At 68.1% G+C, this 114,850-nt stretch carries 107 protein-coding genes, 1 tRNA gene and 3 pseudogenes (2 of these 111 cut by a window edge); 55 read left to right on the top strand and 56 right to left on the bottom strand.

The genetic code is table 11. The features are described 5' to 3' along the window. Both OG555_RS03245 and OG555_RS03240 read left to right on the top strand, forming a co-directional pair. Positions 1-816 carry the 3' end of an ATP-dependent helicase gene (locus tag OG555_RS03245; RefSeq protein ID WP_329481014.1) on the top strand. The gene continues 2,403 nt to the left of window position 1, outside the view, so only the last 816 of its 3,219 coding nucleotides appear in the window; its start codon lies beyond the left edge, outside the window; the stop codon is at positions 814-816. A gap of 406 nt (positions 817-1,222) precedes the next feature. After that, a complete protein-coding gene (locus tag OG555_RS03240; protein ID WP_329481012.1) occupies positions 1,223-4,453 on the top strand; it encodes an ATP-dependent DNA helicase in 3,231 nt (1,076 codons plus the stop codon). Here OG555_RS03240 and OG555_RS03235 read toward each other — a convergent pair. The 3 genes from OG555_RS03235 to OG555_RS03225 form a co-directional block, all read right to left on the bottom strand. Then, the gene (locus OG555_RS03235; protein ID WP_329481010.1) at positions 4,450-4,695 is read right to left on the bottom strand and encodes a Uma2 family endonuclease; all 246 of its coding nucleotides are present in this window, start codon (positions 4,693-4,695) and stop codon (positions 4,450-4,452) included. The two genes, OG555_RS03240 and OG555_RS03235, sit on opposite strands and share 4 nt — an antisense overlap. A 35-nt stretch (positions 4,696-4,730) precedes the next feature. After that, positions 4,731-5,273, bottom strand: a complete 543-nt coding sequence (locus tag OG555_RS03230; RefSeq protein WP_329481008.1) for a Uma2 family endonuclease — start codon at positions 5,271-5,273, stop codon at positions 4,731-4,733. Between the two features lie 125 nt (positions 5,274-5,398). Continuing rightward, positions 5,399-5,947 (bottom strand): Uma2 family endonuclease, encoded by a 549-nt coding sequence (locus OG555_RS03225; RefSeq protein ID WP_329481006.1) that lies wholly within the window; start codon positions 5,945-5,947, stop codon positions 5,399-5,401. Between the two features lie 161 nt (positions 5,948-6,108). On the opposite strand from OG555_RS03225, the gene OG555_RS03220 reads away from it, so the two are divergent. Together OG555_RS03220 and OG555_RS03215 are read left to right on the top strand one after the other, a co-directional pair. After that, on the top strand, positions 6,109-7,038 hold the full coding sequence (locus OG555_RS03220; protein WP_329481004.1) for a sigma-70 family RNA polymerase sigma factor: 930 nt from the start codon (positions 6,109-6,111) through the stop codon (positions 7,036-7,038). A gap of 67 nt (positions 7,039-7,105) precedes the next feature. Then, positions 7,106-7,789: a GOLPH3/VPS74 family protein gene (locus OG555_RS03215; RefSeq protein ID WP_329481003.1), complete on the top strand. Its 684-nt coding sequence runs from the start codon at positions 7,106-7,108 to the stop codon at positions 7,787-7,789. Here OG555_RS03215 and OG555_RS03210 read toward each other — a convergent pair. The 3 genes from OG555_RS03210 to OG555_RS03200 are packed head-to-tail and all read right to left on the bottom strand — an operon-like array spanning position 7,775 to position 11,290. Beyond that, entirely contained in the window at positions 7,775-9,343 is a 1,569-nt protein-coding gene (locus tag OG555_RS03210) for an acyl-CoA synthetase (protein ID WP_329481001.1), read from the bottom strand. The two genes, OG555_RS03215 and OG555_RS03210, sit on opposite strands and share 15 nt — an antisense overlap. Positions 9,344-9,354: 11 nt before the next feature. After that, positions 9,355-10,479 carry a DUF5938 domain-containing protein gene (locus tag OG555_RS03205; RefSeq protein ID WP_329480999.1) on the bottom strand — a complete coding sequence of 375 codons (1,125 nt, stop codon included), beginning with the start codon at positions 10,477-10,479 and terminating at the stop codon, positions 9,355-9,357. A gap of 4 nt (positions 10,480-10,483) precedes the next feature. Beyond that, on the bottom strand, positions 10,484-11,290 hold the full coding sequence (locus OG555_RS03200; RefSeq protein ID WP_329480997.1) for an SDR family NAD(P)-dependent oxidoreductase: 807 nt from the start codon (positions 11,288-11,290) through the stop codon (positions 10,484-10,486). Positions 11,291-11,482: 192 nt separating this feature from the next. Here OG555_RS03200 and OG555_RS03195 point away from each other — a divergent pair, with 192 nt between their 5' ends. Then, positions 11,483-12,124 (top strand): TetR/AcrR family transcriptional regulator, encoded by a 642-nt coding sequence (locus tag OG555_RS03195; RefSeq protein WP_329480995.1) that lies wholly within the window; start codon positions 11,483-11,485, stop codon positions 12,122-12,124. Here OG555_RS03195 and OG555_RS03190 read toward each other — a convergent pair whose 3' ends face one another. Both OG555_RS03190 and deoD read right to left on the bottom strand, forming a co-directional pair. Beyond that, positions 12,125-12,505 (bottom strand): hypothetical protein, encoded by a 381-nt coding sequence (locus OG555_RS03190; protein ID WP_329480993.1) that lies wholly within the window; start codon positions 12,503-12,505, stop codon positions 12,125-12,127. It lies immediately after the preceding gene. Between the two features lie 203 nt (positions 12,506-12,708). Further along, on the bottom strand, positions 12,709-13,422 hold the full coding sequence (gene deoD, locus OG555_RS03185; protein WP_328518646.1) for a purine-nucleoside phosphorylase: 714 nt from the start codon (positions 13,420-13,422) through the stop codon (positions 12,709-12,711). Positions 13,423-13,461: 39 nt separating this feature from the next. Between deoD and nudC the strand changes: the two genes are divergently transcribed. Beyond that, on the top strand, positions 13,462-14,385 hold the full coding sequence (nudC, locus tag OG555_RS03180) for an NAD(+) diphosphatase (RefSeq protein ID WP_329480991.1): 924 nt from the start codon (positions 13,462-13,464) through the stop codon (positions 14,383-14,385). On the opposite strand, the gene OG555_RS03175 is transcribed toward nudC, so the two are convergent. Both OG555_RS03175 and OG555_RS03170 read right to left on the bottom strand, forming a co-directional pair. Further along, positions 14,386-16,767 carry a hypothetical protein gene (locus tag OG555_RS03175; RefSeq protein ID WP_329480989.1) on the bottom strand — a complete coding sequence of 794 codons (2,382 nt, stop codon included), beginning with the start codon at positions 16,765-16,767 and terminating at the stop codon, positions 14,386-14,388. Positions 16,768-16,865: 98 nt separating this feature from the next. Then, on the bottom strand, positions 16,866-17,105 hold the full coding sequence (locus OG555_RS03170; RefSeq protein WP_329484761.1) for a mycoredoxin: 240 nt from the start codon (positions 17,103-17,105) through the stop codon (positions 16,866-16,868). A 114-nt stretch (positions 17,106-17,219) separates the two neighbouring features. On the opposite strand from OG555_RS03170, the gene OG555_RS03165 reads away from it, so the two are divergent. The 4 genes from OG555_RS03165 to OG555_RS03150 all read left to right on the top strand — a co-directional run bounded on the left by OG555_RS03165 (position 17,220) and on the right by OG555_RS03150 (position 20,608). Next, positions 17,220-19,343: an ATP-dependent DNA helicase UvrD2 gene (locus tag OG555_RS03165; protein ID WP_329480987.1), complete on the top strand. Its 2,124-nt coding sequence runs from the start codon at positions 17,220-17,222 to the stop codon at positions 19,341-19,343. Between the two features lie 381 nt (positions 19,344-19,724). Further along, positions 19,725-19,922 carry a hypothetical protein gene (locus OG555_RS03160; RefSeq protein WP_328518651.1) on the top strand — a complete coding sequence of 66 codons (198 nt, stop codon included), beginning with the start codon at positions 19,725-19,727 and terminating at the stop codon, positions 19,920-19,922. Positions 19,923-20,070: 148 nt separating this feature from the next. Next, a complete protein-coding gene (locus OG555_RS03155) occupies positions 20,071-20,358 on the top strand; it encodes a WhiB family transcriptional regulator (protein ID WP_131285495.1) in 288 nt (95 codons plus the stop codon). 31 nt (positions 20,359-20,389) lie between these two features. Continuing rightward, positions 20,390-20,608 (top strand): hypothetical protein, encoded by a 219-nt coding sequence (locus tag OG555_RS03150; RefSeq protein ID WP_329480986.1) that lies wholly within the window; start codon positions 20,390-20,392, stop codon positions 20,606-20,608. A 764-nt stretch (positions 20,609-21,372) separates the two neighbouring features. Here the strand turns inward: OG555_RS03150 and OG555_RS03145 are convergent. Further along, a complete protein-coding gene (locus OG555_RS03145) occupies positions 21,373-21,918 on the bottom strand; it encodes an NUDIX domain-containing protein (protein WP_329480985.1) in 546 nt (181 codons plus the stop codon). Between the two features lie 19 nt (positions 21,919-21,937). Here OG555_RS03145 and OG555_RS03140 point away from each other — a divergent pair, with 19 nt between their 5' ends. Both OG555_RS03140 and OG555_RS03135 read left to right on the top strand, forming a co-directional pair. Further along, entirely contained in the window at positions 21,938-22,105 is a 168-nt protein-coding gene (locus tag OG555_RS03140) for a hypothetical protein (protein WP_329480984.1), read from the top strand. A 96-nt stretch (positions 22,106-22,201) separates the two neighbouring features. Continuing rightward, positions 22,202-23,671, top strand: coding sequence for an MFS transporter (locus OG555_RS03135; RefSeq protein ID WP_329480982.1), 1,470 nt, complete (start codon positions 22,202-22,204; stop codon positions 23,669-23,671). Here the strand turns inward: OG555_RS03135 and OG555_RS03130 are convergent. Both OG555_RS03130 and OG555_RS03125 read right to left on the bottom strand, forming a co-directional pair. Continuing rightward, positions 23,661-24,971: an ABC1 kinase family protein gene (locus OG555_RS03130; RefSeq protein ID WP_329480980.1), complete on the bottom strand. Its 1,311-nt coding sequence runs from the start codon at positions 24,969-24,971 to the stop codon at positions 23,661-23,663. The genes OG555_RS03135 and OG555_RS03130 overlap by 11 nt on opposite strands. Positions 24,972-25,064: 93 nt before the next feature. Continuing rightward, positions 25,065-25,223 carry a DUF5679 domain-containing protein gene (locus tag OG555_RS03125; protein WP_012922897.1) on the bottom strand — a complete coding sequence of 53 codons (159 nt, stop codon included), beginning with the start codon at positions 25,221-25,223 and terminating at the stop codon, positions 25,065-25,067. Between the two features lie 521 nt (positions 25,224-25,744). Between OG555_RS03125 and OG555_RS03120 the strand changes: the two genes are divergently transcribed. Both OG555_RS03120 and OG555_RS03115 read left to right on the top strand, forming a co-directional pair. Next, entirely contained in the window at positions 25,745-26,281 is a 537-nt protein-coding gene (locus OG555_RS03120; RefSeq protein WP_329480978.1) for a M48 family metallopeptidase, read from the top strand. Between the two features lie 284 nt (positions 26,282-26,565). Then, positions 26,566-28,755 carry an MMPL family transporter gene (locus OG555_RS03115; protein ID WP_329480976.1) on the top strand — a complete coding sequence of 730 codons (2,190 nt, stop codon included), beginning with the start codon at positions 26,566-26,568 and terminating at the stop codon, positions 28,753-28,755. Between the two features lie 174 nt (positions 28,756-28,929). Here the strand turns inward: OG555_RS03115 and OG555_RS03110 are convergent, their stop codons facing one another. Next, a complete protein-coding gene (locus tag OG555_RS03110) occupies positions 28,930-29,505 on the bottom strand; it encodes a CGNR zinc finger domain-containing protein (RefSeq protein ID WP_329480974.1) in 576 nt (191 codons plus the stop codon). Between the two features lie 64 nt (positions 29,506-29,569). Here OG555_RS03110 and OG555_RS03105 point away from each other — a divergent pair, with 64 nt between their 5' ends. After that, positions 29,570-30,751, top strand: coding sequence for an MFS transporter (locus tag OG555_RS03105; protein WP_329480972.1), 1,182 nt, complete (start codon positions 29,570-29,572; stop codon positions 30,749-30,751). Here OG555_RS03105 and OG555_RS03100 read toward each other — a convergent pair. Then, on the bottom strand, positions 30,726-32,987 hold the full coding sequence (locus tag OG555_RS03100; protein ID WP_329480970.1) for an FdhF/YdeP family oxidoreductase: 2,262 nt from the start codon (positions 32,985-32,987) through the stop codon (positions 30,726-30,728). The two genes, OG555_RS03105 and OG555_RS03100, sit on opposite strands and share 26 nt — an antisense overlap. Before the next feature lie 146 nt (positions 32,988-33,133). Between OG555_RS03100 and OG555_RS03095 the strand changes: the two genes are divergently transcribed. The 3 genes from OG555_RS03095 to OG555_RS03085 all read left to right on the top strand — a co-directional run bounded on the left by OG555_RS03095 (position 33,134) and on the right by OG555_RS03085 (position 37,019). Next, on the top strand, positions 33,134-33,862 hold the full coding sequence (locus tag OG555_RS03095; protein ID WP_329480968.1) for a 3-hydroxybutyrate dehydrogenase: 729 nt from the start codon (positions 33,134-33,136) through the stop codon (positions 33,860-33,862). Positions 33,863-33,881: 19 nt separating this feature from the next. After that, a complete protein-coding gene (locus tag OG555_RS03090; protein ID WP_329480966.1) occupies positions 33,882-35,183 on the top strand; it encodes an MFS transporter in 1,302 nt (433 codons plus the stop codon). A gap of 69 nt (positions 35,184-35,252) precedes the next feature. Beyond that, positions 35,253-37,019 (top strand): helix-turn-helix domain-containing protein, encoded by a 1,767-nt coding sequence (locus OG555_RS03085; protein ID WP_329480964.1) that lies wholly within the window; start codon positions 35,253-35,255, stop codon positions 37,017-37,019. On the opposite strand, the gene OG555_RS03080 is transcribed toward OG555_RS03085, so the two are convergent. Continuing rightward, positions 37,009-37,926 (bottom strand): NADP-dependent oxidoreductase, encoded by a 918-nt coding sequence (locus tag OG555_RS03080; protein WP_329480962.1) that lies wholly within the window; start codon positions 37,924-37,926, stop codon positions 37,009-37,011. The genes OG555_RS03085 and OG555_RS03080 overlap by 11 nt on opposite strands. A 109-nt stretch (positions 37,927-38,035) precedes the next feature. Here OG555_RS03080 and OG555_RS03075 point away from each other — a divergent pair, with 109 nt between their 5' ends. Then, entirely contained in the window at positions 38,036-38,443 is a 408-nt protein-coding gene (locus OG555_RS03075; RefSeq protein WP_329480960.1) for a winged helix-turn-helix transcriptional regulator, read from the top strand. A gap of 140 nt (positions 38,444-38,583) precedes the next feature. Then, entirely contained in the window at positions 38,584-39,261 is a 678-nt protein-coding gene (locus OG555_RS03070; RefSeq protein WP_329480958.1) for a hypothetical protein, read from the top strand. A gap of 1,007 nt (positions 39,262-40,268) precedes the next feature. Here OG555_RS03070 and OG555_RS03065 read toward each other — a convergent pair. From OG555_RS03065 to OG555_RS03055, 3 genes are all read right to left on the bottom strand, one after another. Then, positions 40,269-41,066 carry a ferritin-like domain-containing protein gene (locus OG555_RS03065; RefSeq protein WP_329480957.1) on the bottom strand — a complete coding sequence of 266 codons (798 nt, stop codon included), beginning with the start codon at positions 41,064-41,066 and terminating at the stop codon, positions 40,269-40,271. Positions 41,067-41,312: 246 nt separating this feature from the next. After that, the gene (locus tag OG555_RS03060) at positions 41,313-41,870 is read right to left on the bottom strand and encodes an NUDIX hydrolase (protein WP_329480955.1); all 558 of its coding nucleotides are present in this window, start codon (positions 41,868-41,870) and stop codon (positions 41,313-41,315) included. A 45-nt stretch (positions 41,871-41,915) separates the two neighbouring features. Next, complete coding sequence (locus tag OG555_RS03055; RefSeq protein ID WP_329480953.1) at positions 41,916-43,214, bottom strand: zinc-dependent metalloprotease; 1,299 nt, start codon at positions 43,212-43,214, stop codon at positions 41,916-41,918. A 366-nt stretch (positions 43,215-43,580) separates the two neighbouring features. On the opposite strand from OG555_RS03055, the gene OG555_RS03050 reads away from it, so the two are divergent. The 5 genes from OG555_RS03050 (at position 43,581) to OG555_RS03030 (ending at position 48,949) form a co-directional block, all read left to right on the top strand. Beyond that, entirely contained in the window at positions 43,581-44,006 is a 426-nt protein-coding gene (locus OG555_RS03050) for a molybdenum cofactor biosynthesis protein MoaE (RefSeq protein WP_329480951.1), read from the top strand. Positions 44,007-44,036: 30 nt separating this feature from the next. Beyond that, positions 44,037-44,282 carry a hypothetical protein gene (locus OG555_RS03045; RefSeq protein ID WP_328518674.1) on the top strand — a complete coding sequence of 82 codons (246 nt, stop codon included), beginning with the start codon at positions 44,037-44,039 and terminating at the stop codon, positions 44,280-44,282. Beyond that, positions 44,279-45,316, top strand: coding sequence for a YlbL family protein (locus OG555_RS03040; protein WP_329480949.1), 1,038 nt, complete (start codon positions 44,279-44,281; stop codon positions 45,314-45,316). Before OG555_RS03045 ends, OG555_RS03040 begins: the two co-directional genes overlap by 4 nt. An 88-nt stretch (positions 45,317-45,404) precedes the next feature. Next, the gene (locus OG555_RS03035; protein ID WP_329480947.1) at positions 45,405-45,977 is read left to right on the top strand and encodes a PPA1309 family protein; all 573 of its coding nucleotides are present in this window, start codon (positions 45,405-45,407) and stop codon (positions 45,975-45,977) included. Further along, positions 45,974-48,949 (top strand): UPF0182 family membrane protein, encoded by a 2,976-nt coding sequence (locus OG555_RS03030; RefSeq protein ID WP_329480945.1) that lies wholly within the window; start codon positions 45,974-45,976, stop codon positions 48,947-48,949. Before OG555_RS03035 ends, OG555_RS03030 begins: the two co-directional genes overlap by 4 nt. A gap of 99 nt (positions 48,950-49,048) precedes the next feature. Here OG555_RS03030 and OG555_RS03025 read toward each other — a convergent pair whose 3' ends face one another. Together OG555_RS03025 and OG555_RS03020 are read right to left on the bottom strand one after the other, a co-directional pair. Then, positions 49,049-49,621, bottom strand: coding sequence for a hypothetical protein (locus OG555_RS03025; RefSeq protein WP_329480943.1), 573 nt, complete (start codon positions 49,619-49,621; stop codon positions 49,049-49,051). 120 nt (positions 49,622-49,741) lie between these two features. Next, the gene (locus OG555_RS03020) at positions 49,742-50,704 is read right to left on the bottom strand and encodes a GNAT family N-acetyltransferase (protein WP_329480941.1); all 963 of its coding nucleotides are present in this window, start codon (positions 50,702-50,704) and stop codon (positions 49,742-49,744) included. Between the two features lie 115 nt (positions 50,705-50,819). Between OG555_RS03020 and OG555_RS03015 the strand changes: the two genes are divergently transcribed. After that, positions 50,820-50,893 (top strand) — tRNA-Met (locus tag OG555_RS03015). A gap of 698 nt (positions 50,894-51,591) precedes the next feature. Here OG555_RS03015 and OG555_RS03010 read toward each other — a convergent pair. Beyond that, positions 51,592-51,991 (bottom strand): annotated as a pseudogene (locus OG555_RS03010) (transposase); the annotation flags it as partial. 361 nt (positions 51,992-52,352) lie between these two features. Between OG555_RS03010 and OG555_RS03005 the strand changes: the two are divergent. Further along, a complete protein-coding gene (locus OG555_RS03005) occupies positions 52,353-53,057 on the top strand; it encodes a class I SAM-dependent methyltransferase (RefSeq protein WP_329480939.1) in 705 nt (234 codons plus the stop codon). Between the two features lie 426 nt (positions 53,058-53,483). Beyond that, positions 53,484-53,759, top strand: a complete 276-nt coding sequence (locus OG555_RS03000; protein WP_329480937.1) for a hypothetical protein — start codon at positions 53,484-53,486, stop codon at positions 53,757-53,759. Positions 53,760-53,949: 190 nt separating this feature from the next. On the opposite strand, the gene OG555_RS02995 is transcribed toward OG555_RS03000, so the two are convergent. Beyond that, on the bottom strand, positions 53,950-54,720 hold the full coding sequence (locus OG555_RS02995; protein WP_329480935.1) for a tyrosine-type recombinase/integrase: 771 nt from the start codon (positions 54,718-54,720) through the stop codon (positions 53,950-53,952). Positions 54,721-54,860: 140 nt separating this feature from the next. Between OG555_RS02995 and OG555_RS02990 the strand changes: the two are divergent. Next, a pseudogene (locus OG555_RS02990) lies at positions 54,861-56,100 on the top strand (IS3 family transposase). Between the two features lie 166 nt (positions 56,101-56,266). Here OG555_RS02990 and OG555_RS02985 read toward each other — a convergent pair. The 5 genes from OG555_RS02985 to OG555_RS02965 all read right to left on the bottom strand — a co-directional run bounded on the left by OG555_RS02985 (position 56,267) and on the right by OG555_RS02965 (position 59,898). Continuing rightward, positions 56,267-56,950, bottom strand: a complete 684-nt coding sequence (locus OG555_RS02985) for a DUF6338 family protein (RefSeq protein WP_329480933.1) — start codon at positions 56,948-56,950, stop codon at positions 56,267-56,269. 25 nt (positions 56,951-56,975) lie between these two features. Continuing rightward, entirely contained in the window at positions 56,976-57,173 is a 198-nt protein-coding gene (locus tag OG555_RS02980; RefSeq protein WP_329480931.1) for a hypothetical protein, read from the bottom strand. A 135-nt stretch (positions 57,174-57,308) separates the two neighbouring features. Next, a complete protein-coding gene (locus tag OG555_RS02975) occupies positions 57,309-58,397 on the bottom strand; it encodes an IS630 family transposase (protein WP_329474876.1) in 1,089 nt (362 codons plus the stop codon). Positions 58,398-58,454: 57 nt separating this feature from the next. Then, positions 58,455-58,931, bottom strand: a complete 477-nt coding sequence (locus OG555_RS02970; RefSeq protein ID WP_329480929.1) for a class I SAM-dependent methyltransferase — start codon at positions 58,929-58,931, stop codon at positions 58,455-58,457. Between the two features lie 40 nt (positions 58,932-58,971). After that, positions 58,972-59,898 carry a helix-turn-helix domain-containing protein gene (locus tag OG555_RS02965; protein ID WP_329480927.1) on the bottom strand — a complete coding sequence of 309 codons (927 nt, stop codon included), beginning with the start codon at positions 59,896-59,898 and terminating at the stop codon, positions 58,972-58,974. A gap of 370 nt (positions 59,899-60,268) precedes the next feature. On the opposite strand from OG555_RS02965, the gene OG555_RS02960 reads away from it, so the two are divergent. The 3 genes from OG555_RS02960 (at position 60,269) to OG555_RS02950 (ending at position 63,921) form a co-directional block, all read left to right on the top strand. Next, on the top strand, positions 60,269-63,097 hold the full coding sequence (locus OG555_RS02960) for a helix-turn-helix transcriptional regulator (RefSeq protein ID WP_329480925.1): 2,829 nt from the start codon (positions 60,269-60,271) through the stop codon (positions 63,095-63,097). A gap of 94 nt (positions 63,098-63,191) precedes the next feature. Further along, a complete protein-coding gene (locus tag OG555_RS02955) occupies positions 63,192-63,593 on the top strand; it encodes an ester cyclase (RefSeq protein ID WP_329480923.1) in 402 nt (133 codons plus the stop codon). Positions 63,594-63,657: 64 nt separating this feature from the next. Further along, positions 63,658-63,921 carry a hypothetical protein gene (locus OG555_RS02950; protein ID WP_329480921.1) on the top strand — a complete coding sequence of 88 codons (264 nt, stop codon included), beginning with the start codon at positions 63,658-63,660 and terminating at the stop codon, positions 63,919-63,921. 228 nt (positions 63,922-64,149) lie between these two features. Here the strand turns inward: OG555_RS02950 and OG555_RS02945 are convergent, their stop codons facing one another. Continuing rightward, positions 64,150-64,545 carry an SHOCT domain-containing protein gene (locus OG555_RS02945; RefSeq protein ID WP_329480919.1) on the bottom strand — a complete coding sequence of 132 codons (396 nt, stop codon included), beginning with the start codon at positions 64,543-64,545 and terminating at the stop codon, positions 64,150-64,152. A gap of 546 nt (positions 64,546-65,091) precedes the next feature. Here OG555_RS02945 and OG555_RS02940 point away from each other — a divergent pair. After that, positions 65,092-65,562 (top strand): potassium channel family protein, encoded by a 471-nt coding sequence (locus tag OG555_RS02940; protein ID WP_329480917.1) that lies wholly within the window; start codon positions 65,092-65,094, stop codon positions 65,560-65,562. Between the two features lie 201 nt (positions 65,563-65,763). Here the strand turns inward: OG555_RS02940 and OG555_RS02935 are convergent, their stop codons facing one another. After that, positions 65,764-66,342 carry a TIGR03086 family metal-binding protein gene (locus OG555_RS02935; protein WP_329480915.1) on the bottom strand — a complete coding sequence of 193 codons (579 nt, stop codon included), beginning with the start codon at positions 66,340-66,342 and terminating at the stop codon, positions 65,764-65,766. Positions 66,343-66,462: 120 nt separating this feature from the next. Here OG555_RS02935 and OG555_RS02930 point away from each other — a divergent pair, with 120 nt between their 5' ends. From OG555_RS02930 to OG555_RS02920, 3 genes are all read left to right on the top strand, one after another. Further along, on the top strand, positions 66,463-68,853 hold the full coding sequence (locus OG555_RS02930) for a helix-turn-helix transcriptional regulator (RefSeq protein WP_329480913.1): 2,391 nt from the start codon (positions 66,463-66,465) through the stop codon (positions 68,851-68,853). A gap of 166 nt (positions 68,854-69,019) precedes the next feature. Beyond that, complete coding sequence (locus OG555_RS02925; RefSeq protein WP_329480911.1) at positions 69,020-69,292, top strand: hypothetical protein; 273 nt, start codon at positions 69,020-69,022, stop codon at positions 69,290-69,292. A gap of 232 nt (positions 69,293-69,524) precedes the next feature. Further along, positions 69,525-69,698, top strand: coding sequence for a hypothetical protein (locus OG555_RS02920; protein WP_328518681.1), 174 nt, complete (start codon positions 69,525-69,527; stop codon positions 69,696-69,698). 205 nt (positions 69,699-69,903) lie between these two features. On the opposite strand, the gene OG555_RS02915 is transcribed toward OG555_RS02920, so the two are convergent. The 4 genes from OG555_RS02915 to OG555_RS02900 form a co-directional block, all read right to left on the bottom strand. Then, positions 69,904-70,227 (bottom strand): putative quinol monooxygenase, encoded by a 324-nt coding sequence (locus tag OG555_RS02915; protein WP_329480909.1) that lies wholly within the window; start codon positions 70,225-70,227, stop codon positions 69,904-69,906. A gap of 10 nt (positions 70,228-70,237) precedes the next feature. Then, on the bottom strand, positions 70,238-71,218 hold the full coding sequence (locus OG555_RS02910) for a proline racemase family protein (RefSeq protein ID WP_329480907.1): 981 nt from the start codon (positions 71,216-71,218) through the stop codon (positions 70,238-70,240). Then, a complete protein-coding gene (gene proC / locus OG555_RS02905) occupies positions 71,215-72,036 on the bottom strand; it encodes a pyrroline-5-carboxylate reductase (protein ID WP_329480905.1) in 822 nt (273 codons plus the stop codon). Before proC ends, OG555_RS02910 begins: the two co-directional genes overlap by 4 nt. Before the next feature lie 80 nt (positions 72,037-72,116). Then, on the bottom strand, positions 72,117-73,004 hold the full coding sequence (locus tag OG555_RS02900) for a MurR/RpiR family transcriptional regulator (RefSeq protein WP_329480903.1): 888 nt from the start codon (positions 73,002-73,004) through the stop codon (positions 72,117-72,119). 85 nt (positions 73,005-73,089) lie between these two features. On the opposite strand from OG555_RS02900, the gene OG555_RS02895 reads away from it, so the two are divergent. Further along, a complete protein-coding gene (locus OG555_RS02895) occupies positions 73,090-73,902 on the top strand; it encodes a PHB depolymerase family esterase (RefSeq protein ID WP_329480901.1) in 813 nt (270 codons plus the stop codon). Positions 73,903-73,923: 21 nt separating this feature from the next. Here the strand turns inward: OG555_RS02895 and OG555_RS02890 are convergent, their stop codons facing one another. The 3 genes from OG555_RS02890 to OG555_RS02880 form a co-directional block, all read right to left on the bottom strand. Beyond that, entirely contained in the window at positions 73,924-74,577 is a 654-nt protein-coding gene (locus OG555_RS02890) for a response regulator transcription factor (RefSeq protein ID WP_329480899.1), read from the bottom strand. Continuing rightward, a complete protein-coding gene (locus OG555_RS02885; RefSeq protein ID WP_329480897.1) occupies positions 74,562-75,794 on the bottom strand; it encodes a sensor histidine kinase in 1,233 nt (410 codons plus the stop codon). Before OG555_RS02885 ends, OG555_RS02890 begins: the two co-directional genes overlap by 16 nt. 261 nt (positions 75,795-76,055) lie before the next feature. Then, a complete protein-coding gene (locus OG555_RS02880; protein WP_329480895.1) occupies positions 76,056-76,265 on the bottom strand; it encodes a hypothetical protein in 210 nt (69 codons plus the stop codon). A gap of 117 nt (positions 76,266-76,382) precedes the next feature. Here OG555_RS02880 and OG555_RS02875 point away from each other — a divergent pair, with 117 nt between their 5' ends. Continuing rightward, on the top strand, positions 76,383-77,573 hold the full coding sequence (locus tag OG555_RS02875) for a cytochrome P450 family protein (protein WP_329480893.1): 1,191 nt from the start codon (positions 76,383-76,385) through the stop codon (positions 77,571-77,573). Between the two features lie 128 nt (positions 77,574-77,701). Here OG555_RS02875 and OG555_RS02870 read toward each other — a convergent pair whose 3' ends face one another. Next, positions 77,702-78,475, bottom strand: coding sequence for an ABC transporter permease (locus OG555_RS02870; protein WP_329480892.1), 774 nt, complete (start codon positions 78,473-78,475; stop codon positions 77,702-77,704). Positions 78,476-78,485: 10 nt separating this feature from the next. After that, entirely contained in the window at positions 78,486-79,385 is a 900-nt protein-coding gene (locus tag OG555_RS02865; protein ID WP_329480890.1) for an ATP-binding cassette domain-containing protein, read from the bottom strand. Positions 79,386-79,467: 82 nt separating this feature from the next. On the opposite strand from OG555_RS02865, the gene OG555_RS02860 reads away from it, so the two are divergent. Further along, positions 79,468-80,214: a TetR/AcrR family transcriptional regulator gene (locus tag OG555_RS02860; protein WP_329480888.1), complete on the top strand. Its 747-nt coding sequence runs from the start codon at positions 79,468-79,470 to the stop codon at positions 80,212-80,214. On the opposite strand, the gene OG555_RS02855 is transcribed toward OG555_RS02860, so the two are convergent. The 5 genes from OG555_RS02855 to OG555_RS02835 form a co-directional block, all read right to left on the bottom strand. Continuing rightward, positions 80,202-80,834 carry a nucleoside/nucleotide kinase family protein gene (locus OG555_RS02855; protein ID WP_329480886.1) on the bottom strand — a complete coding sequence of 211 codons (633 nt, stop codon included), beginning with the start codon at positions 80,832-80,834 and terminating at the stop codon, positions 80,202-80,204. The genes OG555_RS02860 and OG555_RS02855 overlap by 13 nt on opposite strands. Before the next feature lie 13 nt (positions 80,835-80,847). Further along, positions 80,848-81,117 carry a hypothetical protein gene (locus OG555_RS02850; protein WP_329480884.1) on the bottom strand — a complete coding sequence of 90 codons (270 nt, stop codon included), beginning with the start codon at positions 81,115-81,117 and terminating at the stop codon, positions 80,848-80,850. Positions 81,118-81,323: 206 nt separating this feature from the next. Continuing rightward, positions 81,324-82,298, bottom strand: coding sequence for a non-homologous end-joining DNA ligase (gene ligD, locus OG555_RS02845; protein WP_329480882.1), 975 nt, complete (start codon positions 82,296-82,298; stop codon positions 81,324-81,326). A gap of 36 nt (positions 82,299-82,334) precedes the next feature. After that, positions 82,335-83,471 (bottom strand): branched-chain amino acid aminotransferase, encoded by a 1,137-nt coding sequence (locus OG555_RS02840; protein ID WP_442914479.1) that lies wholly within the window; start codon positions 83,469-83,471, stop codon positions 82,335-82,337. A 1-nt stretch (position 83,472) separates the two neighbouring features. Then, the gene (locus OG555_RS02835) at positions 83,473-84,738 is read right to left on the bottom strand and encodes a helix-turn-helix domain-containing protein (protein WP_329480878.1); all 1,266 of its coding nucleotides are present in this window, start codon (positions 84,736-84,738) and stop codon (positions 83,473-83,475) included. Positions 84,739-84,924: 186 nt separating this feature from the next. Here OG555_RS02835 and OG555_RS02830 point away from each other — a divergent pair, with 186 nt between their 5' ends. From OG555_RS02830 to OG555_RS02815, 4 genes are all read left to right on the top strand, one after another. After that, positions 84,925-85,293, top strand: coding sequence for a hypothetical protein (locus OG555_RS02830; protein WP_329480876.1), 369 nt, complete (start codon positions 84,925-84,927; stop codon positions 85,291-85,293). Between the two features lie 91 nt (positions 85,294-85,384). Then, complete coding sequence (locus OG555_RS02825; RefSeq protein ID WP_329480874.1) at positions 85,385-86,140, top strand: helix-turn-helix transcriptional regulator; 756 nt, start codon at positions 85,385-85,387, stop codon at positions 86,138-86,140. 101 nt (positions 86,141-86,241) lie between these two features. Beyond that, entirely contained in the window at positions 86,242-87,489 is a 1,248-nt protein-coding gene (locus tag OG555_RS02820; protein WP_329480872.1) for an MFS transporter, read from the top strand. Further along, positions 87,486-87,962, top strand: a complete 477-nt coding sequence (locus OG555_RS02815) for a winged helix-turn-helix transcriptional regulator (RefSeq protein ID WP_329480870.1) — start codon at positions 87,486-87,488, stop codon at positions 87,960-87,962. The genes OG555_RS02820 and OG555_RS02815 overlap by 4 nt, the downstream gene beginning before the upstream one ends. Positions 87,963-88,012: 50 nt before the next feature. Here OG555_RS02815 and OG555_RS42700 read toward each other — a convergent pair whose 3' ends face one another. Both OG555_RS42700 and OG555_RS02800 read right to left on the bottom strand, forming a co-directional pair. After that, a complete protein-coding gene (locus OG555_RS42700; protein ID WP_442914513.1) occupies positions 88,013-90,052 on the bottom strand; it encodes a S8 family serine peptidase in 2,040 nt (679 codons plus the stop codon). A 113-nt stretch (positions 90,053-90,165) separates the two neighbouring features. After that, positions 90,166-91,125 (bottom strand): annotated as a pseudogene (locus OG555_RS02800) (S8 family serine peptidase); the annotation flags it as partial. Positions 91,126-91,477: 352 nt separating this feature from the next. On the opposite strand from OG555_RS02800, the gene OG555_RS02795 reads away from it, so the two are divergent. The 3 genes from OG555_RS02795 (at position 91,478) to OG555_RS02785 (ending at position 94,900) form a co-directional block, all read left to right on the top strand. Next, positions 91,478-91,648, top strand: a complete 171-nt coding sequence (locus OG555_RS02795) for a hypothetical protein (protein WP_329480866.1) — start codon at positions 91,478-91,480, stop codon at positions 91,646-91,648. A gap of 127 nt (positions 91,649-91,775) precedes the next feature. After that, the gene (locus tag OG555_RS02790) at positions 91,776-93,437 is read left to right on the top strand and encodes an FAD-dependent oxidoreductase (protein WP_329480864.1); all 1,662 of its coding nucleotides are present in this window, start codon (positions 91,776-91,778) and stop codon (positions 93,435-93,437) included. Further along, a complete protein-coding gene (locus OG555_RS02785) occupies positions 93,437-94,900 on the top strand; it encodes an ATP-binding protein (RefSeq protein WP_329480862.1) in 1,464 nt (487 codons plus the stop codon). The genes OG555_RS02790 and OG555_RS02785 overlap by 1 nt, the downstream gene beginning before the upstream one ends. Before the next feature lie 122 nt (positions 94,901-95,022). Here the strand turns inward: OG555_RS02785 and OG555_RS02780 are convergent, their stop codons facing one another. Then, on the bottom strand, positions 95,023-95,361 hold the full coding sequence (locus OG555_RS02780; RefSeq protein WP_329480861.1) for a hypothetical protein: 339 nt from the start codon (positions 95,359-95,361) through the stop codon (positions 95,023-95,025). A 123-nt stretch (positions 95,362-95,484) separates the two neighbouring features. After that, complete coding sequence (locus OG555_RS02775) at positions 95,485-96,411, bottom strand: alpha/beta hydrolase family protein (RefSeq protein ID WP_329480859.1); 927 nt, start codon at positions 96,409-96,411, stop codon at positions 95,485-95,487. Between the two features lie 55 nt (positions 96,412-96,466). On the opposite strand from OG555_RS02775, the gene OG555_RS02770 reads away from it, so the two are divergent. Beyond that, a complete protein-coding gene (locus OG555_RS02770) occupies positions 96,467-97,006 on the top strand; it encodes a helix-turn-helix domain-containing protein (RefSeq protein ID WP_329480857.1) in 540 nt (179 codons plus the stop codon). Positions 97,007-97,070: 64 nt separating this feature from the next. Next, a complete protein-coding gene (locus OG555_RS02765) occupies positions 97,071-97,370 on the top strand; it encodes a hypothetical protein (RefSeq protein WP_329480855.1) in 300 nt (99 codons plus the stop codon). Positions 97,371-97,634: 264 nt separating this feature from the next. Here the strand turns inward: OG555_RS02765 and OG555_RS02760 are convergent, their stop codons facing one another. From OG555_RS02760 to OG555_RS02730, 7 genes are all read right to left on the bottom strand, one after another. Further along, a complete protein-coding gene (locus OG555_RS02760; RefSeq protein ID WP_329480853.1) occupies positions 97,635-98,366 on the bottom strand; it encodes a poly-gamma-glutamate hydrolase family protein in 732 nt (243 codons plus the stop codon). A gap of 200 nt (positions 98,367-98,566) precedes the next feature. Next, entirely contained in the window at positions 98,567-99,505 is a 939-nt protein-coding gene (locus OG555_RS02755; protein WP_329480851.1) for a sugar kinase, read from the bottom strand. Between the two features lie 139 nt (positions 99,506-99,644). After that, positions 99,645-100,265 (bottom strand): bifunctional 4-hydroxy-2-oxoglutarate aldolase/2-dehydro-3-deoxy-phosphogluconate aldolase, encoded by a 621-nt coding sequence (locus tag OG555_RS02750; protein ID WP_329480849.1) that lies wholly within the window; start codon positions 100,263-100,265, stop codon positions 99,645-99,647. A 9-nt stretch (positions 100,266-100,274) separates the two neighbouring features. Continuing rightward, positions 100,275-101,090 (bottom strand): hypothetical protein, encoded by an 816-nt coding sequence (locus OG555_RS02745; protein WP_329480847.1) that lies wholly within the window; start codon positions 101,088-101,090, stop codon positions 100,275-100,277. Further along, complete coding sequence (gene dgoD / locus OG555_RS02740; RefSeq protein WP_329480846.1) at positions 101,084-102,229, bottom strand: galactonate dehydratase; 1,146 nt, start codon at positions 102,227-102,229, stop codon at positions 101,084-101,086. The genes OG555_RS02745 and dgoD overlap by 7 nt, the downstream gene beginning before the upstream one ends. After that, a complete protein-coding gene (locus OG555_RS02735) occupies positions 102,226-102,963 on the bottom strand; it encodes a FadR/GntR family transcriptional regulator (RefSeq protein ID WP_328518725.1) in 738 nt (245 codons plus the stop codon). The genes dgoD and OG555_RS02735 overlap by 4 nt, the downstream gene beginning before the upstream one ends. Beyond that, a complete protein-coding gene (locus tag OG555_RS02730; RefSeq protein WP_329480845.1) occupies positions 102,960-103,682 on the bottom strand; it encodes an SDR family NAD(P)-dependent oxidoreductase in 723 nt (240 codons plus the stop codon). The genes OG555_RS02735 and OG555_RS02730 overlap by 4 nt, the downstream gene beginning before the upstream one ends. A 213-nt stretch (positions 103,683-103,895) precedes the next feature. On the opposite strand from OG555_RS02730, the gene OG555_RS02725 reads away from it, so the two are divergent. From OG555_RS02725 to OG555_RS02705, 5 genes are read left to right on the top strand one after another with little or no spacing between them, the layout of a single operon-like run. Next, complete coding sequence (locus OG555_RS02725) at positions 103,896-105,179, top strand: ABC transporter substrate-binding protein (protein ID WP_329480844.1); 1,284 nt, start codon at positions 103,896-103,898, stop codon at positions 105,177-105,179. Then, positions 105,176-106,123: a carbohydrate ABC transporter permease gene (locus tag OG555_RS02720; RefSeq protein WP_329480843.1), complete on the top strand. Its 948-nt coding sequence runs from the start codon at positions 105,176-105,178 to the stop codon at positions 106,121-106,123. Before OG555_RS02725 ends, OG555_RS02720 begins: the two co-directional genes overlap by 4 nt. Further along, positions 106,120-106,941 (top strand): carbohydrate ABC transporter permease, encoded by an 822-nt coding sequence (locus tag OG555_RS02715; RefSeq protein WP_329480842.1) that lies wholly within the window; start codon positions 106,120-106,122, stop codon positions 106,939-106,941. The genes OG555_RS02720 and OG555_RS02715 overlap by 4 nt, the downstream gene beginning before the upstream one ends. Further along, positions 106,938-109,067 carry an alpha-galactosidase gene (locus OG555_RS02710; RefSeq protein WP_329480841.1) on the top strand — a complete coding sequence of 710 codons (2,130 nt, stop codon included), beginning with the start codon at positions 106,938-106,940 and terminating at the stop codon, positions 109,065-109,067. Before OG555_RS02715 ends, OG555_RS02710 begins: the two co-directional genes overlap by 4 nt. A 32-nt stretch (positions 109,068-109,099) precedes the next feature. Further along, positions 109,100-111,160, top strand: a complete 2,061-nt coding sequence (locus OG555_RS02705) for an NPCBM/NEW2 domain-containing protein (RefSeq protein ID WP_329480840.1) — start codon at positions 109,100-109,102, stop codon at positions 111,158-111,160. Between the two features lie 47 nt (positions 111,161-111,207). Here the strand turns inward: OG555_RS02705 and OG555_RS02700 are convergent, their stop codons facing one another. Further along, entirely contained in the window at positions 111,208-112,803 is a 1,596-nt protein-coding gene (locus OG555_RS02700) for a beta-N-acetylhexosaminidase (RefSeq protein WP_329480839.1), read from the bottom strand. A 153-nt stretch (positions 112,804-112,956) separates the two neighbouring features. Between OG555_RS02700 and OG555_RS02695 the strand changes: the two genes are divergently transcribed. Next, complete coding sequence (locus OG555_RS02695) at positions 112,957-114,771, top strand: bifunctional metallophosphatase/5'-nucleotidase (RefSeq protein WP_329480838.1); 1,815 nt, start codon at positions 112,957-112,959, stop codon at positions 114,769-114,771. A 17-nt stretch (positions 114,772-114,788) separates the two neighbouring features. After that, a protein-coding gene (locus OG555_RS02690; RefSeq protein ID WP_329480837.1) for an alpha/beta fold hydrolase crosses the window boundary here: on the top strand, positions 114,789-114,850 show its start. 1,495 nt of this gene lie beyond the right edge of the window; only the first 62 of its 1,557 coding nucleotides appear in the window; the start codon lies at positions 114,789-114,791; its stop codon lies off the right edge, out of view.

The raw sequence follows: 114,850 nt of genomic DNA, 5'->3' as shown, positions 1-114,850 counted from the left end.
CGGCCGATCGCGGATCCCGATCTGCCGGTGCCGTTGTCGGGGAGCGCGCTGACGACGATCGTGGACTGTCCACTGCGGTGGTTCCTGACCCGGCGGGCCGGCGGGGAAACGCCCAGTACGTCGGCGATCGGGTTCGGCATGGTGTTGCACACGCTGGCCGACGCGGTCGCGACCGGGACGTTGCCGCCGTCCGTGGACGAGCTGAACGGCTGGCTCGACAAGGTGTGGACGCAGTTGGAGTTCGAGTCCGCGTGGATCTCGGACCGGGAGCGCGTCGAGGCAGAGGCCGCGTTGCGACGGTTCGTCGCGTGGCACCAGGGCCGGCCGGATCGGACGCTGGTCGGGACGGAGGTCGAGTTCGACGTACTGCTCCCGGACACCGAGAAGCCGGCGGTTCGGGTCAAGGGCCGGATGGACCGCGTCGAGCAGGACCCCGAGGGGACGATCCGGGTGGTCGACCTGAAGACGGGCCGGTCGCTGCCGACCAAGCCGGCGGTGGCGCGGCACGTTCAGCTCGCGATCTATCAGCGCGCGATCGCGTCCCGCCAGCTGAAGGTCCTCGGCGACGAGCCGGTCGCCGGCGGCGCCGAGCTCGTCCAGCTCCGCCACGACGACAACGGCGGCTTCCCCAAGGTCCAGCACCAGGGCCCACTCGAGACCGACGAGGACGGCAAGACCTGGCTGGACGAAGCGGTCGACAACGCCGAGTCCATGGTCCGCACCGAAGAATTCACCGCCCAACGCAACGACGGCTGCACCCGCTGCGAAGCCCGCGCCCTCTGCCCCATCCAACCCGAAGGCCGAGAAATCGTCTGATGCGCGCACCCACCGCCGCCTGCCGCCCACCCCTCGGGACCTTGCCTCACCACCTCGTTTCGCCCACCACCTACCTCCACCCAGCACGCAGTGAGGCCATCGACGCCTCGTCAACCACGGGCCTCCGCCCGGGACGCAGTGGAGCCACCTGCTCGTCGTCCACCACCGACGCCCACCCCGCCGCCTGTCCCACCAGGCCCGAGCAAACACCGGCGACCCGGTGGACACCCGCGGCCCGGTGGGCACCGGCGACCCGGTGGGCACCCGCGGCCCGGTGGGCACCGGCGGGACGGCTGTGGGGGCCGGAGACACCATCTGGGGGTTGGGGACCTGAAATAACCTGTCTCAGCTCCCCAGTTCTTGGTTCAGGTCCCCACAGTTTGCCTGCCGGAGAGGAGTCCTGCTGATGCGTGCGCAGCTCAGCACCACGGCCGAACTGTGTGATCTGCTGGGGATTCCGTTCAGTGATCAGCAATTGGCGGCCATTACGGCCCCGTTGGCGCCTGGGGTGATTGTGGCGGGCGCCGGGTCCGGGAAGACGACGGCGATGGCGGCTCGGGTGGTGTGGTTGATCTGCACCGGGCAGGTGAAGCCGGAGGAAGTGCTCGGGCTGACGTTCACGAAGAAGGCGGCCAACGAGCTGGACGTGCGGATCCGCGAGGACCTGACGAGGGCCGGCGTACTCGGCTCGACCCTGCCGAAGGACCAGCACCCGATCCTCGCCGCCCACCTCCGCAGCAACATCCCGAACTGGGAACCGGAGGAGCCCGGCGAGCCCGTCGTCTCGACGTACCACGCGTTCGCGGGGACGCTGATCGTCGAGCACGGCCTCCGCCTCGGTCTCGAGCCCGACGCCCGCGTCCTCGCCGACGCGACCCGGTTCCAGCTCGCGGGTCGCGTCGTACGGCGATCCGCCGGGCCGATCCGGTTCGCGTCGCACCACGTGCCGACGCTGGTCAACAGCCTGCTCGCGCTCGACGGTGAGCTCGCGGACCACCTGCTCCGGGCGGACGACGTACGCGACCACGACGAGGCGGTGCGACGAGAGGTCGCCGCGGCACGCAAGCAGACGGTCGAGGTGCGCAAGCTCGCCGAGACCGCGTTGAAGCGTGGCGAGATCCTGCAACTCGTCGAGGAATACCAGGCGTACAAGGGAGAGCGCGGGGTCGTCGACTTCGCCGACCAGATGGCGCTCGGTGCGCGACTGGCCGAGGAGTGCCCGGAGGTCGCGGCGGTCGAGCGGTCGCGGTACAAGGTCGTGCTGCTCGACGAATACCAGGACACTTCGGTGTCGCAGCGCCGCATGCTGACCGCCCTGTTCGCCGGGGGCGACGGCCGCGGGCATCCCGTGACCGCGGTCGGCGACCCGTGCCAGGCGATCTACGGCTGGCGCGGCGCGTCCGTCGCGAACCTGGACGAGTTCCCGTCACATTTCCCCAACGCGGACGGTTCGCCGGCCCGCCGCTATGTACTGAGCGTCAACCGCCGCTGCGGCAGCCGGATCCTCGCCGCTGCGAACCAGCACGCGGCCGAGCTGTACGAACAGCACCCCGGCGTGATCCCGCTCGAAGCCCCCGACAACGCACCCGAGGGCGCCATCACCGTCGGCCTGTTCGAGACACGCTCGCAGGAGATCGAGTGGGTCGCCGACGCGATCGTGGCCGCGCACCGCACCCCGAACCGCCGGTGGAAGGACATCGGCATCCTGATGCGGACGAACGTCGACCTCAGCGCGGTCCACGAAGCCCTGATTGCGCGCAAGGTCCCGGTCGAGGTGGTCGGCCTCGGCGGACTGCTTGCGCTCCCCGAGGTCGTCGACGTCGTCGCGACACTGCAAGCGGTCAACGACCTCACCGCCAACGCGGCCATGCTGCGGATCCTGACCGGTCCGCGCTTCCGGATCGGCCATCGCGACCTCGCCCTGCTGGCCAACCGGGCGCGCACCCTCGCCGATGCCGGCGAACGCCCCGCCGCCGACGACCTGGTCGCCGCACTCGACGCCGCCGTCGCCGGGATGGACTCCACCGAGGTCATCTCTCTGGCCGAGGCGGTCGACGACCCGGGGCCGAACGCGTGGGGTTACGCACCGGAGGCCCTGGTCCGCTTCAAGGAACTCTCGACCGAGTTGCGCGAGCTGCGTGCGCACGCGGGGGAGCCACTGCTCGACCTGGTCCGGCGCGTGATCAGTACGATCGGCTTGGACGTCGAGCTCACCGCCACGCCCGGCCACGTCGACGCCGGCCGCCGTGACCACCTCGCCGCCTTCTTGGATGCCGTCGGCAACTTCGTGTCCACCGAGTCGGACGGTTCGCTCGACGGTCTGCTGGCGTATCTGGCCGCCGAGGAGGAATACGCCGCCGGGCTCGATCTCGCCGTACCGAGTGAAGCCGACTCGGTGAAGCTGCTCACCACGCACCGGTCGAAGGGTCTGGAGTGGCCGATCGTCTTCGTGCCGACGCTGGTCCAGAAGGTGTTTCCGTCGGATCGCGGCCGGGACAAATGGACCACGAACGCGAAGGTGCTGCCGTGGCCGCTGCGCGGTGACGCCGACACGCTGCCCGACATCCACGACCTGTCCAACGCCGGGCTGAAGTCGTTCGCGGACGAGTGCAAGGACGTGAACGCGCTGGAGGAGCGGCGGCTCGGGTACGTCGCTTTCACCCGGGCGAAGGAGATCCTCGTCGCCACCGGGCACTGGTGGGGTCCGACGCAGAAGCGCCCGCGCGGACCGTCGTCGTACCTTTCGATGCTGAAGAAGCACGCCGGCGAGCGGGTCGTCGAGTGGGCCGAGCAGCCCGAGTTGACCGCGGAGAATCCGGAGCTCGCCGAGCAGACGCAGGCTCCGTGGCCGACGCCGTACGACGTGGAGTCGTACCAGCGGCGGTTGGATTCGGCGGCGCTGGTGCAGCAGGCGCGGGTCGAAGGGCCGTCGATGGAGGCCGAGGAGTCGCTGCTGCTGGACGAGCAGGCGACGGTCGCGCGGTGGGACTCCGAGATCGAGCGATTGTTGTCCGAGGCAAGGGAAAGCCGGAGTCGGAAGGCGTACGACGTGACGCTGCCGGCGGCCCTGTCCGCGACCCAGGTGATGCGCCTGGCCAAGGACCCGGACGGCTTGGCGTCCGAGCTGGCACGACCGATGCCCCGCAAACCCAATCGCGCGGCCCGCTTCGGCACCCGCTTCCACGCCTGGGTCGAGAGCTACTTCGGTCAGCAACTCCTGCTCGACCCCGACGACCTGCCTGGCGCCGCGGACGAGGACATCGTCGACGACACCGACCTGACCGAACTCATGGACGCCTTCCGCATCGGCCCGTACGGCGAAACCACGCCGTACGAGATCGAGGCCCCGTTCGCCCTCGCCCTCGGCGGCCGAGTCATCCGCGGCCGCATCGACGCCGTCTACCAGGTCGTCCGCCCGGACGGCTCCCGCGGCTACGACGTCATCGACTGGAAGACCACCCGCACCGAATCCGCCGACCCCCTCCAACTAGCCATCTACCGAGTCGCCTGGTCCGAACTCATGAACATCCCCCTCCACCAGATAACCGCCGCCTTCTACTACGTCCGCACCGCCGACATAGTCCGCCCCGAGAACCTCCCGGAGAAGGCGGAACTGGTCCAACTCCTGAACGGCTAGCAGACGAGGTCCGCCGGCACGACCCGCACCGGGAACGGGAGCTCCGCCTCGAACACATCCTTGCCGACGACAACCGCTCGCTCGACGTACACCCCGCTGACAAGCTCAAGCACAGTCAACTGCTCCTTGGTGGGGTCGAGCATCCAGTAGGACGTGACACCGGCCCGCTCGTACAGGTGGCGCTTGAGTACTCGGTCGACTGTGTGGGTCGCTGACGCCAGGATCTCAACGGCGAGCAGCAACTGCTTCTCGATCCGTTGCCCAACAGCGCGATCGGTTAGGGCGCGCGGAGCAGCTCAGCCGGGATGACCTGCACAGGGAACGGAAGCGTCGCCTCGAAGACTTTCTCACCGGCGACTACGTCTCGCTCGAGGTAGGCGCCATCCACGAGCTCGAGCACGGTCAGAGTTTCCTTGTCCGGATCCAGAATCCAGTAGGAGCGTACGCCGGCCTGCTCGTACACCCCGCGCTTCAGAAGGAGGTCGAGCATCTTGGTGCTCGGCGACAGGATTTCGACCGCAAGGGCCAGCGGCTTCTTTGCGTGCTTCGCACCATGCTCGTCGGGGTTGCACACCAGCACGTCGGGCTGGAGCGAGCGCTTGGACGTCGGCCGGTAGTCGAATGGTGCGACGAGGACCTCGAACCCGGCTGGGCGCGCGACATTGAGCGTGGAGCTGAGCTGGACCACAGCTCTCTGATGGATCCTCGAAGGTGACGGCGTCACGTACAGGCCACCGTCGATGATTTCGCGCCGTCTCCCGTCGTCGGGTGCGATGTCGAGGTAGGCCAACGTGTAGGGCCCTGACTCAAGGGTTTCCACGGACACAATGGTGCCTCCTTCTCGGTCACTGGACCAGCATGGCGGGGTCGGAGAGGTGGTCGGTGCCGTTTCGGTGATCTGCCCCGGGTTGCCCCGGTATCTGCCCCTGGTGCCCCGCACGGCGGTCATCTCGTCAGGTCCGCGGGGGTGAGGGCAATGGGGAACGGCTGGGTGGCGTGGAAGGTTTGTTCGGCTTGGACCACGGCTTGGCAGATGTAGCCCGTGTCGGTCAGTTGCAGGACTGTTAGTTCGTGGTGGGTGGGGTCCAGCAGCCAGTACGACGGGACTTCGTGGCGTTCGTAAAGGGTGCGTTTGAGGACTATGTCGGTGGTGCGGGTGGAGGGGGAGAGGACCTCGACGGTCAGGAGGGGTGGGGCTTGTAGGAGGTTGCGGCCGGCGTCTGGGCGGTGGCAGACGAGGAGGTCGGGGCGGAGGGAGATGCTGCGGGTGGGACGGAAGTCGAGGGAGCCTACGGAGACGAGGAGGTTCGGTGGGCAGGCGTGTTTCAGCTGGATCATGAGCGCTACGACCGCTGCGTGGTGGACCGGTGGTTGGGCGCCCGTGACGAGCAGGCTTCCATCCACGACCTCGTACCGTCTGCCGTCTCGGGGCACGGGTGGCTGGTCAGGCTCCGCGATGCCTGGCCGCCTCTGGACGGTCTGTTCGCTGATCACCCGAACAGCTTGACCGATTCCGGTGACACGCCGCGGAAGTTATCCACAGTGAAGGCGCCAGCAGACCCTCCCGGTCCAGTAACGGCGACAGGAAGCGGAAGATGCAGTCGAAACCGGCCCGTATCCTGACGGCCCCCGCAGCCGTCCAGACTGGTATGACCATGACCGACGCACTCGACCTGCCGGAGCTCCGAGCCGCCTGGGACGCGCGCAAGCAGTTCCTCGACCGACTGGAGCCGCTGCGCTCCGACTTGTACGCGTACTGCCGCCGCCTGACCGGTAATGCCTTCGACGCCGAGGACCTGGTCCAGGAGTCGCTTGCCCGCGCGTTCACCCAGGCCGCGCAGGCGCACAGCCCCATCGCGAACCCGCGTGCCTGGCTCTTTCGGGTGGCGACCAACGCGTACGTCGACAGCTACCGCAAGCAGATGCCCGTCCTCGTGGAGTCACTGGAACAGGCCGCACCTGCCGGTACGGATCCAGCGGAGGTTCGGGACGCCTGGGCTGAGCTCGTGACGCTGTTGCCGCCGCAGGAGCGGGCAGCGCTCGCCCTGAAGGACCTGTTCGGTTTCACGCTCGCCGAGGTCGCCGACGTACTGCGGACCTCCTTGGGTGCTGTCAAAGCCGCACTGCACCGTGGACGCGGCCGGCTGGACTCGCCCGGACGCGAGCGGTCCCTGAAGACCCGCGAGGCCCCGGACCGCCGCTTGCTCGATGCGGTCGCCGAGGCGTTCACGGCGTACGACGTGCCGCGGCTGACCGCACTCCTCCTCGCTGACGCGGACAGCGAGATCCTGGGTGTCTTGACCGAGTACGGCGCCGACCAGATCCGGCGGGGCTCGATCGAGCACACCCTGGACCCGGCGAAGCCGTACCGCTACACAGCCCAGGTTGTGGACCTGTGGGACGAGCCAGTGCTGGTCATCCGCATCGTCAAGGACGGCAAGGCCGCCGTGAACGACCTGATGCGCCTCACCACCGAGGATGGCAGGGTCCGCTCGATCCGCTGGTACTACTTCTCGCCCGACTTCCTCACCGAGGTCGCCGCCGAGCTCGGCGAGCCCGTGGAGCTCAACGGTCACCACTACTGAAGGCGGATGTTCGACGTAGGCCGCGTGGTGGATGCGTGGCGGCACCCGGGCTGCCTACGGTGGAGGCATGTTGATTGCCGAGGATCTCTTGTTGCTGTTGTACGACGACGAGAGTGGGAAGCCGATCGCCGGGTCGCCAGGCCTGGACTACGCGCTGGCGGGTGCGGTGCTGATCGAGCTGACGCTGCTCGGGAAGACCGACATCACCGCTGCCGGGGACGGGGTCAAGCCCGGTCGGCTGAAGGTGCTGGATGCCGCGCCGACCGGTGATCCGATCCTGGACGAGCGGCTGGCGTTCGTGGTGGGCAAGCCTGGCAAGCGGCCGAAGGATCAGATCGGCCGGCTCTCGAAGAAGTTGCGCGACCAACTGCTCACCCGGCTCGCCGACCGCGGGGTGCTGGAGGCGGACGAGGACAAGGTGCTCGGGCTGTTCCCGGTGACCCGCTGGCCGGCCAAGGATGCTCGGCACGAAGCTGAGGTGCGTTCCAAGCTCGAGGCCGTGCTGAAGGTGGGCACCACGCCGGACGAGCGCACCGGTGCGCTGATCGCGTTGCTGAGCGCGCTGAACGTCGTAGCGAAGGTTGTCACCGATGCGGTGGACAAGAAGGCGCTCAAGCAGCGGGCGAAGCAGATCGCCGAGTCGGACTGGGCCGCGGACGCGGTGCGGAAGGCCGTCACCGAGATGCAGGCCGCAGTCACCGCGGCGATCGTCGTCGCCAGCTCTACGGCTGCCGCGTCAGGGAGTAGTTGAGGCCGCCAGCCGGGCCTTGATGTCCGGCTTCAGAACCTTGCCGACCTTGGAGCGCGGTAGGTCGGGCCAGACCAGGACGTCCTTCGGTGCCTTGACGCTGCCGATGCGTTCCTTGGCGAAGGCGATCAGCTCTGCGGCCTCGACCGACGCGCCGGGCTGGAGTTGGACGACGGCCACCACCCGCTCGCCCCACTTGTCGTCCGGCAGACCGATCACCGCACAGTCCTGGACCGCGGTGTGCGCCATCAGCGCCTGCTCGACCTCGGTGGAGTACACGTTGAAGCCGCCGGTGATGATCATGTCCTTGGCCCGGTCGACGATGTACAGGTAGTTCTCGTCGTCCAGGTAGCCGATGTCACCCGTGTGGTGCCATCCGTACGCCGAGGCTTCCGCGGTGGCTTCGGGATTGCGGTAGTACCCCTTCATCACCAGCGAACCGCGGACCACGATCTCGCCCCGCTCCCCCCGTGGGAGCAGGGACCCGTCCGCGGCCATGATCGCGGTCGTGACCAGCGGAGCCGGCCGTCCGGCCGATGCCAGGCGTCCTCGTGCAATGTTGCCGGAGGCATCGAAATGCTCGGCCGGCGGCAGGATCGAGATCATCATCGGCGCCTCGGTCTGCCCGAAGAACTGAGCCATCACCGGGCCGATCCGCAGCAGCGCCTCCTCGAGTCGCGACACCGACATCGGCGCGGCGCCGTACCAGAAGCAGCGCAGCGACGAGAGGTCCGTGCTGTCGAGCTCCGGCGCCGCGAGCACCATGTAGATCACCGTCGGCGGCAGGAACGTGTGCGTCACGCGATGCCGCGGGATCAGCTCCAGGAACCCGTGGACGTCGGGCGTCCGCATGATGACGATCTCGCCACCGGACGCGAGCACGGGGAAGCACAGCACGCCGGCCGCGTGGGTCAGCGGAGCGAGCGCGAGGTAGACCGGCCGATCGCCGAACGGATATCCCATCAGGGTCAGCGCCGTCATCGTCTCCAGGTTGCCGTTGCTCAGCATCACGCCCTTCGGCCGCCCCGTGGTCCCACCGGTCCCGACGATCAACGCCAACTCGTCGGGACCGGTGAGATCGGGTGCCGGCTGGGACACGCCCCCGAAGAACGCGTCCCAACCGACGGTCCGGCCCTGGAGGTGGGGGGTTGGGCCGGAGCCGGGATCCCGGTCCAGGCAGACGAAGGTGTGAACCTTCGGCAGCTCGTCCCGGATCCTGTTCACCAGGGGCTCGAAGGCCGCCTGGTAGATCAGTACTTCACAGTCGAACTGGTCGAGTACCTCGCGGTTCTCGGCCGCCTCGTTGCGCGGGTTGATCGGGCACCAGACCGCCCCGGCGCGGCTGATCCCGAACACGCAGCTGAACGCGATCGGATCGTTCGCCGCCAGGATCGCGACCTTGCCACCCGGTCGTACGCCGGTCGCCGCGAGGCCGGCCGCGATCCGGAACGACAGCTGCTGCACCTCGGCGTACGAGAGTGTCTCGCCGTCGGTGGTCAGGCAGGCTGCGTCCGGACCGAGCGAGGCGCCCTTGTCGAGGTAGTCGACCAGTCGCACTGTGACTCCCCTCAGTGGAGCCTGGTCAGCTGTGGCTCGGACACCAGTCCGAAGCTGCGCAGTACGCCGAGCAGCTCATGGTGACCGAACGCCTGGCAACCACTCGCGAAGCCCACACGCTTCGGCGGTGTCTGCAGCAGTGAGTACGCCGCATACGCCTGGAGCAGACCGGTCTGCTGGTAGTTGCTGTTGCCGTGGATGACACAGTGCGCCCGGCCGAGTGGACCGGAGGCGTGGACGGAGTCCAGTGTCTTGTTCACCCGCCGGTTCTCCCGGGGCGGCATCTGGTTCATCACCTGCCGGGCCGTCGCGGTCAGAGCTGCGTCGCGCTCGTCGGGAGCCATGTCCTTGGTGGCTTCCAGTGCTGCGGCGACGATCTGCGGTACGCCGTTCATCAGTGCGGCGTTGAAGACACCGCCCTGCGCCTTGCAGTTGGCCACGCGCGGATCGCGCTTGAACCAGACCGGGTGCGACATGCCGCCCCAGGGCAGGGACAGGGCGAGTTCGTGCTGCCCTGGCACCACCAGAGGCACGAGGCCCTGCTCGGGAAACTCGACGAACTCGTTGTGCTCCAGGAAGTGCGCCTTGGACGTCGCCGCGTTGACCAGGATGGTCCGGGTCGACGCGATGGTCGGACTGCCGCCCCAGAACACCGCGATGTCCAGGGTGTCCAGGCCGGGCTCGTCCAGGCACAGTTGGGCCGCGATCTCGCTGGTGGTGTACATCTGTGCGATTCCCGGAGCCAGCAACAGTCCTGCCTCGGCGAACTGCGGACCGTACTTCTCGTCGCAGGTCATCAGCCAGTCCTGCTCGCCGGTGGTGTCGGTGTAGTGCGCACCGGCCGCAAGAGCCGCCTCGACAGCGGCTGGGCCGAGCTCGCTGAACGGTCCCACCGTGTTGAGCACGACTGACGCGCCCTTGAACAGATCGGTCAGGGCGGCGACGTCATGTTCGACAGTCGCGATCTCGTAGTCGGCGGTCTCGATTCCCGGAACGTGGGAATCCATCGACGCCTTCAGCTTGGCCTCGTCGCGACCGGCGGCCACGAACGGGACGTGGTAATGACGGAGGTACTCACACACGAGCCGTCCGGTGTAGCCGGACGCGCCGTACACGACGACAGGCTTGTTACTCATCCCCTCACATCCCCATGCCACCGTCGACCGGCAGACCGATGCCGGTGATGAACCGTGATTCGTCCGAGGCCAGGAAGACGACGGCGTCGGCGATGTCGGCGACCTCACCGAGCCGTCCGGCCGGCGTCAGGCCGATCACCGCGGCGACCGCGGCCTCGGGCGACTCGAACAGTCCGAGCTCGGCGCAGTCGTTGGCCAGACCGGCGCCCATCGCGGTCGGCACCAGGCCGGGGTAGATGCAGTTGACACGTACGCCGTACCCGAGCTTGCCGGACTCCATCGCGGCGACCCGGGTGAGCCGGTCGACCGCGGACTTGGTCGCGGAGTAGACCGCGATGCCTGGGAACGCGATGGTCGCGGCGACCGACGAGACGTTGATGATCGCGCCACCCTGGCCGGCCAATCCGTCCGGACGCATGGTCCGCAGGCCCCACTTGATCCCGAGCGTGGTGCCGAGCACGTTGACGTCGAGCATCTTGCGGATCTGGTCGGCGGTCACCTCGGTGAGCAGGCTGGTGATCTCGATGCCCGCGTTGTTCACCAGGATGTCCAGGCCGCCGAGGATGTCGTTGGCCGCGACGACGGCGTTCTCCCAGCTGCCTTCGTCGGTGATGTCGTGGGCGACGAAGCCGTTGCCGCCGCCGTACTCGGCGTCGAGGGCGTCGGCGACGGCCTCGCCGGCGTCCTTCTGCAGATCGCTGACCACTACCTTGGCGCCGGCCGCGGCGAGCGCCTTCGCCATCCCCTCGCCGAGCCCCTGGGCCCCGCCGGTGACGAGGGCCTTGCGGCCAGAGAGATCGAGTCCGCCCATCTGAAGCTCCTTTACTCGAAGAACACTGCCTCGAAGGACACCGGGTTCGATTCACACTCTGGTCAGGGTTTTGACACTCGTCAAGACTTTGTTGGACACTTGTCAAGAAAATCTCCCCGCCGTGGGACGCGCCTGGCCCGCGGCGGGGTACGCTGACGCGAACGAACCCGCCGGACGACTGGGGAGTGTGCGATGACCGCGATCTCGGCGAACGCCCCTGACCCGGACCGGCCGGCCCGGGTCTCGAGGATCGACAAGATCGAGCGCCGCCGGATCGCGCTGGCCGAGTCGGCGCTGAAGACGCTCGGCGAGCTCGGGTACGCGCGGACCAGCCTGCGGGAGATCGCGAACAACTCCGAGTTCACCCACGGCGTCGTGCACTACTACTTCCGCGACAAGATCGACCTGATCAGCTACTGCGTGCGGTACTACAAGACCAAGTGCGCACAGCGGTACGACGAGGTCGTCGAGACCGCGACCTCGGCCGACGAACTGGCCGTCGGCTTCCTGGGCAAGATGACCCGGACGCTGGTCGAGGAGACCCCGATGCACCGGCTCTGGTACGACCTGCGGGCGCAGAGCATGTTCGAGGAGCAGCTCCGGCCGGATGTCGTGGCGATCGATCAGCTGCTGGAGCAGATGATCTGGCGGATCCTCAGCCGCTACGCCGACCTGGCCGGCGGCACTCCGACCGTCGACGCCCCGACGGCGTACGCACTGGTCGACGGCCTGTTCGAGCAGGCCGTGGTCGGCTACGCCGAGGACCCGGAGAAGGTGGCGGACCTGCTGGCCGATCGGGTCAAGCAGGTCCTCCCCAAACTCGTCGCGGCCTAACTACTCGGCTCCGCAGTTCGCTTTGCAGAGCTTGTCGGTCAGCGTGAGGATCGCTCCGGGCTGGTCGGAGTCGACCTCGGTCGAGAACTCGACGGTCCAGTTGCCGGCCGTGGTCTGCGCCGACGCCTTGCCCTGCTGCTGTTTCAGCCAGTCGGCGATCTGACCGCGGGGATTCACGTGGGCCATCTCCAGCGCCTGCGGTGCGAAGTCGGACAGCTTCGTCGTCGCCTCCGCGGCTACCCCGGTCGCCTGCAGTGAGAGCACCGGCGGCCGTGGGTGCGTCCCGATCAGCACCTGGATCGACGTGGTGCCCTGGCTACACGTCTGGTACGCCTCGTCGGTGCTGCACTGGTACTTCTTGCCGGCGAAGGCCGCGACCACCTGTGCGGCTGTCAGGTCCGGCAGCTTCTCCGCAGTGGTGCTCGCGCTCGAGGAGGCCGTCGGGCTACCGGACGTCGGAGTGCTGGAGGTGGTCGCAGCCGACTTGCTGTCGTCGGACTTGCTGTCGTCGGACTTGCCGGAGCAGGCCGCCGTACCGATGAGGATCGCGGCGCACGCCAGGACGGCCGCGCCCTGCCGGGGGTTCAGACCGGCACCTCGATCGCCGCGTCGAGGGCGATCGTGATCATCTCGGAGAACGTCGTCTGGCGTTCCTCGGCGGTCGTCTCCTCCTTGGTGATCAGGTGATCGGAGACCGTCATGATGCCGAGCGCGCGACGGCCGAACTTGGCCGCCAGCGTATAGAGCGCCGAGGCTTCCATCTCGATGCCGAGTACGCCGTACTCCGCCGTCCGCGACACCAGGTCAGGCCGGTCGTTGTAGAACAGGTCGCCGGAGAACACCTGGCCGACGTGCACGTTCAGCCCGGCCGCCTCGGCCGCGTCCACCGCCGCGCGGAGCAGCTGGTAGTCCGCGGTCGGCGCGTAGTCGATGCCGTGGAAGCGCAGCCGGTTCATCTGCGAGTCGGTGCTCGCGGACATCGCCACGATCACGTCGCGGACCCGGACGGCCTCGGTCAGCGCGCCACACGTCCCGACCCGGATCAGGGTCTGTACGTCGTACTCCGCGAACAGCTCGTGCGCGTAGATGGAAGCCGACGGCTGGCCCATGCCGGAACCCTGCACGGAGATCCGCTCACCCTTGTAGGTGCCGGTGAACCCGAACATGTTCCGGATCTCGGTGTAGCAGGTCACGTCCGACAGGTAGGTCTCCGCGATCCACTTGGCCCGCAGTGGGTCGCCGGGGAACAGCACCCGCGGTGCGATCTGCCCCTTCTCGGCGGCGATGTGAATACTCATGCGGGGATGCTCTCACGGTGCCGGGGTAGGTTGAGGCACGTGGCCTACTCCATCGCTCCAGGTTCGCTAGCCCTGTCCCGGTCCGTGCTCGACCGCGCCGCCGATCGCAGGCGTGACGAAGAGTGGCTGGACAAGGCGTGGGCGGCGCCGGACACCCAGGTGGCCTTGGTGGCCGGCGACAAGTTGCTGGTGACCGCTGACCGCGCCGCACTGCGGTTGCTGCCCCCATCCGAGGCGCCGGACGGCATCCGCGTCTTCCTGGGCATCGACCGCGAGTCCGGTGCGGGCCAGACCGCGGACGGTCGTGCTGTCTTCGCCGTACTCGCGGGCACCGAGGCGGACGAGTCGTATGCCGGACTCCGCGAGATGGGCGCGGTGCTGAGCGACCGGGAGGCCGGTATCGCGGTCAACGTGATCGGTCTGTCCAACTGGCACGCCGTCCACACGCACTGCGCGAACTGTGGCGCGCACACCGAGGTCATCGACGCAGGACATGTCCGGCAGTGCCCGGTGTGCGGGCTGTCGCACTTCCCGCGCAGTGATCCGGCGATCATCGTGCTCGTCACCGACGACCAGGACCGTGCTCTGCTCGGCCGCAACGAGGCCTGGCCGGAGGGCCGCTACTCGACGCTTGCCGGCTTCGTCGAGCCCGGTGAGTCTCTGGAGGCCGCCGTACGGCGTGAGGTCCTGGAGGAGACCGGTGTGGTCGTGGGGCCTGAGATCGAGTACGCCGGCAGTCAGCCGTGGCCGCTGCCGTCCAGCCTGATGCTCGGCTTCTTCGCCAAGGCGTCGAACTTCGACATCGAGGTGGACGCCGACGAGATCGCCGAGGCCAGGTGGTTCACCCGGGAGGACCTTCGTGCGCTGGTCGAAGCCGGCACGATGGCCCTCCCCGGCAACATCTCCATCTCCCGCCGCCTGATCGAGGGCTGGTACGGCGAGGAGCTCACCGGAAGCTGGTGATCACTTGCCGACGTCCGACCTCGCCGCGGCAACGCGGATCAGGATTCCCTCCCAGCTTTCCACTGTGCCGTCGTCCTCGAGTTCTCTGACCCTCTTGTTGACCGCGCTGACGTAGGCGGCGTGGCTGGGCCAGTCCGACTTCGCATCCGGAAGTTCGTCGGTCAGCGTGCAGCCGTAGGTCGGGAAGCGGTTCACCACGTGGCTGTCGATGTTCCCCGTCCACACCGTCGACCGGACGTCCGACTGCGGACACCCGTCGACCGGTGGGCTGTACGAGGCCAGGTTGGTCGGGCTCGTGTAGCCGTCCGGTCGCAGCAGCGTGTAGTACGTGCCGTCGGGCGTTTGGGTGAGTCGGTTGAGGCCGTGGTCGCGCAAGATGGTCGCTTCGCCGCTGAGGATGTCCAGGACGAACAGCCGTCCGCCGGTAACGCCGTACAGGTAGCCGTCCCGCCAGGACAGTGCTCCGTCGTTGGCGCCGGTGACTCCGCCGAACACCGGGATCTGGCGGACCACCTGGCCCGTGGACGGATCGACGACGAAGACGATGCCGTCGGCCAGGCCCCACAGATTGCCGTCCGGTCCGGCGATCAGCTCGTTGATACTGGCCGCGCCGGACACCGGCACGATGTCGGACAGCACCTGACCGGTCGACGGGTCGACCTTGATCAGGTGGGCCTCTGAGGCCTTCGGCTCGGTGCCTTGGCCGCCCTCGATGCCGGAGCCGGCCCAAACGTCCGCACCGAGTGGCAGGACGGATGCGATCGTCTGATCGGGCACCAGGTTGCGGTACACCGTGAAGGCTCCGGTCGGTACGTCGAACACGGTCAGGGCTCCGCCGTACTCGCCGTACGCCGGAGTGGTGCCGACGTACACGCGGTTGCCGGCCGGGACGACCGACACGGGTCGGTTCTGGTGGTGGCTGTCGACCAGGCTGAACAGTTCCTTCGGGTTGGTCGGACTGTCCGGAGCGGTCGGGTCCCAGAGGGACAGGCGGCCATAGGGGTAGATACCGACGTACATCTTGCCGGTGCCGTCCCAGCCCCAGGCCTCGACCTGACCCTGCCGCGTGGTGATGGTCGTCTTGCCCGTGGCCGGGTCGTAGATGCCGGTGGAGCCGTTCAGGTAGACGTTGACGAAGACCTTGCCCGTCACGGGGTCCGCGAGCTCGTGCATCAGTGGGGACGGCGCGTACTGGAACGGCGAGCTCCACTGCGCGAGCGTGCCGTCCTGAGGGTTGTAGCGGAACGTTCCGCCGGAGTAGTTCCCGGCCAGTCCGTACAGCACGGGTACGCCGTTCTCCGTCACCCAGCCGTAGCCGATCGAGGCGCCACGCGTGAGTGTCCGCGGCGGTGAGACCGGACCGACGGTGTTGGTGTCGAGATCGTAGTGAGTGAGGGCCAGCGTGTTGTTGGTGAAGTACACGCCACCCGGACCGGCCGCGGAGACGCCACGGGCGGCGATCGGGTAGTCCATCACCTGGGTGCCGGTTGCGGAGTCGGTGAACTTGACCTGCTCACCGGTCACCGCGTCGACCACGACCAGGCGGCTACTGGCGTTCGCGAACACCCGTCCGCCCGCGTAGTCGAGGTCGATGAAGTCCTTGGCCGTCGTACCCGGGGGAGTGATGTCCTCGACCGCCTTGGTCTCCACGTCGATCCGCAAGAGCCGGGCATTCGGAGTGGAGACGCCGACGAAGAGCTTGTGGTGGTCCGGGTCGTAGACCGTCGACCGCGCGTACTGCTGCACCGGGTCGAGTGAGCCGTAGTCGGTGACCTGACCGTTCGACGGGTCGTACTTGAAGGCGTGCGCGGTCGGATAGGTCCCGGCGTACACGTTGCCGTCCTGGTCGGCGGTGAGGCCGTAGATCTGGGACTCACCCGGGATCGGCTGACCCAGGTCGGTCACCGTGCCGGTGTCAGGGCTGTAGCGGTAGAGGTGCGCGTTCGGGTAGGTGCCGGCGTACACACTGCCGTCCGGCGCCACCACGATCGCCCACCCGCCCGCGGCGCCCGGGAGCGGCGTGGCGCTGATCAGCTGGCGGGTGTGCAGGTCCACAACGTTGAGACGTGCGTTCTCACCGGCGGGTACGGCGTACACGACGTCGCGTCCGTCCGGAAGCTTGCCGATTGCGCCCTCCATGACGGTGAGCGAGCTGACCGGCGAACCGAGGTCGCGGATGACGTCGTCCGCCGGGCCGAACGGGGTCGTCGGCGGCTGGATCGGTCCGTTCTCCGAGGGGAACGGAAATGGCAGCCCTGGTCTGACCGGATCAGGCGGCCCGGCGGTCGCGGCCGGGCCGCCGCCGGCCAGCAGGCCCAGCGTGACGGCCAGGGTCGCGACGGCGCGAGACAAGGCAGAGCGAACATGACGGCGCGGAATCATGGGCGGGCTCCCTGCGACGTTGGTCCCAGGAAGGTATAACGGTCATGACCGTAATGTCCATAACTCAGGCGATATGACCCGCCCGCGTTCCGGAAAGATCAGGCGACGAGCTTCTCGGCGACCTGCGCGAGCGACGGGTTGGTCATCGCGGTGCCGTCGGGGAACACGACGGTCGGCACGGTCTGGTTGCCGTTGTTGATCTTCTCGACCAGCTGCGCCGCCTCCGGCTGCTGCTCGATGTCGACCTCGGTGAACTCGATGCCGGCTCGCTTCAGCTGGCCCTTCAGGCGGTGGCAGTAACCGCACCAGGGCGTCGAGTACATCGTGACCGTGTTCATCGAGTCGGGCGACATCGGCTGACTCCTATGGAGTGGGAGGGGATTCTGTCCGGCGGCCCGTCTAGGGTTGCCTTCGACGTATCCGAACCCAGCCGCAGGTGGTGCTGTTCCCCGATGTCCCCGTCCGTGAGCGATCTCACACAGTCCGCGTCCGCGGACGGCCTGCTCGAGGCGCTCGATCCGGAGCAGCGGGCGGTCGCGACGACCCTGCACGGACCGGTCGTGGTGATGGCCGGCGCGGGGACCGGGAAGACCCGGGCGATCACCCATCGGATCGCGTACGGCGTGAGGACCGGGACCTTCGACCCAGTGCGCGTGCTCGCGGTGACCTTCACCCAGCGGGCGGCGGGGGAGATGCGCGGGCGGCTCGCGCAGCTCGGGGTCGAAGGCGTGCAGGCGCGCACCTTCCACTCCGCGGCGCTCCGGCAGGCGCGATGGTTCTGGCCCAAGGTGTACGGCGGGGAGCTGCCGCCGATCGTGGACCGCAAGTTCCCACTGCTGACCGAGGCGGCGTCGCGCTGCCGGGTCCGGGTGGACACTCCCGCACTGCGCGACCTGGCCGGCGAGGTCGAGTGGGCCAAGGTGAGCAACGTCCGGCCGGACGACTACGCGAAGGTCGCGCCTCGCTCGGGCCGGACGCTGGCCGCGTTCGACCCGGCCACGATCGCGCGGATCTTCGCGGCGTACGAGGACGTGAAGCTGGAGCGTGGGCGGATCGACCTGGAGGATGTGCTGCTGTGTGCGACCGCGCTGCTCGCGGAGGATGAGCGCGTCGCGGCCGAGATCCGGCGGCAGTACCGGACCTTCGTCGTGGACGAGTACCAGGACGTTTCGCCGCTGCAGCAGAGTCTGCTCGACCTGTGGCTCGGCGGTCGTGAGGACGTCTGCGTGGTCGGCGACCCGGCGCAGACTATCTACTCCTGGGCCGGCGCCGAGCCGGAGAACCTGGTGCGCTTCGCGTCCCGGCACCCGTCGGCGACGGTGATCAAGCTGGTCCGGGACTACCGATCGACGCCGCAGATCGTCGACGTCGCGAACAAGATCCTTGATGCGGCCGGCCCGGCCGGGCTGCCCGGCCGGGTGACGCTGCGGTCGCAGCGTGACCCCGGTCCGGCGCCGGTCTACCGCGAGTACTCCGATGAGGTCGCGGAGGCGGATGCGGTGGGGCGGGCGGTCGCGAGGCTCCGTGACGAGGGCGTCGCGCTGCGGGACATCGCCGTACTGTTCCGGACCAACGCACAGTCGGAGAACTTCGAGCAGGCGCTGGCGGAGCGGAAGATCCCGACCGTGCTGAAGGGGGCGGAGCGGTTCTTCGAGCGGGCCGAGATCCGGCAGGCCGCCGTACTGCTGCGGGGTCAGGCGAAGGCCGGCGACGTGTCGGACGACCTGGTCGAGGTGGTCCGGGGCGTGCTGGGTGGGGCCGGGTGGACGCCGGAGCCGCCGACCGGGACGGGTGCGGTCCGGGACCGGTGGGAGTCGCTGATGGCGCTGGTGACGATGACGTCCGACTTCGCGGCCGCGCAGCCCGAGGCTCGGTTGCCGGAGCTGATGGCCGAGCTGGACCGGCGGGCGTCGATCCAGCACGCGCCGCTGGCCGAGGGAGTGACGCTGGCGACACTGCACGCGGCCAAGGGGCTGGAGTGGGACTGCGTGTTCATCGTCGGCGCCCACGAGGGGACGTTGCCGATCGCCTATGCCCAGACACCGGCGCAGGTCGAGGAGGAGCGGCGGCTGTTCTACGTCGGTGTCACGCGGGCCAAGCAGCAGCTTTTCGTCAGCTGGTCGACGTCGCGTTCGCCCGGCGGGCGCGGTCAGCGCGGCCCGACCCGCTTCCTCGACCCGATCGGCGTCCGGACGGCGCGCACCGAGTGGAGCCCGTCTGTGGGCTATGAGCGTCCGTCCGCGGAGTCACGGTCCGCCGCCCGCAGTGGTCGTCCCATCCCCAAGTGCCGGGTGTGCGGCCGCGGCCTGCTCGACCCTGGCGCCCGCAAGCTCGGCCGCTGCGAGGACTGCCCCTCGAACATCGACCAGAAGCTGTACGACGCCCTGCTCACCTGGCGCACCGAACAGGCGGAGACCGAGCGCATGCCCGCCTTCGTCATCCTCACCGACGCCACCCTGACCGCCATCGCCGAGACCCGCCCGACCGACGAACAGTCCCTCCGCAAGATCCCCGGCATCGGCCACACCAAGCTGACCAAGTACGGCGAGCACATCCTCAACCTCTGCACCCGCTAGTTACCCGCAGGTCGGGCGGCCGCGCCTGCCCTTCCGGGCAATCTGGTGGAAATCTGTTGCCAGGCACGGGTTGTGAGGCGCATCCTGAAGGACGTGCCGCGTTCTGCTGACGGCAGACGTGGCAATTAGGTGACAGAGGCAACGATCCCGGAGCGTGCGGATGGCGTCCCGGAGCGTGCCGGAAGCCTGTCCTGGCAGCCAGATCCGGTCGTCGGGGCGGCAACTTCCGGCCAAGTTCGCGAACTGGCGATAAATAGTTTGCGGGCTCCGACTCCGGCGGCGTACTGTTCTTTCTGCGGTCGAAGCCTGGCCGAAAACTTCAAACAACCATAGCGATCGAGCTAACCGCCCGCTTCGCCACAACGAGAGGAGGTGCCCTGGATGAACATCAACACGGTCAAGAAGCCGTTCAGCGACATGGCCGCGCTGCCGTGCGCCCCGATTCAGGGTGCCTCGCCGCGTCTGCACGTCGCGACCGTTGTGCTCATGGCCTCTGGCGCCACCCCGTTCCGGGGCGGAGCTGTCGGCGATGTGAAGTACGGCGGTTCGGGTTCTCGAGCATGGAGTCCACCGGTCTGACATGACGTCAGCCGGCACCTCCAAGGCCGCGGAACCCGAAAAGGGTCCCGCGGCCCTTTTGTTTGTCAACACAGTTTTGGTGGCCGTCAACCGGCGGTCATCACGGACGACAAGAGATCAGCACAAAAGTCACTGGGAGGTGACCGGAATGAGCGTGAGCTTCCTCGATGTCTTCACCGAGGTGGCAACGTCGCAGGACCTGCCCTGTCGGTCCTACGCGCCAGAACTCTTCTTCGCCGAATCGCCGGCGGATGTCGAGTACGCGAAGTCTCTCTGCACGACCTGCCCGCTGAAGGCCGAGTGCCTGGCCGGAGCGCTCGAGCGTTCCGAGCCGTGGGGAGTGTGGGGTGGCGAGCTGTTCGTCCAGGGTGTGGTGGTTCCGCGCAAGCGGCCACGTGGACGCCCTCGCAAGAGCGACACCGTAACCGCGGCCTGAACGAAACCAATCCGAATCGAGACTCCGAACCATGACCAACCAGACTTCGCACAGGAGAATTCAGATGCATTTACTTCACGAAGATCTCGCCCGTGCTCATTGTCGTTCTACCTTGCACGACGCCGAGCAGAACCGGCGCTTCCGCCTCGCTCACCAGATCGAGAAGGCGCAGAAGCAGGCCGAGCGGGCCGGCCGGCGAGCTGAGAGGGCCAGCGCACGCGCGCGCCTCGCACTCGCCCGCCTCGTCTGATCCACCCGTAACACACAGCCCGCCGGGCGGTCCGAAAGGGAGGACCGCCCCGGCAGGCACCACAGCCTGACCAGCTGAATCACCGAGGGGCGGCATCCACCCGGATGCCGCCCCTCGGCCATGCTGGAACCGGACGTCCAGCACTCATCAATCGCACCCGACCGCCATCCCCCACGCTCAGGCGAGACCCCGCGACGGCGGTTGTGTAGTGCCACCGGTCCGCGGCCGGCCCAGCCCCCGATCCCGTCGCCTGCCCGGGCCCCCCAGTCCCGTCGCCTGCCCGGGCCCCCCAGTCCCGTCGCCTGCCCGGGCCCCCCAGTCCCGTCGCCTGCCCGGGCCCCCCAGTCCCGTCGCCTGCCCGGGCCCCCCAGTCCCGTCGCCTGCCCGGGCCCCCCAGTCCCAGCGCCTGCCCGGGCCCCCCAGTCCCAGCGCGCGCCCCGGCCCCAGTCCCAGCGCCTGCCCCGGCGCCAGTCCCAGCGCCTGCCCTGGCCTCGCGCCCCCAGTCCCAGCGCCCTGCCACGGGCTAACCCCGCGGCCCCCGACCCGTCGGCCCCAACCCCCGCGCCCCGGCGCCCCGCGGTCGCTCCGGCACCGGCACCGAGTCGCGCGCCCCGGCCGGTCGCCCCGGCCGGTCGCCCCGGCCGGTCGCCCCGGCCGGTCGCCCCGGCCCGTCGCCCCAGGGCCATTTGAGGGGAGATCCCCCCAAATGGCCCCTTCTCGGCCTGGATACGGGGGGAGAAGGGGCAACCTCGGGGGAGAACCCCTCAAACGGCGCTGGGTGGGGGCGGCTGGGTGAGGAGGGTTTGCTGGAGGCCGAGGAGGGTGATGCCGCTGAGGACCTCGTGGCGGGCGATCATCCCGGGTACCTCGGCCAGTGGGACCCACTCGATCCGGTCGGACTCGTTCCGTTCCGTCGGCGGACCGGCGTACGACGCGGACGTCGCCCGGAACACGTAGTGCGTCGAGTCGATGATCCCGGCGCCCGGCTGGGAGCGGATCAGCTCGGTCAGCGGGCCGGACCGCCAGCCGGTCTCCTCCTCGAGTTCGCGGGCGGCGGCCTCGATCGGGGCCTCGCCGGACTCGACGATGCCCATCGGGAGCTCCCACGCCCAGGTGTCGGTCAGGAAGCGGTGCCGCCACATCAGCAACACGCGATCCTCGGCGTCGGTGACCACGACCGCCGCCACGTCACTCAGCCTGATCGCGTGGTAGTCGACGCGGTGCCCATCGGGTTGCTCGACGTCCAGCCGCCGTACGCTGAGCCACGGACTGGCCCAGACTTCCTGCTCTCCGTGGATCAGCCAGCGCACGCAGTGCAGACTACTACCCATGGTTAGAGCTACCTGTGCGTTGTGTGGTCAGCAGGCGGAGTCGGAGGACGCGCCGCTGACCTGGGTGACCTCGATGGAGGACGGCCGCAAGCTGCTGTACTGCGACCGGTGTGCCCGGGAGAACGTCCGCAGCATCGAGGGGAAGCTCGACTCCGTCTACTGGTGAGAAAGTTCTGAATCGGGCTGTCGATTCCGGCGTAATCCGCCCGACGCAGGAGTACGCCGTCATTTCGTGACGGCCCTCCCGTGGAAGGAACCGGATATGACTCTCACCACCGACGGCGAGACCGTGGTGACCGGCCGGCGGCAGTGGATCGCACTGGGCGTTCTCTGCCTCGCCACGCTGCTGGTGTCGCTGGATCTGTTCGTGATGCTGCTGGCCGTGCCGGCGGTGACCGAGGCGCTCGGGGCGTCCAGCAGTCAGCAGCTGTGGATCCTGGACGTGTACGGGTTCATGGTGGCCGGTCTGATGATCACCATGGGCAATCTGGGCGACCGGATCGGCCGCCGCCGGCTGCTGCTGACCGCCGCTGCCGTCTTCGGTGTCGCGTCGATCGTCGCGGCGTACTCGGTCAGTCCCGGCATGCTGATCGGCGCCCGGGCGGTGCTGGGTATCGCCGGCGCCGCGATCGCGCCGTGCACGCTGTCGCTGATCTCGACGCTGTTCCCGAACACACGTCAGCGGGCGACCGCGCTGGGCATCTGGGCCGGATGCTTCACCATCGGTGCCGTGGTCGGTCCGATCGTCGGTGGCGTTCTGCTCGAGCACTTCTGGTGGGGCTCGGCTTTCCTGATCGGCGTACCGGCGATGGTCGTGCTGCTGGTGGTCGGTCCGATCCTGCTGCCGGAGTACCGGAACGAACAGGCCGGGCGGATCGACGTACCGAGTGTGGTGCTGTCGCTGGCCGCGATCCTGCCGGCGATCCACGGCCTGAAGCACCTGGCCGCGCACGGCGTCGGCGCCGAGTCCGTCGCCGCCCTGGTGATCGGCGGAGTCTTCGGCTGGATCTTCGTACGGCGTCAGCGTCGCCTGGCCGACCCGTTGGTCGACGTACGGCTGTTCACCCGGCTCACCTTCAGCGTGTCGCTCGGCAGCATGATGACGTACTCGATGCTGTCCGGCGGCGTGATGGTGTTCGTCGCGCAGTACTTCCAGCTGGTGCAGGGCATGACCCCGCTGACCGCCGGGATCGCGCTGGTCCCGGGCATGCTCACGTCCACCCTCGCCTTCCAGCTGGCGCCGCGGCTGGCCCAGCGGATCCGGCCGGGCGTGCTGATCCCGGCCGGCATCGCGTTCACGATCGTCGGGATGGCCGTCATGACGCAGGCGACCTCGACGACCGTCCTGGTGATCGCGTTCGCGGTCGAGGCCGTCGGCGCCGCGCCGCTGGTCACGCTGGGGACGAACCTGGTCATCGGCTCGGTCCCGCCGGAGAAGGCCGGGTCCGCCGGAGCGCTGACCCAGACCAGCAACGAGTTCGGCTACGCACTGGGCATTGCGATCCTCGGCAGCGTGGTCACCGCGGCGTACCGCAGCCAGATGGGCGGTCGCGGCGGCAACTCGCTGGGCGAGGCGATCACCCAGGGCGTCCCGAACGACGTCCTCGCCGACGCCCACGACGCCTTCACGACCGGCTTCCACCTGGCCGCCGGCATCACCGCCCTGGCCCTGACCGCCATCGCCGTCCTGCTGGCCGTCACCCTTCGCTCGGTGCCGCCGCTCAGTCGGTGAAACCGGGCAGGAACTCCTCCAGGACGGCCCGGAACGGGGCTTCGGCCTCGAGCTGCGAGAGTACGGCGATGCCGCCGATCCAGACGCGGTGGATCAGCAGGTACGACGGCGGCAGGTTGATCTTGAGCGCCATCGACGCGCTGGGGGACCGGAAGTCACCGGTCCGGTTCGCCTGGGCACGCATCCAGGCCCGGCTGAACTGGAACTTCTCGGCCCGGGCCGGCTCGGCGAACGGCGAGAGGTAATCCATCAGCTGGTCAGGGTCGATCTCCATCCGCGGCTTGATGAAGCCCTCCTCGCGCAGCCCGGCCAGGACGGCCGTGGCGTCGCCTTCCAGTGAGATCCGCAGCAACCGCCCGATGGCCGGCGGCAATCCCTCCGGCAGCCGCGCGCACAGGCCGAAGTCGACCACGCCGAGCCGGCCGTCGGGCATCACCCGGAAGTTCCCCGGATGCGGGTCCGAGTGCAGCAGACCGGCGTACTTCGGTCCGCTGAACATGAACCGGACGTACTTCAGCCCGATCTCGTCGCGCTCCTGCTGGGTGCCGTCGGTGATGATCGACGACAGCGGCCGGCCCTCGATCCACTCGGACACGATGACGCTGGGGGAGTGCTTGATGACGCGTGGCACCACGAACTCGTCGTGATCCTTGAAGGCGTCGGCGTACTGCTGCTGCGCCTGGGCCTCGCGATCGTAGTCGAGCTCCTCGCCGATCCGCTCCTGCAGCTCGGTGACCAGCGGCTTCATGTCCAGGCCGGGGACGAACGTTCCGAAGGTCCGGGCGAACCGGCCGAGCTGGCGCAGGTCCGCGCGCAGGGCATCGGCGGCGCCCGGGTACTGCAGCTTGATCGCGACCTCGCGGCCATCGGTGAGGATGCCGCGGTGCACCTGGCCGATCGACGCGGCCGCCGCGGGCACGTCGTCGAACTCTTCGAACCGGTCCCGCCAGCGCTTGCCCAGCTCGCGCGACAGGATCGTGTGTACGGTCGAGGCCGGCATCGGCGGGGCGGAGTCCTGCAGCTTGGTCAGGGCGGCCCGGTACGGCGCCGCGAGCTCCTCGGGCATCGCGGACTCCATCAGGCTGAGCATCTGCCCGAACTTCATCGCGCCGCCCTTGAGCTCGCCGAGAACGGCGAACAACTGGTCGGCTGTGCGGCGCTGGAACTCGGCGAGCACAGTCTCGGCCGGCGCACCACCGATCCGCTTGCCCAGGCCGAGCGTCGCCCGCCCGGCGGCACCGAGCGGCAGGCTGGCTAGTTTGGCGGTCCGGCTCAGCGCCTTACGAGGGAGATCCGACACGCACCCATTCTGTCCGGTCACCCAAGCCGGACGACGGAGGGGCGGTGTCCGACACCTTCTGCGTGTCGGACCCCGCCCCTACGACTTGGTGCGTCAGGCCTTGCCGAGGATTCGGTTCAGGTTCGTACCGCACTCGGGGCACTTGGCCTTGGCCATGCGCGTGCCCTTGTCGTTGACCTTGACCTCGCCGTCGGCGGTGCGCTTGGCCTTGCACTTGACGCAGTAGAACTCGCCGCTCCAGGTCTCTGCCATGAGGGCCCTCTCCTTGCTTCTGTACCAGCCCGGGGTTCCCACCCCGGGCAGTCGTGGATGCTAACGGCAGACCGTCCTGCCGTAGGCCGTTCGGCCCAATCGGGATTCACCCTACGGCAGCCTGGCGCAGGCTCAAGCGCACCTCCCGGCCCGCGCGCCGCTCAACGCCGCCTGGGAAAGCCCTTTCTGAGAGCTTCTCCCAAAAGGAACAAGCTCCCGGTGATCCGCCTCCGGAACCGCTCGGCTTCCCCTCCGAGCGGCCCCGGAAGCGGTCCGGGAGCCTGTTGCACCTGACGCTAAGAGGCGGGCGTGGCGCTGGCAAGGCCGCGTTGTCCACGCCTGTGGATAACCCTGTGGGCAACCTGTGGGGCGCGCCGCGCGGCACTGTGGACGGGCGGGGGAACAGGATGTGAACAACCGGAATCGGTGACCCCAAAATCTGGCGTCTGACCTGCGGAAACGCGGATTCACAGGATGTGGACGGAAGAAAGTTGTCAGATTCTCAGGGTACTTTTTGACCCATGGCCGATTCTCCACCGCGACCGATCCCGCCGTTCGTGGACATCCGCCGCAGCAAGCGGCGCAAGCGGACCGTCAGCGCCTACCGGGACGGCGAGCGCGTGGTCGTGCTGATGCCCGACCGGCTGTCCGCCGCGGAGGAGGCGCGCTGGGTCGAGACCATGCTGGCGCGGCTGGACAAGCAGCGCAGCCGATCGCGCGTGTCGGACGAAAAATTGTTGGCCAGAGCACACGAACTCGCGTGTCGGCATCTCCCCGAAGTGCCCGAACCTGCGTCAGTCAGGTGGGTTTCGAACCAAAACAGACGGTGGGGATCCTGCACTCCGGCGGACCGATCCATCCGTTTGAGCACCCGTTTGCAGTCGATGCCCGCCTGGGTGGTCGACTACGTGCTCATCCACGAGCTCGCCCATCTGGTCGAGCCGGCCCACAACGCCGCCTTCTGGGCCCTGGTCCACCGCTACCCCAAAGCCGAGCGTGCCGAGGGCTATCTCGAAGGCATATCCGCCGCCTCGTCCCTCAACCTCGACGACTTCTGACCCCACCCCCACCCACCCCCCTCACCGCCGCCGCGGCGACTTTGAGCACCGGCCAACCCTTTGCGCGGCGCCGAAACGGTCGAGGGGTGCCCAAAGTGCGGGCGGGCGGTGGGGGGACGTACGGCGTACGAGAAAGGGTGGGGTGGGGTTAGCCCCAGGGTGGACTGGGTGGCTTCCTGCATGGTCGCCGCCTGCTCCCGCCAGCCAGGCTGTGATCCATAGCCAGCGCCGCGCCAGGTGCGCTGGGTGGGGCGCCTGAGGGGGCGCAGAGGGGCAGGGAAGGTATGGCCAGGGGACAGATCACGGTGCGGGCGGCGCGCTGGAGCGCCACCCATCCGTGGCGGGCGATCGCGATGTGGGTGGCGGTCGTGATCGCCTGTTTCGCACTCGGCTCGGTGACCGGGACCAAGCAGTCCGAGAACGAGGGCGACATCGGCGAGGTGACCCGGGCCGACAACATCGTCAAGTCCGGCAACTTCGCCGACCCGGACGTGGAGAGCGTGCTGATCACGGCTCCGTCCGGGACGCTCGACCAGAAGGCGGCCGACCAGGCGGCCGGCGTGGTGATCCAGAAGATGCGCGCCCTCGGTGGGGTCGCGGAGGTCGCCCAGCCGATCGCGTCGGCGACGAAGGACGCGGTGATCGTCAGGGTCACCCTGAAGGACGGCGAGGGCGACGACCGTGTGCAGCCGCTGCTCGACACCACAGCTCAGCTTCAGCAGCAGTACCCGAATCTCCGGATCGAGGAGGTCGGAGGACTGTCGATCGACAAGGCCCTCAACGAGACCCTCGGCAAGGACTTCAAGCGGGCGGAGATGTTCAGCCTGCCGGTGACGCTCGCGATCCTCCTGATCGCGTTCGGCGCGCTGATCGCTGCCTCGGTGCCGTTGGTACTGGCGCTGTCCGCAGTCGCAGCCGCGATCGGCTTGTCCGCGGCGGCGTCGCAGCTCATCCCCGCGGTCGACGCGGTGAACAGCGTGATCCTGCTGATCGGTATGGCGGTCGGCGTCGACTACTCACTCTTCTACCTGCGCCGTGAACGCGAGGAACGCGCGAAGGGTCGCGGTCACGTCGACGCGGTCGAGATCGCCGCCGCCACCTCCGGCCACGCGGTCGTCGTCTCCGGTACGGCGGTGATCATCTCGATGGCCGGGTTGTTCCTGGCTCGGGACGCGGTGTTCTCGTCCTTCGCGGTCGGCTCGATCCTGGTCGTCGCGGTGGCCGTCGCCGGTTCGCTGACCGTGCTCCCCGCCGTACTCGCGAAGCTGGGTCGCTGGGTGGACCGTCCGCGGATCCCGCTGGTGTGGCGACTGACTGCGAACAAGGGCAAGCCGCGCTTCTGGCCGACCGTGCTGAGGCCGGCCCTGAAGCACCCGGTCGCCACGCTGCTGGTCTCCGTCACCGCACTGCTGGCCGTCGCGTCGCCGGCGCTGGGGATGACGCTGAAGTTCCCGGGCACCGAGGATCTGCCGCGGACCACGTCGGTGATGAAGGCGTACGACCGGCTGACCGCGGCCTTCCCGAGCACGGGCACCAGCCACGAGGTCGCCGTCCGCGCACCGGCCAACCAGGCGCCGGCGGTCAAGGCCGCTCTCGCCGAGTTGGTGCAGCGCACGCAGCAGGACAAGCTCTTCGCGCAGGACGGTCTCGAGGAGCCGCGGTTCTCCAAGGACGGCACCGTCACGACCCTCGAGGTCGCCACGCCGTACGCGGGTGGCAGCCAGGAAGCGCGTGACTCGCTGACCAAGCTGCGCAAGGAACTGATGCCGGCGACGGTCGGCAAGGTGCCGGGAGTCGAGTACGCCGTCGGTGGGTTCGTGGCCGCGGACGTCGACTATGCGGCCCACACGCGGGCCAAGTTGCCGCTGGTGATCGGGTTCGTGCTGCTGCTGACGATGATCGTGATGATGGTGACGTTCCGGTCCGTGGTGGTCGCGATCACCGCGATCGGGCTGAACCTGCTGAGCGCGGGAGCGGCGTACGGCGTCGTCACCGCGGTGTTCCAGAACACCTGGGCCGAAGGGTTGCTGCACTTCCGGTCGAACGGGGCCGTGGTCAGTTGGTTGCCGCTGTTCCTCTTCGTGGTGCTGTTCGGGCTGTCGATGGACTACCACGTGTTCGTGGTCAGCCGGATCCGCGAGGCGGTGCTGCGCGGCGTACCGACCAAGCAGGCGGTGGCCGAGGGCATCACCGGCTCGGCCGGCGTGGTCACCAGCGCGGCGGCCGTGATGATCGGGGTGTTCGCGGTCTTCGCGACGCTGAGCACGCTGGACATGAAGCAACTCGGCGTCGGCCTGGCGGTCGCGATCCTGATCGACGCGACGATCATCCGTGCGGTCGTCCTCCCGAGCGTGATGACCCTGCTCGGCGACGCCAACTGGTGGGCCCCGAAGTGGCTCCGTGGCAAGCCCGGCAAGCACGCGATCCAGCCGCCGGCCCCGGAGGAGGAGCGCGAGCTCACCCCGGTCGGCTGACGGTTCCTTCAGCGCCTCACCCGGTGAAAATCGGGTGAGGCGCTGCCGCCGCCGAGCAGCGCTATCTCAGCAAGTACATTCCGGGTGAGCGGCTGTACGTCGATCAGATCAGCCCGCGAGACCGTGCACAAGTTGTCGTGGGCAACGAGGACCCGGCCAGCCCCACGCTCACCTTCAACTAGCTTGCCGGGCGCGGTGGGCGGCGGCTTTGACGCGGCTTTGGCATTGGGGAGAGCAGAAGCGGCGTTGGCCGTTGCGGGAGACGTCGACGAAGACGCGGTCGCACTGCGGGGCCGCGCACACGCCTAGGCGGCCGGCGAGCCCGGTGCCCAGGGCGAGCGCGAGGCCGGCCGCACAGCCGGCCGCCCAGCCGTTGACGAGTCCGTCGTCCGGGCCGTGGAAGTGCAGGCTCCAGCCGTCGTTCCGCCGGTCCAGCTGCGGTCGGGAGTTGGTGTCCACGAGCAGCGCGTTCACCTCGTCCGCCGCGCGATCGACGTCGCCCGCATGCGCGGCTTCGAAGACGATGCGCATCCGCCCCGCGAGCACGGCCAACCGCCGCGCGTCGTCCGGCTCGACGGACGGCCGCGGGTAGCCGATGGCTGCCAAGGCGTCGGAGACGGCCTGCGCCTCGTTGGCCGGCGCGGGGTACGGCGTGCCACCGGAGTAGCCGGGCGTCAGCCGGTTCACGTACTCGACGGAGGCCGCCAGCACGTTGCGGGCGTGACTATCAAAAGACACTTGACCGGTCATGGGTCCTCTCCGTAGGCTCTCGCGTGACCGATCATAGCCACTTAGACAGTCATGGGAGCCGGAGATGAGTGCGGTAGCGACCTTGACCTCGCCGTGGCGCGGGTTGTCTCCGGCGGTCTGGATCCTGGTCACGGCCCGCGCGGTCAACCGGATCGGCGCGTTCACGCTGCCGTTCCTCGGCGTCGTGCTCACCGTCGAGTTCGGCACCTCGCTCAGCCAGACCGGCGTGATCCTGGCGCTCTTCGGCGCGGCCACGATCCCGTCCCGGTTGCTCGGCGGACACCTGGCCGACCGGCTCGGCCGTCGCCGTACGATCGTCCTCGGCCTGACCGGCTGCGCCGTCGCCCAGACCGGGATCGCGTTGAGTCACGCGCTGTGGTCGGCCGTCCTCGCGACCGTGCTCCTCGGCCTCGCTTTCGAGATCTACGAGCCGCCAAGTCAGGCGATGATCGCCGACGTGACCAGTCCGTCCGATCGGCCGGCGGCGTACGGGTTGTACAGCGCGGCGCTGGCCGCGGCCGGCGTCCTGGCCGGCCTGCTCGCCGCGGCGATCAGCCACGTCGACCTGCGCTGGCTCTTCGTCGCCGACGCCCTCACCTGCCTGGCCTGCGCCGTCCTCGTCGCACTCGCCCTTCCAGGTGACGTACGGCGGGAGACGGAAGAGGTCGTCGTCAGGTCCAAGGAAGCCTCGGTGTGGCGGGACCGGCGGCTGTTGCTTCTGCTTGCCAGCGGGACCGTGTTCGCCACCATCTATATGCAACTGGTGATCGGTGTGCCGCTGACGCTGCTCGAGCAGGGCCTGCCGAAGTCCGGCACTGGCTTCATCTTGGCGGTCTCTGCGGTGACCTTGATCATCGCTCAACGCCTGCTCCGGTTGCAGCAGCTCGACGACTTCCGGGCGATGACAGTCGGCTACGTCCTGCTCGGCGCGGGGCTCATCGTCATCGCTATCGCCCACAGCCTCGCGATCTTCCTGCTCGCCGCAGTGCTCTGGAGCTTGGGTGACCTCTTCCTCCTGACCCGCTACCTCACGCAGGCATCCGGCCTCGCACCCGAGCACGCTCGCGGCCGCTACCTCGCCGTCTTCGGCCTGAGCTGGGGCATCGCGACCACCATCGCCCCACTGACCGTCACCCAACTCCTCGACGCAGCGGGCCCGAAGGGTCTATGGCTCACCAGCGCGGCGGTGGCCGCCGCGCTGGCTCTCGTCCAACCGTGGCTCAGGAAGCGACTGGCTCCAGCCTGACCGTCAGGCCCTTGGCGACCGGGGTATTGCTGCCCTTGGCGACGTCGTCGGCGGACATCAGGACATTGGTCTCCGGGTAGTACGCCGCCACGCAGCCGCGCGCGGTCGGGTACGACACCAGCCGGAACCCGGAGGCCCGCCGCTCGACGCCCTGGAACTCGCTCACGATATCGACGTACGCACCGTCCTTCAGCCCCAGCTCGGCCAGGTCGTCCGGGTTCACGAAGACGACCTCGCGGGTGCCGTTGATGCCGCGGTAGCGGTCCTCGAGCCCGTAGATCGTGGTGTTGAACTGGTCGTGACTGCGCATCGTCTGCAGCAGCAGCCGGCCAGGGGCGGTCGGCAACCAACTGAGATCGTTCGCGGTGAACTGCGCCCGCGCGTCGGACGTCCGGAACTCGCGCCTGTCCCGGGCGGCGTGTGCCAGCAAGAACCCGCCCTCGTTGGCCCGCAGCCGATCCTCGAAGTCCTCGTACCCGTCGGCCACCCGGCCGATCCGCTGCCGGATCAGGCTGTAGTCCTCGGCGAAGTCGGCCCACGGGATCTGCCCGATATCCGGTACGACGGTCCGCGCGAGCCCGCAGATGATGCCGATCTCCGACTTCAGCTCCGGACCCGGCGGCGTCAGATTGCCCGTGGACAAATGCACCGCGCCTTGCGAGTCCTCGACCGTCACCGACTGCGGTCCGGCCGCGGTGTGGTCGTGATCGGTCCGCCCGAGCGTCGGCAGGATCAACGCCTCGCGCCCGGTGATGGTGTGCGACCGGTTGAGCTTGGTCGAGACGTGCACGGTCAGGTCGCACTCCCGCAGCCCTCGGTGCACGACCTCGGTGTCAGGTGTCGCGGAGGCGAAGTTGCCACCCATGGCGAAGAAGACCCGGACCGCACCGTCACGCAGCCGTTTCACCGTCTCGGCCGCGTCGATGCCGTGCTCGCGGGGTGCGGTGAACGAGAACTCGGCGTCCAGCTTGTCCAGGAACGTGTCCGGCACCTTCTCCCAGATGCCCATGCTGCGGTCGCCCTGGACGTTCGAGTGGCCGCGCACCGGGCACGGGCCGGCGCCGGGCTTGCCGATGTTTCCCTGCAGGAGCAGCACGTTGACGATCTCGCTGATCGTCGCGACGGCCTCCCGGTGCTGGGTCAGGCCCATCGCCCAGCAGATCACCGTCGCCTTGGACTTGATGAACCGCTGGGTGAACTCCTCGATCTCCGCCCGGCGCAGCCCGGTCGCGAGCTCGACGGCAGCCCAGTCGAGCTCGGCGTTGTGCTTGGTGTAGACCTCGTAACCGCTGGTGTGGCTCTCGATGAAGGACGTGTCGAGCACGGTCCCGGGGCTCGCCGCCTCGGCCTCGAGCAGAAGGTGGCCGACGGCAAGGAACAGCGCCTGGTCGCCGCCGATCCGGATCTGCAGGAGCTGGTCGGCCAGCGGCGTACCCTTGCCGACCCAGCCGCGCGGGCGCTGCGGGTTCTTGAAGTTCATCAGGCCGGGCTCGGGCAGCGGGTTCACCGAGACGATGTCGGCGCCGTTGCGCTTGGCGATCTCGAGGTGGCTGAGCATCCGGGGCGCGTTGGTGCCCGGGTTCTGGCCGACGACGACGATCAGCTCGGCCTCCTCCAGCATCTCCAGCGTGACGGCGCCCTTGCCGCTGCCGATCACCCGGGACAGCGCCGTACCGGACGACTCGTGGCACATGTTCGAGCAGTCGGGCAGGTTGTTGGTGCCGTAAGCCCGGACGAAGAGCTGGTAGAGGAAGGCGGCCTCGTTGCTGGTCCGGCCGGAGGTGTAGAAGACGGCGTCGTTCGGGTCGACGAGGGCCTTCAGGTGCCGCGCGACGACCTGGAACGCCTCTTCCCAGCCGACCGGCTCGTAGCGCGTCGCCCCCGCCCGCAGCAGCATCGGCTCGGTGATCCGGCCGAGCTTGCCGAGCTCGAACTCGGAGATCTCGCTCATCGCCTCGACGGTGTGCTCGGCGAAGAAGGCGCGCGGCACCCGCTTGCGGGTCGCCTCCCAGGCCACCGCCTTGGCGCCGCTCTCGCAGAACTCGGCCGCGTGTTTGCGCTTGTGGTCGGGGTCCGGCCAGGCACAGGACGGGCAGTCGAAGCCGCCGTCCTGGTTCATCTTCAGGAAGACCTTGCCGGTCCGGGCCGGGCCCATCTCACGGAAACCGAACTTGAACGACGACAGCACGGCGGGGACGCCGGCGGCCTTCTTCTTCGGCTGTTCGATATCGACCATGTTTCAACAATAGGTCCAGCTATCGTCACGCGCTGCTTCGCTAGGCGAGGTTGTGGACAAGTGGCGCTCGGCACCATGGGGCGCCGCCTGGATGTGTTATCGCATCCCATAGTGCGGCGAGGCGTGGATTTCTACAGTCGTCGGCCATGGAGACCCGTCGAGCCCTCGTCACCGGCGCTGCGTCCGGCATCGGCGCCGCGTGTGCGCGGCGCCTCGCGGCCGACGGCGTACATGTCATCGCAGTCGACTACGACGCCACCGGACTCGAGGCGCTGGAGGGTGTGGAGACGGTTGTCGCCGATCTGGCCGACCTGGAGCGGCTGGAGGACCTGCCGACGGACGTGGACATCCTGGTGAACAACGCCGGGGTCCAGCAGGTCGCACCGGTAGAGCAGTTCCCGCCGGAGCGGTTCAGCTACATCCTGCGGCTCATGCTCGAGTCGCCGTTCCGCCTGATCCGGCAGACGCTTCCACACATGTACGGCGCCGGCTGGGGTCGCGTGGTCAACATCAGCTCGGTGCACGGTCTCCGGGCCAGCCCGTTCAAGGCGGCGTACGTCGCTGCCAAGCACGGACTGGAGGGACTCAGCAAGGTCGTCGCCCTGGAGGGTGCGGCGCACGGAGTGACCAGCAACTGTGTGAACCCGGCCTACGTCCGGACGCCGCTGGTCACCGCCCAGCTGGCCGATCAGGCGGCCACCCACGGCCTGTCCGAGGCAGAGGTACTGGACAAGGTCCTGCTCGAGCCGGTCGCGGTGAAGCGGCTGATCGAGCCGGCCGAAGTGGCGGAGCTGGTCGCGCTGCTGTGCGGCCCGGCGTCCGCCTCCATCACGGGGAGCTCGTTCGTACTCGACGGCGGCTGGACCGCCCACTAGCTCAGGAGAGAGCCCGCCCATGACAACTACAGAACCGGTCCGCACCCGGACGTCGATCGTCCGGGTGGTCGGCGCGAGTCTCGTCGGTACGACGGTCGAGTGGTACGACTTCTTCCTCTACGGCGTTGCCGCGTCGGTGGTGTTCGGAGACCTTTTCTTCCCCAAGGGCGAACAGCTCACCGGGACGCTCCTGAGCTTCGCGACGTTCGCAGTGGGGTTCTTCGCCCGTCCGATCGGTGGGGTGGTGTTCGGCCACTTCGGTGACCGGTTGGGCCGCAAGCAACTGCTCGTGCTGTCGCTGCTGATGATGGGCGTCGCCACCTTCGCGATCGGCCTTCTCCCGACCTATGCGCAGGTTGGTGCGCTCGCTCCAATCCTGCTGACCGTGCTGCGACTCGTGCAGGGCTTCGCACTCGGTGGTGAGTGGGGTGGCGCCGTACTGATTGTGTCTGAGCACGGTGACCCCGCGCGGCGTGGCTTCTGGGCGTCCTGGCCGCAGGCCGGTGCTCCCGCGGGTCAGTTGATCGCCAACGGCGTACTGGCTGGGCTGGCGGCGTTCCAGTCGGATGCTGCCTTCAACGCGTGGGGGTGGCGCATTCCATTCCTGCTGTCCGCAGTACTGGTGCTGGTCGGGCTGTGGGTGCGGTTGCGGATCGAAGAGTCACCGGTGTTCCAGGAGGCGCGGGCGAAGCAGGAGCCGGTGGACAAGCTGCCGATCATCGAGGTGATCACGCGCTATCCGCGGGAGGTGCTCACGGCCATGGGCGCCCGGATGGCGGAGAACGTCAGCTACTACATCTTCACCATCGTCATCGCGACGTACGCCAAGGAACACCTGGGCATGGGCAAGTCCTTCGCACTGAACGCCGTCCTGATCGGTGCGGCCGTGCACTTCTTCGCGATCCCGATGTGGGGTGCGCTGTCCGACCGGATCGGCCGGCGACCGGTGTATCTGATCGGTGCGGTGGGTGTGGGTGTCTGGGGCTTCCTCTTCGTGGCCCTCCTGGACACGAAGAACTTCGCCCTCGCCGCACTGGCCGTCACCGTCGGACTGGTGCTGCATGGCGCGATGTACGGACCACAGGCCTCGTTCTTCACCGAGTTGTTCGGCACCCGCGTCCGCTATTCGGGTGTGTCGATCGGCTACCAGCTCGCCTCGATCATTGCGGGCGGTCTGGCCCCGTTCATCGCGGTAGCGCTGCTCAAGGCGTACGACTCCGGCTATGCGATCGCTGTGTACGTCGCAGTCTGTGCGGTGATCTCCATAGTCGCGGTGACGTCGTACACCGAAACGCGTCGCCGGGACCTCACCACCCTCTAACTCTCTTCTTCTCTCATGACCAGGGGATGACGGGACGCTGAAGACAGCAGAGGTGGCATCATCGCCGGGATGGAAGAGCTTCTGCGGCTGCTGGCCGAGGATGCGCCCGGGAGCGAGCTGGCCCGGGCGGCGGGCGAGGACGCGGTGGCCCGCGACCTCGCCCTGCGCATCCGGGCCGGCATCGACGCCAGCAAGAAGCGTGAGGCCGAGCTGTCCGCCCTGGTCGACGTCGCCCGCGAACTCGCCTCGGCGCGCGACCCGGGCGGCGTACTCGACACCATCGTGCACCGGGCCCGCACCCTGATCGGCGCGGACGTGGCCTACCTGACCTTGTACGACGACGGCCGCGGCGACACATACATGCGGGCGACCGACGGATCCGTGTCAGCGGCCTTCCAGCAGGTCCGGCTGCCGCTGGGCGCCGGACTCGGCGGACTGGTCGCGGAGACCCACAAGCCCTACTGGACCGCCGACTACCCATCGGACCGGCGCTTCCGGCACACCACGTCGATCGACCACGCGGTCGGCGAGGAGGGGCTGGTCGCCATCTGCGGTACGCCGCTCATCGTCGACGGAGCCTTCGTCGGAGTGCTGTTCGCCTCCAACCGGACGCGCCGGCCGTTCAGCCGCGAGGAGGTCTCGCTGCTCGGCTCGCTCGCGGCCCTGGCGGCCGTGACGATCGTGCAGGTCCGGGCGGCCACGGAAACAGCGGCGGCACTGGACCAGGTGTCAGCGGCCCACGCCGGCGTCGAACACGCGGCCGCGGCGCACGACCGGTTCGCCGAGATCGTCCTGTCGGGCGGTGACGTGGACGCGATCGCGGCGGCGGTGGCCGAGTTGCTCGACGTGTGGGTCGTGCTCGTCGATGCCGTCGGCAACGAGTTGGCCGTGGCGGGGGACACGCACCGTGCCGCGGTGCCCTGGCAGGAGTCCGAGTCCGGCCGGTTGACCCGGATCGGTGACTGCTGGGTGGTCGCCGCGACCGCGAAGGGCGAGCGCCTCGGCGCTCTGGTGATCGGCGGTGTCGACGATCTGTCCGGCGCGGACCAGCGCATCGTCGAACGCGCCGCTGTGGTCACCGCACTGGTGCTGCTGTTCCGCCGTCAGGCCGCCGAGCAATCCCAACGTGCACAGGCGGATCTGCTGGCCGATGTGCTCAGTGGCAGCGCTGATCCGAGGACACTGACCGATCGACTCCGTCTACTCGCGCCGAACCACCGCCACGACCGCCTGGTCGTAGCAGTGGTGCGCGGGGACCACTCCGCCGTACGGGCTCGGCTGTCGGCACCACTGGAAGAGAAGCTGGTGCTCTCTGGTCCGTTTGGCGGAGACCTGGTGCTGTTGCTCGCCCGCACCGACCCTGCGTCGGCTGCGCGAGAGTTGGCTGACGTTGCCAAACGGGCTGCAGTGACGATCGCCGTGACCGGTCCGGCGGGTTGGAGCTCGCTGGTCGACGCGCATCGTCAGGCTGCGCGGCTAGCAGCGACCATGCTGCGACTCGGGCGCAGTGGCGAGTCCGCGACGCCTGACGACCTCGGAGTCGCCGGTCTGGTTGGTGCCGCGGACGTCGACGTACGGGCGCATGTGCGGCACGTCCTGGGCGCAGTACTCGACTATGACGACCAGCGTGGCACCGATCTGGTCGGCACCCTGCACGCGTACTTCGCAGCCGGCCAGAGTCCGACGAGAGCGGCGACGTCGCTACACATCCACCCGAACACCGTTCAGCAACGCCTGGACCGCATCGCTGCCCTGCTTGGCGACGGCTGGCAGTCACCGGAACGCGCCCTGGACATCCAGGTCGCGCTCCGGCTGCAGCAAGCCATCAGGGGATGAGCACGAGCCGTCCGCGCACGCCGCCCTTGGCGAGGCGCCGGTACGCCGTTGCCGCATCCTGCAGGGGATAGGTCTCGGCAACCCGCGTCGAGATTGCACCTGCCTCGACCAGCTCGACCAGCTCAGTCAGGTCGCGCCGGTTGGCGTGCAGGAAGAGCTGCTCGACGGTGATGTTGCGGAGGTGCGGCGGCCGTGGCCCGGCCTGCAGATGGACGTGTTGGCCCCCGTTGCGGACCGCCTCCTGTGCACCGACCCCGACGATCGCCGCATCCACCAGAGCATCCACGCCGGCCGGGACGATCTCGCGGACTGCGGTGGCCAGGTCGGCCGAGCGTCGTACGAAGTGATCCGCGCCGAGACGTCGTACCAGGTCCTCGTCCTGGTCGCCGGCGGTGGCGATGACGGTGAGGCCTTGGTGCTTGGCCAGTTCGACCGCATACCCACCGACGCCGCCGGCGGCGCCAGTCACCAGGACGGTCTGCCCCGAGATGGCGCGCAGTGCTTGCAGTGCGGTGATTGCGTTCAGTGGGATGGTCGATGCGGCGACAGGGTCCATGGTGGTCGGCGCGACGGCGTGCGCATCCAGTACGACGTACTCCGCGTGCGTCTTGAGGGATCGCCCGAGCAGATCGGCCAGACCGATGACCGCCGTACCTGGTGTGAGGTCCACACCGGACCCGACCGCGTCGACGGTGCCGGCCACGTCCCAGCCGAGGCCGAACTGTTCTCTCGGCGCAGTCAGACCGAACTGCACAGCCAGCCCCGCGCTCACCGCCAGATCCACCGGGTTGACCGCGGCGGCGGCCACTTTGATCCGGACTTGCCCGGCCGCAGGCTCCGGAATCGGCGTCTCGATCAGCTCGAGGGTGTCCGGTCCTTCCAGCCGCCGGGCCACGAGTGCGCGCATAACGTGTCTCTCCTTGTGTCGATACCCTGTTGGTGACACCACTGTCGGAGAGTTACTCTCTATCGGGAAGTACGTACTTTGAAGTGCGTACCGTACGGCGAGGAGAGTCATGCCCACGCGCACCGCCGCTCAGCGCCGGGAAGAGGCAGCCCGCGAGTACGACGCATTCCTGGCCAGCTGCCCGGCCCGGCAACTGCTGGACCGGATCAGCGACAAGTGGGTGACGCTCATCCTCACCGCGCTCGCCGAAGGCCCGCAGCGGTACTCCGACCTGTCCCGCCGGATCGCCGGCGTCAGCCAGAAGATGCTGACCCAGACACTGCGCTCGCTCGAACGCGACGGCTTGCTCACGCGCTCGGTGACGCCGTCGGTGCCGGTCCGTGTGGACTACGAACTGTCGCCACTCGGCCAGAATCTGATGCCGCTGATCTCCGCCATCAAGTCCTGGGCCGAGACTCATATGACCGAGGTCAACGCCGCCCGGACCGCGTACGACGTCGGCGCGGCTGTCGGGTGATCGGCCGACAGGTGTCGGCCGGGTCAGCGTCTCCACCGCCAAGACATACGTCGAGCGCCTCTACTAACACGGCCTGATAGAACCAAATACCTGACAGCTACCCGCCCTTTGATCAATCCGGCTTCCGGCAAGGAGACACGGTGAGCGAGCCAGCCCGCTCCGCCAGCGCGAACGACCGACGAATCGTCGTACTGGTCCTGCCTTCCAACCCCACCTGGGCCCCACCCGGTCGTTCCCCCGAAGCCTGGCGCCTAGCCCTAGCCGAAGACACCTACGAGGTCCTGGCCGCCCTGGACCGCGTCGAGGTAGCAGTAGCCGTCCTCAACGGCACCGAAGCATCCCTCCAAGAAGCCACCAACCTCACCTGGCCCGGCACCCCCGTCTACACCGCCCCCACCCTCCACCAAGCCCTAACCCAAGCCGCCACCCTCACCCCGGCCGAGGTCGGCGTGTCCACCAGTGGGACCGGCCGAGTGGCGGCTGTGGTTGCTGTCGCGTACGACGCTCCGGACCTCCCAGGTCTCCTGATCGGCAAACTCTTCCGCGCCCTCTCCACCGCCGACATCGCCGTCTGCCCCGCCGAGGACGGCTCCCAGGTGGCCCTCGGCGTCAACCTCCCCATCGCCAACTGGCTGACCGATTCCCTCGAACTGAGCCTCGACCTCACTCTCGGGGAACTCGACCAAGCCAAACCCCGCCGCCACGCCGTAGCCGTCGGCCCAGGCTGGCACCGCCTCCGCTCACCCGCCGACCTCGCCAGCCTCGACCCCGGCTTGGAAGGCTGGGATGCGACCCGTTCCATACTTCGTCACGCCTGACCCGTCACCTTCTGGCTTCCCGCTCGTTCACCAGGCAGCGGACAACTTCTGGGGGAAGCTCGCCCGCCGCATTGCCGGCCTGCCGATTCCGTTCAGGGGCGGAAATCGACACCGGCCACCACAGCCCTCTGGACCCCGGGGCACTCGGCTCCCTCGCGGAACGAACCCCAACCGGCCATCGGGCAACCGTGCACGGGGACGCACGGGCACCAGCGACGCAACAAGAACAGCGCAACACAACGGGGGAACAAAAGACAACGGGGAACTGCAGTACGCCACAAGGAAGGGCGCAGGTGGTGCGGGGAACGGGGGAAGCTCCGCGGCATCACAACGGAAGCGGGGAGGCTCCACCAGCAGCGCAGCGGTAGGCCACGGGGAACGGGCCCCGCGGCGAAACGGGGGTTGGGGGAGCGGGACCTGCGGCGAATCTGGGGCTCACGGGCACCAGACCCACACGGAACGGAGCCTGCGGCACATGCGGGTTGGTGGGGGACAGACCCAGACGGAGCTCGACCAACGGGGGACGGGGAGCGCGGCGACGGGGTCTGTGGAGGAACGGGGCCTACGGGGAACTGTGGTTGAACCAATGGGTGAGCCCGACCGTTGAGCAAGTAGAGGTCGGGTTTGCTGAGTTGATGGCTGAACTGCGCGTACGGGGAGCTTGGCCCACGGGGGATCAACGGTGGTCGGGGACCAGGCTCCATGGGGTACGGGCCTGCGGGGGAAGTGTGGGTTGGTGGGGACTGCGCGTACGGGGAGCTTGGTCCACGGGGAACGGGGAACGGGGTCCGCGGTGGGATGGGAGTTCACGGGGGGAATGGGGCTCCGCGGGGGTGGGGTCCCACGGGAACTCTTGGCGGGGGAGCGGGTCGGCTTGTCGAGTCGGCCCGCAGACCCTCGGCCGCGGCGCCGCGATAGAGGCCTCGTAGTAAGCAGACTTCCTGGGCCCGGCGAAGGGACGACCGGCTACCGGCCCCGCACCCTGGTCCGCGAGGTGGCGCGTTCTGTTAGCCGGGGAGTACGCCGTACTTGATGAGTTCTTTTTCGACCAGGTGGAGGTCTTGCTGGCCGGGGAGGGCGTCGATCTTGGCGTCGACCTTGCGGACTTCGGCCAGGCCCTGCTCGCCGCCGTACAGGTAGCCCAGCATGTGTTTGACTTCGGTGGGCGGCATGATTGTCGAGCCGACGATTCCCCAGCCCTTTGAGAGGGCGAAGCGGGCGATCTTCTGGGCCTTCTTGCTGCGCAGGAGTCGGTCGCGGGCTTGGCTGTTGTAGAAGGCGACGTGGCGGGTCTCTTGTTTGACGATCCGCTTGAGGATCTCGGTCAGGACCGGGTGGCGCTCGGCCTGGATCAGGCGGGTGTACGCCGAATGGGCGCACCACTCGTTGATCGCACCCCACGCCATGTGGGTTGCGACGAAGTCCTCGCCGATGATGTTCGCCAGCAATGATTGCCGGATCGGCGCCAGGCGGTCCCGCCAGCCGAGGCGGGAGCGGACCGCGCGGGTGTGTTCGGGGCCGGTGGGGACGCCGTGCCTCTCGAGAACCTCGTCGAGCACTTCGCCGTGCCAGTACTCCTCGAGGTTCCACATCGTCAGGAAGACGGTCACCTCGGGGTCGGCGTGCGACGGCGTGACGAGCAGATCGCGCAGGTAGCAGACGGTGTGGGTCTCCACGTCGCTCATGTAGCTGAGGCAACGGAGCGCGTCATTGGACAGCGGCTGGGTTTCGAACGTGGACATGTCGAGGTCGTCCCAGCGGATGCGGGTCGAAGTCTGGGCGTAGTGATCGATGTCGAAGCTCACGGACATCCTTCGGCACACTAAGGCGACCGGATGGTCGCAATCCGACGACTGACAACGAGCGTACGACCTCCCGCCGACCGTCCGCCACGAACTTCTCCGGCAGCGTCCTGCCACTCATCCGACCCTGCGGGGTACGTACAGGCCTTCGGGCCGAGCGGGCAGGCCTGCCCACTCGGGCCGTTGTGCCGGCTGGGTAGTCCCAGGTGTCGGGCTCTAGATAGGTCGCACAGTTCTACATGTCTGGCGCTAGCTGGGCCGAGCCGTGGTGGTGAGGTGGTGGCGGGCTTTGGTGGCTAGGTGTTGGACTGTGGGGTCCGTGTCGGTGGGTAGGGCGTCGATGGGGAACCAGGCTAGGTCGTGGGATTCCTCGCTGACGACATATTTGGTGGCTGCGGTTGCGGTGACGAGGAACTGGACGTCTAGGTGGAATGTGCCGGCGCAGCCGCCTGCCAGGATCTGGTGGCGGGAGAGTTGGAGTGGGGCCGGGGCGATCGTCAGGTCGGGTAGTCCTGATTCCTCGGTGGATTCGCGGAGGGCGGCGCCGGCCAGGGTGGTGTCGCCTTGTTCGCAGTGGCCGCCGAGTTGGAGCCAGCGGCCGACTGTCTTGTGCAGGGTCAGAAGGATGCGACTGCCCGACGCGTCGACTACTAGAGCGCTCGCCGTGATGTGCTCCGGGCGGCAGCTTCGCCACATGCCGTCCGGGTGCTGCGCCAGATGCTGCAGGTAGTGCTGTCGCAGCTTCTCCTGTTCAGCATCGGGCGCAGTCCAGTTCTCCAGCGTCTCTACCGCATCACCATGAAGCACCCGGCAAGTCTCCACCATCCGTCGCTCGGGCCGGGGTGGTGCGTTCTACTTGCCGTCGTCGCCCTGGGTGGGCGGCTGGTCCGACGGGCCCTCGTCCGGGAGGAAGTCGGTGATGTCGATGTCGGCCAGCTCGCCGGCGTGCTGGGCGAAGCCGATCGGGTCATCGAGGTCGGCAGCGCTGGGCAGGAGATCGGGGTGCGACCACAGTTCGTCGCGTCCCTCGACACCCCGGGCGTCGCGCACCGCGGCCCACAGGTTCGCCGCGTCACGGAGCCGGCGCGGCCGCAGCTGGAGGCCGACCAGCGTGGCGAACGTCTGCTCCGCCGGCCCACCAGCGGCACGACGCCGTCGTACTGTCTCGGCGAGCTGAACGGCGGACGGCATCCGGTCCTTGGTCGCCTGCCGTACGACGTCGTCCACCCAGCCCTCGACCAGTGCGAGGGCGGTCTCGAGCCGGACCAGGGCTGCCTTCTGCTGCTCCGAATCCTCGGGCTCGAACAGGCCGCCCGCGAGCGCCTCCTGCATGGCCTCCGGGTTCTGCGGGTCGATGTCGGCCATCGCGCTCTCGATCTTGGAGGTGTCCACCTCGATGCCCGCGGCGTAGTCCGCCACCGCGGCCAGCACGTGCTGCCGCAGCCACGGCACGCCCGCGTACAGCCGCTGGTGCGCGACCTCGCGCAGAGCCAGGTAGAGCCGCACGTCCTCGTCGGTCAGCCCGAGGCCCTCGGCGAACTTGGCGACGTTGTCCGGGAGCAGGATGGCCTGACCGGTGGGACCGAGCGGCAGGCCGATGTCGGACGAGCTCACGACCTCGCCGGCCAGCTCGCCAAGCGCCTGACCGACCTGCGCGCCGAAGACTGAACCGCCTAGCTGGCGCAACATGCCGGCCATCGGCCCCGCGAACTGCTGAGCCTCGGCGGGGAGCGCGTTGCCCATCGCTCCGGCGACGTGCTCGGCGACCGGGTCGACGATCGTCTGCCACACGGGCAGCGTGTTCTCGACCCATTCCGCGCGGCTCCACGCCGCGGAGGTGGCAGACACTTCCGGCAGCGTGGTCGCCTCGTCGAGCCAGTGCTCGGCCAGTCGGACGGCGTCCGATACCCGATCGGTGTCCGCAGGCGTGATCGACCGGTCTCCGGCGGCGGAGACGGTCTTGCGGGCGATGTCCTTGGCCAGGTCCCAGTTCACCGGCTTTCCGTCGGTGGAACCGCTCAGCAGCTGCTGGACCTGGGCGAAGATCGCGTTCAGGTCCGGGGTGCCGCCCGCGCCGGCCGCACCGGAGAACTGCTGGAACATGGCCTCGAACGGAGTTCCCTTGAACGGGTTGTCCGGTTCGTCGCTCATCGGAGTGGGCCTTCCTGTGCGGGTGGGGCGTACAACTCCAACGTACTGGTTCCACCCATCAGTTCCGCCCCCGGCGAACGCTTTACCGTTCCAGTTCGCCCCGGGCAGAGCCGCCGCCCGCCCGCAGGCGGCGTGGGGCGTCGGTAGGTGAGCGAGGCAACAGTCTCCCGGGGTGCGCATCACGACACGGACAGCAGTCCCGAGGTACGTCGCGGCGTGGTCTGGCGCGGGTACGCCGGCAGGCGGCCGAATAGGTGGAAATGGGAGGGGATGTGCGGGTCTGGACGGGCGGGAGGGAGAATCGGGTGGGTGAGGGATGGTTCGGGGTAGGTGTGCGGGCGGGGGACTGCTGGGAATGAGGATTGGATGAGCGACACGATCAGGCTGCTGGACATCCGCGAGGATGCGTTGTCCAGCGACGAGGTGCTGGCGGCTGTCGCCGACCCGACCGCTGGTGGGACCGCTCTCTTCATCGGGACCGTGCGCAACCACGATCAGGCCAAGCCGGTCGATCGCCTCAGCTATGAGGCTCACCCGGACGCGCTGGACCACCTGCGGACGGTCGCGGAGCGTATCTGTGCGGACCCCGCGGTGACCGCTCTGGCCGCCGTACACCGGACCGGAGACCTGAAGATCGGGGACACCGCGGTGATCGTGGCTGTGGCCGCCGCGCACCGTGATGTGGCGTTCGCCGCGTGCCGCCGGTTGATCGACGATCTCAAGGCCGAGGTCCCGATTTGGAAACACCAGCACTTCGCCGACGGTGCCAGCGAGTGGGTCGGCGCTCACTGACACGTACGCTGGGCGCATGAAGGTGGCCGGATGAAGGTTTTGGCGTGGCTGGCGTTCCCGCTGGTCGCCACGCTGCTGGCAATGTGCTGGGCGGCGTGGCGTGGGCGGAGCCGTGGTCCGCGCCGGTCCGGTGGCGCCTTCGCGTCGGTCGAAGACTTCCGTCGTTTCAACGAGGCAATCGCCGCTCCCGGACCCCGCGCGACGCCTGAACGCCGCCGCGGCCTCGGCCGCCGGGCTGACACACCGTCCACCAAGATCGCAGGGCAGGGTTCGTGACACGTCGTACCGCCACATTGGTCGCCTCGATCGTCGTGCTTGTCATCTCGCTCGGACTGGTCACCGCCTTCCCGGTGCCGTTCGTCTCGTTCAGCCCTGGGCCGGTCAAGGACACCCTGGGTTCGACGAAGAACAAGCCGGTCATCGAGATCAGCAACCACCAGACCTTTCCGACGACCGGGCAGCTCGACCTGACCACGGTGTCGGTTACCTCGCCGGACCGGCAGCTGACCCTGCCGCAGGCGATGCGGAACTGGCTCGACCCGCACCACGACCTGTTCCCCCGCGACATCATCTATCCGCCGGACCAGAGCGCGGACCAGGTCGAGCAGCAGAACACCGCCGAGATGACCGGCTCGCAGGACAGCGCGATCGCGGCCGCTCTGCAGGCGGCGAAGGTCCCGTACCACGCGAAGGTCACGACGGTCGCGAAGGACACTCCGGCGGACGGCAAGCTGAAGCCCGGTGACATCGTGCTGGCCGTCGACGGCCAGACGGTGACGCAGGTCCCGCAGGTCGGCGACTTCGTCCGCCAGCACAAGGTCGGCGAGAACGTCGTCTTCCTGATCCAACGCGGTGGGGCCGAGCAGACCGTGCAACTGAAGACCGCGGCCACCCCGGGCGAGCCGACCCGTCCGATGGTCGGTATCACCATCGGCGTCGACTCGCCGGTCAAGGTGACGATCAACCTCGGCCAGGACATCGGCGGCCCGAGCGCGGGTACGGCGTTCGCACTGGCCATCTACGACAAACTGACACCGGGCCCGCTGCTGGACGGCAAACATGTCGCCGGCACCGGCACGATCGACGCGCTCGGCCAGGTCGGCGCGATCGGCGGCATTCAGCAGAAGATCGCCGGCGCCAAGAACGACGGTGCCACGGTGTTCCTGGTCCCCGCTCCGAACTGCGCGGCGGCACTGCACGCCGATGTGAAGGGCATCCAGTTGGTGAAGATCACCACCCTGAGCGACGCGATCGCCGCATTGCAGGCGGTCACCGGCGGAAAGGGGGATGTCCCCGCATGCACATCCTGAGCCACGTGTACGCACCGGCCAGCCGAAGTGGAGATCTGCCGGCATGGATTCCGTAGGCACTCTTCCTCCTGACGCGCTCAGTCGCGCAGTGATCGAGATCGAGAAGCACGTGAGCAGCGCGGGCTGGGACCAGCCCGCGCAGTTGTTCGCGCTGGTCCCGACCGAGGAACTGCTCCGCGCCGAGCCCCAGCTGGCGGCGGAACTCGGCACCGAGGATGCGTCCCAGCCGCTGACCCCGGTTGCCCAGGGTGAGCTGCCCGGCGTTCTCGAGGACGAGCACCTGGCCGACGCGCTGGCCCGGATTGAATGGCCCGACGGCGTGACCGGTTGTGCGCTCGCGATCGAGCGGATCGTCCTGCCGGCCTCCGCCGAGGCGGGCCTGTCCAGCGTCGAGTCCGACGCCGAACTCGCCCGGATGGCCGGCAGCGACCCGCGCCGGCACGAGGTCCGCATGATCGCTGCGGTGCTCCGCGAGGGCGACCGCTTCGGCGCCGTCCGGCTGCGCTCCCACGACGAGGACAGCGCCGTGCTGACCGGCACGGACTTGGTCCCCACGCTTTGCGAAGTACTGTCATTGACATTCGAACCTTCGGTCGGTAGCCGGCCGGGCCGGGGTCCTGGGGTCGACGGCATGAGTGACGACGAGGAGAACCGACGATGAGTGACGGCGTCTACGACATGCCGGAGGAGCCGCGGCGGCCGCGGCGAACATCTGGAGGACGTCCCCGGGCCCTCCTGCCGACGATCGCCACGCTGATCGTCCTGCTGATCCTCTTCAGCGTCTTCACCGATGTCTGGACCCAGCGGCTCTGGTACCGCTCGGTCGGTCTTGGCTCCGTGTTCAGCACCGTGCTCGGGACCCGGGTGCTGCTGTTCTTCGTGGTCGGTCTGCTGATGGCGACCGCGGTCGTTGCGAACATCGTGATCGCCTTCCGCACCCGGCCGCGGGTCGCCCTCGCTCCGTCGCCCAGCCCCGGCTTCGAGCGGTACGGCGATCTGCTGCAGCAGCGCGGGAAGATCGCCATCGGCGTGGTCGCGACCCTCATGCTGGTGTTCGGCGGCTCGGCCGCGTCGGGGGAGTGGAAGGTCTTCCTGGCCTGGCGGAACCGGACTCCGTTCGGCGTCACCGACAAGCACTTCAACAAGGACATCGCGTTCTTCGTCTTCGACTACCCGTGGCTGCGCGTGCTGCTCGGCTTCGGCTACTCGATCGTGCTGCTCTCGCTGGTCGCCGCGATCATCACCCACTACCTGTACGGCGGTTTCCGTCCGTCCGCGAAGGGCCAGAAGGCCTCCGGCGCGGCGCAGGTGCAGTTCTCGGTGCTGCTCGGTCTGCTCGTCCTGCTCAAGGCCTTCAGCTACTGGCTGGACCGGTTCGGCCTGACGACCTCGGACAGCAGACTGTTCACCGGTATCTCCTACACCGGCGATAACGCTGTCCTGCCCAGCAAGGAGATCCTGGCCGTCATCGCGGTGCTGTGCGCCGGCCTGTTCTTTGCCAACGTGGTCCGCAAGACCTGGTTGCTGCCCGGCGTGGGCACGGTCGTGCTGATCCTGTCGGCGATCCTGCTCGGTGCCCTGTGGCCGGCCGCGCTGCAGCAGTTGCGGGTCCGTCCGAGCGAGCCGGTGCGCGAGGCGCCGTACATCACCAAGAACATCGAGGCGACCCGCCAGGCGTACGGCCTGGAGAAGACCCAGGTCATCAACTATGCGGCGAAGACGACGGCGACGCCGTCCGAGCTGCTCGCTGACACCGAGGTGCTGCCCGGGATCCGGCTGATCGACCCGACCGTGGTCGGTCCGACCTTCGAGCAGCTCCAGCAGGTGCGTGGCTTCTACTCGTTCCCGACCGATCTCGACGTCGACCGGTACAAGATCGGCGACAAGGTCAACGACACCGTGATCGCGGTCCGCGAGGTGCAGGTCGATAGGTTGCCGGCCGGCCAGCGCAACTGGAACAACGACCACACCGTCTACACCCACGGTTACGGCGTCGTCGCTGCCAACGGCAACCAGCGCGCCGCGGACGGTACGCCGGTGTGGTCGGAGAAGGACCTGCCGCCGACCGGCGACCTCGGTGATTATGAACCGCGGATCTACTTCGGCGAGCAGTCGCCGGATTATTCGATCGTCGGCGGCCCGAAGGGTGGCCAAGCGGTCGAGCTCGACACCCCGGAGGGCAAGAACGGCGGGGACCCGACACTCAACACCTACCAGGGCAAGGGCGGTGTCCCGATCGGCTCGTTCGGCAACCGGTTGCTCTACGCAACGAAGTTCCGGGACGCGAACCTCCTGCTGTCCAGCCGGGTGAACACCGACTCGAAGATCCTCTACGACCGCAGTCCGCGGGAGCGGGTCGAGAAGGCGGCGCCGTGGCTGACACCGGACGGCGACCCGTACCCGGCGATCGTGGACGGTCAGGTCGTCTGGATCGTCGACGGCTACACCACCTCGGCGAACTACCCGTACTCCGAGAAGGTCGCCCTGGACGACAGCACCCGGGACACCACGACCGGCCGCGGCACCATCGCGCAGCAGCCGAGCGAGCAGATCAACTACATCCGCAACTCGGTCAAGGCCGTCGTCAACGCGTACGACGGATCGGTCCAGCTGTACGCCTGGGACGAGAGCGACCCCGTCCTGAAGACCTGGATGAAGGCGTTCCCCGGCACGGTGAAGCCGCGCGCGGACATCTCGCCGCAGCTGATGTTGCACCTGCGCTACCCGGAGGACATGTTCAAGGTCCAGCGCGACCTGCTGGCCAAGTACCACGTGACGGATGCCGGCACCTGGTACCAGAACAGCGACCTGTGGCGCGTCCCGGCCGACCCCACTGCGGTGACGTCCGGCAGCGACTCGTCCACTCAAATCAAACAACCGCCCTTCTATCTCTCGTTGCGGATGCCCGGTCAGACCGATCCGAAGTTCTCCCTGACGTCGGTGTACGTGCCGAACGCCGAACGCGAGAACCTCACGGCGTTCATGGCCGTCGACTCCGAGGCCTCGTCGCCGGACTATGGCCAATTCCGGATTCTCCGATTGCCAGGGAACCTGCAGATACCCGGTCCAGGACAGGTCTTCAACAAGTTCCAGACCGACGACGGCATCAGAACGGCGCTGCTGCCGATCAACCAGCCGACCAGCGGCGCTAGAGCCCAGTTCGGCAACTTGCTGACGCTGCCGCTCGGTGGTGGCCTGCTCTATGTCCAGCCCGTGTACTCGGTCCGGACCAGTGGACCCGGTAGTTATCCGGTGCTCCGGTACGTGCTGGTCTCCTTCGGTGATCGGGTCGCCTTCGGCGCGACGCTGACCGAAGCGTTGAACAAGGTGTTCAACACCAGCGTCGATACCGGTGAGCAACCCCCCGGTTCGAAGACGCCGACCTCGCCGGTGAACCCGACAGTCAAGCAGGCGCTGGCCGAGGCACAAGCCGCGTACACGGCTGCCCAGGCTGCCCTGAAGGCGAGCAACCTGGCCGAATACCAGATTCAGGTCAACAACATGAAGGCCGCGATCGACAGGGCGGTGGCAGCCGGCGCTGCACCCACCACCCCGGCGCCGACCGGGACACCGACGACGACACCGTCCGGAACCCCGGCGCCACCGAGTCCGTCGACGTCACCGACCGGCTGATCCACAGGCTGCTCCCGGGGCGGCGACACCGACACCAGTCGGCGTCGCCGCCCCATTTCGTTGCCTAGAGCACCGGTGTCGTGCAGGTTGCCTACGACATCACGTCTCCGGATGGAAGCCGGCAGCCGTGTCGAGAACGTCCTCGTCGGTGAAGCGGTCGTGGTCGATCGTGACCTCGGCCGCTACCCCCGGCGCGACGAAGTAGAACACCTCGTCCCCCGTGAACAGGCCGTCGTACCCACCGACCTTGACCGGGGTCAGCTCCCAGCTGTCCGGATCCTTCTCCTCGTACTCGATCAGGAAGGTCTTCAGCGCCTCGAGGTCGGTGAGCTTCTCCCCGCGGAGCGTCTTCACGGTCAGATCGACCTTGAACGCACCCTCCGGATCCGGGCCGGTCTCCCAGACCCGGCTGTGGAAGCTGACGTCCTCCCACTCGTACTCGAAGTCGCTCGGCGTACCGATGCCGTCGGGTAGGTGCTCGATCACGAAGCCGTCCAAGGTGCATGCCCTTTGCTCAGTCGATGGAGGTGCGACGGAGTACGCCGGCTCGATCGCGCTCGCCGCCGTCGCGGTGGTCGTCCAGGCGCCCAGTGTGGCGAGGACGACCGCGCTCCCGATCACGATACGACGGGTCGACGGCACGACTCGGGAACGAAGGGAAGAACGCGACATGGTTGCCTCCTGGGAACCGCGACGCCCCGCCTGCTGCGAAACGCCTTCTTGCCCAAGAAGATGCAGCGATCACCACGCCGCCCGGCCGACGAATTCGAACCTGTGGACAACCCGGCCCGATCAGTACCCGATCAGTCGATGCAGCCGATGGAACGTCTGCCGGAACCCCAACCTCGGCCACGTGCGAGACGACAGCAGGTTCGTCACCCGCCAGTCGGTCACCACAGATGTGTACCCGGTATCGGCCGACCACTGCAGCACAGCCTCACCCAACGCCCGCCCCGCGCCCAGCCCTCGAGCGGCCGGCAGCACGGCGGCGAACCCGAGGAAGCCGGCGTTGTCCGGCCGAGCCAGCCCGGTGTGGCTACTGGACTTCTCCAACGAACACCCGATCGACGACCCGATCACCTGACCGTTGTACTCGGCAACGAAGGTCGCATAGTCCTGGTCGTCGATCGACTCCTCCCAGTCCGCCAGCGCCTCCTCGAGCGTGGGCATGCCCCCGGCGGAGAACACAGGCGAGAGCCCCTGGTGCTGAGGCAGTACGAGATCCAGCTCCGCGAGTACGGCGATGTCCTCGCGCACCGCCCGTCGTACGACGAGATCCCGCGGCGGAAGTGGTGTGGTCAGCGCCGGCTGGATCGCGTGGGCATGCTGCGAGCCGAAACCCAGCCGGAACCACGCGTCGATCAGCTCCGCGTCGTCGGGCACGAGCACGTAGTGCGCGATACGGCCGTCGTCCACCCACTTGGTGGCCGCAGCGGCGTACAGATCGCGGATGTGTTCAGGCTCACGTACGGCGTGGCCCGCGGACTCCACCCAGATGTTCGGACCCCACACGGGTGACGTCTTGGGAGCGGCCAGCAGATAGCCGGTCACCTCGTCGCCTTTGGTCAGCACCGCACCGGATGCGCTCTCGCTCTCCCACACGGCGGTGACCTCGACCAGGGCGAGCTGCTCGTCCTCATACTCGGCGGGGAGCAGAGGGTGACGCTTGCGGTGGTCCTTGTGCCGCTGCGCGAGCAGACCGGCGGCCGCACGCAGATCCGCCTCTTCGAACGGCCGGATGACGTGTCTCGACATACCCGGACGGTACGCCGCCCGGCCGCCGCTGACACGCGTTTTTCACCGTGCCGGAGCCACACCGGGACCCGATTTGGTTGCTCAGCCCCGATCCTCTAAACTAAAGACACAACGACGCGGGGTGGAGCAGCTCGGTAGCTCGCTGGGCTCATAACCCAGAGGTCGCAGGTTCAAATCCTGCCCCCGCTACGAAAGAAGGCCCGGACCAACAGGTCCGGGCCTTCGTTTTGCTATATGGGGTCTGACCTGCGCGTTTGCCGCACATGAGACCTTCGTGGCGTGGCCCCCGACAGCGAGTCAACATCCGCCCGCCGGACGTAGCGCGGGCTGATCAGGAGGGATTCGTACCCCGATTCGTACCCAGAGCCGGACTGGAGAGGTGTCTGCTGCTCACCTGACGCGCATCTGCGTCCTCTACCTCGATGGGTGGCCCGGTGTGCTGTCCTGATCTCGACACCAGAGGCGGCTCGGCGCCTACGCTTGAACCATGCATGCAAACGAGTCCCTGCCCGGTGACCTTGCTGGTGACGTTGTCTCGTCTTTGCTGCCTGGGGCAGGGCCGCTTGTGTCCCGCATGTGGGGAGCAGTGGCTGGCGAATTGAGCAGGAACCGGTCGCAACCGCTGAAGGCGGCGGTGACAACCTCCGGACTAAGCCGAGAGGACCTCGCTCAACGGATCGCAGACCAACCGGAGCTCGTCCCACTCGTGACGCGCCTCCTCTATCAGGCAGCGATGACAGGCCAGGGACCGCTGCTCGAGGCGATGGGCGCGGCGTTTGGAGCGGCCGCACAATCGCCAGGTCGCGCCTCGGATTATGAACTTGTCCTGGCCGGTCTAAAGGACGTCCGCGGTGAGGGTGTCAGAGTCCTGCGCGAGATCCGCGATCGACCTGGGCGTTCTCGATCCGGCCCCGCGGTCCCGGTGTACTGACGCTGCACCCCAACGGTGTGAGTGCCCTTCTTCAGGTCGCCGGTCTCATCCACCACTAGCACCGCACCCGGGTCGGCCAGGTGATCGACGACATAACTCCGCAGGTCATCACGCACGGCATCGGCATCCCAGGCCGCGCGAGCCAGCAGGTGCTGCATACCATCCGGCGACGCCTCACCGGCGTGCTCGGCGATCGTCCAGCAGTTCACCCGCGGCAGCCCGGCCAGCAACCCCAGCAGGAACAACCCGACTCGCCGACGCGGTTCGACCCGCGCTAAACGGCACGCGATCCGCTCAACCAGTTCGTCGAAACTACGCTGCCAACGATCAGGGTCTACGCTATGGTACGCAGCCACCGCGCGACCGTCTTGAGTCCACACAACCCGAGATCATCAACCGGTGGCTGCGCTACATCCCGGACCGCCACACCGCGACATCACGAACTACGGCTGGAGTACTAGTGGCCAGAATTCGGTGGTCGTTACGGGGTGTTCGATGCTATGAAAGACCTTGTGATGCACCGAGATAGCTAGCCCGCACGCCTACTTGCTCTGTCGCGCTGCGGGCCAACCGATTTCGCGTGTTTGCGCACGTCGGGCCCGACCTCCCTGTGACGGTGAGGTCCAGTTCAGCGCGCTCTCAATCACGCGAAAGGACTTGATCTTGTCAGCATCACCCTCTCGATCGTTCGAAGAACTGATCGAGGAAGCAGTGTCCGTGCCGATCGAAGGCTGGGACTTTTCCTTCCACCGGGGCCGCGTAGAGGATCAACCACTGCCCTGGATCTATCAAGACGTCGCCGGCAATCTGGTCGCACAGGCATCCCGTGTTCTTGACGTAGATACCGGAGGCGGTGAGATCTTCGGCTCGCTACGCCCGCCGGCGGGCAGTGTGGCGGTCGAGCCCTACCGCCCGAATGTAGCCGTCGCCTCCGGTCGACTGGAACCACATGGCATCCGGGTGATCGAGCGCGAAACCCCGAGGCTGCCAGTGGACGACGGCGCCTTTGATCTCGTGCTGAACCGCCACGGCTACCTGAACCCCGCAGAAATGCACCGCGCACTCGAAGCCGGTGGCCGGCTCCTGACCCAACAGGTTTGCGCCATCAATGACGTCGAGTTCAACCAAGCGCTCGGAATTCCACCCGACGTCGATCCAACCATTCCGTCCACGCTGGGGCAGTTGGTCGATGATCTCCAGCACGTCGGGCTTGTGGTCGACGATGCCCGAGAGGCAGCCATCACTACGCGCTACCTCGACATTGGAGCAGTGATCTACCAACTGCGCATCGTTTCCTGGCATGCGCCCGGCTTCGACCCTGATCGTCACCGCTCCGAGCTGCGGCAGATGCACGATCAGATAGTCGATACCGGCGGGTTCGAAGTACGCAGCCGGCGATTCCTCGTGCAAGCCAGCAAGTGAGATAGCCGATCAAGATGACCGGGCCGCCCCGAGGCCCGTGGGCTGCCCGGTCATCGATCCCCTTGTGCAATGGCCCCAAAGTAGTTGGCGGATGTTGCTTGGCCTGTTGGAGCGCTGCGGTGGGGCGAGCGAATGCTGAAGTGTCAGCCGCCTCCTGCGTGTCGCTGCTCGGCGACGGCTCTAGCCTCGCCATCACAGGCGCGCACACCCTGCCCACCGCGCTCACCGAGCACCGGTCGGCCACACCGCCGCCTTCGGCCGGTACGAGACCGTCCACCGCGCGTCAAGCCGAAACAGCGCGCTGTCAACCGGTCCGCGGCCCTGCTCGTCCCGAAGACCCGGCTCGGCCTCGCCACCCGCAACCTCGCCGCGCGCCTCTGGCCCAGCGGCCCATGACCCCGAGTCGAAGACTCGAAAGGAAGCACCGTGCAATACATCCCTTTCTCAGTGATCAAGTCGATCCACGAGCAGACCCACTCGGCGATGCCCGAACGCGCTCGTCGCGCACGTGCCGCGCCGTCTCGTCGTCGCCCGCTCCGCGCTGTCCGGCGAATGCTGCACTGGCCTGCTCCGAAGCAGCCGACCCTGGAGCTACCGGCGCTGGCTCACGCCGCCCCGGAGCAGCCGACACAGGCGGCCCTGGAGCGGCCGACACAGGCGCTCTCTGCACCGCACTGGTCCGTACCGTCGCAGCTCGATTGACGCTGGTCTCGCCTACCGCCGAGCCGCACGAGTCGACGTCCGGCTGGGCGAAGCTGTTGGCAGTCGGTTTCCTCCAAACCAGACATCGGCCTTTCCCCCGGGTGCGCACATGCGCCGACAGCCCAATGTGCCCGGGGCGATTGGAACACCTGCAGTCTGAGGCCCCTATAGGGCGCGGGCCCTCGCGGCGTTAGTCAAGTAGTCCGTCGGCCCTGGCTGCCATTTCGATCAGTTCACCCATCGCGTCCGCCATTGCGCGGTCCGTGCCCCGCGACTTGTGGGTGTAGATCTTGCCCGTGACCGTCACGTCCGCGTGGCCGATCCGCTCGCTGAGCGTCTTGATGTTGTGGCCGGCGTCCTGGGCGATCGTGGCGTAGGTGTGGCGTACATCGTGCAGTCGAATTCGTGGCACGCCCGCCTGATCCACGAGGCGGTTGAACCGTGCGGTGATCGTGTCGGGATGCAGCGGCCGTCCTTCCGGACCGACCATCAGGTAGTCATGGTTCGGATAGCTCTCCCCAAATGCCTCCCGTTCTTCGTTCATTCGGTCGATGTAGCTCCGCAGGTGGCGAACGGTGAAGCTGTCGGGCGAGATATAGCGCTGACTCGCTTCGGACTTTCCGTCCGACGCCTGCGCCCTTCCACGAACCACCACCCGTGTGTCCTCGATGGTCAATGTGCCGTTGTCCAGATCGACCATCTTTCGCTCGACGCCGGCCAGCTCGGATCGGCGCATTCCCGTAGTTGCCGCGAGCACCCACACTCCGTTGTAGCGATCCCGGAAGCCGACACGTAGAAACGCGCCGAGCTGTGGCGGCGTCCAGATGGTGTGCTGCTTCTTTGCCGAACGCCTGCCGCGCTCCCGTGGCAGAGCGGCGTGTACCGCCGGATTGGCGTGCAAGTAGTCCCACCGCACGGCGTCCTTCAGCGCGAGTTGGACAACGACGTGTACGTTCCGCACCGACTTGATGCTGAGGCCAGGGGAGTAGTCGGCCGGGATACGTCCACGCTTGTATCGGCGTACCGCCTCGCGTGCCGCATCGAGCTTTGTGAACCACGCCGGGTTTGATGCACACCTCCTTCGTTGGGAAGGTGGCATTCATGCCGAGCAAGTACGACGAGCAGACCCGGGCCAAGGCGGTTCGTCTGGTCATCGAGCATGTTGATGATTACGACTCTGAGTGGGCGGCGGTCAAGGCGGTGTCGGCGCGGCTGGGGATGACGTCTGAGACGTTGCGCCGCTGGGTGCGACAGGCGCAGATCGACACCGGTCAGGCCAATGGGGTGACGTCGGGGTCGGCGCGGGAGATCCGTGAGTTGAAGCGGAAGAACGCCGAGCTGGAGCGCACGATCGAGATCCTGAAGGCGGCGACGAGTTTCTTCGCGCGGGACAGCGACCCGCGACAGCGGTGATCTGCCGGTTCATCGCCGAGCACAAGGCTCGGTTCGGGGTCGCTTCGATCTGTGCCGCGCTGTCCGCGCATGGCTGCCAGATCGCCCCGAGGACCTACCACGCCTGGGCCAGGCGGGCGCCGTCGAAACGTGCCCTGTGGGACCTGGCCGTGACCGAGTTGCTGGCCGGGTACTACGAGCCCGACGAGCACGGCCGGCGCCCGCCGGAGTCGCTGTACGGAAGCCTGAAGATGTGAGCTCACCTGCAACGCGACGGCGTTCAGGTGGCGCGCTGCACGGTGGAGCGGCTGATGCGCGTCAACGGGTGGCGTGGGGCGACCAGGGCGAAGAAGGTCCGCACCACGATCGCGGACCCGGCCGCGACCCGGGCGCCGGACCTGGTCAACCGGCAGTTCGCCGTCGAGGCGCCGAACCGGCTGCTGGTCGCGGACTTCACCTACGTCCGGACGTCGACCGGGTTCTGCTATACCGCGTTCGTCATCGACGCCTTCGCCGGGTCGATCGTCGGCTGGGAGTGCTCGACGTCCAAGCACACCGCGTTCGTCGAACGGGCCATCGCCCAGGCCGCGGCACTTCGCACCAGGCAGGGAAATCTCCTGCAAAACAAGACGATTCACCACTCCGACGCCGGGTCGCCCAGTACACCTCGAAAGACTTCGCCGCCTTGTGCAACCGGCTCGGGGGCACCCAGTCGATGGGCGCCGTCGGGACCAGCGCCGACAACAGCCTCGCCGAATCGTTCAACGCCACTCTCAAACGGGAAGTCCTCCAAGACCACAACTCCTGGCCCAACCAGGCCACCTGCCGTCGCCAGGTCTTCCGCTGGCTGGCCAGGTACAACACCCGCAGACGCCACTCCTGGTGCCGCTACCAGTCCCCGAACACCTACGAAACCCTCTACCCCGCTACGCTCCCGTCAGCGGCGTAATCCACCACCCGTGTCCACGAACCGGGGGTAAGGCCCGCTCGAGATGTCGACTTCTAGGGTCCCTGTGCTGTTCCCGTCCTGGGTGCGTGAAAGGGTGTTGCTGGACCGAGTTGGCCTACCACCCGGGCACCCGTGGAATGATTCACTGCTAGCCTGGTAGGCGGCCTCATGATCCAGGGTCTGGATCCGGATCGGGCGCCGGGGCACTAGCGTTCTTCGCGGGCTTGCGTGGGTACCGCACACCGATCATCTCGATTGCGTGGCTGGGGATCACGACGCGCTGCCAGCCGCGATCCGCGAGCGGGATCAGTTCGGGGTGACCCGGCAACTCCATGTAGAGCGGTGGCACAAGGATGATCTCGCGGTCGGCGACTTCGGAGTCGGCGGTGTAGCCACGGACCTGGCCGATGAATCGCGGGCCGCTGGTCAGCTTCACCCACAGCGCCGTGTACGTGCCCTCAGGTTGATCCTTCCGGAAGGTTTGCACCCATAGCGAGCGGCTCGTGAGGTTCGGGGTGTCGTGAGGCGACTTCAAGATGAGGTCCAGCACCCAAGCGGCCAGCATGGCGATACCGGTCGCGACGAGAGCCGTCACCACGACATGGCGAAGCTGGCTGGTGAGGTACTGCTTGTCTGTGACGGCCCTGTCCAGCGCCACGAATGCCCGTCCCCACCTCAAGTGGAGCACCGTTACCGCAGCTAGGCCGATGATGCTGAACCCCAGCGAACCGAGAGCAACCCGGCTGATCTCGCGAAAAGCTGACTCAGACGCGCCAACCCGCCGGCTGCTCGCCAGCAGATCGAAGAGCAGTCCAGGCGCTACCAACAGCAGGAACAGGACCAGCGTCAACCAGCTGGTCGGCAGCACTGTTGTGCTACTCCTCGGTCGACGCGGCCGACGGAGCAGACGGCGTTGACGGCTCTGGAGCAGGCTCGTAGACGCTCATCATGGACATGAACTGTCCGTCGTCTGGTTGGGCGGGCTCGACGTTGAACAAGTCCGCGCTCTTGCGCGTCTCGCTCAGATCGATCCGGTTGTCTTCGTACGCAGGTTCGTTCGGTCCATCGGTCATGCATGCCTCCAGGCGCAGGTCGTTCCCGCAACACGATAGAGGCCGGCACCGACCAAAATTGCGCACGCCCGGTGCACTTCCTCCGCCGCTGGCCGCAAGGCTCGTTGTGGCCGCAGTCGGCTGGCTAGTGCCTCGTCAAGCAACGTTGGGTAGGTAATCGGGGCGGCGGATCTTGGAGTCGATGGCGAAGTGTCGTTTGGGTTGGGCGTGCTTGTTGCGCCAGCGGACGTAGCCGGCGATCGCGGTTTCCTGGGCGGTGTGGCTGGGGTAGTCGCTGCCGTCGAGGGTGAAGTACCGCAGCGCGGTGAACTCGCACTCGATCCAGTTCAACCACGACGCGTTGCTCGGGGTGAACACCAACTCGACGTCGTTCAGACCGCACCAGTCGACGACCTCGGCCTTCTTGTGCGGCCCGTAGTTGTCACACACGACATACAGCTTCCCGGCCGGGAACCGGTCCCGGAGTTGCTTGAGGAACCCGAGGAACTCCCGCCACCGCTTGCGGTCGCGGAACCGGTAGAACATCTGCCCGGTGGCCAGGTCCAGCGCGGCGAACATGTGCCGCACCCCGCCGGTGCGGTTATAGGTGGCCCGCAGCCGCGCCGGACCAGTGGCGGGGAACCAGCCCCGGCCCGGCCTGGGCTGAAGGTTCAGCGGGCCGAACTCGTCGGCACAGATCACGTGCCCATCGGCTGGTGGATCGTCGTACAGGTTAAGAACGCGGGCCATCTTCTGGGCGAAGTCCGGGTCCTTGCTGGCCTTCCACGTCTTGGTCGCCTGCCACCTGATCCCCGCCGCACGGAGGATCTGGCGCACAGACTCCCCGCTGATGCTGATGTGCTTGTAGTCGGCCAGGTATTCGACCAGCTTCGACAGGCTCCACGTCGTGAACGGGAGCCCCAGTTGCTGCGGCGGGGTCTTCGCGACCCGGCAGACGGTCTCACGAACTGGGGGGCCGAACCTCTTCGGTCGGCCCCCGCTCCATTTTGGGTCCAACGCCGCGAACCCCTGCTCGTTGAACGCGTGGATCACCTCCCGCGCGTACTGCGGCTTCATCGCGAACATGCCCGCCGCCTCCACAGCACTCCGCCCTTGGGCCGACGCCAGCACGATCCCCGCCCGGCGAAGCCGAACCCGATCCCTCGTCGTCCGAGTGATCCGCACCAGACGCTGCGCCTCCTCAGGTTCCAGCGAGCGCACGAACACCTCAGGCTGTCGAGCCATCACCACCTCCGCCAGCAAGCCTCCAGACTCACCACCAGACCGGTCAACCCGACACGGTTACAACCCCAACGTTTCTTGACGAGGCACTAGCATGCCCGCCGTCGCACCACCGAAGTCCACCTCCTCGATGAGCAGCCAGCCGCCGGGACGCAAAGCGGCTGCCAGGCGCTTCACAACCTGTTCTCGGTCGGCCAGGTGCTCGACCACGGCCCGGGCATGGATCAGGTCGAAAGCGGCCTCATCGAGTGGATCGCTGACGATGTTGTGGGTTCGCACCTCGAGGTTGGCCCGGCCGTGCACATCGAGGAATCGCGTGTCCAGGTCGGTGGCGAGCACGTGGCCCGCCTCGCCGACTCGATCGGCCAGCCATATCGCGATGCCGCCCGCGCCAGAGCCGACCTCCAGGCACCGCCATCCGGTCGTGAGGCCGAGACCGTCCAGCAACCGGCGGGAAGCGCCGTCATAAAGCGACTGCAGCGCGGTCAGCCGATCGCGTTCCTTTTGCCATGCCTGGTCGAACACATAGGTACTCATGGCTGTCAGGATCGACGCGAACCAGCGCCCTGTCGTTGGGCTAGCGCGCAGACGTGTTGGCAAGGCGTGCAGATCTGCGGTACTCCGCAGGAGGCATGCCATGGGCGGAGCGGAATGCCCGGCTGAAGTCCGCACCGTTGGTGAACCCCCAGGAGGTCGCGATGGCTGCGACCGAGCGGGACGCCAATGCAGGATCGGCGAGATCACGGCGACACTGCTCCAGCCGTCGCTGCCTGATGTAGCCGGCCACTGTCAGGCCCTGGTCGTGGAAGAGCTGGTGCAGCGATCGCAGGGATATGTGATGGGCCGCGGCCACGGCGCTCGGGGTCAGCAGTGAATCTCCCAGGTGTTGGTGAATGAAGGCCTGCACGGCGGTGAGCAAGGCGTGCCGGCGGGCCTCGGGCGCGCCCCACCTGTCGAGCTCCAGCTCGTGCGCCAATCGTGTCGCCAGGACCTCGAGCGCGGCCGTGGACAGCCGCGCCGCCTCCGCTGGGCTGTAGTGGTCCACGTTGCTGGCCAGTTGAAGCAGGAACTGCGATGTCAGATTACCGAGACCGGTGGTAGCCCCGAAACGCGTAGCGGTGAGGCTCGGCAGTTGATTCCGCGACAGCGGCAGCAGCGACGGCGGGAACATGAACGTCAACAAGCGGCTCGGCGCATCCCGGTCGACCGCGCAGGCCACCTGGTAGGGCCGGCGGGTGTCGTAGAGGGCGAAATCGCCTGTGGATATCCGCGCCTGCCGGCCATCCTGCGTGACGACACTCGAGCCTTCTCCGCACACCAAGAGCATCTTGAGCAAGTCCGGATCCTGCTGCTCGATCAACTTGGGCGTGCGGATCACCGTGATCGGCATGACGTCCATCACCACGACCTGCAGCGGTCCGATGCCGCTGGCGCGGAACACACCCCAGTACGCGCCGCCTGTATCCGCGCGGCACTCCATCGGCACCCAGGTGGCGGCGGTCATCTCCCGCGTAGTCGAGGCGATCGGCCACGGGTACTTCATCAGTGCGGATCAGCGTGCTCATCGGATTCTCCCACCCACGCCCTCTCAGACTACGCCGCTGAAGCGCCGGCATTCGCTGGGATTTGGCCTCGACGGTGGGGTACGGCGCCGGCCATGCTGTGCGCACTGCCTCGTTGGTGGGGTCGGGTACGGCGACCCGCTGTGCGAGGTGTCCGCGACGGCGGTTGGTGAAGTAAGCCGCACTCATGACCCAGAGGTCGCACGTTCAAATCCTGCCCCCGCACACTACCCAGAATGACCGCGCGGCCGCAGAGTGCTCGCCCGACTTCGACAGCTGGACTCTGCTGCTGGCGTGGGAGAGCCTTTGAACATGTCTTCGGCGGGGGGACTGGTGGGTCGGGAGGCCGAGCTTGCCCTGGCTGCGGCTGCCGTGCGCGATCTCAGCGAGGGCAGGGCGTCGGTGCTGGTGATCGAGGGGGAAGCCGGCATCGGCAAGACCCGCCTGGTGGAGTGCGTCGTCGATGCCGCGCGTTCTCGTGGACTTGCCGTGTACGGCGGCCAGGCACATCCCTTCGAGCGCACCCGCCCGTTCGGTGTGGTCGCTGCGGCTCTTGGTCTGAGCCGGCGGTCGCCTGATCCCCGGAGGGCTGCGATCGGCGAGCTGCTGGGCGGCCGGGGCTCGGGGGAGCCTGCGCTCGCCGCCGGCGATATCCAGTACCGGGTCGTCGAGGAAATCGTGGACCTGGTCGAGAGCACGTACTCCGAGAGCCCGATGCTGCTCGTGGCCGAGGACATCCACTGGGCCGACAACGCAAGCCTCCTGACGATCCTGTCGGTGGCACGCCAGCTTCCCCTGGCCGCGTTGCTTGTCGTGGTGACGGCCCGGTCCTCGCCGCAGCCGGCTCAGGTGGAACGGCTGCTCGCTGATCTGGCGGCCGGAGGCGCGCGCACCCTGCGGCTTCAGCCGTTGTCGTCCGACGAGGTGGCCGAGCTCGCCCGCGACGTGCTCGAAGGATCTCCTGGCCCCGCCCTGACCGCCATGCTGGCCAAGGCCAGTGGGAACCCGCTGTGGGCCGTGGCCATCGTGCGCTCACTGGCCGATGAAGGACTGCTGCGACGCACCGGGGACATCATCGACGTGACGACCTCGGAGCTGCCGGCCTCGCTGGGTGACCTCGTGGTTCGGCGGCTTCGCGACCTGCCCCCGGCAACGCTGGAACTGCTGCAGGTCACGGCTGTTCTGGGCGATGCCGTTTCGCTTCGCGACGTCGCCGCTGTCACCGGCCGGGCGCCGGCCCAGGTGGTCGGGCAGCTCAGCCCCGCGTTCGATGCTCAGCTCCTGGACGAGGCGGACGAACGCATCGTGTTCCGGCACCAGCTCGTGCATGACGCGATCTACCAGCACGTGCCGTCCCCGGTCCGCCGCCTCCTGCATCGTGAGGCAGCGGTCGTGCTCATGGCCGGAGGCGCTGATCGACTGGAGGTGGCGGACCATCTGATCCTCGGCGCGGAGCGGGGTGACGAGCAGGCGGTTGCCTGGCTGCGGGATGCCGCCCGGGAGGCGTCGGGTCGGGCGCCGTCGGTCACCCTCGAGCTCATGCGCCGCGCCGAGGCGTTGCTGCCCGGCGGTCATCGCGAGGCGGATCTGGTGTCGGCGGAACTGGTCCAGGCGCTGCTGCGCGCCGGGAAAGTGGCCGAGGCGTCGGACCGCGCGCAAACAGTGCTCGCCCGGCACCACGCCACAGATGTGGACACACCGTTGCGCGTTGCGCTTGTCAGTGCACTGGCCCTCCAGAACCGCACTGCCGAGCTGGTCGCCGTCGTCCAGGCCAGCCTCGCCGGCTCTATCCGGCTTCAGCCGTCCGACCAGGTGCTGATGCTGGCCCAGCAGAGCTGGGCTCTGACCTACACGGGCGACCCGCGGGCGGGTGAAGTGTCCGCCGGCGAGGGACTCGCCATCGCCGAGCAGGCGAGCGATCCGGCGATGACGGTGTGGGCACTGACGGCGTTGATGGTGGCGGTGGGCCGGCAGGGCCGCTTCGGTGAAGCGCTGACCCACGCCCGGCGGGCAGCTCTGCTGGCAGCCGACTCGCCCGACACGAGATCGCTGCCGCTGCAGCCGAAGTTCTTCCTCGGTCTGGCGCTGTTCGACTGCGACCTTGTCGGCGAGGCGCGAGCGGCGTACCGAGCTGCTCTGGACGACGAGTTCGGCGCGGGGTGGTGGCTCAGCGAGACGCTCATGGCCGACGCCCAGGCGTCCTTCGCCATCGGGGAGTGGGACGACGCTGTACCCGGCCTCATCGCCGGCGGCCAGGCCGCGCAGGAGAAGGGCAACCCACTCCTGGTGTCTCAGTCGCTCGCCTATCGGGCGATCATCGCGACGGCCGTGGGAGATCACCGGGCCGCTAACGAGCTGACCGCCGGAATCGCCACCTCGCTGGATGGCGACCAGCTGAGCTACAACGCTGGAGTCCTCGCCTTCGCGGTGGCCGGGCTGCGGGCGGCCGAGGGCGACCATCAGGCTGCGTACGACCTGCTCCTGCGGTGCTGGCGGTTCGACGCGGCACGGGAGAGCCGTTTCTACCATCGCTGTCTCGCGCCCGACCTCGTGCGCCTGGGCCTGGCGCTGGGTCATCGTGACATCGCGGCCGAGGTGGCGGGCGCCGTCGCGGAGGGGGTGGCCCTTGCACCGGAGGTGCCGACGGTGCAGTCCCTGGCGCTGCGCTGCCAGGGAATGGTCGACGGCGAGGTGGAGCCGATGCTCCAGGCGGTCTCGCTCGCGCGCCAGGCGCCGCTCCTCGTCGAGCACGCCGGCGCGTGCGAGGACGCGGCGAGGCTGCTGGCACAGGGTGGGCGGCGCGACGAGTCGGCGGCGCTGCTGACGGAGGCACTGGAGCGCTACGAGCAGGCGGGCGCCGATGCCTGGGCAGGCCGCGTCCGGGGGCGGTTGCGCGCACTCGGCGTCCGGCGTGGCTCGCGTGGATCGAGACAGCGGCCGGTGGCGGGCTGGGAGAGCCTGACCACGACCGAGCAGGCGGTGTCGCGGCTGGTGGCAGAGGGACTCACGAACGGTGCCGTGGCCAGGCGGCTCTACATCTCGCCGCACACCGTGAACACCCACCTCCGGCACGTGTTCACCAAGCTGGGCGTGTCGAACCGGGTCGGGCTCGCCGCCGTCGTACATCACGCGGTCGAGTGATGTCTTCGCCGCTCGCGGCTCACAGAATCAACGCAGGCAGCGACTCGCGCTGCAACCACGGACAAGGGGTGTCACGGTGGACCACGCTGCGACGATGCGGAGTACCTACGAGCTGATCACTGCGGGAGACATCGCCAGGTTCGCCGACCTGGTCGCGGACGATTTCGTCGAGCACCAGGGTGGGCTGGGCTTTCCCACCACGAAGGAGGGGATGCTCGACTTCTTCCGAGCGCTGCTGACCTCGTTTCCCGACTTTCGGATGAACGTCGAGGACCTGATCTCCGACGGGGACAAGACCGTGGCCCGGGTCAGGGCCACGGGGACCCACCGGGGTGAATTCATGGGAGTGCCGCCGACCGGTACGGGTGTCGACGTGGAGCTCATCGACATCATGCGGTTCGACGGAGCCGGTCTGCTCTGCGAGCACTGGGGTGTCGCGGACATGCTGTCGCTCATGCAGCAGCTCGGCGTCGTCCCCACAGGCGCTCCGGCGTAGCAGCGGCCGGCTCAGGGTGGGTTGCCCGGAGCTTGTCTGTCGCCATTCGAGAGGAGAAGATCCAGTGCCGAGAATCGTCATTACCCACGCCGTCCAGGATGTCGACCGCTGGCTTGGGGGAAAGGCCGAGCGCGCCGCGGCCCTGCCGGGTGCCACGGAGGTCACCGACCTGGTCGCCCTGGACGGGACCAGACACGCCGCCTTGATGTTCGACATCGATGACCTGGAGCCCCTCAAGGCGTTGCTGTCCTCGCTTCCCCCAGAGATGGCCGCCCAGGCGGAGTCACATGGGGTCATCATGCCCATGACGGTCTACGTCGAGGCGTAGGGCGGGCACGGCACCAGGCGAGCCACAGGGCGGTGAGTTCCTCGATCACACTTCAGGGTGCTGACGTCAGCAGTCGCGGACGCCAAGCAGCGCCGAAAAGCTGTGCGTATGACGTCGCCCAGTCGAGCCTGAGACACCGCAGAGTTCGCAGGTTCATATCCTGCCCCCGCTACGGAAGAAGGCCCGGACCATCAGGTCCGGGCCTTCGCCTTGCTGTGTCTGACGTGGTCAGGCCAGCGCCTTGGTTTTCAGGGAGTCGTACTCCTCCTGTGTGATCGTTCCGGAATCGAGCAGGTCTTTGGCGCGTGCAATCTCGTCGGCCGGGCTCTTGGAAGTGCTTGCGACCTCCTGGATGTACTTGTCCTGCGCGGCCTTCTGCTGCGCGAACGCCTTCTGCTGCCGATCGCTCATGCTCCGGCCTCGAACGATGAGGTAGATCAGTGCCCCCAGCCACGGTACGAAGATGAGCAGGATCGCCCATCCGGCCTTTGCCCAACCGCTGAGCGAGTGGTCGCTGAACAGGTCCCACAGGCATCGGAACCACACCATCAGTGCGGCGATCCAGATGAAGAACCAGAAGCTCCACAGGAGCACTTCCCCGAAGTCATTCGTCATTGCGTCCATGGCCATTCCCTCCCAGACACGAGGGCACGCGCCGCCCGTGAGCGCCGCGTACCCAACAATTCACAAAGTCACCATCGCAACGACGCGGTCAAAACGCTAGCTTCTCGCCCGGCGAGTCGGACTGTGAACGGCCTTCCGGCGACTGCCAGTTCCACCTGCCGTCGAAACGGATCTACTGGGGCCGATGTGGCCACGTCCGGAACCGTCTGCGAGCACCTGCTGCGGAGCCGCTCAAGCGCGAGGCTCGGCCATGGGCGACCCGGTGAGCGTGCCAGGCCCATCCGGAATGGTCTTCGGGTTCTCGCCGGGCTGTCGGCGAGCGCGGCACCCACACCGTCTGGCCGCCGAGGTTCACGATTGATCCACTGGTTCATGGACGCTAAGGACCCCAGAATGGCTCAGCACGGTGCGCAGGTCCGACATCAAGCAAGCCCAAGACCTGCTGGTCGAGCAGGCCGGGCCGAGACGATCGGCGGGGTGCGCTCGTGGAGCCCCTGACCTCCCGGGCAGCGCCGGCGGCTCATCCCGCGTGGGCTGCTGCGGGCCATGCTGACATCGGCGGGAATGATCGCCCTCTACTACCTGCTGCCCTTCAGTCACAGGTCGGACAATTACGTGCTCGCCCAGGTCGCGATCGGCGTCGCGCTGCTCGCCGCGATGATCGTTTGGCAGCTGCGGGCCATCGTCCGTTCGAGCTATCCGGGCATCCGGGCCATCCAGTCCCTCGCCATGACGACTCCGCTGTTTCTGCTCTTCTTCGCATCCACCTACTTCATCCTGAGCCTCGACGACGCCGCGAATTTCACCGAGCCCCTGACCCGATCGGACGGGCTCTACTTCACGGTCACCGTCTTCACGACCGTCGGGTTCGGCGACATCTCCGCAAAGGCCGAGACAACTCGCCTGATCGTCACCGCCCAGATGCTGCTGGATCTCGTGGTGGTGGGGTTCGGTATCCAGGTGTTGATTGGAGCGGTGAAACGGGGCCGCGCCGGCTCCAATGAAAGGATGACCTGACGGGAAACTGACGTGGCTGCGAGCGGCCCCGCCCGCCGCTCGCACACCGCCGGGCGGCGTCTCGACTCACACCATCTGTAGGAAACCCCGCGCCACGAAAGAAGGCCCGCGCATTGGTCCGGGCCGTCGCTTTTGCCTTGTGGGATCCGCTGTGCGCTGCGGACGTTCGCCTGATCGTGATGGTCGAGCGCCAGTCATGTCCTAGGCAGGCCGTGTGATGGTGCGGCCGGCCGCCGCCATGAGTCGTTCGGTGTCGGTGGCATCGACGGGCGGCACCGTCGGCGGCTTGATCAGACCCAGCTCTATGGCTTGGTCGTTGCAGGTGAGCGCGACGACGTCCGTCATGGCCGGGATCGACTCCGGGGAGAGCTCGATCGCGCGCCCTAGGCTCGCCGACAGGTCCCAGGCATGCGCAGCATTGTCGATGACCGCGAAGTCCACGACGACGGTGCCAGGCAGGACACCAAAGGGCGTGTCGTGCTGCGCGGTCATCACGCCGTCGCTGCGCCATAACCGCAGAGCCAGGGCGATGACCTCCGCGGCAATCGGGGCGAGGTCGCCCTCGTAGGGCACCGCGGCCATGGCCTCGTCCGATGTCATGAGGCTCTGGCCGGTGACAGTACCTGCCCAGAACAGTTGGTTCTTCAAGGCGTGGCTCGCCAGCCGGCGGACCGTCCAGGGTGGGCAGTTGGTGGCAACGTCCAGCTCACCCTCGTCGAGCCCGGTGATCACCCGCTTCAGCTCGTCCGCGGCGTACTCCAGCAGCGTCAGATGGTCCATCGCGTCCCCCCCGATCGGCTCGGGCAGCTCACCGGAACCGGGCGCGCCCGAGCGAACCCAGAATAGGGTCCGCAAACGACTTGATGCACCACACCCGAGATTGTCGGTGCAGACTGAGCCATGAGCCCCGGGCCGAGGCGCGGCAACCTGCCGCGTTCCACCACCACACTCGTCGGGCGCGCCGAGGTGGTAGCCGAGCTGGTCGCGCTGGTCCGCTCCCGTCAACTCGTCACCCTCACCGGCGTGGGAGGCGTCGGCAAGACCCGACTCGCCCTCGCGGTCGGCGCGAACCTTGCCGATGAGTTCCCTGACGGCACGTGGCTCGTCGAGCTGGCCCCGGTGAGTAACCCCGACGCGGTCCCCGACGCGATCGCCACCGCCCTGGGCATCCCTCCACAAGGAGATGCTCGCGTCATCGAGACGGTCGCTGAGGCATTGGCCGGTCGTCGGCTGCTCATACTGGTAGACAACTGCGAGCATGTCCGTACGGCAGCCGCGGCGGCGATCGGGGAGATCCTCGCCCGCTCCGCCGTGCCCCGGATCCTGGTGACGTCGCGAGAGCACCTTTCAGTGCCGGGGGAAACGGTCCGGTCCGTGTCTCCGTTGACTGTGGATGGCACCGTGACCTCCGACGCGGTGACCCTGTTCGCCGAGCGTGCCGGCGCTGTCCGGCAAGGTTTCGGGATCTTCGACAAGCAGACCGCGGACGCGGTGATCGAGATCTGCGAGACGCTCGACGGGCTCCCTCTCGGCATCGAACTGGCCGCCGCGCGAATGGCCGCGATGAGTGCAGTCGAGGTGCGCGACCGGCTTGGTGACCGGTTCCGGCTGCTGACCGGACCCGAACTCGGTCCCGATCGCCAAGCGACGCTGCGGCACGCGGTGGGCTGGTCCTACGACCTGTTGAACGACGACGAGCGCGCAGCCCTGCGGGCAGCGTCGGTTTTCGCCGGAGGTTTCGATCTGCCGGCACTTTGTGCCGTCGCGCAGGCGAGCGACGACATCGAGGTGCTGCGGCTCGTCGACTCGTTGGTGCGCAAGTCTGTGGTGAGCGCCCACCACAGTTCCGCACAGACGCGGTACAGCTTGTTCGAGACGATTCGCGCATTCGCCGACGAGCGGTTGGCCGAGACCGCCGAACGCGACGCGGTCCGCGATCGGCACGCGGCGTACTTCGCCTGCGAGGCGGCTCGACGATGGACGCTGTGGAACAGCCTCGAGTGGCGCATCCAGGTCGACTGGGTGCAAACGGAGCTGGCGAACCTACGGGTCGCGTTCCACTGGAGCGTCGATCGCGATCACACCGAGGTGGCCACCGATATCGCCGCGCACGCCGCTTTGATGGGGTTCTCGGTCGAGCTGTTCGAGACCGTTGCATGGGCAGAGTCTCTGCTCGAGGCGGCGACCCGGGCCGACGTCCGGCGGCTTCCCAGGCTGTACGCCGCGGCGGGGTATGCGTGCTTCGTCGGACGTGCCGCGGTCGCGACCGAGAACGCCCATCAGGCGACCGTGCTGGAGAGTCGACCGGGCTACGAATCGTGCGAGCCCGGCTACGCGACGTTCATCGAAGCGCTTGGACAGGTCTACAGCGGGAACCTGGATCGCTACATCGAGCTGACCCGGGGCGTCGCGGCACTGGCGGGCGCCGGCCGGGCGTACGGGATCGCCGCGTACATCGACGGTCTGCAGTCTGCCGGACGAGTCGAGGAGGCGCTGGAACTCACGGGGGATGCCGTTGCGGCTGCACGAGAGGTCGGCAATCCGTTCTGGCTGGTCTACACCCTGTGGATCGTCGGGCTTGCCCACTCGAAAACGGACCCGCAGCACGCGCTGGAGATGTGGGACATCGGCGTCGCGCAGCTCGGCGAGCACGACATTCGCTTCTTCGAGGGCTTCCTGGCCCGTGACGCGGCTCTCTTGCACACCTCCGACGGCCAGTTGGAGGCGGCGCTGATCCTCTTCGACACGTCAATCGGGGCCTTCGTGCGCTCCGGAGCAGTGGCACAGCTCGTCATCACACTGGCCAGCCTGCCCGCCCTGTTCGAGCGGCTCGACCGTCCCAGTGTCGCGCGCACAATGCTCGGCGCGATGGCCAACCAACCGGCCAGCCTCCATCACGTGCCCACGGTCGCCGATCTGGGCCGGCGACTCGACGACCAGCTCGGCGACGAGCCGGCGGCACGGTTCGCCTCCGCCGGCGGTGCGATGGACCTCCACGACGCCGCTGCCTACGCGGTTCACCAGATCGACCTCGCCCGGCGTGCGCTCACAGCGACCAGCCAGCACGGGGTGGATCGGTTGACAGCTCGCGAGACACAGGTACTGCGGCTTATCGCCGACGGGGCGACCACCCGCGAGATCTCCGAACGGTTGTTCATCTCGGCGAAGACGGCCGACAACCACATCCAGCACATCTATACAAAGCTCGGGGTCACCAACCGTGCCGCAGCCACCAGATGGGCCCTCGACCGTGAGGTGGTCGTCCGGGCCACGGAGACCAACCCCGGGTGAGTTGAGCGTCGAGGTACGACGAGCTGCCGCGAGTTGGGGACCCGAAATGAGGAGATCTCCCCATGCGATGAATGCCACGACGGCAGAGGATTCTCATCAAGCCAGCCGAAAGCGCTGGGAGTTCGAGGGATCCGATCGAGATCCCGGCCAACTGAGGAGAACGACAATGATCCTGGCGACGACGAAGGTGAAGGACCTCGACCACTTCCTCGAGGTGTACGGCACAAAGGGCGCCGACAAGCGTGGATCGCATGGCTCGAAGGGCTCGACCGTCTACCGCGACCCGATCGAGGAGGACCGGGTGTGGGCCATCTTCGACTGGGACGACGACGGTTGGACGGCGTTCGCCACCGACCCGGAGACTCCGGGCATCCTTCAGGAGGCCGGTCACCTGGGTCGCCCGTCTCTCGGCCAGTACCTCGGCACCTTCAGCGCCTGACCGGCACGGCGCCGGGCTTGCTCAGCGCTCATCACAAGCGGCGCTGACCCTGTCGTCGTACCGGAACGCCCCTCGGCCTTGAGGGAGCGAGCACACGGGGTTGAGGTTTCAGTTCGACCCAGAACTACGGAAGAGGCCCGGACCGATAGGTCCGGGCCTTCGCTTTGCGGGGTTGGGGAGTTGCGGTGGGTACTGGGTGGGTATCTGCCCGACTTCCGCTAAGGAGCACCCGATGTTCGCGATCATCGCTGCCGTCATCTTCGGTCTTTCGCTCATCCTCGACTGGGCCAACGTCCGAGCCAGCGACGCGTTCACACCACAAACACTGCTCACCGCCGGTCTGCTGTGCGTCGCACTCCACCTGGCCGGCGTCGGCACCTCACGCCGCTGGGGCCGGCGCCGCTGACAACTGCTGATCGACCAGGCGCCCGGCTCACACGAGCCGGGCGCTTCGTCAATCAGCGCCGGGCGGGGTGCGAAAGTCGGATCGTGTCGGATAGTAGATTCATCGCTTGCATAGGAAAGTGGCGGCCGCTACCGTCGAGGGATCATCCGGGCCCGCGACGCCGGTCTCACCTGGCCGCCAGCCGCACTCGCGCGAGAGGTCTGCGTTACCTGACCGCGAGCTCGCCCAGCTCGGACCAGTCGTCCTGGGGGACTTTGAAGTTGACGATGCGGGGAGTCTCCACCAGGTGCTGGGGGAGGTGTTGCTGGGCAGCCTTGAAGTGGGCCGAGGTGACGTGGGCGGTGGCCGCGTCGTCGTCGGCGAAGGCTTCGACCAGCACGTACTCCGCGGGGTCGTCCAGGGACTGGGACCAGTCGAACCACAGGCAGCCCGATTCGGCCCGGGTCGCCGCGGTGAAGTCTGCGGTGATGGACGCCCAGTTCTCGGCATGCTCCGGCTTCACGCGGAACTTGGCAGTGATGAAGATCATGACCAACAACCTAGCGCAGGGTGAAGCCGGTGCCGATGGGATCGCGCGGGTCGAGGGTGAAGGTGGCGGTGCCGGTTCGGTACGCCGCCCCCTCCACCTCGGTGATGACCCCGTCAGCGGCTTCCTCGACCACGCGCCCGAGGAACCTGGTGCCGACGATGGAGTCGTGCCGCAGCACCTGCCCCGGACCCAGCCGGCCGTCGTCGTGCAGCAGGGCCAGGCGGGCCGACGTACCGGAACCACAGGGGGAGCGGTCGGCCTCGCCGTCGGCGAAGATGGTCAGGTTGCGCTGGTGCGGTCCGGCGTCCAGCGTGCCGAGATCGTCGTACAGGATGGTCCCGTAGAGACCGCTGAGCCGGTGATCCGTGGGATGAACGGCGACCGAGTCGAGCGCCCATTTGATCTCGCGGCCGATCGCCACCAGTTCGGCGTACGACGGTGGTGTCACCGAGAGCCCGACCGACGAGGCCGGCACCGAGGCGTAGAAGGCACCGCCGAAGCTGATGTCTGCCACGACGTCACCCCGCGACGTCTTCACCGGCACCGCACGATCCACGACGTACGACGGAACGTTGCGAAAGGCAACGCTGGTCACGGCCCCGCCCGAACAGGTGACCCGGGCAACGACCCGCCCGGACGGTACGTCGATCACCACGTCGGTCACGCCGTCCGGTGCGGCGGAAACCAGGCCGGTCTCCACCGCCCAGGTGCCCAGCGCGATCGTCCCGTGTCCACAGGCGGTCGAGTAGCCGTCCTTGTGCCAGAACAGTACGCCGAAGTCCGCACCGTCATCGTTGCCTGGGACAACGAAGCCGCCGTACATGTCCGCATGTCCGCGCGGCTCGTTCACCAGTAGTTGGCGGATCGCGTCGACCTCGGACGAGGTCTGGGCGAACACCCGCCGGTCCGGCACCGTAGCGCCGGGGACCTCGACGGACGTCACGATCCGGAACGGCTCGCCGGCCGTGTGGTAGTCAACGACGTCGGTCATCGAGATGCCTCCGCGAGTGCGATCGATCGGTCCCGCGCGGCTTCGGCCGCCGCCATCACCGCCGAGCGTACGGCGCGATTCTCGAACTCGCGCACCGCGGCGATCGTCATGCCCCCGGGACTGCTCACCGCGGCGCGCAGGTGCACCGGGTCGGCACCCGGCTCCCGCAGCATCATCGCCGCGCCGACCGCGGTCTGGATGACAAGCTCCTCGGCGAACGGACGGGGCAACCCGACTAGGACGGCCGCGTCGATCAGCGCTTCGGCGAGATAGAAGAAGTACGCCGGTCCGCTGCCGGAGATCGCTGTGATGGCGTCGAGCTGCTGCTCCGGCACCTGCACCACTCGCCCGACCGTCTGCAGTAGTGCCTCGACCTCGGCCAGGTGAGCCGGGGTCGCATGCGTCCCGCCGGCCAGGGCGATCATGCCCGCGCCGACGGCAGCTGGAGTGTTGGGCATGCAGCGGACCACGGCCGTCTTCGTGCTCAACGCCTGCTCGATCTGACCGATCCGGACTCCACCCGCGGCCGAGATCAGCAGCTGGTCGTCGGTGACCTCGCCGGCCAGGTCGGCGAGGAGACCGCCGACGTGGTGCGGCTTGACCGCGATCAGCACGGTGCCCGCCGTACGCACCGCCTCGGCCAGCGGAGGTGTCGCGATCCCGAACCGATCTCGCAGGTACGCCGCTCGTTCGGCGGACGACTCGACGACCTGGATCTGGTCGGGTGTGTACCGCGGTGACTCACCGCCGAGCAGTCCGGACAACAGGGCGGTGCCCAGGTTGCCCCCTCCGACGAACACGAGCTGATGGCGATCCATGGCATGTACCTCTCGGACGAGCGACTGACGACGACCGTAGTACATGTTACACAGCTTTGAAACTCCGTAATGATTGATACCTAGAATCCGAGCTGCTGCCGGATGGTCTCCAAGGTGTGTGCGGTCTCGAGAGTTCGCTCGGTGTCGACGGCGGCGAGCGCCTGGGCCAGGGCGTCGGTGGTGAGGATGATCGTCAGAACCTCAGCGGTGATGCCGGTGACCGTGTTCGGCACGTGGATCGCCACGGTCACGTCGTTCGCGAGCCGTTCGGCGACCAGCGGCTCGCTGAGCAGGATGATGGCGGCGCCGACCGCCTGGGCCCGCTCGATCACGGTCTCCGCGTCGGTGGTGAGCCGGCCGGGGGCGATCACGATGACCACGTCGTCGCGGCCGACCGGCAGCAGGTCGTCGGCCAGCCGGAAGCCGGCCGTCTCGATGCAGCGGCTGCGGCGGCCGAGCCGGCGGAGCTTCAGGGTGAGGTGCTCGGCGGCCACGAAGTTCGCGCCGAATCCGTAGGTGACGATCTCGCGCGCGTCGGCCATCAGCCGGATGGCCTCGGTGTACGCGTCCATCGACAGATGCTCGTCGAGGTACTGGATCCGCTCGATCGCCTCGGCGATCACCCGGTCCCAGACGTGCTTCGGGTCGCCGCCGGTCGCCTCGATCCGGTTCCGCAGCCGCTCCTGCCGGTGCGTGGTCGTGAACGGTGCCGCGACCTGGTCCTTCAGTTCGGCCAGGCCGGCATAGCCGAGCGCCTGCAAGGTCCGGATCACCGTGGCGTTGCTGGTCTTGGTCGCCGTACCGAGTTCCTGGGCGGACAGGTACAGCAGTTCCTCGGGGGAGATCTCCGACAGTGAACGACAGACCGTCCGGGCTGCCGGGGTGAATTCGTCCCAGTGCTCCCGGATCCGGGAACGGAGCTCGGCGATCGCGGGATTCTTCGTAATCCCTGTTACATCATCGGCCATCTGTGTATCATCCGATCTCATCGCGCGTGTAACGAGTAGTCCAGGAATTTGAGTTCTGTAACAGCATCGCAGACGAGAGAAGCCGATGACCCACACCTCCACCGTTTATCAGCGTGGCGCGACTCCGATCTTCGCCTCCCAGGCGGATCCGCGGCTGCACTACTGCCTGTACGTGCCGCCGCGACTGACCGACGACGAGCAGGCGCCGCTGGTCGTGATCCAGCACGGCACCGCCCGGTCGGCCGCGAACTATCGCACCCAGCTGAAGGAGTTCGCCGAGGACCAGGGCGTGGTGATCCTGACGCCGATCTTCCCGGCCGGGCTGGTCGATCCGGACGACCTGCACAACTTCAAGTTCATCGAGTACGAAGGGATCCGCTTCGACCGGATGCTGCTGGCGATCGTGGACGAGGTCGCGGCCCGGTTCCCGGTGGCGGCGGAGCGGTTCTATATGCACGGCTTCTCCGGCGGCGGGCAGTTCACGCACCGGTTCCTCTACCTGCATCCGGAACGTCTCGCCGCCGCGTCGATCGGCGCGCCGGGCCGGATCACCCAGCTGGACGACACGCTGCCGTGGTGGCTGGGGACGAAGGGCTTCGAGGAGAAGTTCGGTCAGTCGATCGACTTCGACGCGTTGCGCCGGGTGCCGATCCAGCTCGTGGTCGGCTCCGAGGACGTCGAGACCTGGGAGATCATGAATCGCGGCGAGTCCAACTGGATAGACGGCGCCGAACTCACCGGCACCACCCGGATCGAACGCCTCCGCACCCTCGAGGCGAACTACCGCTCCCACGGCCTCGACATCACCTTCGACGTGGTCGAGGGCGCCGCCCACTCCGGCCGCAAGATCCTCCCCTCCGTCGAACGCTTCTTCACCGACCAGCTCAAGAACCGGTAGGGCCCGAGAACGTCGGCCGGCTCAAGAACCGGTAAGCCCTAAGTACGTCAGTACGGCGAGCACCCGGCGGTTGCTCGTGTCGTCGTCGACAATGCCGAGCTTCCCGAACAGCGAGGTGGTGTGCTTGCTGATGGCGCTCTCGCTGAGGAACAGCCGTTCGCGGATGGCCTGGTTGGAGAGTCCTTCCGCCATCAAGCCGAGCACGTCGCGTTCGCGTTCGGTGAGCCGGTCGAGCCGCTTGGTCGACGTACCGCTGGAGAGCAGTTTGGAGATCACGGCCGGGTCCATCGCGGTCCCGCCGGCGGCGACTCGCTCCAGTGCGTCGATGAACTGGTCAGCCTCGAACACGCTCTCCTTGAGCAGATACCCGACCCCGGCCGCGCCGTCGGTCAGGAGTTCGCGGGCGTACAGCTGCTCGACGTGCTGGGAGAGGATCAGGACCGGCAGGCCGGGCACTTCGCGGCGAGCGGCGAGTGCCGCGCGCAGACCTTCGTCGGACTGTGTCGGTGGCATCCGGACGTCGATGACGGAGACGTCCGGCCGCCACTTGAGGAGTGCGCCGAGTGTCTCGGGCCCGGTGGTCGCGGTCGCCACCACCTCGTGCCCGTAGGCCTCGAGCAGGCGCACCATTCCGTCCCGCAGCAGGTAGAGGTCTTCGGCTACAAGGATTCGCATGGCACCGTCATCCTCGCACGCGTCGGACCGCCTGCCGGGCTGCTGATCTCCAAGGTGCCGTCGAAGGCGGAAAGCCTCCGGCGTAGGCCCGCGATTCCGCCTCCCGCATCCCCGTCCGCGCCGCCCCGGCCGTTGTCCTCCACCAGCACTACAAGGGCAATCTCCTCGCGGCCGATCGTGATCTGAGCGTCGGTGGCCCGGGAGTGCTTCACGGCGTTGGTCAGCAGCTCGGCGATTCCGAAGTACAGAGCGGACTCGATCGGCGGATCCAGCCTCAGCTCAGCGTCAGCCACAACGGAAGTTTCGAGCGGGCTGTCCATCGCCAGCGCACGCACGGCATCGACCAAGCCGCGCTCGTTCAGCACCGGCGGGTTGATCCCACGCACAAGTTCGCGCAGCTCGGACAGGGAGGTTGCCGCGCCGACCCGCGCTTCCTTCAACAGCGCCTTGGCCTGGCGTGGGTCGGTCTCCATCAGCTTCTCCGCTGTCGCGAGCGAAAGGCCGAGCGCGACCAGCCGTGCCTGCGCTCCATCGTGCAGATCCCGCTCGATCCGGCGGATCTCGGCGGCCTGCGCGATCGTCGCATCGGCACGCTGTGCGGTCAGCTCGTCGACCCGATCCGACAGGGCCATCGCCGGCGTCGGGCGCAGGAACCGTACGGCTACCGGCGCGAAAACCCGCCAGGCGTACGGCGCACTCACGCCCGCCACCACCAAACCGGCCACTCCGAGCAGCGGCATCGACCGAGCGGACCCGAGGACCGCTGCCACAACGCCGACCGGCGGAACCGCGGCAGTCAGGCCGGCGGTGACCACCAGGACCGCCGCGAACCTCAGATCACGCCAGTTCGCCGGGTCCATCCACCGCACCCGCATGGCCAGATCCTTCTCGGCATCCCGGCGACTCCGCTCGTACGAGTACCCGTTCCACCAATAGCCGGTGGACAGCTGCGTCACCGGTCCGAGCTCCCGATAACCGGCCGGGATGACAGTGCCGGTCCACCGGACGACGAGTGAGCGGACCATCCGGCACACCGGCCGGAGAAGCAGGAGGGTGCCGACGCAGGCCCACACGAGCGGCGCGATCCACGTCCATGGGTTCCCCCACCAGATCGCAACGGCCACAGCGGAAGCCCAGACGGCCGGCACCAGCACGCTGACGACCAGTACGACGCACGCCCGGACGAACCCGACGCAGGCACTCGCTACCCACGACATCAGAACCTCTTCCTCGCAACGGTTGGTGACTTCACTCTGCACCAACCGGACGGCGAATTCGGCCAGATCGTCGCCGAAGTAGGGCTAGCCCCCCCAACCGGGGGCCCAGCCGCATACCGCGCCGTACGCACGGTTTCTAGCGTCGAAGCCATGCCGCACAACACGACACTTCTACGGCGGGTGCTCTGAACAGACGTCAGCCGCTGTGCCCGGGGTGGGCAGCAGCGGCTGACGTTTGCTTCGGAGCGACCTGGACGAGTTTCAGGCGGCTTGCGGGACGCGGGTGCGGTTCTGCGCGGCCCAGACGGCCCGGCGCAGCTTGGCCTGATCCGGATAGCCGGCGGCAAGGCCGATCACGTACACGTCGTGGCTGCGCATGTTGACCATGCCCGCGACGTACCAGACCGGGCTTCCCTCGGCCAGCATGGTGACGATCATCGAGTTGACGGTGCTGTCGGTGGTGGTGTTCATCCTGACCCTCTCCTTTGGTCGCTCCTACTGATACTTCGGAGCAGTTTGTCGCTCTTACTGATACGTCGGACCAGGGCAGCCGAATTCGACACACCTCGACACAGTATTTTGGGCGCGGTGACGATCACCCCGAGCGATCCGTACGCCGCCTACTCCGCCCTCCGTACGTCCGGTCCGGTCCACCGCATCCCCGGACCCGACGGAAGCCCGTCCTGGCTCGTGACTCGGTACGACGACGTCCGCCAGGCACTCGCCGATCCACGACTGTCCGTCGATAAGCGCAACGCACTGCCCGGCAACTACCGCGGCCTGAGCCTCCCGCCGGCCCTCGACGCCAACCTGCTCAACATGGATCCGCCCGACCACACCCGGATCCGGACTCTGGTCACCCGTGCCTTCACGCCGAGCCGCGTCGTCGAGTTGGCCGGTCCGATCCGTCGTACGGCGGGCGCCCTGCTCGAACCCGTCGTACGACGAGGCCACGGCGACCTGGTCGCGGAGTACGCCGCACCGCTGCCGATCACCGTGATCTGCGACCTGCTCGGCGTCCCCGACGAGATCCGGACCGACTTCCGGGCATGGACGGACACGGTGCTCGCGCCGCCCGGTCCGGACGCGGCGCGGGCCGCGATAGGGGCAATGCTGAAGTTCTTCGCCGGACTGATCGAGAGCAAGCGATCGGACCCCGGCGACGACCTGGTCAGTGATCTGATCGCCGCGCGGGATCACGACGACCGGCTGACCGACGACGAGCTGACCTCGCTCGTCTTCCTGATCCTGTTCGCCGGCTACGAGAACGTCGTCCACCTGATCGGCAACGCTACCCTCGCACTCCTCGACGAACCGGCGCTCTGGGAGCAGCTGCTCCGGGATCGGTCCTTGCTGCCGTCGGCGGTCGATGAGCTGATGCGGTACGACGGTCCCGCGCCGCTCGCGATCAGGCGGTTCCCGGTCGCGGACGTGGAGATCGGCGGCGTGGTGATCCCGGCGGGGGAGACCGTGCTGCTCGGGCTGGCGTCGGCGAACCGGGACGCGGACCGGTTCCCGGATGCGGACCGGGTCGACTTCGATCGCACCGCAGGCGGACATCTCGCCCTTGGTCACGGCATCCACTACTGCGTTGGCGCACCGCTGGCCCGGCTCGAGATCGCGATCGCCCTGGAGGCGCTGCTCGATCACACGCCTGAGTTGGCGCTCGCCGTACCGCGAACCGAGCTCACGTGGCGCGACACCATCCGCACCCGCGGGCTGGTCGCGCTCCCGGTGGTGACAGGTACAGACCGGAAAACAGAGCGCCCCGATCAATGACCGGGGCGCTTGTCCGTGTGAGTCCCGGGGGGAGTGGGACCACCACACGTTGGGGGGGACTTTTACGTTAACCCGACCAGGGGGTCATGGTGTAACCCCCGGTGCGTCGAACAGTGCCAAACCTGCGCTCAACGGCTCGTTCGCCGTCGGTACAACGACGTCGCCAGCAGGAACGAGAACAGGAGCAGACCACAACACCACGCCAGTGCGATCCAGCCGTTGTTCCCCATCGGCGTCCCGATCAGCAGGCTGCGGACGGTCTCGATCACCGGCGTGATCGGCTGGTGCTCGCTGACCGGCCGCAACCAGGACGGCATCGTCTCCGGCCGGACGAACGCGCTGCTCAGGTACGGCAGGAACAGCATGAAGAAGCTCAGCGTGCTGGCCGACTCGACCGACTTCGCGATCACACCCAGACCGGCCGCGAGCCACGAGAGCGCGAGTACGTAGAGCAACAGCAGGCCGATCGTGGCGAGCCAGTCGAGCACGCCGCCGCCCGGCCGGAACCCCATCGCCAGCGAGGCGAGGATGACGATCGCCGTCGCTGCCGCGTTCCGCGCCACGCTGCCGGTGACGTGCCCGGCGAGGACGGCGAAGCCGCGGATCGGCAGTGAGCGCAGCCGGTCGATCATCCCGGTGTGCATGTCGTCCGCGACCACCATCGCCGTCGACGCCGCGCCGTACCCGGTGGTGAGCAGCAGGATCCCCGGTACGACGTAGTTGATGTACTCCGTCCCGGTGCTGATCGCGCCGCCGAACACGTACACGAACAGGGCCATCATCAGCAGCGGCATCAGGATCGACGCGAACAACGAGTCGACGTTGCGTCGCGCGAGCCGGACACTGCGATCCGCCATTGTCGCCACGTCCTCGAACGCGGCCGCGATCCCTTGGTGTGACATCAGTGAACTCCTAGGCGGTGAGTGCGAGGAAGACGTCGTCGAGCGTCGGCCGGTGCGACGACACTCGCTCCGGCTGCAGCCCGTTGTCGCGCAGCGTGTCGAGGACGTGATGCAGGTGCGCCGCCGTACCGTCGGACGGAATGCTCAGCACGTCCTGATCGACCGCCCCGTCCAGTACACCGGTTGCCTTGAGCAACTCGGGATCGGACCTGAAGCGCAGCTCGATGCGCTCGCCGCCGACCTGCGACTTGAGTGCGTCGGCGGTGCCGGTGGCAACGATCCGGCCGTGGTCGAGCAGCACGATCCGGTCGGCGAGCCGGTCCGCCTCCTCCAGGTACTGCGTGGTCAGCACGATCGTGGTGCCGTCCCGGACGAGCTCGCCGATCGTGTCCCACATCATCGACCGGCTGGCCGGGTCGAGCCCGGTGGTCGGTTCGTCCAGGAAGATCACCCGCGGCCGCGCGATCAGGCTCATCGCCAGATCGAGCCGCCGGCGCATCCCACCGGAGTAGGTCTTCACCCGCCGGTCCATCGCGTCGGTCAGCCCGAACTGCTCCAGCAGTTCGCCGGTCCGGCGGCGTGCCGCGGGCCTGCCCAGATGCATCAGCCGGCCGACCATCACGAGGTTCTCCCGGCCGGTCTGGTTCTCGTCGACCGCTGCGGATTGCCCGGTCAGGCTGATCACACCCCGGACCCGCGCCGGCTGCCGGAGTACGTCGTACCCGGCGATGGTCGCGTGGCCGGCATCCGGCCTGGTCAGCGTGGTCAGGATGCGCACGGTGGTGGTCTTGCCGGCGCCGTTCGGGCCGAGCAGTGCGAGCACGGAACCCTCCGGCACCCGCAGGTCGACCCCGGCCAGCACCTCGGTCGCGCCGTACGACTTCCGGAGCTCGGCTGCCTCGACGATCATCGGTCCCTCCTTACTGCGTATTAGATACGCTAAATAGCGTAGCAGGTACGCAGTGCGGGTTGGCAACCCCTAAACTGAGGCGGTGGAGAACAACGAGCTGCCGGCCGACGTGGCGGCGATGTGGCGGTTGCGGGAGGCGCCGCGGCGCGGGCCGAAGCCGTCACTGACCCTCGACGACATCGTCCGGGCCGCGATCGAGATCGCCGACGCGGAGGATCTGGCCGCCGTCTCGATGGCGCGGGTGGCCGAGCGGCTGGGCAACTCGACGATGGCGCTCTACCGGCACGTGAAGAGCAAGGACGAACTGCTGGTGATGATGTCGGACGCCGCGCTCGAGCGTCCAGAGCCGCTGCCGGAGGACATCGACTGGCGGACCGGTCTGACCTTCTGGGCGGACGGCGTACTGACCGCGATCCGCAAGCACCGGTGGTACGCGAAGCTCCCGATCACCGGACCGCCGGCCGGTCCGAACAACCTTGCCTGGTTCGACTCCGCTCTCGGTGCGATGAAGGACACCGGCCTGCCGGAGGCGGCCAAGGTCGGCGTGGTGATGGGTCTGATCACCTATGTCCAGGGCGAGATCCGGGTCGCGTTCGACCTGGCCGCGGGGTACGAGGCGAACCCGGCCGCCTTCCAGCAGTTCGGCACGACCCTCGCGCGCGTCGTGGATCCGCGGGTGTATCCGGCGGTGTTCCGCCTCGTCGAGGCCGGTGTCTTCGACGAGGTCGGAAGCTTCGAGGAGGACAACGAGGCCGATTTCGACTTCGGCCTGCAGCTCTACCTGGACGGCGTCGCCGCGTTCATCGACCGGGTCCGTCAGTCCAGCTGAATGATCGCGTCGGCCGATCGGGACGTCGCAGCGATGAGCCGGGCGTTGCGTTCGTCGGACCCGTAGGTGCGTTCGTGCGCTTCCTCGGGGGATCTGCCGTAGCGGCGGTGCCGGGCTTCCAGTCGTTCGTGCCGCAGTTGCTCGGGCACTTCGACGTACCAGCACTGGTCGACCAGTGTGCGGATGGTTGCCCACGGCATCTCGTCGAAGAGCAGGTAGTTGCCTTCGGTCACGATCAGCGTGACCTCGGGTGCGACTCCGATGCTCGCGGCGATCGAGTCCTCCAGCCCGCGGTCGAAGCGCGGCGCCCAGATCTGCTCGTTCGGCGTCTCCTTCAATCTCCTGAGCAAAGCGACGAACCCGTAGCCGTCGAACGTGTGCGGCGCGCCCTTCACTGCCGCCAGGCCCAGCTCCTCCAGCGCCGACTGCGCCAGGTGATACCCGTCCATCGGCACCAGCGCGGCTTTGTGCCCGTCCGCGATCAGCTTCGCGGTGAGTTGCTCGGCGTACGTCGACTTCCCCGCCGCCGGCGCTCCGGTGATCCCCAGGATGGATCGCCGTTGGCGGGTGGCGAGGTCGACGGCACCGTCATACGCGGTGGCCGGGTCCAGAGTCAGCACCCGTCGATCCTAGTCAGCCGAGGTAACCGTCCGGGCGGATGAGGATCTCGTCGCCGTCCTGGGCGTGGTAGTGAGCGAAGGCCTCGGGTGAGGTGTACGTGTTGCCGCCGTTGCGGTTGATGTCGATGGCGTGCGGGTGGGTCGACGGAGTGGTGGGGGAGAAGGGCAGCAGCCGTTGTGGGCGGACGGCCGGGCCATCACAAACGGTGCGAGCCGGCGCCCCTCCGCGGGCGGGTCTCCGAGCGCCGCGATTGTGATGGCCTGGATGTCCGGCGCTCAGCACCGAGGGTGCGTCGGGGGCAGCCCGGACCTGTGGCACTCACCAAGTACGTCGGCTCCGGGTCAGGTCAGGCTGAGCCGGGAGCCGAGGCGGTCAGTCGGAGGAGGTTGGAGTGGGGCAGGTCCGGGTCTACGGCGATCGTCGGACCGGCCGCAGCGCATGCCGACAAACCCGGCGACGGGCTTCGTGGCCTGCCACCACACGGCGGGCTAGTCCTCTGGTGGTGGCTCCTCGGCGCCGTCGCGTTCGTCGCGGGCGGCCCACTCCATGAGTGTGTCGAGGGAGTAGACGTTGTCGTCGATCGACGCGTGGAGGTCGCCCAGCTCGGCGAAGCGGGCGGGGACCGTCTCGATGGTGAAGTCCTTCGGGTCGACGTCGTCGACCTCGTCCCAGCGGATCGGCGTCGAGACGGTGCCTTCCGGATTTCCGCGAACCGAGTAGGCGGACGCGATGGTGTGGTCGCGGGCGTTCTGGTTGTAGTCCACGAAGAGTTTCTTCGGGTCGCGGTCCTTGCGCCACCACGTCGTCGTCACGTCATCCGGTGCACGGCGCTCGACTTCCCGCGCGAACGCCAGGGCGGCACGCCGTACGTCGGAGAATCCGTACGACGGCTCGACCCGGACGTAGATGTGGATCCCGGAACCGCCGGACGTCTTCGGATACCCGACCGCGCCGAGTTCTTCCAGGACCTCGTGGGCGACATGGGCGACCCGGCGTACCCGATCGAACGGGCAGTCCGGCATCGGGTCGAGGTCGATCCGCCATTCGTCCGGCTTCTCGGTGTCGGCGCGGCGAGAGTTCCACGGGTGGAACTCGACTGTCGACATCTGCACCGCCCACGCGACGTGGGCGATCTCGGTGACGCACAGCTCGTCGGCGGTCCGGTTGTAGCGCGGGAACTTCACCTGCACGGTCTCCATCCACGGTGGCGCCCCATGCGGCAGCCGCTTCTGGTGCACCTTCTCGCCCGCGACCCCCTCCGGGAACCGGTGCATCATGCAGGGCCGCTCGCGCAACGCGTTGACGATCCCGTCCGCCACGGACAGGTAGTACTTGACCAGGTCCAGCTTGGTCTCCCCGCGCGCAGGAAAGTACACCCGATCCGGATTCGAGATCCGCACCGTTCGCTCGCCCACCTCCAGCTCGATCGCCGGAGACTTCGCCTTCCCCTTGGACTCGGCCATGTCGTTCAACCTAACCGCCGCGGGGGACAAACCGCACTAAGCCAGGCGGGTGAGCCAGCCTCGGGGGTCGGGGGTGCGGCCGTATTGGAGGTCAAGCAGGGCGCTGCGGATGGACTGGGTGACGGGGCCGACGCCGTGATCGACGGAGTGGTCGCCGATGGTCAGGTCGCCGTCGGGCCAGGCGACGCGGCCGATCGGGGTGATGACCGCGGCCGTCCCGGACGCGAACACCTCGGTGATCTCGCCGCTACGGACGCCGTCCTTCCATTCGTCCGCCGGGATCCGCCGCTCCTCGACGGTGTGCCCGAGGTCCTTCGCGAGGTCGACGACCGAGGCCCGAGTGACGCCCTCGAGGATCGAGCCGGACAACTCGGGTGTCGCGATGCGGCCATCGGCGTACACGAAGAACATGTTCATGCTGCCGATCTCCTCGAGCCACTTGTGCTCGACCGCGTCGACAAAGGCGACCTGCTCGCACCCGTTGGCGACCGCCTCGGCCAGACCGGCGAGGCTGGCCGCGTAGTTCCCGCCGCACTTGGCCGCACCCGTGCCACCTGGTGTAGCGCGGATGGTTGAGGTCGTCAGCCAGATCGACACCGGCTTGGGTCCGGTGTCGAAGTACGGCCCCGCGGGAGATGCGATAACGCCAAACAGCACCTCGCGAGCCGGCCGCACGCTCAGTGCGGCCTCGGTGGCGATCATGTACGGACGCAGGTACAGACTGGTCTCGCCGTGCTCGGCCGACGGCACCCATGGCTCGTCCACTGTCACCAACGCACGCAGGGCCGCGACAAACGCGTCCTCCGGCACGTGTGGCAGCGCAAGCCGCTCAGCACTCGCCGTGAACCGAGCGGCATTGCGATCAGGCCGAAACGCCCAGACAGACCCATCCGCGTGCCGAAACGCCTTGAGGCCTTCGAAGATCTCCTGCGAGTAGTGCAGTACGGCGGCAGCCGGACTCACCCTGATCGGTGCGTACGCCGTGACCCTCGCGTCATGCCATCCACGGCCGGCCGTCCAATTGGCCACCACCATGTGGTCCGTGAACGACTGCCCGAACGAGGGCTTGGCCAGCACCTTCGCCCGAGCCTCCGCAGTGGCCGGATCACTCCGCAATTCGACCGCGAAATCCCACGCTTCTGTCACCGTCGTTTCAGCTGTCACTCTGCGCACGCTACCCCCGCCACTGACCCGACCACGACCCGCTGCCCACACTCCGGCCCTTCGCGTACACCTTGCGCTCCAGTAGCACCTCGAGATCCCGCACCGCGGCCAGCCCGGGCGCACGCTCCCGAGCAGCAGTCACCACTCGCCCGGCGTCGTCATACAAGTAATACGTGTGCCACTCGTGCGGCAGCTCGACCAGCACGCGCAGAGCCAGCGCAACACCAGCTGCGACCTCTCCGTCGACGGCCAGACACTGCGCCAGCCACAACTCCAGTCCGGCGCGCTCGCCGAGTCGATCGACCGGACACAACTCCAGTGCGCGGGCCAGCAGGACGCATCCGGCAGCGCCGTACCCGAGACTCGCGCACACCCGCCCCTCGGCGCCATGCACCTCGTACGCCGCCCAGTCACCAAGCGGCCCGGACGTCGTACTTGCCGACGGCAACTCATCGGCAACGCCGATCAGCTCCTGCAGCGCCCAATGCGCCTCGTCCTGCCGCCGCCCCAGCTCCGCCAGGACCCGGGCCCGGGCGGCGTGAGCCTCTACTACGCAACTACCTTGCGCCTGTCTCGCGAGCGCCAGTGCTTCCTCCGCTGTCGCCAGCAGTTGCATCAGCGGTCGAGGCTCGGCCAGTCCGCTCATCGCCTCCCGAGCACGCGCAGAACTCCGCACCGACGCGTTGGCCGAGCTGTCCGCGGCAGACCGAGCTACCTGCCACCAACGCCTGGCCGCGCGCAGCTCCCCGCAGCCAGTCAACGTCACTGCGGTGAGCACGCTTAGCTCCGCTGCCTGGACAGAGGAGCCGGTTGACCCCCTTGCCTGCACCACCTGGAGATACGTCGTCAGGTCCGGCAGCAGGTGAGCAGGCGGAACACTCCGGAAGTCTCCGAGGTCAGCAGCCACATCGGTGCAGCCGAAGGCCGTGATGAGACCGTGCCAAGCCGCCTCCAACGCATCAGCTGTCGGCACGGCTGCCTCCAACGGACCGGCCGTCGGCAACGCCACCTCCAACGGACCAGCCGGCGGCAACGCTGCCGAGGTGGACCGGATCGACTGTGGCTGCCTCTGCTCGAAAGTGGTGGTCAGCTCGTCCCCGGTGCCGAGCTCGCGGTCGCAGAGCCGGGCCAGGTCGGCAGAGCCCGGGCGCTGGCCTCGCTCCACCTGCGACAGGTAGCTGTGGTCGTAGCCGACTCGCGTTGCCAGTTGCCGCAGGCTGAGGCCAACTGACTGCCTGCTGTGCCTCAACTGCGCGCCGAACGCTGCCTCAGCCACAGGATCACCCCCGTTTGCGCTTCGAACTCACGTGGTCCGTGCGGAGGACAGTACAAGCCCTCGCCGACAAAACTGTCCCAGAACCCTTGTAGGCAAGGCCATGTGGTCTGTGGGCTGTTCTCACAGCCCACAGACCACACCTGTTGTGCGCAGCGCGTGCTGGGCGAGAGTGCAGAGGTGAACACGATGCAGCGACAGGCTCGCCTCTTCCGGTTGGTACGCCACACCGCCGTCTCCGGCGTGCGCGGCACAGGCACCCTGGCCGAAGGCGTGGAGTGGTCCGACGGGACAGTCGCGGTGCGCTGGCGTGGTCCTGCGCCGAGCACGTCGACCTGGGACGGCGGGGTCGAGTCTCTGCTGGCTGTGCACGGCACCGGCGGCCGCACCCAAATCCACTGGCTCCCCGGTGCGCCCACCACCGTGAGCAGGACGGTCACGAAGCCACCAGCGCGACCGGCCGGCACAGTGGCCGGCGTGTGGCTGCCGGCGCCGGGCGCGGACGGACTGTGTTCCCGCTGCGGTCAGCTGTGGCCGTGCCTCAGCTGCGGCCCGTAGCCGGCGTCGCCAGGGTTGAGACGACGCGGTCGGAGGCGGCTGATGCGGTTTAGTGTGAGGGGGTTTTGGCCGGACGCGGGAGGTGGGGTGGGTGGCGGACGGTGCGGTTGTGGATCCGCTGGACGAGTTGGATGCGCAGTTGGCGCGGTTGCGGGGCGTCGCGGACGAGCTGCGAGGCGCCCGCGGACGGCCTGTGCTGGAAGGTAACCAGGTCGAGTTGATCGAGGACGGGCCGACACTGCTGCGGGCGTACGAGGAGTTGCAGCTCGGGGCCCGGCGCCAGGTGCGAGTGCTGGATCGGCCGCCGTATGTGACGCCGCCGTCGACGCAGCAGAAGCTGGAGCTGGACCGGCTCGCCGACGGGATCGAGTATCGGGCGATCTACGGCACCGAGATCTTCGAGTCCGAGGACATCATGGGCGTATTGCCGGAGCTGCAGGCGGCCGGAGAGGTGGGCCGGGTGCTGGCTCAGGTGCCGATGAAGATGGCGGTGGGGGACGACGACACGGCGCTGATCGGGCTGACGAAGCGGGCGCCGGCCGAGTCCAACCTGCTCATCCGGTCGTCGGGGCTGCTGGACGGGTTGATCGCGACCTTCGAGATGTTGTGGGCGCTGGCGATCCCGATGCCGGCCTTGCTGGCGAACGGCGACGTCCCGGCGCTGCGGTCGCCGGACCGGGACATCCTGCTGTTGCTGGCGGGTGGGGCGACCGACGACATGATCAGCCGGCGCCTCAGGATCAGCCCCCGGACGACGCAGCGCCGCGTCCGCGCGCTGATGGAGGCACTCGGCGCGCAGACCCGGTTCCAGGCGGGGGTCCAGGCCGCCCGACGCCGCTGGATCTGACCCGGGTGTGACGGGGATCACTCCGCCGATCTGGATTGCATCGGACAACTCAGGTGTTCTGGGTTTCATTGTGCAACTCAGGGAATCTCCGGAAGGAACCCATGACCACCTTCGAACTGCCCGCCACGGCCACCGCGCAGCCACATCGCACCCTGAGCCGTCGGGCTAGTTTCTGGACTGCCGCCGCGGTCGCGGGCATCAGCCTGTGGACCAGCGCGGCCCCGACGACGGCGTACCCGCTCTACGCCTCGACCTGGCACCTCACTCCGACCGCGACGACGGCGATCTTCGCCGTCTACCCGGTCGTGCTGGTCGTCTTCTTGCTGATCTTCGGACAGCTGTCCGACTACATCGGCCGCCGCGCCACGATGCTGTACGGCGTCGGCGCCCTGCTCGCCGGTGTCCTGCTCTTCGCGATCGCGCCGTCCGTGGGCTGGGTATACGCCGGACGTGCGCTGATGGGAGCGGGTGTCGGCCTCGCACTGACTGCTGCAACGGCCGCAGTGGTCGAGTACAGCGCGCCGGGCAAGGCATCGCGCGCCTCGTCCATCACGACCGCTGCGACCGCGGCCGGTCTCGCACTGGCGACGATTGTCGGCGGCGGCCTGATCGAGTACGCACCAGCGCCGCTTCACCTGGACTTCTGGGTGCTGCTGGCGGTGATCGCCATCGTCTTCGGCTTCGTCTGGCAGATGCCGCGGCATACGAAGGACGAGAGCCAAGGCGCCTGGCGGCCGCGCCCGATCACCGTGGCCAAGGGCATCCGCGTGCTGTATGTCGCATCTGCAGTCGCAGTGACCGCGGCGTACGCGTTCGGCTCGGTGTTCCTCGCACTCGGCGCGCAGGTCGCCCGGCAGCTGATCGGGACCGAGAACATCTTCGTCATCGGTCTGATCCTCGCGATCATGTCGGTCACGATCGGCGTCACCGCGATGGCCGGCCGCCGCTTTCCGGCCGGACGGCTGGTCGCGGCCGGCGCGGTCGCCACGCTGGTCGACCTCGCCCTCCTCGAGACCTCGGCACAGACGCACTCGCTGCCGCTGTTCATGGCCGCCACGGTGCTGGGAGGCATCAGCTACGGTCTGCTCTTCTCCGGCGGTCTGGGACTGATCACCGCGCACGCGCCGGCTCACCACCGCGGCGGCACCGTCGCGGCTGTGTATCTCGTCGCTTACGTCCTGCAGGGCTCGATCGCGCTGACGCTCGGCCTGGTCGCGACCGCGTCCGGCCTCGGCACCGCACTGCTGCTGGGCGTGATCGTGATCGGTAGCCTGGCGGTGCTCGTGATCGCTGCCGCGGGAGCCCTGGCAGCGCGGGGCGGTGGCCAGTTGGTGGAGGAGGCGCGATGACCACGCGAACGGCGACCCCGCCGAACTGCTCGATCGCCCGGACGCTCGATCTGGTCAGCGACCGCTGGTCCTTCCTGATCCTGCGCGAGGCCCACCTCGGGACCACCCGGTTCGCGGATTTCCGCGACAACCTCCACATCGCGCCGAACATCCTGACGAACCGGTTGGCCGCGCTGGTCGACGCCGGTCTGCTGGAGAAGCGCGAGTACCAGGAGGCCGGCGAGCGGACGCGATCGTCGTACCACCTGACACCGGCCGGTGTGGACCTGAAGCTCGTGCTGGCGGCCCTGCAGCAGTGGGGCGACGTGCACGTACCGCGTGCGGACGGACCGACCGTGCTCCGGCGGGACTCCCGGTCCAAGGGCCTGGTCGACGTCGGCTTCGTCGGCAAGGACGGCGACGCGGTCCCCGACGAGGACGTGGTCTTCGAGCCTGTCGCGGGTGGTCCCGCGGATCGCAGTACCTGGCGCTGACCAGACCGTACGGCGGACCCGTCACAGACGGGTCCGCCGCACTCCTGTTGCTAGTTGATCGTCACCACAGTCCCGGCCCGGTTCGGGAACTCGACGAACCCAGTCGAGCGCTTGTCAGTCGGCAGACCCGACCAGGAGGCCGTGACCTGGAAGGGCTTGAAGGCGGCCGGTGCGACCGGCGGGCTGACCTGCAGCGCTCGGCCCGAGGACGTCGTCACCACGTTGGTCTGCATCGTGTACTGCGTGGTGTCCGCACCCGGCGGGTTGGTCAGGGTGATGGCTAGGACACCCCACACGCCCGGAGCCGGTGCCGCCACGGTTGCCGACGCCTGGTTGGAGCCGTCGCCCACGAAAGACAACAGCTGCGTCTGACCGTTGACGACCTTGTAGAGCACCAGCCAGATGCTGCCCGCCGGGTCCACCGTCTTGATGTTCCACTGCACGGCCTTGGTCTGGGCGGTCACGGTCACCGGGTAGTTCGGCAGATCCGCGGCCCCGGCCGGTACGGCGCCTGGCACCAGCGGCGCCGACACGAGGCCATAGGACCGGATCGGGATGCCTGCCTTGCCGGCGGTGGCCTCGAACGACGCAGTGCCGGACGTACCCGAGCCGGCCACCTCGGTGGGTGCGAGGACAGACGTCGGTACGACGGCGATCGGGCTGCGGACCGTCTTGCCGGCGCCCTGCCAGGTCAGCCAGCCGCTAGTCGTCTCAGCCGACGGGGCGGTGTCCTGGGTGAGCTTCACCTTGAACGTCTTCGTCTGGCCCGCTGCGGTGAAGTTGAGGATCGATGGCGTCACCACGGCCTTCATGCCGGGCACGGAGACAGTCGCCCGGTACAGGCCCGGTGTCACCGCGGTCACTCGTCGAGTGATTGTCTGCGTCCCTAGCAGTTGCCCGACGGCGATCGAAGGAGCGTTGTAGTCACTCGGGTCGATCGCCGGCGCCCCGGTACCAGTGTCGACGCCAGTGCCTTCCAGGTAGCCGAGCCAGTCAGCGTCGCCGGAGTCGTAGACCAGACCCGGGTCCAGCATCTTCGACGGCTGCACCTCTCCGGCGCCCCGGTCGAACGGGTTGCTGTCGACAGCGCCAGTAGAAGTCAGTACGTCGCCGGCCGTCGTCATCAGGGCCGACTTGACCGCCATCGGCGACCAGTCCGGGTGCTTCGCAAGGTACAGCGCCGCGAGACCGGCCACATGCGGCGCGGCCATCGACGTACCCGAGTAGAACGCGTAGCTCTGGCCGGCGTTCGTCGGCGGTGCGACCGCAGCCAGCACGTTGACGCCCGGTGCGGCCAGATCCGGCTTCAACAAATCGCCATGACTCGACGTAGACGGCCCACGCGACGAGAAGTCGGCCATCTGCGGGTAGGGCTCACTGAGACCGCTCGTGTTGCCCGGCACGAGCTCCGCGGTCCCACCGGCCGCAGCCGCGTAAGCCTTCACTGTCAGAGCGGCCGGCACGTTGAGGTGCACAGTCGGTACGACGTGCGAGTCGCCGAGCGCATCCTGGTCGAACAGGTTGATCAGCACCAGGCCGACACCGCCGGCCCGCTTCACCTCGGCCGACTTGTCGACCCGAGCACCCACACCACGCTCACAGACGACGATCGTGCCCGCGGTCTTGGCCGGGTCGAGCGTCCCGGGCAGACACCCGAGCGCATCGGAGTCGCTGGCCCCGGACACCTTCACCTCCGGCCCGTTGACGAGCGGGTGGCTACCGGTCCGGACAGCGATGCTCGTGCTGATCCCGGCGTACTTCTGTCCGTTGCCCAGCACAACAGTTCCGGCGTACGGCGCGACCGTGCTGGCGCCGACCGTGGTCACCCAGGGCGAGGTGTTGTCGAGGGTGGCCGGGTCCGGTCCGGAGTTGCCGCCGGCCGCGGACACGAAGATGCCCGCCGATGCCGCGGACAAGAACGCGAGCTGGACCGGGTCGGTGTGTGCGGACTCGAAGATCGAGCCTACCGAGTAGTTGATGACGTCGACGCCGTCCGCCACGGCCTGGTCGATCGCGGCCAGGATGTCGGAGGTGAAGCCGCCGGAGTTCTGGCCGTCCTTGCCTTCCCAGAGGGCCTTGTAGACGGCGATCTTGGCCGCCGGTGGAAGCCGGAGACGGTGCCGAAGTCGACACCGTCGACGGCGACGTCGACACCGGGGTTGCCGGCCGCAGTCGACGCGGTGTGGCTGCCATGGCCTTCACCGTCGCGCGGAGACACGTAGTCCGCGCGCGCCTCCGGCGGGACGAAGCTGAGCCAGCCGTCGCCGAAGTACTTGGCGCTGATCAGCTTGGTGTTACACAGGTCCGCGGTGAACTGCTCGCCGGCCTCACAGCTGCCGGTGAATGTGTCGCCGTCGGCCTTCTGCATCACGGTCTCCGAGCCGGAGCGGTACGGCCGGTAGGGGTCCGCTGCGGTCGGGGGGCTCGTGCCGAGCGCGGGTCCGGCGAAGGACGCGCTCTCGGGCCAGATGCCGGTGTCGACTACGCCGACCACGACGCCCTTGCCGGCTGACGCCGTACCGCCGAGTGCTTTCCAGACTCCGGAGTTGCCGGACAGCTTGAGGAAGTCAGTGGACTTGCGATCGTCCAGTGCGACCCGCATTTGGTCCGGGACGACGGAAACCACACCCGCCGTCTTGCTGAGCTCGTTGACCTGCTTGGAGGTCAGCGAGGCGGCAAAGGCGTTCAGTGCGGTCGAGTAGTCGTGAGTTACCTTGGCGCCGACGCGCGCCGCGACCTCAGCGTGCTTACCGGAGAGGAAGGTGCGATAGCGCTTGGCGTCGGCGCTGTTCACCTCTACCTTGCGACCGGCGGTGGGCTTGGTGGCCTTGAGACCGCTCACGCCACCCTGGTACGTCGCCACCGGCTTGTCGGCCAGTGTGACGACGTACCGGCCTGGTGCGAAGGTCGGCAACCCCAGCGAGGTGGCCGTCGGCCCAGTGGGCGGTTGTGCGGAGCCTGGTGGAGCCACCAAGGCGGTGGTGATCAGCACGGCACCGGCGAGCAGGGCGGCGCGCCGGCGCAGATTGGGATGGTTCACGTGATGCCTCCACGGGGGACGCTGCGTCCCAGTTGTCCTGACCGTGGGCTGTAGCCCCGGCCGCCCGCCCCCGAGCTCGGACGCCGAAGAGCCTGCCAAGCCAATGCCCCGACTACACCGCATTGGCTTCAACTAGCCGCTGGCGAAAACCTGCCACTCAGCGCGTGGCGGTCACCAGCAGGTACTGCGCGGGGAGGCGGACCTCCCCGGACGGCGTGGTCCAGTCAGTCGCGATGATGTCGAGCATGCGGGTACGGACCGCAGCCAGGCGGCCGGCCTCCTCGAGCAGTGGGAACGTGGCGATGCCCAGCGGGTGGTTGGCGATGCGGGTCTCCCAGTAGTCTCCGGCGAGGCCGCGGTGACGGCGAGGTCCTTGGCCGTGGTCGAGACCTCGAAGCCGTGCGCGCCGAACAGCTCCGACAGGACCTTGGGGTCGTGCCAGTCGATCTGGCCGTCCGTGGCCTCGCTGCCGCCGGTGACTTCGCGGACGGCCGTGGCCACGATGCCGACGATCTGGTCCATCACCCTCCGTGGTGGCGCTTCGCCGGCGTTCCGCGGGCTGATGACGTGGTCGATCAATTGGGACCGGTACTACAACTGGGAGTTCCAGAACAGCCACGCGCCGTACCTCGCGGCCCTGCCCTGAGGGCCGGGTCCTCGGGCGCCACAGAGCCCGCCCGGCCGGCCCGGTCCGCGCCCAGCCCCCGCGGACCGGGCCAAGGCCTGTGGATTACCGATCCCGGTTTGTGGCTTTCCGCTGGTATGAAGGAGGCATGACAGCGTCAACGACCCGCCCGGTGATCCTCACCGTGGACGACGACCCCGGCGTTTCCCGGTCGATCGCCCGTGACCTCCGCCGCCGGTACGCCGAGGAGAACCGCATCGTCCGGGCCGAGAGCCCGGCCCAGGCGCTGGACGCCCTCAAGGAGCTCAAGCTCCGGGGTGAGCCGGTGGCCCTGCTGCTGGCCGACTACCGGATGCCCCAGATGTCCGGCATCGAGTTCCTCGAGGCCGCGATGGACCTGTTCCCGCTCGCCCGCCGCGTGCTGCTGACGGCGTACGCCGATACCGACGCGGCGATCCAGGCCATCAACGTGGTCGACCTCGACCACTACCTGCTGAAGCCGTGGAACCCGCCGGAGGAGAAGCTCTACCCGGTGGTCGACGCGATGCTCGACCTGTGGAAGGCGACCCCGGAGCCGTCCACCGACGAGACCCGGGTGATCGGGCACCGCTGGTCGGCGCCGTCGTTCGCGGCCCGCGACTTCCTCGCGCGCAACGCCGTCCCGTACCGCTGGCTCGGCGTCGACGACGAGGAGAGCAAGCGGCTGCTCGATGCGGCCGGGATCGATGGCGCCACCCTGCCGGTCGTGATCACTCCCGACGGCACGGTCATGGTCGCGCCGTCCGAGGCCGAGCTGGCCGACAAGGTCGGGTTGTCGACCTCGCCGGCGAAGGACTTCTACGACCTGGTCGTCGTCGGCGGCGGCCCGGCCGGGCTCGGCGCCGCTGTGTACGGCGCCAGCGAGGGACTGCGGACTGTCTTGGTCGAGCAGTTGGCGACCGGCGGACAGGCTGGCCAGTCCAGCCGGATCGAGAACTACCTGGGCTTCCCGGACGGAGTGTCCGGTGCCCAGCTGACCGATCGAGCCCGGCGGCAGGCGGTCCGGTTCGGGGCCGAGCTGCTGACCGCTCGTCAGGTGGTCGGGCTGGAGACCCTCGGCAACGCCCGGCGGCTGATGTTCTCGGACGGCAGCGAGATCTCGTCGCACTCGGTGATCCTGGCGACCGGGGTGTCCTACCGGACCCTCGAGGCGCCGGGGGTCGACGACCTGTGCGGCCGCGGGATCTACTACGGCTCGGCGACGACCGAGGGCCCGTCCTGCGCCGCACAGGAGGTCTACATCATCGGCGGGGCGAACTCGGCCGGCCAGGCCGCGGTCTATTTCTCGAGGTATGCCAAACGCGTGCATATGCTGGTGAGAGGACCATCGCTCACGGCGACGATGTCGTCGTATCTGATCGACCAGATCGACGACATCGACAACATCGAGGTGCACACCTGCACGCAGGTCGTTTCCTGTAAGGGCTCGGAGCACCTCGAGGTGTTGACCCTGCTGAACAGCCAGACCGGCGAGAGCCGCGAAGTGAGCACGGAGTGGATGTTCGTGTTCATCGGCGCGGCGCCCCGGACGGACTGGCTGCCGGGAGACCTGCTTCGTGACGAGCGCGGCTTCGTGCTCACCGGTCCGGACCTGCACGGCAAACCGCCGGGCTGGATCCTGGAGCGGGAGCCGTACCACCTGGAGACGAGCATGCCGGGCGTGTTCGCCGCCGGCGACGTACGAGCCGAGTCGGTGAAGCGGGTCGCCTCCGCGGTCGGCGACGGAGCGATGGCCGTAACACTGGTGCACCGATACCTGGAGATGCTCTGATGAGTGACCACACCGAAGTGCGGCGGCTGAGCCCGGACGAGTTGCGCACGCTGTTCCTCTTCGAGAGCCTGACCGGCGAGCAGCTGCAATGGCTGTCCGAGTCCGGGTACGTCGAGTCCGCGCACGACGGGATCGTGTTCAACGAGGGGGACGAGGCGACCTGCTGCTACGTCCTGCTGTCCGGTGAGATCCGGCTCTGCAAGCTGTCCCACGGCGAGGAGATCGAGATCAACCGGACCGGCCAGCGCGGGGTGTACGCCGGTGCCTTCAACGCCTTCTTCGGCGCCGACGACCACAAGTCCTACACGGCGACGATGCGCGTGACCGAGCCGTCGGAGTTCTTCGTCATCGGTGCCAATGAGATGGCCACGATGATGAACACCTGGTTCCCGATGGCGGTGCACCTGATCGAGGGCTTCGTGATGGGCATGCGCCGGACCAACGAGACGCTGGGCGAGCGGGAACGGTTGCTTGCCCTCGGCTCCTTGTCCGCGGGGCTGACCCACGAGCTGAACAACCCTGCCGCGGCAGCGGTCCGGGCTGCGGCGACGCTGCGGCAGCGCGTCTCCGGGATGCGGTCGAAGCTGGCGATGCTGGCCGACGGCACCCTCGACGCGACCAAGCTGCACCAGATCGTCGCGCTGCAGGATGATGCCGTCGAGCGGCTGGAGAAGACCAAGGACAAGGACATCCCGCCGATGGAGCTGTCCGACGCCGAGGACTCGTTGACCGACTGGCTGGACGACCACGACGTCCAGGCCAGCTGGGACGTCGCGCCGGTGCTCGCCGCGGCCGGTCTGGATGTGCCGTGGATGGAGAACGTACTGACCGCGGTCGGGCCGAAGTACCTCGAAGGCGCGGTCCGGTGGTTGATGTACACGGTCGACACAGAATCGCTGATGAACGAGATCGACGACTCCGTCACCCGGATCTCGACCCTCGTCGGCGCCGCGAAACAGTACTCCCAGATCGACAGGGCGCCGTACCAGATCGTCGATCTGCGTGAGCTGCTGAAGTCCACGCTGGTGATGATGTCCGGCAAGTTGCAGGGCTTCGACGTGGTGAAGGACTTCGATCCCGAGCTGCCGCCGATCCCGGCGTACGCCGCCGAGCTCAACCAGGTGTGGACGAACATCATCGACAACGCGGTCAGCGCGATGGGCGGATCCGGGACGCTGACCATCCGCACCAAGAAGGACGGCGCGTACGCGATCGTCGAGATCGGTGACACCGGTCCCGGCATCCCGGCGGAGATCCGCCGCCGTATCTTCGAGCCGTTCTTCACCACCAAGCCCATCGGCGAAGGCACCGGTCTCGGCCTCGACATCTCCTGGCGCATCGTGGTCAAGAAGCACCACGGCGACCTTCGCGTCGAGTCCGAGCCCGGTAATACCCGCTTCAAGATCGTGCTGCCGTTGGACCCCGAGAAGGAACTGGAGTCCGACCCGGCGCTGCTGTCCTGAGTCACGCGGGCGGGTGGTTCCTCGAACCACCCGCCCGGTGCTGAGGGCGACGACGTCAGCCGCAGTTGGCGACACGACCACCCGCTCTGTGCGACAGCGTCAACCCGCGGCGGGTGACAGCGTCAGGCGAAGAAGATCTGTGCGATGCCTGAGAGCAGGTTCAGCGCGATCATGCCGAGCGCGATCGCGGCGCCGGCGACGGCCGGCGCATGGCCGCGGTGATTGCCCCGCCGCATCGCCTGACGCCCGTAGCGGACCGCGAGGATCCCCGGCACCGAGAAGACGATCAGCGCCGGGCCGGCCGCTGCGGCCGCGATCCAGACCGGAACGATCAGCTCGGCGGAGTAGCCGTACCAGGACAGCAACGCCTGACCGACCACGAACGCGACCACGAAGCTGAGCGGATAGAACGCCAACGACAGCCAGGCGCACACAACAGACCCGTCAGTCTTCTTCCCCACCTGCGATTTCGATGCTCGCACCGTGAACCGTCCAGACATCGCACACCCCCAGCATCAGTGTCCGGCCTACTAGGCGATGCCGACGAGTGCCAATCGGCCCACTTGCCAAGGGCATTGGGCCCATTAGCTCCTGGTTGTTCGGAGCATCCACCTGGCGATGGTGATGAGGGCTTCCGGGTCGACATGCTGCGCGGTTGCGTAGTCGGCGGGCGTGGAGGGGCCGGTGCCCGGGAAGAATAGGTGGTTGTCGGCTTCGAGGATCTTGATGGTTGCGTCGGGAAGACCGTCTCGCCAGGCGGGTAGGTCGTCGGCGACAGTGACCTGGTAGTCGCGGCCGCCTTGGAGGATGAGGATCGGTACGTCGAGCTTCGCCGCGGTGGCGACGGGGTCGTAGTCGCGGAGGTCGAGCCAGAACGAGGCCGGCATGCCGAAGGGCAGGTCGGTCGACGGTGTATCCGGTGACAGATCGGGGCTGTCGACCACCGCGGACTGGCGCTTGAACCGCTCGACAACCTCAAGCGGAACTGCTTCGGGGCTGGTCGTCGCGAGGTAGCTCATCACGCGTACGGCGGCGTGCTGCATGGGCTGGGTGTCCCCGGCCATGATGATCAGCCCGGCGACCGACGGCTCCTCGGCCGCGATCTTCGGCGCGACCTTGCCGCCCATGCTGTGACCGATCAGAAACACGTGTTCGACGTACTCGCGCAGTTTGTGTACGGCTGCGATGGCGTGCGGCACGTAGTCCGCCGTCATCGTGAAGCCAGGCTCGGTCATCAGCGCGGGCCGGGCAAAGCTGACCTTGTCGAACCGCAGGACGGTGACACCCCAGCTCGCCAACCCCCACGCCAGATCCTTGAGCGGCTTGTTGGGGCCGCTCGTCTCGTCGCGGTCGAAGGGACCGCCGCCGCTCAGCAGTACGACGCCGATTCCGTTGGGACGTTCGGGGAGCGTGACGGTCCCCGGCACCGCGCGCCCGTCGGCATTCAGTGCTGTCTCTTGCTCGGTGAAGCGGGCAGGGTCGGCGTACGGCGGGTGGGTCCACTCGGTCATCGACGTACCTTTCTCATGGTTTGAGAAAGGTAGCATGACGTGAGATTGTTGCGCCATGGGTCCGTTGGAGCTGCTCGGGCATCCGGTCCGCTTGCGTGTCGTGCATGCGCTGCGGGGTGGGCGGGAGCTGACGACGGGCGAGCTCGGCGAACGGTTCGCGGATGTCTCGAAGGCGACGCTGTACCGGCACGTCGAGCTCTTGGCCGAGGGCGGGATCCTCGAGGTCGCGGAGGAGCGGCGGGTGCGCGGTGCGGTCGAGCGGCGCTTCCGGCTGCGGCAGGAGCGGGCCTCGATCAGTGCTGAGCAGTTGGAGCAGTTGACGGTTGACGATCATCGGCGGGGGTTCGCTGCCGCGATGGCAGCGCTGGTGGCAGAGTTCAGTGCGTATCTCGATCACGAGGACGCCGATCCGCTCGCCGATCTCGTCGGCTACCGGCAGCACGGGATCTGGCTGAGCCAGGACGAGTTGTTGCAGCTGATCGAGGGGATGCGTACGGCGATCCTGCCGGTGCTGGCCAACGAGGCGACGCCCGACCGGAAGCGCTATCTGCTGAGTCCGATCCTGTTCCCGGTCGAGGATCCAGGCGACGGCTGAGGTGTCACATCTCCTGGCGTGACTACGTCAAATCGACGTACCTACCCAATACAAGGAGAAGCTGATGCAGTCGACCGGTGCGGTTGTGCGGGTTCATACGTATGTCGTGGAGCCCAAGAATCTCGCTGAGTTCCTCACCCGTCGGTCTGCCGTGATCGACCTGATCCGCGCTGCTCACCCGGGCCTCGTCGCCACCCGATTGGTCCGGCTCGAGGACGGCAGCTACACCGATACGTGGTCGTGGGAATCGATGCCGGCGATGGCTGCGGCGTTCCCGCTGGCCCAGAGCCCCGAGGCAGCCGCCGCCTGGTCGCTGACGTCGGACTCCACAGCTGTCAATGGCGAGGTAGTCGCCGACCGCTGACGCCGGCCGGGCGCTGCCTGCGTACCTAAGAACGGGTGGTAGCGCGGATTCTGAGGACAGGTCAGCCCGGGGTCACGCTCAGCCGAGGCTCTACGTAGACGACTACGTCCTGTTCTTGGGTACGCAGTCAGGGCAGGGGTGCGTAGTCGGAGCAGGGATGCGAGGGCCGGGCCTAGATGCGGGCGCCGAGTGGTGGTGCTGGCGTTGGGTGGGGATGGGGCGCGGGGTGCCGAAGGCGGCAGGATGTTGCGCGGTGGGCCGGGGTCAGGGGATGGGCTGGTCGGCTTCTAGGTCGGCTATGGCGGTGCGGGTTGCAGTGGTGAAGGTCCAGAAGAGTCGGCGGGTGGTGTTCTTACGGTCGGCGCGGGTGTTGATGCGGAACATCGCGCGCCGCAACGGGTTCGTGAGTTCGAGTTGGGCGCCGGCTGCGAGGAGGGTGCCGTTGGCGATGTTGGTGGGTTCGTCGCCGTTGAGTTCGGGGACCGCGGCGGCGTCGATCGCGTGGATGCCCGCCGCGGTCAGTCTGGTGAGGAGGTGGGACTTGAAGCTGGGGTTGCGGCCGCCGACGAGGACCGCTCGGGTGTCGTTCGGCAGTCCGGCCTGAGATGTCGTACAGCCGTGGAGGCCGACGGCGTTGAGTGAACCGCCGGCGAGGGCGCGGGCGACGTGGTCGTCGCACTTGGTCGAGGTGACGTGGAGTTCGCCGTTGCCGGAGGCGCGCAGGCCCTCGAACATCCAGTAGTCGTGGAGCGGACCGTCCGCCGGGGTCGGAGTGAGGTCGGCCGGGTGGTAGCCCGCGATCGCCAGGCAGAGCTCCGACGTACCGGATTCGATGCCGCCGCCGTGGGGAGCCAGGATCACCGTGCGCTGGACGTCGACCCGTTGGGTGAGGTCGTCGTCGAACCACTCATGCCGCCGGAACCGCCGCGAGTAGTCGACGCCTTCGTTCAGCGCGGGGTCGGCGTACAGCTCGGTGTTGGATGCGAAGCTCGGCACGCCCATCTCCCTCCGATCCACCCACTCTGATCCCAGCCGCGCGGATTGTGTAGCCGTGCGGGGTGTTGGCGTACCTAAGAACAGGAAGTAGTGCGGATTCGGGCGAAAAGTCAGCCAGGTTCACGCTCAGCCGGGGCTATACGTAGACGACTACGTCCTGTTCTTAGGTACGCAGTCAGGGCGGTGCCATGGGTGGGTGGTCAGCGGAGGGCGGTGCCGTGGGTGTGGGAGAGGAGGTGGAGGTCGTCGCGGGTGGGGAGGGATTCCCAGTCGCCGAGGGCGGTGACGCAGAAGGCGCCGGAGGTGGTGGCGCGGTCCAGGCGGGCTTCGGGGGACAGGTTGTCGAGAGTGGCGGACAGGTAGCCGGACACGAAGGCGTCGCCGGCGCCGATGCTGTCGACAACGGTGACGGGGAGGGCGGGGCGGTGGATGGTGCTGTCGGACGAGTGCGCCCAGGCGCCCTTGCCGCCGGCGGTGACGATGACGTGGTCGACAGTGGTGTGGGCCAGGAGGTCGGAGACCGCGTCGGGGGCGTCGGTGAGGAGGTCGAGTTCGTCGTCCGAGGCGAAGACGGCGTGCACGTATGGGAGGAGTTCGCGGATCGCGGTCGCGGCGTCAGGGCGAGACCAGAGGCGGGCGCGGTAGTTGACGTCGAGGGAGACCTGGACGCCTGCGGCCGAAGCTGTGCGTACGGCGGCCAGCGTGGCAGCGCGCGTGGTGTCGGAGAGGGCGGGGGTGATGCCGGTGACGTGGAGCAGGCGGGGTTGGGTTGCATCGATCGCGGCGATGGACTCGTCGGGGGTGAGGGTCGACCCAGCCGAACCGCGGCGGTGGTAACTGACGCGGGTGATGTCGTGCGACGGCTGGTCGAACGCGATGAACCCGGTGAACGAGTCGTCGGAGAACCGCAGGTAGTTCGTGTCGACCCCCTCGGCGCGCAACGTCCGCTGGATCAGGCGACCGGGCTCATCGTTGCCTACAGCACCTACCCACGTGGCCTGATGCCCGAGCCGGGACAGCCCGATCGCCACATTGGTCTCCGAGCCGGCGATCGACAGCTGAGCCTCTCCGCCGAGCCGCATCGGGCGCGCGGTCCGCACAGAAACCATCGTCTCGCCGAGCGTGAGGAGATCGGTCATCTTCGGACTCCTGGTGATCAGGCGGCGCTGCGGGCCGCCGGGCGGGGTGGCGATGCGTCGGGTGGGGCTGTGCGGGGAGGCGCTGGGTCGGCTGGGGGTGCGGGCGCGTGAGGAGATGCGGCGAGGTTGAGTGTGGGAGTCAGATGCCGAGGGTGGTGCGGAAGGTGGCGGCGCGGCTGGCCAGCTCGGAGAGTGATCCGCCGGTGCCGGCGTCGCCGAGGAGGGGCGAGCCTACGCCGACGGCCAGCGCTCCGGCAGCCAAGTACTCAGGGGCGCTTGCGGCGTCGACTCCGCCGACCGCGATGAGCGGGGCGTCGGGCAGGGGAGCGCGGAGTTCGCGGAAGTAGCCGGGGCCGTAGACCTTGGCGGGGAAGATCTTCACCGCAGTGGCGCCCAGGTCGAGGGCGGCGACGACCTCGGTGGGGGTGAGGGCGCCGCAGAGGAGGGGCAGGCCGAGTTCGACGCTGCGGTGCGCGCCGCGGGTGATGGCTGGGGTGACGACGAAGCCGGCGCGGGCTGCCGCGACGTCGTCGGCTTGCGCAGCGGTGATGACGGTGCCGGCGCCGATCAGGATGCTGGGGTCGTATTCGGCACGCGCCTTGGCGATCGCGTCCACCGCACCGGGCGTGGTCAGCGAGATCTCGAGCGCGGTGATCCCTGCGTCGACGAGGGTGCGGACACACGCCAGCGCGGTGTCGGGCCCGTCGGCGCGGATGATGGCGAGCATCTTGCGGTCGCGCAGTTCGGCAAGCAGATCCATGGCTCCAACCTATTTGATCGACACTGGCCTGGCGGACACGGTCAACCGCCAGGCCAGCTCACCGCTCGCGGGCACCACCGCGGCGTCGTCCGGTCCTGCGGCAGCCAGGTCGAACGCGCGCCCCAGCATCGGCTCCACCCCGAGACTCCGGTACGGCGCCTCGGCCGGGAAGCCGGCCTGGTTGCGCCACAACGCGGTGGACACTGGTTGCCCGGGGCAACTCAAGGTCAGCGTGAGCTCGGCACTGCGGTCGCGGACGGAGACCGTCGGGCAGTCGACCAGGACGGCGCCGACGGCGGTCCCGTCGGACGGGCCGTAGACCGTCAGGTCGAGCGGTGTCGGCCAGTCGGCTGTGACCCAAGGAGCGTGGTCGGGCCAAGCGGGCAAAAGCTGTGCAGCCTCGGGGTAGAGGCGGCACTCGGTCCCGGCGGGCGCTGTGATGACGGCGCCGGAAGCGCAGTCCAGCAATGCGTGAGCTGCCCAGATGAAGCGGTAGCCCGGCGGTGCCTGCAGGTTGTAGCCGGCGGTGACGGTGTCGGGGCCCGAGGTGAACGCCCGCGTCAGGATGGCGTCACCATAGGTGACCGTGCCTTCCCAGGGCTGGTTCCAGAGGCCGCCGTGGTCAGGGGTGCCGCGAACAGTCGGGAAGCATTCGTCGAGACCTCCGGCGTCGACGAAGGTGGCGAGGCCGGCGCGAGGGCCGGAGAGCAGACCCGGACCGGACCAGAGCCATTCGCGGCCGGCCAGGTGTAGGGACGTCCAGCGGCCGCCGTCGGTCGGGTCGATCGCCACCTGCCGGCCGGCCGCGGCTTGTTCGGTCACCATTCGGCGAAGGAGCCGTCTTCGTGGGTCCAGACCGGGTTGCGCCAGGTGTGCCCGGTCTTGTCGGCAGCGCGGACCGCCGTCTCGTCGATGGAGATTCCCAAGCCTGGCAAGGGATTCCACTCGGCGTGGCCGTTGACCCAGGTGAAGGGCGTCGGGTCGACCAGGTAGGACGTCAGGTCGCTCGACTCGTTGTAGTGGATGCCGCGGCTCTGTTCCTGGATCAGGAAGTTCGGTGTCGCGAACGACACCTGCAGGCTCGCGGCCAGCGAGATCGGCCCGAGCGGACAGTGCGGGGCCAGCATCGCGCCATGAGTGTCCGCCAGCACCGCGATCCGCCGGAGCTCGGAGATCCCGCCGGCATGGGACACATCAGGCTGGACGACCGCGACACCAGCGTTCAGCGGCGCGACGAACTCCGCGCGATGGTAGAGCCGCTCGCCCAGCGCCACCGGGACCGTCGACGTGCTGACGATCTCGGACAGGTGGGTCATGTGCTCCGGCAGCACCGGCTCCTCGACGAAGAACGGCTGCAGGTCCTCGACGGCGTGCAGGATCCGGCGCGCGCCGGCCACGCCGACGCGGCCGTGCAGGTCGATCGCCACGTCGCGGTGGTCGCCGATGGCCTCCCGTGCCGCCGCCAGCCGAGTCAGGATGTCGTTGATCTCGGCAACGGATGGCGACGGCTGGATCCGGCCGCTGCCGTTCATCTTCACCGCGGTCATTCCGGCCGCGACCTGTTCGGCGACCGCGTCACCGATGGCGGCCGGCTCGTCGCCGCCGACCCACGCGTACACGCGGACCCGATCGCGCACCCGTCCACCGAGCAGTGCCGCGACGGGAGCGCCGTACACCTTGCCGGCGATGTCCCACAGCGCGTGGTCGAGCCCGGCGACCGCGCTGCTCAGCACCGGGCCGCCGCGGTAGAAGCCGCCCTTGGTCAGCATCTGCCAATGCCGCTCGATCTGCAGGGGGTCCTGGCCGATCAGATACTCCGACAACGTGTCGATCGCGGTCCGGACGACCTCGGCCCGTCCCTCCACCACGGGTTCGCCCCAGCCGACGACGCCGTCACTCGTCTCGACGCGGCAGAACAGCCAGCGTGGCGGGACCAGGAATGTCTCGATCCGCTCGATCTTCACCGGCGCCGCCGTCCACGCGAAGAGCCGCGAACCTCGGTGAGGTCCTCGGCCGCCTTCGCCAGCAGCTTCCGCATCGCTTCCTCGGCGGCGACCGGATCGTGCGCCCGGATGGCGTCCAGCACGCGCCGGTGGCTCGGCACCGGGTCGTCGGACGGCTTCACCTTGTGCACCAGGCGGTCACGATCGGCCAGGCCGGTCTCCATGATCACTTCCATCTTGGTCAGTAGTTCGTTCCCCGTTGCCGCCAGCAACGCCCGGTGGAAGGCGAGGTCCGCGGCGACGGCGGCACGGTCGTCCGTGGCCGACTCCATCGAAGCCATCGCGATGTCCAGCGCCTCCAGGTGCGACTCCTCGGCCCGCAGCGCGGCCAGCCGGGCCGCGGCCGGCTCGACGATCCCACGCACCTCGTGCAGTTCCTCGAGCAGTTCCGGGCGTACGTCGTCGTCGAAGTGCCAGCGGATCATGTCCGCGTCCAGCAGGTTCCAGTCCGAGCGCGGCCGGACGAACGTGCCGCGCTTCTGCCGCGCGTCGACGAGCCCCTTCGCGGTCAGCACCTTCAACGCCTCCCGGACCGCGGTCAGGCTGACGCCGAGGTCGGCCTGCAGATCGGGCACGTTGATGGTCGCGCCCTCCGGGATCTGCCCGGACAGGATGCGCTGCGCCATCACCTCGACGATCTGCCCGTGCAGTCCCCGCGTGCCGCGTTGGATCCCCGTCACACCGTTCTCCCTCATGCCGAGTCCTTGGCCGCGGACCATCCGCCGTCGACCACCAGGCTGGCCGCCGTCACGTACGACGCTTCCGCCGACAGCAGGAACGCCACCACCTGGGCCACCTCGTCCGGCTGCCCGAGCCGCCCGATCGCCGTCGCCCGTGCACTCTGCTCCCGGCCCTCGGCGTCGACGCGATCCCACATCGCGGTCTCGATCGGACCCGGAAGCACGGTGTTCACCCGGATCGAGCCGCCGTACTCGACGGCCAGCTGGCGGCCGAGGGCGACCAGGGCGCCCTTGGTCGCCGCGTACGCCGGATGTCCCGGCAGACCGGCGAGAGCGTGCACCGACGACATCAGTACGACGGACCCCGCGCCGGCCGCCAGGTCGTCGTACAACGCCTGGAACCCGAGGAACGCGGCGGTCAGGTTGACGTCGAGCTGCCGTTGCCAGGACTGAGGCGGCAGCTCGTGGGCCGGTCTCACATCGGCGAAGCCCGCGTTGCTGACGAGTCCGTCGATCGGGCCGAGCTCGTCGCGACCGCGCGACCGCACCTCGGCCCAGGTGTCCTGCGCCGACACATCACCCAGTACGGCGATCGCCCGGCCGGCGACCTCCTTGCACGGTTGGACGTCGACCTGCACCACCGAGGCGCCCTCGGTCAGGAACCGCTGCACGCATGCGGCACCGATCCCGGACGCAGCCCCGGTCACCACGATCACCCGCCCACCCAGCCGCACCCGAGCCTCCTCCCACTCCCACCCAAGCACGCAAGGCGGAGCATTCCAACGATGAACGAGGCACCAGTTGACCGTGAGGCCGCCGTCTCGTCAAGCGATTTGTCGTAATTTACGAATTAATATTGACACCTGCGATCCTCCGCCGCAAGATCGTCGGCAACACACCACTCACTCGACTGGCACGCTGGTCGAGCAGATGTCAGGAGTTTGGGCATGACGGGTCTGGCAGCAGATCGACGGACTTTCCTCAAGGGACTCGGACTGCTCGGGGCAGCGGCCCTGGTGCCGGGGTGCGCTACCTCGACGAAGAGTTCGGGCAGCAGCGGCGCGGCGACCGGTGAGCTCTCGCTGCAGTCGAACCTTTCCAGTGAACAGGCCAAGGCCGCGATGGAGAAGCTCGTTGCCGCGTACAACAAAACCGGCGGTTCCCAGGTCAAGCTGAACACGGTCGCATCGGAGATCTTCCGGACCCAGCTGCCGACGTACCTGACCTCGGCCAACCCGCCCGACGTCTACACCTGGTACGCCGGCTCGGTCGCGGACTCGTACGCGAAGAAGGACCTGCTGCTCGACGTCTCGAGCGTGTGGGACAGCATGGGTAACTACCCGAAGTCGATGCAGACGCTGTCCACCAGCAGCGCCGGCCAGAAGATCTTCGTGCCGACCAGCTACTACTGGTGGGGCATGTTCTACCGGAAGTCGAACTTCGCCAAGTGGGGCGTGACGCCGCCGAAGACCTGGGCCGAGTTCCTCCAGGTCTGCAAGACGATCCAGGGCAAGGGCATCCCGCCGATCGGCATCGGTCTCGGCGACACCCCGTGGGTCGCGTCCGCGTGGTTCGACTACCTGAACATCCGGATCAACGGCGCGCCGTTCCACCGGCAGTTGCTGGCCGGCCAGGGCGACTTCACCGACCCGAAGGTCAAGGCGGTCTTCACCAAGTGGCGCGAGGCGCTGCCGTACTTCGACCCGAAGGGCAAGTCGTTCCCGTTCCAGGAGGCGACGTCGGCGCTGCTGGCCGGCAAGACCGGGATGTTCCTGATCGGCACGTTCTTCGCCGACTCGGCGCCGAAGGACGCGCTGGACGACATCGACTTCTTCCAGTTCCCGATCATCGATCCCGCCGTGCCGGTGGCCGAAGAGGCGCCGACGGACGGGTACTTCGCGTCGAAGAAGGCGAAGGACCCGGACGGCGTGAAGAAGTTCATGACCTGGCTGGCGACGACCGAGGCGCAGGAGATCTACGTGCAGAGCTCGTCGGGTACGGCGATCCCCGCGAACCCGGACGGGAAGTCGGCCGACACCGCGCTGGTGAAGAAGGGCAAGGCGATGATCGAGAGCGCGGCGGAGCTGACCCAGTTCTTCAACCGGGACTCCAGCGACGCGTTGCAGCCGACCGCCGACGCCGCCCTGACCAAGTTCCTCGACAAGCCGGACCAGATCGACCAGATCCTGAAGGACTGGCAGGCAGCCGCACAAAAGGTCTTCAAGGCGTGACTTCCACTCTGACAGAGACGGTTCCCGGCCGGTCCGCACAACGGGCCGGCGGGGGAGCCCGCCGTCCCAAGCGCTCCGGGCCGCGTAGGGTCTCGCCGTTGATCCTGGCCTTCGTGCTCGTGCCGTTTGCGGTTGAGGCTGTCTGGGTGTTCTGGCCGGCGTTGCAGGGGTTCTGGTTGTCATTGACGAACTGGGACGGGTTGTCGGCTCCCCGGTTCGTTGGGTTCGGCAACTTTGGCGACATGGTGTCGGATCCGATCTTCCGGACCGCGTTGAAGAACACGGCGATCTGGCTGGTGCTGTTCGGTGGGCTGAGTGTGATCGGCGGCTTCGGGATGGCGCTGCTGTTGCAGCGCGAGCGCCGCGGCGTCGGCATCTACCGGGCCGCGCTGTTCACTCCGGTCGTGTTCTCGCTGGTCGTCACCGCGCTGATCTGGCGGGTGTTCTACCAGCCGGACGGACTGGTCGACACCGTGCTGCGGACCGTTGGCCTGGGCAACTTCATCCGGCCGTGGCTCGCCGATCCCGACACTGCGTTGTACGCCGTGATCGTGCCGGCGCTGTGGCGTCAGATCGGGTACGTGATGGTGCTGTACCTGGCCGGACTGAAGGCGGTCGACCCCGCGTTGTACGAGGCCGCGAAGGTGGACGGCGCGTCGGCGTGGCAGCGGACCAGGTACGTCACGATCCCGCAGCTCAAGGGCGTGAACTCCGTGGTCCTGTCGGTGATCGTGATCGACTCACTGCGGTCCTTCGACATCGTCTGGTCGATGACGAGGGGCGGTCCGTATCACTCGTCCGAACTGCTGAGCACCTACATGTACTCGACCGCGTTCCAATCCACCCAGCTGGGCTACGCGTCCGCGCTGGCCGTGGTGATCTTCGTACTCGCACTGGCCGTGATCCTCGGCTACCTGATCCGCGCCTTCCGGGAGGAAACATGAACCGCCTGCGGACCTCGGGATACCACGTCGCGATGGGGCTCGTGTCGTTCCTGTGGATCGCGCCCATCCTGTGGGTGATCGTGATCTCGTTCCGCAGCTTCGACGATGTCGCGGCGAACGGGCTGGGGTCGCTCCCGCATTCGTTCACGTTCTCGACGTACAAGTCGGCGTGGGAGGACGCGGACGAGTTCCGGGCCCTGATCAATAGTCTGCTGGTGACGATTCCGGCGGTGATCCTGAGTCTGGGGCTGGCGTCGATCGCGGCGTACGGGCTGGCGCGGTACAGCATCCCGTTCCGGCGGACGATCCTGTTGCTGATGTTGATGGGGAACCTGCTGCCGCCGCAGATCCTGCTGATCCCGATCTCGCGGTTCGTGGAGCTGATCGGGTACTACGACACGCTGATCGCGCTGATCGCCGTGCATGTCGGCTTCGGGCTCGGGTTCTACACGTTCGTGCTGCACGGGTTCATGCGGGATCTGCCGCGGGAGATCCAGGAGGCGGCGACGATCGACGGGGCCGGGCCGGGGAAGATCTACGCGAGCGTGATCCTCCCACTGACCCAACCCGCTCTGGCTGCCCTTGGTGCGCTGTCCTTCACATGGATCTTCAACGATCTGCTGTGGTCGATCACCGTGATCCGCTCCGGCGAGAAGATGCCTGTCACGCCGGCGTTGCTCGGTCTCCAAGGGCTCTTCGTCTCGTCCTGGAACGTGATCGCCGCCGGCACCGTCATCGCGGCCGTCCCCACGGTCGCCGTCTTCCTCCGCTTCCAGAAGCACTTCGTCGGCGGGCTGGCGATCGGGGCGGTCAAGTGAAGACCTGGACCCTCCGCGGCGCAACCACCTCCTATGTGGTGGGCGTCCCGGACCACGGCCAGTGGGCGCAGCTGATTGCCTGGGGCCCCCATGCGGTTGCCGACGGCCCGTCAGTTGTTGCTCCGGTAGGCACCGAACACTTTCTGCCGCGCGCCGACGTGGAGCCCTTGGAGTACGCCGTGCGCGGTGTCCGCTATGCAGCGCCGGTCGACCTGGTGGTGAGCGGCCCTGACGGCTCCGACGAACTCCGACCCACCTTCACCACCGCCAACCGCTCGGCCATTTCATGGGACAACCCTCGGACTCGCCCGTTATCCGCTGGTATTTCGGGGGGAGAACCGACAACTCGACAGGCTCTCCCTTCAAATGGCGAGGGCGGGGATGGGGCTGGGGACGGGGTGAGTGGGCTGGAGCTTACGTTCGTGGACGCGCTGCGCGGGCTCCGGTTGGTTTTGCACTACCGTGTCCCGGCCGGGCTGGACGTGGTCGAGCGCTGGGTTTCGGTGCACAACGACGGCGCTGACGAGCTGACGCTGCACCGGCACGACTCCGCGGGGTTTGTGGTTCCGACGTCCGGCGGGGCAACGGTGAAGTACTTGTGGGGCGAGTGGAACAGCGAGTTCCAGCAGAGTGAGGTGTCGCTCGAGCGAGGGCGATTCACAATCGGGAGCGCGCAGGGGATCACGGGGCATTCCTACTCACCGTTCATGGCAGTCGACGACGGCAGTACGGCGTACGGCGTACAACTGGCGTGGTCCGGGTCATGGGAGATGAGCACGGACGTGGACACGACCGGACTGCTGCGGATTCAGGCCGGTCGGGTCTCGTCGAGTCTGGGGATCAGGCTGGCGCCCGGGGAGACCTGGGTGTCGCCGAAGGCGGTGGGCGCGTGTAGCGCGGAGGGGACCGACGGGCTTGCGCGCGTCTTCCACGACTACGAGCGATCGCTGTCGCGGAAGCTCACGCCGAAGGTGCTCTACAACTCGTGGTTCGCGACCGAGTTCGACATTCGCGCCGAGCATCAGCTCGAGCTGGCGCGGTGTGCCGCGAGTATCGGGGTCGAGACGTTCGTGGTGGACGACGGGTGGTTCGTCGGGCGGTCGGATGACACCGGCGGGCTCGGGGACTGGGACGTCGACCCGGCCAAGTTCCCGGATGGGCTCGACACTTTCATCGCGCAGTTGAAGGAGATCGGGCTCGACTTCGGGCTCTGGGTGGAGCCCGAGTCGGTGAGTCCGACGTCCGAGCTGGCCGCGAAGCATCCCGAATGGATCTTGCGCGCTCCCGGCCGCGATCCCGTCCTCATCCGCAACCAGCTCCTGCTCGACCTCAGCCGTGACGACGTCGCCGACTTCATCTGGACCACGCTCGACCGGCTGCTGTCGTCGTACCGGATCACGTATCTGAAGTGGGACGCCAACCGGCCGCGGCTCGACGCCGGCGACCAGCGGCGCGATCTCGACGGACGCGTCGTCGCGAACCTGTACGCGATCCTCGACCGGCTCCGAGCCGAGCATCCGGACGTGTACGTCGAGGGATGCGCGGGCGGCGGCGCCCGCGTCGACCTCGGGATGGCCGCGCGGGTCGACACGCTCTGGCCGAGCGACAACACGGCCCCGCTGGATCGGCTCAGGATCCAGCAGGGGTTCCGGACCGGCTTCGCGCCCCATCTGATGAGCTCCTGGGTGACCGATGCCGTCGGCACCCATGACGGCCGCGAACGGTCCCTCGACTTCCGCTTCCACGTCGCGATGGCCGGCGTACTCGGCATCGGCGCCGACCTGTCGCGCTGGAACAACGAGCAGCTGGCGACCGCCGCGCGGCACATCGAGCAGTACAAGGGCATCCGCGACTTGGTTGCCGATAGCAAGGTCTACGGACTGCCGGCCGGTGTCCAGTACGTCGGTACGACGCGATCCGTGGTGTTCCTGTGGGAGACGGGTGACGGCAACGTGCGCGGGACGTTGCCGACCAGGCCGCGACGCGTGCCGCTCGTCCAGCTGGATCCCGCGAAGAACTACCGGGTGGGGGACGAGGTCCACCCGGGCAGCTATCTGCTGCAGGTCGGCATCCGCTGGGACGGCTCGACCGACTCGAACTGCCTGGTCGTCGAAGCACTCGACTGACCGCTCCGCTCAACGGCAGCAAAGGACAACAGATGAAGCGACTCCTCGGTGGGGTGATCGCGGCGGTCCTGGTGACCGCTTCGCTCGCGACCGCCACCACCTCAGCCACGGCAGCCCCTGCCGCGACGCCCGTGCTCAGCCCGACGCCGTACATGGGCTGGAACACGTACTACGGTCTCGGCGGCGACTTCACCGCGGACACGATCAAGTCGGTCGCCGACTCGCTGGTGAGTCGCGGACTGGCGAAGGCCGGCTACGACATCGTCTGGCTCGACGGTGGCTGGCAGGCCGACCAGTCGCGCAGCGACGCCGGTGACCTGCAGCCCAACCCGGCCAAGTTCCCGGACGGGCTCAAGCCGGTCGTCGACTACATCCACAGCAAGGGTCTGAAGGCCGGCATCTACACCGACGCCGGTCCGTACATCCCGGGCAGGTGCGGTCTCGGCAGCGGCGGCTACTACCAGCGCGACGCGGACCAGTTCGCCGCGTGGGGCTTCGACGCGGTCAAGGTCGACTACCTGTGCGGTATCGCTGCCAACCTGGACCCGAAGACCGTGTTCACCGAGTTCGCGCACGCGCTGCGCAACAACGCGAGCCACCGGCCGATGATCTTCAACCTGTGCAACCCGGTCACCTCGCCCGACTGGGGCAACTACCCGGAGTCGCAGCAGTCGATCAACTCCTGGACCTACGCGCCGGACATCGCGCAGTCGTGGCGGACCTACACCGACGTCGGCTTCCAGGGCGACATCAAGTTCAAGGACGTACTGCGGAACTACGACGCGAACGCGCGGCACCCCGAGGTGGTCAAGCCGGGTGCGTTCAGCGACCCGGACTACCTGGCGCCCGAGCTCGGGATGACCGACGAGGAGTTCCGCACGCAGTTCACGCTGTGGGCGGTCGCGGCGGCACCGCTCGTGGTCGGCAGCGACATCCGCAAGCTCAGTGCGACGACCATCGGCATGCTGACCGATCCCGACGTACTCGCGATCAACCAGGACCGGGCCGCGGTTCAGGCTGTCCGGGTCGGTGCCGCGGGGACGACGGAGACCTGGGTGAAGCGGCTCGCCGACGGCAGCCGTGCCGTCGTGCTGCTGAACCGTGGCGACAGCGCGAAGACGCTCACCACGACCGCGGCCGCGGTCGGTCTGAGCGGATCGCGGTTCACCCTGAAGAACGCGTGGACCGACAAGGTGACCGAGAGCGCCGGCACGATCAGTGCGGCGGTCCCGGCCCACGGAACCGCGCTCTTCCGGGTCCAGCCCGCTACCGGCGTGCCGGGGATCCCGCACGTCACCGCCGGGATTCCGCAGGTGACGAAGGTCGGAACCGACGCTCAGCCTGTCGGCGTCGCGCCGGTCGTCGCCGGTGGCGACGAGCTCACTGTTCAGGTTGCCGTCCGCAACGACGGAACGACACCTGTGTTCGAGCCGACCGTGACGGTTGCCGGTGGCACTGGGTGGACCGTGAAGCCGTTGTCGAACGCCCCAGCTCTCATTGCCAGTGGCAAGCAGGCGACCTTCGCCTTCACCGTGAAGCTGCCGGCCGGGGCCGCGCCCGGATCCGCGAGCCTCACCGCGTCGACGTCGTACCAGACGATCGGGTACGGCGTGCAGCGGCAGACGACTGTGTCACCGGTCGTCGTCGCGCCGGCGCCACCGGTCGGGACCGTCCCGCTCTCGCATCACCAGTGGATCAGCGCGACCAGCGGCTGGATGTCGCCGACCGTGGACGAGAGCGTCGGCGGCGGCAACCCGATCAAGCTCGTCGGGCAGACCTACCCGACCGGCATCGGGGTCGCCTCGCCGTCGCTCATTCGCTACTACCTGGGGAAGTCGTGCTCGCGGCTGACCGGGACCGTCGGGATCGACGACGTGGTGAGCAACGTCGGGCCGGAAGGCGGGACCTCGACATTCCAGGTCGTCGGTGACGGCAAGGTGTTGTTCGACAGCGGTGTCGTCGACCGGTTCACCCCGAAGCAGGTCGACGTGGACCTGACCGGCGTACGCGTCCTCGACCTCGTCGTCGGCGACGCGGGCGACGGCGGCTACAACGACCGTGCGGACTGGGCGGCACCGACCGCGACCTGCTGAGTCTGCTGAGGAGGGGCAGGCCGGCGATCGGTCTGCCCCTCACAGAGCTACTTCCAGTCGATCTCGACCGACTTGAACCAGGTCCATTCGCGGCTGCGCCAGGTGGGGGACTGGTGCGACAGGCGGGTGGCGTAGTCCGGCCAGTCGGTGGGGTTCGGGGACCAGGCTTTCTCGGCGGCGCCGGGGAGGCGGGGGAGGAGCATGAACTCCAGGTCTTCTTGGCTGGTGATGGTCTCGCACCAGATGGCGGCTTCTACACCGGCGATCTGGGTGTCGGAAGTGACTTCCGGGGTGACCTCGAGTGGGTCCCAGTCGATGCCGCCGCGGATGGACACCGGCGTGTAGAAGGGGAGACCGACGCGCTGTCGCAGCTCTTCCTGAGCGGGGTCGGAGGACGGCTCCGCGTGTGGGCAGTCGAAGTAGAGGCGACTCGTGGGCGACATGATCAGGCGGGATCCGTGGGCGATCGCCCGCGGGACATCCTGTGCAGCCTTCTTCATGTGCTCGACCAGCACCGGCAACAGGTCCGACGGCACCATCGAGCTGGCGTCACCGTCGAGCGACTCGAGCTGGCGCGGCTCCAGCCAGTACTGCACGACCTCGTCGGAGCTGATGGCAGCGCGGGCGATCTCCTGCCACCCCACCACCCGCTTCCCGCGCTCGCGGACGAGTGCGGCGGCCCGCTCCACGAACGCCGCGTGCGCCTCATCCGGCATACCCCACGCCTCGTCCCCACCGATGTGCACATACGCGCTCTGCGGGAACTGCGGGATGACCGCATCCAGCACATCCTCGACGAACGCCCAGATCTCCGGCCGCTCCGGCTCGAAGGTGTTGAGCGGGATGCTGGTTCCATCGCCGAGATCGACCGACCGCAGCTCGGCCGGCGCCAGCTCGGGGTACGCGCTGAACACCGCGGTCGTGTGCCCGGGCATATCGATCTCCGGGACCACCGTCACGAACCGCTCGGCGGCGTACGCAACCAGCTCGGCGAGCTCGTCCCGCGTGTAGTAGCCGCCCGCCCGGTCGCCAACGGCGCCCTTCGCGCCGACCTCGGTCAGCATCGGTCGCGACGGCACCTCGACCCGCCACCCCTGGTCGTCGGTGAGGTGCAGGTGCAGCACGTTGAGCTTGTACAGCGAGAGCATGTCGATGACCCGGCGAACCTCGTCGGGTGCGTGGAACGTTCGTACGACGTCCAGCGACAACCCGCGCCACGCAAACCGGGGCCCGTCGATGATGCGGGTGGCCGGCAGAACCGCCGTACCGTCGTGTGCGTGCGCAGCGATGAGCTGCCGGAGCGTGGTCAGCCCGCGATGCACGCCCTCCGCCGTAGCACCCCAGACGCGTACGCCGTCGCCGGCGACCTCGAGCCCGTAGCGTTCGTCGGCGTCCTCGTTGCCGTCGGCCCGCAGGCCGGCGACGGGCGCGACCTCCTCGAGGCCGGCCGTGTCGATCATGACGGTGATACCGGGATTGCCGGCCAGCGTGAACCCGGCGTCGGCCTGGACGTCGTCGACGAAGCGTGCGGCCACCTCGATGAGCTCGGCCGACTGCGCGACGACGGCGACATCGTCGCGGATGACGAAGGTCCCATCCGGACTGGTTTCGGTCGCGGGTGCAGGGATTACGGGAAGGGTCATGAGGAGAGTTTGCGGCAGCGGAGCGCATCGGGGTACCGCCGGGCGGATTCTTTCTGACTTTTCCGACTCGCCGTTTGATAGTGACATCTCGTTCATTGTCGGGCACTCTCATCCTGTCGAGAACTGCTTGTTTGGACAGCTGAGGAGACAATTGTGCGCAAAGTTCGCCGCCCCCGCGCCCTCGCCGCCGGTCTCGCGGCCCTACTGACAGCCACCCTGGCACCAGCGGCCGGCCTGGCCCCAGCGACCGCTCAGGCCGCCAACCCGTCGCAGCCGGACAGTGCGGCCGCAACCACCTCGGTGCCGGTGCAGCTGGTGTCGATCACCGATTTCCACGGATACCTGCGGCCGCCGTCGCCGGCCGACGGCGGGACCATCGCCGGGCCCGACGGGACCACCCAGGTCGTCGGCGGAGCGGCGTACCTGGCGACCCATCTGAACGACATCCGGGCCGGTCACCAGAACTCGATCTTCTTCGCCGACGGGGACAACTTCTCTGGCTGGCCGTTCGAGGTCGACGCGCACGCGGACGAGCCGACGATCGAGGTGCTGAACGCGCTCGGGGTCGAGTTCTCCAGCGTCGGCAATCACGAGCTGGACGTGTCGAAGAGCTTCCTGGTCGACCACATGACCAAGGGCAAGTGCTTCGGCACGATCGGCGTGGACAGCTGCTTCACCGACTCGACCGGCCACCGGTTCCACGGGGCGAACTTCGAGTTCCAGTCGGCCAACATCGTCGACGCCAAGGGCCGCACGATCGTCGCGCCGTACACGATCCGCTGGGTCCGCGATCACGGTCGCGCGTACCCGATCGGCTTCATCGGGATGACGGTCCCGGACACGCCGGTCGGCTCCACGTCGTACCAGCCGGACCTGAAGGCGCTCGACCCGGTCGAGTCGGCGAACCGCGCGGCGGCCGAGCTGACCAAGCTGGGTGTGAAGGCGATCGTGCTGAACATGCACGACGGTGGCACCGACGCGTCGGCGACGTACGACAACTGCATCAACCCGAGTGGTCCCGCGATCGACCTGGCTCGCAAGGTGACGCCGCAGATCGACGCGATCGTCACCGGCCACTGGCACGCCGCGTTCAACTGCAGCATCCCGGACCCGGACGGCAACCCGCGCCCGGTGGTCGAGGCCGCGAACCACGGCCGGCTGATCAACGAGATCAACCTGCAGCTCGACGGCCGGACCGGTGAGGTACTGCGCGACCAGACCACGTCGACCAACCACGCCGTCACCCGCGACGTCACGCCGGACCCGAAGATCCAGCAGATCGTCGACTACTGGGCGGCTGCCGGCGACCGGAAGTACGCCGAGCCGGTTGCGACGATCACCGGTGATTTCACTCGGACCGCCAATGCGGCTGGCGAAAGCACCCTGGCCGACCTGGCCGCCGACGTACACCTGTGGACCGCCCGGCAGAACGGCAGCGCGGACCTCGGCCTGATCGCGGCCAAGCCCTCCGTCGGATCCACCGCACTGCGCGGCGACCTTCTGGTTGCCAACAGCAACAAGCCGGGCGACGCCGACGGACGAGTCATGCTCGGTGAGTCGTGGGACGCGTACGGCTACGGCAACCCGGTGCTGACCGTGAGCCTCACCGGCGCCCAATTGGACGCCGTACTGGAGCAGCAGTGGCAAACGCAGACCAACGGGACGGTGAAGTTCGCGCCGCTCGCGCTCTCCGGCAATGTCACCTACGCCTTCGACGCAAGCCGGCCGGTCGGCGACCGCATCGATCCCGCCGACGTGGAGATCGACGGCACCGCACTCGACCCGGCCAAGACCTACCGCGTCGCCGCCCTCGCCTACACAGTGATCGGCGCCGACGGCTACTCGGCCTTCAAGGCCTACACCGACCCGGTCCGCAACAACACCGACCATGAGACGTTCGCGGCGTACCTGAAGGCCCACAAGACCGTGACGCCGGCACCGCTCAACCGGGTGACGCAGAAGGGCTGACGCGTCATAGTCGATGTGTGGTGCTCGCGTTCGGCGGCGATCTGGAGTTCGACCCGGCCCTGTTCGAGGTGCGGCGGGG

This window comes from Kribbella sp. NBC_01484 (assembly GCF_036227145.1).
In the GTDB taxonomy this organism is placed as follows: Bacteria; Actinomycetota; Actinomycetes; order Propionibacteriales; family Kribbellaceae; genus Kribbella.
The sequence above is the reverse complement of the archived record's forward strand: the minus strand, read 5'-3'. Positions and strand labels throughout refer to the sequence as shown.

Coding starts and splice junctions, on each gene's coding strand:
- OG555_RS02735 (WP_328518725.1), bottom strand. CDS start 102,963: ATGAGGGAGAACGGTGTGACGGGGATCCAACGCGGCACGCGGGGACTG.
- OG555_RS03055 (WP_329480953.1), bottom strand. CDS start 43,214: ATGAGCGACGAACCGGACAACCCGTTCAAGGGAACTCCGTTCGAGGCC.
- OG555_RS02700 (WP_329480839.1), bottom strand. CDS start 112,803: ATGACCCTTCCCGTAATCCCTGCACCCGCGACCGAAACCAGTCCGGAT.
- OG555_RS03195 (WP_329480995.1), top strand. CDS start 11,483: ATGACCGCGATCTCGGCGAACGCCCCTGACCCGGACCGGCCGGCCCGG.
- OG555_RS03215 (WP_329481003.1), top strand. CDS start 7,106: ATGTTGATTGCCGAGGATCTCTTGTTGCTGTTGTACGACGACGAGAGT.
- OG555_RS03020 (WP_329480941.1), bottom strand. CDS start 50,704: ATGTCGAGACACGTCATCCGGCCGTTCGAAGAGGCGGATCTGCGTGCG.
- OG555_RS03150 (WP_329480986.1), top strand. CDS start 20,390: ATGACCAACCAGACTTCGCACAGGAGAATTCAGATGCATTTACTTCAC.
- OG555_RS02960 (WP_329480925.1), top strand. CDS start 60,269: ATGTCTTCGGCGGGGGGACTGGTGGGTCGGGAGGCCGAGCTTGCCCTG.
- OG555_RS02830 (WP_329480876.1), top strand. CDS start 84,925: ATGCAGCGACAGGCTCGCCTCTTCCGGTTGGTACGCCACACCGCCGTC.
- OG555_RS02755 (WP_329480851.1), bottom strand. CDS start 99,505: ATGACCGATCTCCTCACGCTCGGCGAGACGATGGTTTCTGTGCGGACC.
- OG555_RS03115 (WP_329480976.1), top strand. CDS start 26,566: ATGGCCAGGGGACAGATCACGGTGCGGGCGGCGCGCTGGAGCGCCACC.
- OG555_RS03125 (WP_012922897.1), bottom strand. CDS start 25,223: ATGGCAGAGACCTGGAGCGGCGAGTTCTACTGCGTCAAGTGCAAGGCC.
- OG555_RS02715 (WP_329480842.1), top strand. CDS start 106,120: ATGAACCGCCTGCGGACCTCGGGATACCACGTCGCGATGGGGCTCGTG.
- OG555_RS03110 (WP_329480974.1), bottom strand. CDS start 29,505: ATGACCGGTCAAGTGTCTTTTGATAGTCACGCCCGCAACGTGCTGGCG.
- OG555_RS03120 (WP_329480978.1), top strand. CDS start 25,745: ATGGCCGATTCTCCACCGCGACCGATCCCGCCGTTCGTGGACATCCGC.
- OG555_RS02930 (WP_329480913.1), top strand. CDS start 66,463: ATGAGCCCCGGGCCGAGGCGCGGCAACCTGCCGCGTTCCACCACCACA.
- OG555_RS03085 (WP_329480964.1), top strand. CDS start 35,253: ATGGAAGAGCTTCTGCGGCTGCTGGCCGAGGATGCGCCCGGGAGCGAG.
- OG555_RS02935 (WP_329480915.1), bottom strand. CDS start 66,342: ATGGACCATCTGACGCTGCTGGAGTACGCCGCGGACGAGCTGAAGCGG.
- OG555_RS03095 (WP_329480968.1), top strand. CDS start 33,134: ATGGAGACCCGTCGAGCCCTCGTCACCGGCGCTGCGTCCGGCATCGGC.
- OG555_RS02890 (WP_329480899.1), bottom strand. CDS start 74,577: ATGCGAATCCTTGTAGCCGAAGACCTCTACCTGCTGCGGGACGGAATG.
- OG555_RS02770 (WP_329480857.1), top strand. CDS start 96,467: ATGGGTCCGTTGGAGCTGCTCGGGCATCCGGTCCGCTTGCGTGTCGTG.
- OG555_RS02920 (WP_328518681.1), top strand. CDS start 69,525: ATGTTCGCGATCATCGCTGCCGTCATCTTCGGTCTTTCGCTCATCCTC.
- OG555_RS02885 (WP_329480897.1), bottom strand. CDS start 75,794: ATGTCGTGGGTAGCGAGTGCCTGCGTCGGGTTCGTCCGGGCGTGCGTC.
- OG555_RS03170 (WP_329484761.1), bottom strand. CDS start 17,105: ATGAACACGGTCACGATGTACTCGACGCCCTGGTGCGGTTACTGCCAC.
- OG555_RS02820 (WP_329480872.1), top strand. CDS start 86,242: ATGACCACCTTCGAACTGCCCGCCACGGCCACCGCGCAGCCACATCGC.
- OG555_RS03050 (WP_329480951.1), top strand. CDS start 43,581: ATGAGCGACACGATCAGGCTGCTGGACATCCGCGAGGATGCGTTGTCC.
- OG555_RS03030 (WP_329480945.1), top strand. CDS start 45,974: ATGAGTGACGGCGTCTACGACATGCCGGAGGAGCCGCGGCGGCCGCGG.
- OG555_RS03105 (WP_329480972.1), top strand. CDS start 29,570: ATGAGTGCGGTAGCGACCTTGACCTCGCCGTGGCGCGGGTTGTCTCCG.
- OG555_RS03200 (WP_329480997.1), bottom strand. CDS start 11,290: ATGGGCGGACTCGATCTCTCTGGCCGCAAGGCCCTCGTCACCGGCGGG.
- OG555_RS02965 (WP_329480927.1), bottom strand. CDS start 59,898: ATGACCGCCGCCACCTGGGTGCCGATGGAGTGCCGCGCGGATACAGGC.
- OG555_RS03175 (WP_329480989.1), bottom strand. CDS start 16,767: ATGATTCCGCGCCGTCATGTTCGCTCTGCCTTGTCTCGCGCCGTCGCG.
- OG555_RS03165 (WP_329480987.1), top strand. CDS start 17,220: ATGTCCCCGTCCGTGAGCGATCTCACACAGTCCGCGTCCGCGGACGGC.
- OG555_RS02775 (WP_329480859.1), bottom strand. CDS start 96,411: ATGACCGAGTGGACCCACCCGCCGTACGCCGACCCTGCCCGCTTCACC.
- OG555_RS03045 (WP_328518674.1), top strand. CDS start 44,037: ATGAAGGTTTTGGCGTGGCTGGCGTTCCCGCTGGTCGCCACGCTGCTG.
- OG555_RS02705 (WP_329480840.1), top strand. CDS start 109,100: ATGAAGCGACTCCTCGGTGGGGTGATCGCGGCGGTCCTGGTGACCGCT.
- OG555_RS03075 (WP_329480960.1), top strand. CDS start 38,036: ATGCCCACGCGCACCGCCGCTCAGCGCCGGGAAGAGGCAGCCCGCGAG.
- OG555_RS02750 (WP_329480849.1), bottom strand. CDS start 100,265: ATGGATCTGCTTGCCGAACTGCGCGACCGCAAGATGCTCGCCATCATC.
- OG555_RS03160 (WP_328518651.1), top strand. CDS start 19,725: ATGAACATCAACACGGTCAAGAAGCCGTTCAGCGACATGGCCGCGCTG.
- OG555_RS02955 (WP_329480923.1), top strand. CDS start 63,192: ATGCGGAGTACCTACGAGCTGATCACTGCGGGAGACATCGCCAGGTTC.
- OG555_RS02915 (WP_329480909.1), bottom strand. CDS start 70,227: ATGATCTTCATCACTGCCAAGTTCCGCGTGAAGCCGGAGCATGCCGAG.
- OG555_RS03025 (WP_329480943.1), bottom strand. CDS start 49,621: ATGTCGCGTTCTTCCCTTCGTTCCCGAGTCGTGCCGTCGACCCGTCGT.
- OG555_RS02895 (WP_329480901.1), top strand. CDS start 73,090: ATGACCCACACCTCCACCGTTTATCAGCGTGGCGCGACTCCGATCTTC.
- OG555_RS02880 (WP_329480895.1), bottom strand. CDS start 76,265: ATGAACACCACCACCGACAGCACCGTCAACTCGATGATCGTCACCATG.
- OG555_RS02725 (WP_329480844.1), top strand. CDS start 103,896: ATGACGGGTCTGGCAGCAGATCGACGGACTTTCCTCAAGGGACTCGGA.
- OG555_RS02970 (WP_329480929.1), bottom strand. CDS start 58,931: ATGAGTACCTATGTGTTCGACCAGGCATGGCAAAAGGAACGCGATCGG.
- OG555_RS03080 (WP_329480962.1), bottom strand. CDS start 37,926: ATGCGCGCACTCGTGGCCCGGCGGCTGGAAGGACCGGACACCCTCGAG.
- OG555_RS03205 (WP_329480999.1), bottom strand. CDS start 10,479: ATGAGTAACAAGCCTGTCGTCGTGTACGGCGCGTCCGGCTACACCGGA.
- OG555_RS02785 (WP_329480862.1), top strand. CDS start 93,437: ATGAGTGACCACACCGAAGTGCGGCGGCTGAGCCCGGACGAGTTGCGC.
- OG555_RS02940 (WP_329480917.1), top strand. CDS start 65,092: ATGCTGACATCGGCGGGAATGATCGCCCTCTACTACCTGCTGCCCTTC.
- OG555_RS03090 (WP_329480966.1), top strand. CDS start 33,882: ATGACAACTACAGAACCGGTCCGCACCCGGACGTCGATCGTCCGGGTG.
- OG555_RS02765 (WP_329480855.1), top strand. CDS start 97,071: ATGCAGTCGACCGGTGCGGTTGTGCGGGTTCATACGTATGTCGTGGAG.
- OG555_RS02815 (WP_329480870.1), top strand. CDS start 87,486: ATGACCACGCGAACGGCGACCCCGCCGAACTGCTCGATCGCCCGGACG.
- OG555_RS02910 (WP_329480907.1), bottom strand. CDS start 71,218: ATGACCGACGTCGTTGACTACCACACGGCCGGCGAGCCGTTCCGGATC.
- OG555_RS03140 (WP_329480984.1), top strand. CDS start 21,938: ATGGTTAGAGCTACCTGTGCGTTGTGTGGTCAGCAGGCGGAGTCGGAG.
- OG555_RS02790 (WP_329480864.1), top strand. CDS start 91,776: ATGACAGCGTCAACGACCCGCCCGGTGATCCTCACCGTGGACGACGAC.
- OG555_RS02980 (WP_329480931.1), bottom strand. CDS start 57,173: ATGACCGATGGACCGAACGAACCTGCGTACGAAGACAACCGGATCGAT.
- OG555_RS03100 (WP_329480970.1), bottom strand. CDS start 32,987: ATGGTCGATATCGAACAGCCGAAGAAGAAGGCCGCCGGCGTCCCCGCC.
- OG555_RS03135 (WP_329480982.1), top strand. CDS start 22,202: ATGACTCTCACCACCGACGGCGAGACCGTGGTGACCGGCCGGCGGCAG.
- proC (WP_329480905.1), bottom strand. CDS start 72,036: ATGGATCGCCATCAGCTCGTGTTCGTCGGAGGGGGCAACCTGGGCACC.
- OG555_RS03155 (WP_131285495.1), top strand. CDS start 20,071: ATGAGCGTGAGCTTCCTCGATGTCTTCACCGAGGTGGCAACGTCGCAG.
- OG555_RS02945 (WP_329480919.1), bottom strand. CDS start 64,545: ATGGACGCAATGACGAATGACTTCGGGGAAGTGCTCCTGTGGAGCTTC.
- deoD (WP_328518646.1), bottom strand. CDS start 13,422: ATGAGTATTCACATCGCCGCCGAGAAGGGGCAGATCGCACCGCGGGTG.
- OG555_RS02865 (WP_329480890.1), bottom strand. CDS start 79,385: ATGATCGTCGAGGCAGCCGAGCTCCGGAAGTCGTACGGCGCGACCGAG.
- OG555_RS02900 (WP_329480903.1), bottom strand. CDS start 73,004: ATGGCCGATGATGTAACAGGGATTACGAAGAATCCCGCGATCGCCGAG.
- OG555_RS02975 (WP_329474876.1), bottom strand. CDS start 58,397: ATGGCTCGACAGCCTGAGGTGTTCGTGCGCTCGCTGGAACCTGAGGAG.
- OG555_RS02870 (WP_329480892.1), bottom strand. CDS start 78,475: ATGTCACACCAAGGGATCGCGGCCGCGTTCGAGGACGTGGCGACAATG.
- OG555_RS03220 (WP_329481004.1), top strand. CDS start 6,109: ATGACCGACGCACTCGACCTGCCGGAGCTCCGAGCCGCCTGGGACGCG.
- OG555_RS02925 (WP_329480911.1), top strand. CDS start 69,020: ATGATCCTGGCGACGACGAAGGTGAAGGACCTCGACCACTTCCTCGAG.
- OG555_RS03240 (WP_329481012.1), top strand. CDS start 1,223: ATGCGTGCGCAGCTCAGCACCACGGCCGAACTGTGTGATCTGCTGGGG.
- OG555_RS02745 (WP_329480847.1), bottom strand. CDS start 101,090: ATGGTGACCGAACAAGCCGCGGCCGGCCGGCAGGTGGCGATCGACCCG.
- ligD (WP_329480882.1), bottom strand. CDS start 82,298: ATGGCCGAGTCCAAGGGGAAGGCGAAGTCTCCGGCGATCGAGCTGGAG.